The 115,343-nt window shown below is 47.1% G+C and carries 80 protein-coding genes, 12 tRNA genes, 12 rRNA genes, 1 pseudogene and 1 riboswitch (2 of these 106 cut by a window edge); of the genes and pseudogenes, 40 read left to right on the forward strand and 65 right to left on the reverse strand.

The window, feature by feature from the left end; translation table 11 throughout:
- The 4 genes from aspA to DBX26_RS14305 form a co-directional block, all read left to right on the forward strand.
- Positions 1–829, forward strand: the 3' portion of a protein-coding gene (gene aspA / locus DBX26_RS14290) for an aspartate ammonia-lyase (RefSeq protein WP_020336214.1). It extends 623 nt beyond the left edge of the window; the window shows 829 of its 1,452 coding nt (coding positions 624–1,452); its start codon lies off the left edge, out of view; it ends in the stop codon at positions 827–829.
- Between the two features lie 172 nt (positions 830–1,001).
- The gene (locus DBX26_RS14295; protein WP_014233246.1) at positions 1,002–2,309 is read left to right on the forward strand and encodes an anaerobic C4-dicarboxylate transporter; all 1,308 of its coding nucleotides are present in this window, start codon (positions 1,002–1,004) and stop codon (positions 2,307–2,309) included.
- A 161-nt stretch (positions 2,310–2,470) separates the two neighbouring features.
- Positions 2,471–4,291 carry a protein-disulfide reductase DsbD gene (locus DBX26_RS14300; RefSeq protein WP_118119550.1) on the forward strand — a complete coding sequence of 607 codons (1,821 nt, stop codon included), beginning with the start codon at positions 2,471–2,473 and terminating at the stop codon, positions 4,289–4,291.
- A 193-nt stretch (positions 4,292–4,484) separates the two neighbouring features.
- Positions 4,485–5,114: a response regulator transcription factor gene (locus DBX26_RS14305; RefSeq protein WP_014233248.1), complete on the forward strand. Its 630-nt coding sequence runs from the start codon at positions 4,485–4,487 to the stop codon at positions 5,112–5,114.
- A 3-nt stretch (positions 5,115–5,117) separates the two neighbouring features.
- Here DBX26_RS14305 and DBX26_RS14310 read toward each other — a convergent pair whose 3' ends face one another.
- Positions 5,118–6,860 (reverse strand): potassium/proton antiporter, encoded by a 1,743-nt coding sequence (locus DBX26_RS14310; protein WP_020336216.1) that lies wholly within the window; start codon positions 6,858–6,860, stop codon positions 5,118–5,120.
- A gap of 388 nt (positions 6,861–7,248) precedes the next feature.
- On the opposite strand from DBX26_RS14310, the gene DBX26_RS14315 reads away from it, so the two are divergent.
- The 4 genes from DBX26_RS14315 to DBX26_RS14330 all read left to right on the forward strand — a co-directional run bounded on the left by DBX26_RS14315 (position 7,249) and on the right by DBX26_RS14330 (position 11,390).
- Positions 7,249–7,512 (forward strand): DUF4212 domain-containing protein, encoded by a 264-nt coding sequence (locus tag DBX26_RS14315; RefSeq protein WP_014233250.1) that lies wholly within the window; start codon positions 7,249–7,251, stop codon positions 7,510–7,512.
- 12 nt (positions 7,513–7,524) lie between these two features.
- Positions 7,525–9,252, forward strand: coding sequence for a sodium:solute symporter family protein (locus DBX26_RS14320; protein WP_014233251.1), 1,728 nt, complete (start codon positions 7,525–7,527; stop codon positions 9,250–9,252).
- 105 nt (positions 9,253–9,357) lie between these two features.
- Positions 9,358–9,840, forward strand: a complete 483-nt coding sequence (locus tag DBX26_RS14325; protein WP_014233252.1) for a hypothetical protein — start codon at positions 9,358–9,360, stop codon at positions 9,838–9,840.
- A gap of 164 nt (positions 9,841–10,004) precedes the next feature.
- On the forward strand, positions 10,005–11,390 hold the full coding sequence (locus DBX26_RS14330; protein ID WP_118119552.1) for an aspartate ammonia-lyase: 1,386 nt from the start codon (positions 10,005–10,007) through the stop codon (positions 11,388–11,390).
- 75 nt (positions 11,391–11,465) lie between these two features.
- Here DBX26_RS14330 and DBX26_RS14335 read toward each other — a convergent pair whose 3' ends face one another.
- A complete protein-coding gene (locus DBX26_RS14335; RefSeq protein ID WP_118119554.1) occupies positions 11,466–14,900 on the reverse strand; it encodes a hybrid sensor histidine kinase/response regulator in 3,435 nt (1,144 codons plus the stop codon).
- Between the two features lie 118 nt (positions 14,901–15,018).
- Complete coding sequence (locus DBX26_RS14340) at positions 15,019–16,209, reverse strand: 3-phenylpropionate MFS transporter (protein WP_065300323.1); 1,191 nt, start codon at positions 16,207–16,209, stop codon at positions 15,019–15,021.
- Between the two features lie 231 nt (positions 16,210–16,440).
- On the opposite strand from DBX26_RS14340, the gene DBX26_RS14345 reads away from it, so the two are divergent.
- The 15 genes and pseudogenes from DBX26_RS14345 to DBX26_RS14415 all read left to right on the forward strand — a co-directional run.
- A complete protein-coding gene (locus DBX26_RS14345; protein WP_118119556.1) occupies positions 16,441–18,267 on the forward strand; it encodes a DUF294 nucleotidyltransferase-like domain-containing protein in 1,827 nt (608 codons plus the stop codon).
- A 30-nt stretch (positions 18,268–18,297) separates the two neighbouring features.
- Positions 18,298–18,927 (forward strand): 3'-5' exonuclease, encoded by a 630-nt coding sequence (locus tag DBX26_RS14350; protein WP_118119558.1) that lies wholly within the window; start codon positions 18,298–18,300, stop codon positions 18,925–18,927.
- Between the two features lie 293 nt (positions 18,928–19,220).
- Positions 19,221–21,170 carry an acetate--CoA ligase gene (gene acs, locus DBX26_RS14355; protein ID WP_014233258.1) on the forward strand — a complete coding sequence of 650 codons (1,950 nt, stop codon included), beginning with the start codon at positions 19,221–19,223 and terminating at the stop codon, positions 21,168–21,170.
- Positions 21,171–21,474: 304 nt separating this feature from the next.
- Positions 21,475–21,924, forward strand: a complete 450-nt coding sequence (gene aroQ / locus DBX26_RS14360) for a type II 3-dehydroquinate dehydratase (RefSeq protein WP_014233259.1) — start codon at positions 21,475–21,477, stop codon at positions 21,922–21,924.
- Positions 21,925–21,984: 60 nt separating this feature from the next.
- Complete coding sequence (accB, locus tag DBX26_RS14365; RefSeq protein ID WP_118119560.1) at positions 21,985–22,461, forward strand: acetyl-CoA carboxylase biotin carboxyl carrier protein; 477 nt, start codon at positions 21,985–21,987, stop codon at positions 22,459–22,461.
- Between the two features lie 14 nt (positions 22,462–22,475).
- Complete coding sequence (accC, locus tag DBX26_RS14370) at positions 22,476–23,819, forward strand: acetyl-CoA carboxylase biotin carboxylase subunit (protein WP_014233261.1); 1,344 nt, start codon at positions 22,476–22,478, stop codon at positions 23,817–23,819.
- Between the two features lie 395 nt (positions 23,820–24,214).
- Entirely contained in the window at positions 24,215–25,102 is an 888-nt protein-coding gene (gene prmA / locus DBX26_RS14375) for a 50S ribosomal protein L11 methyltransferase (protein ID WP_020336225.1), read from the forward strand.
- A 139-nt stretch (positions 25,103–25,241) separates the two neighbouring features.
- The gene (gene dusB / locus DBX26_RS14380; RefSeq protein WP_014233263.1) at positions 25,242–26,210 is read left to right on the forward strand and encodes a tRNA dihydrouridine synthase DusB; all 969 of its coding nucleotides are present in this window, start codon (positions 25,242–25,244) and stop codon (positions 26,208–26,210) included.
- A gap of 23 nt (positions 26,211–26,233) precedes the next feature.
- Positions 26,234–26,530, forward strand: coding sequence for a DNA-binding transcriptional regulator Fis (gene fis / locus DBX26_RS14385; RefSeq protein WP_000462885.1), 297 nt, complete (start codon positions 26,234–26,236; stop codon positions 26,528–26,530).
- Between the two features lie 701 nt (positions 26,531–27,231).
- Positions 27,232–27,882: an SPOR domain-containing protein gene (locus DBX26_RS14390; RefSeq protein ID WP_254063489.1), complete on the forward strand. Its 651-nt coding sequence runs from the start codon at positions 27,232–27,234 to the stop codon at positions 27,880–27,882.
- 177 nt (positions 27,883–28,059) lie between these two features.
- Positions 28,060–28,674: a DUF4402 domain-containing protein gene (locus DBX26_RS14395; protein WP_118119564.1), complete on the forward strand. Its 615-nt coding sequence runs from the start codon at positions 28,060–28,062 to the stop codon at positions 28,672–28,674.
- A gap of 72 nt (positions 28,675–28,746) precedes the next feature.
- Entirely contained in the window at positions 28,747–29,214 is a 468-nt protein-coding gene (locus tag DBX26_RS14400; RefSeq protein WP_118119566.1) for a DUF4402 domain-containing protein, read from the forward strand.
- A gap of 17 nt (positions 29,215–29,231) precedes the next feature.
- The gene (locus tag DBX26_RS14405) at positions 29,232–30,077 is read left to right on the forward strand and encodes a molecular chaperone (protein ID WP_118119568.1); all 846 of its coding nucleotides are present in this window, start codon (positions 29,232–29,234) and stop codon (positions 30,075–30,077) included.
- A 4-nt stretch (positions 30,078–30,081) separates the two neighbouring features.
- On the forward strand, positions 30,082–33,036 hold the full coding sequence (locus tag DBX26_RS14410) for a collagen binding domain-containing protein (RefSeq protein WP_254063491.1): 2,955 nt from the start codon (positions 30,082–30,084) through the stop codon (positions 33,034–33,036).
- A gap of 114 nt (positions 33,037–33,150) precedes the next feature.
- Positions 33,151–33,678 (forward strand): annotated as a pseudogene (locus tag DBX26_RS14415) (IS630 family transposase); the annotation flags it as partial.
- Positions 33,679–33,804: 126 nt separating this feature from the next.
- Here the strand turns inward: DBX26_RS14415 and DBX26_RS14420 are convergent.
- From DBX26_RS14420 to zntR, 11 genes are all read right to left on the reverse strand, one after another.
- Positions 33,805–33,895, reverse strand: a tRNA-Ser gene (locus DBX26_RS14420).
- A 70-nt stretch (positions 33,896–33,965) separates the two neighbouring features.
- A 5S ribosomal RNA gene (gene rrf, locus DBX26_RS14425) occupies positions 33,966–34,081 on the reverse strand.
- Between the two features lie 110 nt (positions 34,082–34,191).
- Positions 34,192–37,081: ribosomal RNA gene (locus DBX26_RS14430) — 23S ribosomal RNA — on the reverse strand.
- 276 nt (positions 37,082–37,357) lie between these two features.
- Positions 37,358–37,433 (reverse strand) — tRNA-Ala (locus tag DBX26_RS14435).
- Positions 37,434–37,478: 45 nt separating this feature from the next.
- Positions 37,479–37,555: transfer RNA gene (locus tag DBX26_RS14440), tRNA-Ile, on the reverse strand.
- 65 nt (positions 37,556–37,620) lie between these two features.
- Positions 37,621–39,173: ribosomal RNA gene (locus tag DBX26_RS14445) — 16S ribosomal RNA — on the reverse strand.
- Positions 39,174–39,532: 359 nt separating this feature from the next.
- Positions 39,533–39,649, reverse strand: a 5S ribosomal RNA gene (rrf, locus tag DBX26_RS14455).
- Between the two features lie 93 nt (positions 39,650–39,742).
- Positions 39,743–42,633 (reverse strand): 23S ribosomal RNA (locus DBX26_RS14460).
- 280 nt (positions 42,634–42,913) lie between these two features.
- Positions 42,914–44,466, reverse strand: a 16S ribosomal RNA gene (locus DBX26_RS14465).
- Together the 16S, 23S and 5S rRNA genes with 3 tRNA genes alongside form the textbook arrangement of a ribosomal RNA operon.
- Before the next feature lie 676 nt (positions 44,467–45,142).
- Positions 45,143–46,669, reverse strand: a complete 1,527-nt coding sequence (gene cadC / locus DBX26_RS14470; RefSeq protein WP_118119574.1) for a lysine decarboxylation/transport transcriptional activator CadC — start codon at positions 46,667–46,669, stop codon at positions 45,143–45,145.
- Between the two features lie 154 nt (positions 46,670–46,823).
- Complete coding sequence (zntR, locus tag DBX26_RS14475; RefSeq protein WP_014233270.1) at positions 46,824–47,222, reverse strand: Zn(2+)-responsive transcriptional regulator; 399 nt, start codon at positions 47,220–47,222, stop codon at positions 46,824–46,826.
- Between the two features lie 265 nt (positions 47,223–47,487).
- On the opposite strand from zntR, the gene purH reads away from it, so the two are divergent.
- Both purH and purD read left to right on the forward strand, forming a co-directional pair.
- A complete protein-coding gene (purH, locus tag DBX26_RS14485) occupies positions 47,488–49,080 on the forward strand; it encodes a bifunctional phosphoribosylaminoimidazolecarboxamide formyltransferase/IMP cyclohydrolase (protein ID WP_014233272.1) in 1,593 nt (530 codons plus the stop codon).
- A 218-nt stretch (positions 49,081–49,298) separates the two neighbouring features.
- On the forward strand, positions 49,299–50,588 hold the full coding sequence (gene purD / locus DBX26_RS14490; RefSeq protein WP_014233273.1) for a phosphoribosylamine--glycine ligase: 1,290 nt from the start codon (positions 49,299–49,301) through the stop codon (positions 50,586–50,588).
- Positions 50,589–50,659: 71 nt separating this feature from the next.
- Here the strand turns inward: purD and DBX26_RS14495 are convergent, their stop codons facing one another.
- Positions 50,660–51,358, reverse strand: a complete 699-nt coding sequence (locus DBX26_RS14495) for a DUF1481 domain-containing protein (protein WP_162889708.1) — start codon at positions 51,356–51,358, stop codon at positions 50,660–50,662.
- Between the two features lie 39 nt (positions 51,359–51,397).
- Positions 51,398–51,670 (reverse strand): nucleoid-associated protein HU-alpha, encoded by a 273-nt coding sequence (hupA, locus tag DBX26_RS14500; protein WP_005433627.1) that lies wholly within the window; start codon positions 51,668–51,670, stop codon positions 51,398–51,400.
- A 253-nt stretch (positions 51,671–51,923) separates the two neighbouring features.
- Between hupA and DBX26_RS14505 the strand changes: the two genes are divergently transcribed.
- Complete coding sequence (locus tag DBX26_RS14505) at positions 51,924–53,051, forward strand: CNNM domain-containing protein (RefSeq protein WP_118119578.1); 1,128 nt, start codon at positions 51,924–51,926, stop codon at positions 53,049–53,051.
- Between the two features lie 73 nt (positions 53,052–53,124).
- On the opposite strand, the gene DBX26_RS14510 is transcribed toward DBX26_RS14505, so the two are convergent.
- Positions 53,125–53,712, reverse strand: a complete 588-nt coding sequence (locus DBX26_RS14510) for a YjaG family protein (protein WP_014233276.1) — start codon at positions 53,710–53,712, stop codon at positions 53,125–53,127.
- 66 nt (positions 53,713–53,778) lie between these two features.
- On the opposite strand from DBX26_RS14510, the gene DBX26_RS14515 reads away from it, so the two are divergent.
- Both DBX26_RS14515 and DBX26_RS14520 read left to right on the forward strand, forming a co-directional pair.
- Positions 53,779–54,702: a D-2-hydroxyacid dehydrogenase gene (locus DBX26_RS14515; RefSeq protein WP_118119580.1), complete on the forward strand. Its 924-nt coding sequence runs from the start codon at positions 53,779–53,781 to the stop codon at positions 54,700–54,702.
- Positions 54,703–54,709: 7 nt separating this feature from the next.
- Positions 54,710–55,282 (forward strand): uracil-DNA glycosylase family protein, encoded by a 573-nt coding sequence (locus DBX26_RS14520; RefSeq protein ID WP_118119582.1) that lies wholly within the window; start codon positions 54,710–54,712, stop codon positions 55,280–55,282.
- A 220-nt stretch (positions 55,283–55,502) separates the two neighbouring features.
- Here DBX26_RS14520 and hemE read toward each other — a convergent pair whose 3' ends face one another.
- Positions 55,503–56,570 (reverse strand): uroporphyrinogen decarboxylase, encoded by a 1,068-nt coding sequence (hemE, locus tag DBX26_RS14525; RefSeq protein WP_020334704.1) that lies wholly within the window; start codon positions 56,568–56,570, stop codon positions 55,503–55,505.
- Positions 56,571–56,821: 251 nt separating this feature from the next.
- Positions 56,822–57,616 (reverse strand): NAD(+) diphosphatase, encoded by a 795-nt coding sequence (gene nudC, locus DBX26_RS14530; RefSeq protein WP_118119584.1) that lies wholly within the window; start codon positions 57,614–57,616, stop codon positions 56,822–56,824.
- A 178-nt stretch (positions 57,617–57,794) separates the two neighbouring features.
- On the opposite strand from nudC, the gene DBX26_RS14535 reads away from it, so the two are divergent.
- Complete coding sequence (locus tag DBX26_RS14535) at positions 57,795–58,286, forward strand: Rsd/AlgQ family anti-sigma factor (RefSeq protein ID WP_014233281.1); 492 nt, start codon at positions 57,795–57,797, stop codon at positions 58,284–58,286.
- Between the two features lie 146 nt (positions 58,287–58,432).
- On the opposite strand, the gene rpoC is transcribed toward DBX26_RS14535, so the two are convergent.
- The 13 genes from rpoC to DBX26_RS14605 all read right to left on the reverse strand — a co-directional run bounded on the left by rpoC (position 58,433) and on the right by DBX26_RS14605 (position 72,428).
- A complete protein-coding gene (gene rpoC, locus DBX26_RS14540; RefSeq protein ID WP_014233282.1) occupies positions 58,433–62,635 on the reverse strand; it encodes a DNA-directed RNA polymerase subunit beta' in 4,203 nt (1,400 codons plus the stop codon).
- A gap of 87 nt (positions 62,636–62,722) precedes the next feature.
- The gene (gene rpoB / locus DBX26_RS14545; protein WP_020334708.1) at positions 62,723–66,751 is read right to left on the reverse strand and encodes a DNA-directed RNA polymerase subunit beta; all 4,029 of its coding nucleotides are present in this window, start codon (positions 66,749–66,751) and stop codon (positions 62,723–62,725) included.
- Positions 66,752–67,002: 251 nt separating this feature from the next.
- Positions 67,003–67,371 (reverse strand): 50S ribosomal protein L7/L12, encoded by a 369-nt coding sequence (rplL, locus tag DBX26_RS14550; RefSeq protein ID WP_014233284.1) that lies wholly within the window; start codon positions 67,369–67,371, stop codon positions 67,003–67,005.
- Between the two features lie 57 nt (positions 67,372–67,428).
- Entirely contained in the window at positions 67,429–67,923 is a 495-nt protein-coding gene (gene rplJ, locus DBX26_RS14555; RefSeq protein ID WP_014233285.1) for a 50S ribosomal protein L10, read from the reverse strand.
- 293 nt (positions 67,924–68,216) lie between these two features.
- Complete coding sequence (rplA, locus tag DBX26_RS14560) at positions 68,217–68,918, reverse strand: 50S ribosomal protein L1 (RefSeq protein ID WP_014233286.1); 702 nt, start codon at positions 68,916–68,918, stop codon at positions 68,217–68,219.
- 4 nt (positions 68,919–68,922) lie between these two features.
- Entirely contained in the window at positions 68,923–69,351 is a 429-nt protein-coding gene (rplK, locus tag DBX26_RS14565; protein ID WP_008078231.1) for a 50S ribosomal protein L11, read from the reverse strand.
- A 165-nt stretch (positions 69,352–69,516) separates the two neighbouring features.
- Positions 69,517–70,065 (reverse strand): transcription termination/antitermination protein NusG, encoded by a 549-nt coding sequence (gene nusG / locus DBX26_RS14570; RefSeq protein ID WP_005384681.1) that lies wholly within the window; start codon positions 70,063–70,065, stop codon positions 69,517–69,519.
- Between the two features lie 13 nt (positions 70,066–70,078).
- On the reverse strand, positions 70,079–70,459 hold the full coding sequence (gene secE, locus DBX26_RS14575) for a preprotein translocase subunit SecE (protein ID WP_020334711.1): 381 nt from the start codon (positions 70,457–70,459) through the stop codon (positions 70,079–70,081).
- A gap of 268 nt (positions 70,460–70,727) precedes the next feature.
- Complete coding sequence (tuf, locus tag DBX26_RS14585; RefSeq protein ID WP_014233170.1) at positions 70,728–71,912, reverse strand: elongation factor Tu; 1,185 nt, start codon at positions 71,910–71,912, stop codon at positions 70,728–70,730.
- A gap of 103 nt (positions 71,913–72,015) precedes the next feature.
- Positions 72,016–72,091: transfer RNA gene (locus DBX26_RS14590), tRNA-Thr, on the reverse strand.
- Between the two features lie 13 nt (positions 72,092–72,104).
- Positions 72,105–72,179 (reverse strand) — tRNA-Gly (locus tag DBX26_RS14595).
- 35 nt (positions 72,180–72,214) lie between these two features.
- Positions 72,215–72,299 (reverse strand) — tRNA-Tyr (locus tag DBX26_RS14600).
- Between the two features lie 53 nt (positions 72,300–72,352).
- Positions 72,353–72,428: transfer RNA gene (locus tag DBX26_RS14605), tRNA-Thr, on the reverse strand.
- A 206-nt stretch (positions 72,429–72,634) separates the two neighbouring features.
- Between DBX26_RS14605 and coaA the strand changes: the two genes are divergently transcribed.
- The gene (coaA, locus tag DBX26_RS14610; RefSeq protein ID WP_118119586.1) at positions 72,635–73,558 is read left to right on the forward strand and encodes a type I pantothenate kinase; all 924 of its coding nucleotides are present in this window, start codon (positions 72,635–72,637) and stop codon (positions 73,556–73,558) included.
- Positions 73,559–73,567: 9 nt separating this feature from the next.
- On the opposite strand, the gene birA is transcribed toward coaA, so the two are convergent.
- Both birA and murB read right to left on the reverse strand, forming a co-directional pair.
- On the reverse strand, positions 73,568–74,533 hold the full coding sequence (gene birA, locus DBX26_RS14615; protein ID WP_020334018.1) for a bifunctional biotin--[acetyl-CoA-carboxylase] ligase/biotin operon repressor BirA: 966 nt from the start codon (positions 74,531–74,533) through the stop codon (positions 73,568–73,570).
- Positions 74,530–75,573: a UDP-N-acetylmuramate dehydrogenase gene (gene murB / locus DBX26_RS14620; RefSeq protein WP_118119589.1), complete on the reverse strand. Its 1,044-nt coding sequence runs from the start codon at positions 75,571–75,573 to the stop codon at positions 74,530–74,532. Before murB ends, birA begins: the two co-directional genes overlap by 4 nt.
- Positions 75,574–75,673: 100 nt before the next feature.
- Between murB and DBX26_RS14625 the strand changes: the two genes are divergently transcribed.
- Together DBX26_RS14625 and pssA are read left to right on the forward strand one after the other, a co-directional pair.
- Entirely contained in the window at positions 75,674–76,081 is a 408-nt protein-coding gene (locus tag DBX26_RS14625; RefSeq protein WP_065297511.1) for a GNAT family N-acetyltransferase, read from the forward strand.
- A 95-nt stretch (positions 76,082–76,176) separates the two neighbouring features.
- Positions 76,177–77,517: a CDP-diacylglycerol--serine O-phosphatidyltransferase gene (pssA, locus tag DBX26_RS14630; RefSeq protein WP_118119593.1), complete on the forward strand. Its 1,341-nt coding sequence runs from the start codon at positions 76,177–76,179 to the stop codon at positions 77,515–77,517.
- A gap of 453 nt (positions 77,518–77,970) precedes the next feature.
- On the opposite strand, the gene DBX26_RS14635 is transcribed toward pssA, so the two are convergent.
- The 11 genes from DBX26_RS14635 to DBX26_RS14685 all read right to left on the reverse strand — a co-directional run bounded on the left by DBX26_RS14635 (position 77,971) and on the right by DBX26_RS14685 (position 88,821).
- Positions 77,971–78,047 (reverse strand) — tRNA-Asp (locus DBX26_RS14635).
- Between the two features lie 43 nt (positions 78,048–78,090).
- Positions 78,091–78,207 (reverse strand): 5S ribosomal RNA (rrf, locus tag DBX26_RS14640).
- Positions 78,208–78,300: 93 nt separating this feature from the next.
- A 23S ribosomal RNA gene (locus DBX26_RS14645) occupies positions 78,301–81,190 on the reverse strand.
- A 324-nt stretch (positions 81,191–81,514) separates the two neighbouring features.
- Positions 81,515–81,590, reverse strand: a tRNA-Val gene (locus tag DBX26_RS14650).
- Positions 81,591–81,620: 30 nt separating this feature from the next.
- A tRNA-Lys gene (locus DBX26_RS14655) sits at positions 81,621–81,696 on the reverse strand.
- Positions 81,697–81,698: 2 nt separating this feature from the next.
- A tRNA-Glu gene (locus DBX26_RS14660) sits at positions 81,699–81,774 on the reverse strand.
- Positions 81,775–81,864: 90 nt separating this feature from the next.
- Positions 81,865–83,417, reverse strand: a 16S ribosomal RNA gene (locus DBX26_RS14665).
- A gap of 318 nt (positions 83,418–83,735) precedes the next feature.
- Positions 83,736–83,852: ribosomal RNA gene (rrf, locus tag DBX26_RS14670) — 5S ribosomal RNA — on the reverse strand.
- A 93-nt stretch (positions 83,853–83,945) separates the two neighbouring features.
- A 23S ribosomal RNA gene (locus DBX26_RS14675) occupies positions 83,946–86,836 on the reverse strand.
- 266 nt (positions 86,837–87,102) lie between these two features.
- Positions 87,103–87,178 (reverse strand) — tRNA-Glu (locus DBX26_RS14680).
- Between the two features lie 90 nt (positions 87,179–87,268).
- Positions 87,269–88,821 (reverse strand): 16S ribosomal RNA (locus DBX26_RS14685).
- Positions 88,822–89,377: 556 nt separating this feature from the next.
- Between DBX26_RS14685 and DBX26_RS14690 the strand changes: the two genes are divergently transcribed.
- Entirely contained in the window at positions 89,378–89,833 is a 456-nt protein-coding gene (locus DBX26_RS14690; protein ID WP_024372606.1) for an RNA-binding protein, read from the forward strand.
- On the opposite strand, the gene murI is transcribed toward DBX26_RS14690, so the two are convergent.
- From murI to btuB, 3 genes are all read right to left on the reverse strand, one after another.
- A complete protein-coding gene (murI, locus tag DBX26_RS14695; RefSeq protein ID WP_118119595.1) occupies positions 89,787–90,602 on the reverse strand; it encodes a glutamate racemase in 816 nt (271 codons plus the stop codon). The genes DBX26_RS14690 and murI overlap by 47 nt on opposite strands.
- A 40-nt stretch (positions 90,603–90,642) precedes the next feature.
- Positions 90,643–91,326, reverse strand: coding sequence for an adenine nucleotide alpha hydrolase (locus tag DBX26_RS14700; protein ID WP_118119597.1), 684 nt, complete (start codon positions 91,324–91,326; stop codon positions 90,643–90,645).
- A gap of 65 nt (positions 91,327–91,391) precedes the next feature.
- Positions 91,392–93,227: a TonB-dependent vitamin B12 receptor gene (btuB, locus tag DBX26_RS14705; RefSeq protein WP_065297516.1), complete on the reverse strand. Its 1,836-nt coding sequence runs from the start codon at positions 93,225–93,227 to the stop codon at positions 91,392–91,394.
- 57 nt (positions 93,228–93,284) lie between these two features.
- Positions 93,285–93,489: riboswitch (cobalamin riboswitch) on the reverse strand.
- A gap of 184 nt (positions 93,490–93,673) precedes the next feature.
- On the opposite strand from btuB, the gene trmA reads away from it, so the two are divergent.
- A complete protein-coding gene (gene trmA / locus DBX26_RS14710) occupies positions 93,674–94,780 on the forward strand; it encodes a tRNA (uridine(54)-C5)-methyltransferase TrmA (protein WP_118119599.1) in 1,107 nt (368 codons plus the stop codon).
- 62 nt (positions 94,781–94,842) lie between these two features.
- Here the strand turns inward: trmA and DBX26_RS14715 are convergent, their stop codons facing one another.
- Both DBX26_RS14715 and fabR read right to left on the reverse strand, forming a co-directional pair.
- Positions 94,843–95,214, reverse strand: a complete 372-nt coding sequence (locus DBX26_RS14715) for a YijD family membrane protein (protein WP_014233298.1) — start codon at positions 95,212–95,214, stop codon at positions 94,843–94,845.
- Complete coding sequence (gene fabR / locus DBX26_RS14720) at positions 95,214–95,855, reverse strand: HTH-type transcriptional repressor FabR (protein WP_014233299.1); 642 nt, start codon at positions 95,853–95,855, stop codon at positions 95,214–95,216. The genes DBX26_RS14715 and fabR overlap by 1 nt, the downstream gene beginning before the upstream one ends.
- A gap of 294 nt (positions 95,856–96,149) precedes the next feature.
- Here fabR and sthA point away from each other — a divergent pair, with 294 nt between their 5' ends.
- Entirely contained in the window at positions 96,150–97,550 is a 1,401-nt protein-coding gene (gene sthA / locus DBX26_RS14725; RefSeq protein ID WP_014233300.1) for a Si-specific NAD(P)(+) transhydrogenase, read from the forward strand.
- A gap of 66 nt (positions 97,551–97,616) precedes the next feature.
- Here the strand turns inward: sthA and dinF are convergent, their stop codons facing one another.
- The 3 genes from dinF to lexA all read right to left on the reverse strand — a co-directional run bounded on the left by dinF (position 97,617) and on the right by lexA (position 100,613).
- Positions 97,617–98,960, reverse strand: coding sequence for an MATE family efflux transporter DinF (dinF, locus tag DBX26_RS14730; protein WP_162889709.1), 1,344 nt, complete (start codon positions 98,958–98,960; stop codon positions 97,617–97,619).
- Positions 98,961–99,015: 55 nt separating this feature from the next.
- The gene (locus DBX26_RS14735; protein ID WP_065297518.1) at positions 99,016–99,810 is read right to left on the reverse strand and encodes a class I SAM-dependent methyltransferase; all 795 of its coding nucleotides are present in this window, start codon (positions 99,808–99,810) and stop codon (positions 99,016–99,018) included.
- Positions 99,811–99,992: 182 nt separating this feature from the next.
- Positions 99,993–100,613, reverse strand: a complete 621-nt coding sequence (gene lexA, locus DBX26_RS14740) for a transcriptional repressor LexA (protein ID WP_118119602.1) — start codon at positions 100,611–100,613, stop codon at positions 99,993–99,995.
- Between the two features lie 363 nt (positions 100,614–100,976).
- Here lexA and plsB point away from each other — a divergent pair, with 363 nt between their 5' ends.
- Positions 100,977–103,403 carry a glycerol-3-phosphate 1-O-acyltransferase PlsB gene (plsB, locus tag DBX26_RS14745; RefSeq protein WP_118119604.1) on the forward strand — a complete coding sequence of 809 codons (2,427 nt, stop codon included), beginning with the start codon at positions 100,977–100,979 and terminating at the stop codon, positions 103,401–103,403.
- A 57-nt stretch (positions 103,404–103,460) separates the two neighbouring features.
- On the opposite strand, the gene ubiA is transcribed toward plsB, so the two are convergent.
- On the reverse strand, positions 103,461–104,315 hold the full coding sequence (gene ubiA / locus DBX26_RS14750) for a 4-hydroxybenzoate octaprenyltransferase (protein WP_020334037.1): 855 nt from the start codon (positions 104,313–104,315) through the stop codon (positions 103,461–103,463).
- A complete protein-coding gene (locus DBX26_RS14755) occupies positions 104,316–104,855 on the reverse strand; it encodes a chorismate lyase (protein WP_020334038.1) in 540 nt (179 codons plus the stop codon).
- A gap of 152 nt (positions 104,856–105,007) precedes the next feature.
- Here DBX26_RS14755 and DBX26_RS14760 point away from each other — a divergent pair, with 152 nt between their 5' ends.
- Complete coding sequence (locus DBX26_RS14760) at positions 105,008–105,418, forward strand: flagellar basal body-associated protein FliL (protein WP_014233307.1); 411 nt, start codon at positions 105,008–105,010, stop codon at positions 105,416–105,418.
- Between the two features lie 63 nt (positions 105,419–105,481).
- On the opposite strand, the gene glpG is transcribed toward DBX26_RS14760, so the two are convergent.
- From glpG to ftsY, 6 genes are all read right to left on the reverse strand, one after another.
- Positions 105,482–106,324, reverse strand: a complete 843-nt coding sequence (glpG, locus tag DBX26_RS14765; protein WP_065303000.1) for a rhomboid family intramembrane serine protease GlpG — start codon at positions 106,322–106,324, stop codon at positions 105,482–105,484.
- Positions 106,324–106,644 carry a thiosulfate sulfurtransferase GlpE gene (gene glpE / locus DBX26_RS14770; RefSeq protein WP_014233309.1) on the reverse strand — a complete coding sequence of 107 codons (321 nt, stop codon included), beginning with the start codon at positions 106,642–106,644 and terminating at the stop codon, positions 106,324–106,326. The genes glpG and glpE overlap by 1 nt, the downstream gene beginning before the upstream one ends.
- Positions 106,645–107,136: 492 nt before the next feature.
- Positions 107,137–107,994, reverse strand: a complete 858-nt coding sequence (gene rpoH / locus DBX26_RS14780) for an RNA polymerase sigma factor RpoH (protein WP_118119606.1) — start codon at positions 107,992–107,994, stop codon at positions 107,137–107,139.
- A gap of 175 nt (positions 107,995–108,169) precedes the next feature.
- Positions 108,170–109,138, reverse strand: coding sequence for a permease-like cell division protein FtsX (gene ftsX / locus DBX26_RS14785; protein ID WP_014233311.1), 969 nt, complete (start codon positions 109,136–109,138; stop codon positions 108,170–108,172).
- A complete protein-coding gene (gene ftsE, locus DBX26_RS14790; protein ID WP_014233312.1) occupies positions 109,128–109,802 on the reverse strand; it encodes a cell division ATP-binding protein FtsE in 675 nt (224 codons plus the stop codon). Before ftsE ends, ftsX begins: the two co-directional genes overlap by 11 nt.
- 22 nt (positions 109,803–109,824) lie before the next feature.
- Positions 109,825–111,048 (reverse strand): signal recognition particle-docking protein FtsY, encoded by a 1,224-nt coding sequence (ftsY, locus tag DBX26_RS14795; protein WP_118119608.1) that lies wholly within the window; start codon positions 111,046–111,048, stop codon positions 109,825–109,827.
- A gap of 223 nt (positions 111,049–111,271) precedes the next feature.
- Here ftsY and rsmD point away from each other — a divergent pair, with 223 nt between their 5' ends.
- Entirely contained in the window at positions 111,272–111,871 is a 600-nt protein-coding gene (gene rsmD / locus DBX26_RS14800) for a 16S rRNA (guanine(966)-N(2))-methyltransferase RsmD (protein WP_118119610.1), read from the forward strand.
- Between the two features lie 25 nt (positions 111,872–111,896).
- Positions 111,897–112,163, forward strand: coding sequence for a DUF1145 domain-containing protein (locus tag DBX26_RS14805; RefSeq protein ID WP_020334045.1), 267 nt, complete (start codon positions 111,897–111,899; stop codon positions 112,161–112,163).
- Positions 112,164–112,249: 86 nt separating this feature from the next.
- On the opposite strand, the gene DBX26_RS14810 is transcribed toward DBX26_RS14805, so the two are convergent.
- The 3 genes from DBX26_RS14810 to DBX26_RS14825 all read right to left on the reverse strand — a co-directional run bounded on the left by DBX26_RS14810 (position 112,250) and on the right by DBX26_RS14825 (position 114,504).
- Complete coding sequence (locus tag DBX26_RS14810; RefSeq protein ID WP_014233316.1) at positions 112,250–112,471, reverse strand: YecH family metal-binding protein; 222 nt, start codon at positions 112,469–112,471, stop codon at positions 112,250–112,252.
- 82 nt (positions 112,472–112,553) lie between these two features.
- Entirely contained in the window at positions 112,554–113,174 is a 621-nt protein-coding gene (locus DBX26_RS14815; RefSeq protein WP_014233317.1) for a lysoplasmalogenase, read from the reverse strand.
- A gap of 961 nt (positions 113,175–114,135) precedes the next feature.
- Complete coding sequence (locus DBX26_RS14825) at positions 114,136–114,504, reverse strand: hypothetical protein (protein ID WP_020334046.1); 369 nt, start codon at positions 114,502–114,504, stop codon at positions 114,136–114,138.
- A 241-nt stretch (positions 114,505–114,745) separates the two neighbouring features.
- On the opposite strand from DBX26_RS14825, the gene DBX26_RS14830 reads away from it, so the two are divergent.
- Positions 114,746–115,075 (forward strand): DUF2500 domain-containing protein, encoded by a 330-nt coding sequence (locus DBX26_RS14830; protein WP_014233319.1) that lies wholly within the window; start codon positions 114,746–114,748, stop codon positions 115,073–115,075.
- A gap of 18 nt (positions 115,076–115,093) precedes the next feature.
- Here DBX26_RS14830 and DBX26_RS14835 read toward each other — a convergent pair whose 3' ends face one another.
- A protein-coding gene (locus DBX26_RS14835; protein WP_118119612.1) for an acyltransferase crosses the window boundary here: on the reverse strand, positions 115,094–115,343 show its 3' portion. It continues 764 nt past the right edge of the window; the window shows 250 of its 1,014 coding nt (coding positions 765–1,014); its start codon lies off the right edge, out of view; the stop codon is at positions 115,094–115,096.

Raw genomic sequence — 115,343 nt, forward strand, 5'->3', positions numbered from 1 at the left:
GACGGTTGGTCAAGAGTTCCACGCTTGGGCGGTAACATTAAACGAAGAAATTCGTGCTCTGGACTACACGTCAAAACTACTTCTAGAAATTAACTTGGGCGCGACCGCTATCGGTACGGGCCTGAACACACCAACCGGTTACCAGGCTCTGTCGGTAAAACACCTGGCTGAAGTAACAGGTCTGGACGTAGTTCCTGCAGAAGACCTTATCGAAGCGACGTCAGACTGTGGTGCTTACGTGATGACACACAGTGCCCTAAAACGTCTGGCAGTGAAACTGTCTAAGATTTGTAACGACCTGCGTCTGCTTTCATCTGGTCCACGTGCTGGTCTGAATGAACTTAACCTTCCTGAAATGCAAGCCGGCTCTTCTATCATGCCAGCGAAAGTGAACCCTGTTATCCCTGAAGTTGTAAACCAAGTGTGCTTTAAAGTACTGGGTAACGACAACACGGTATCTTTCGCAGCAGAAGGCGGCCAGCTACAGCTAAACGTAATGGAACCAGTGATCGCGCAAAGCATGTTTGAGTCCATCTCACTACTGCAAAATGCGTGTATCAACCTGCGTGACAAATGTATCGATGGCATCACAGTGAACAAAGAAGTCTGTGAAAACTACGTATACAACTCCATCGGTATCGTAACCTACCTGAACCCATACATCGGTCACCATGAAGGCGACATCGTCGGTAAGATTTGTGCGGAAACCGGTAAGAGTGTTCGTGAAGTCGTGCTAGAGCGCGGTCTGCTAACAGAAGAAGAACTTGACGAAATCTTAACTGTTGAAAACTTCATGCATCCAACTTACAAAGCGAAACGCTACGAGTAAGTCATCTTCCATAGGGGCCTATAAGGCCCCTTTTTAGGGTTCCGTACGGTTACCCACACTTTTTCTAAGCTTTTTAATGCCATAGCTCTTGGGCTCTGATTCTCTGAACATTTACTCCTGTTCCTGAGTGTTCAAAAAATCAGAATCTATACAAACTAAAGAGGTATCTATAATGGTCATGGTCGAACTCTTCGTGGTTCTGCTCTTTATCTATTTGGGAGCGAGAATCGGCGGTATCGGCATCGGTTTTGCCGGTGGTGCAGGTGTCATTGCATTGTCTTTAATCCTAGGCGTTCCTACTAGCCAGGCTTACATCCCTGTTGATGTAATTTTGATCATCATGTCAGTGATTACCGCTATTGCAGCAATGCAAGTTGCAGGTGGTCTGGACTGGATGGTGCAAGTTGCCGAAAACTTTTTGCGTAAACACCCTGAACGCATCACCTTCTATGCGCCAATCGTGACATACATAATGACACTAATGGCGGGTACTGGTCACACCGCTTTCTCTACTTTGCCAGTAATTGCCGAAGTGGCTAAAGGTCAGGGCGTTCGTCCTTCCCGTCCTTTGTCTATCGCCGTTGTCGCATCGCAAATCGCCATCACAGCATCTCCAATCTCTGCGGCTGTGGTCGCTTTCGCAGCCATGCTTGCTCCATTTGGCGTCGATTACCTCACTCTACTCGCTGTGTGTATTCCAACCACATTCATCGCTTGTATGGTCGGTGCGTTCATTGCGAACTTCATGGGCAGTGAACTAAAAGACGATCCTGAATATCAACATCGTCTGGAAAATGGCCTCATCAAACTCAATACTGAAGAAAAACGCGAGATTCTACCAACAGCGAAGAAAGCTACGTTTATCTTCCTTGGCGCTATCGCCTTCGTAGTGTGCTACGCAGCGGCAATCTCTGGCTCTGTGGGTCTTATCGAGAACCCAGCACTGGGTCGTAACGAAGCGATCATGACAGTCATGCTTGCGGCAGCAGCAGCGATCGTAATGAGCTGTAAGATCGACTCGAGCAAAATCCCAGCGGCAGCAACATTCCGTTCTGGTATGACAGCGTGTGTTTGTGTACTTGGTGTTGCATGGCTAGGCTCTACATTCGTGAACGCGCACGTTGATGGCATTAAAGAAGTAGCTGGTGCACTTCTAGCAGACTACCCATGGATGCTTGCATTGGTGCTCTTCTTCGCTTCTATGCTGCTTTACTCACAAGGCGCAACGACTGTTGCACTGATGCCTGCAGCATTAGCGATTGGTGTCGCACCACTGACTGCGGTTGCATCATTCGCGGCGGTAAGTGCGCTGTTCGTACTGCCAACTTACCCAACGCTACTTGCCGCGGTTGAGATGGATGATACTGGCTCAACACGTATTGGTAAGTACGTGTTCAACCACCCATTCTTCCTACCAGGTGTCGCAACCATCGCGTCAGCGGTTACATTAGGCTTCATCTTCGGTGGCCTGCTGATCTAGCAGAAACAGAGTCTTACTCGGGGAGCTTCGGCTCCCTTTTTTATTGCCAGGATTTGAACGTATTGATTAACAAATCTTCACTTTGATGAAACTTATCGGTTAGTCAGCAGGTCTGATTGAGTTACACTTACGGCAATTAGCTAAGACGAATTGAACATTTTATGCGTGCATTACTTTCCGTATTACTCTTAGGGTTGATTACCTTTTCTGCGCCTTCTTTAGCCTTATTCGGCAAGGACCAGTTTAACAATAGTCAGAACAACAACTTCGGTAACAGCAGCGACAGCTTTGTTCCTGTTGATCAAGCGTTTCCGTTTAATTTTTATCAGCAAGATGACAAGCTGATGCTCGACTGGCAGGTACGTGACGGCTACTACCTGTATCAAGAACGTTTGTCGGTATCCGGAGAGAATGTCACGCTTGGTGAGTTAGACATGGAGCGTGGGACACCACACAAAGATGAGTTCTTTGGAGAGGTGCATATCTATACCATGCCGCTATTTGTCAATGTTCCGCTTTCAAATTGGCAGGAAGGTGCACGTGTTATCGTCCAGTATCAAGGCTGCGCCTCTGCAGGTTTCTGCTACCCACCAGAAACCCGTGTTATTCCTATCAACGCATTTACGTCACCGACAGGTTCCGCAGCTGCCACTGCACCACAACAGCCAACCCAAAAACAAACTGCACAAGCCACGCCAAAAGTAACAAACACAGCGCCAACAGCGCCTGTTACGCAGCAAGACAGTCTGGCGGCAAACCTGGCTGAAAGCTGGTGGACACCATTGCTGTTCTTAGCTTTAGGTGTCGGCCTTGCTTTTACTCCTTGTATACTGCCTATGTACCCGATCCTGACCAGCATTGTGCTTGGTAGCGGGAAACTCAGCCAACGACGTGCACTTGGCTTGTCGTTTATTTACGTACAAGGTATGGCGCTGACTTATACCCTGCTTGGTCTGGTCGTTGCCTCTGCTGGTATGCAGTTCCAAGCGGCGATGCAGCACCCGTATGTACTCATCGGTCTGAGTGTCTTATTCATCGCGTTGGCAATGTCGATGTTTGGCCTGTATTCGCTGCAACTCCCAAGCAGCGTGCAAACCTGGCTCAATAATCTAAGTAACAAACAGCACGGTGGCAGCGGTACTGGCGTGTTTGTGATGGGTGCCATTTCCGGTTTGGTATGCTCACCATGCACCACTGCGCCGCTCTCTGGTGCGCTGCTTTACGTCGCGCAAAGTGGCGATCTGCTAACCGGTGGTGTTGCTCTGTACGCTCTGGCCATGGGGATGGGGATTCCTCTGATTCTGGTTGCGGTCTTCGGCAATAAACTGCTGCCTAAAGCGGGTAACTGGATGGGTCGGGTTAAAACGCTATTCGGGTTCATTCTGCTCGCAGCCCCTATCTTCCTGCTTGAACGCCTGTTACCTGAAATGTGGTCAACGTTACTTTGGTCTGTGTTGGGTGTGGCTGCTTTTGGCTGGCTATATCATGTGAAAAACAGCCTCGAGTTTGGCGGCTGGAAACAGAGTGCCGTTGGGATTATCGCCGTACTTGGATTATTCGCTTCCGCACAACCTGCGCTGAATTATTGGTTTGGTAACAACGAAACTCATGCTCAACAAGCCAGTGTCAGTTTCACGCGGATAGCGAATGTCGCAGAGCTAGAAGAACAACTGGCGTTAGCAAAAGCGGCAGGTAAACCGGTCATGCTCGATTTTTATGCCGACTGGTGTGTGGCCTGTAAGGAGTTTGAGAAGTACACCTTCCATTCGCCAAAAGTCGAAGAAAAGTTGCGAGATTTTGTGCTACTGCAAGCGGATGTGACCAAAAATCAGGTTCAGGATATTGAATTACTCAAGCGTATGAACGTCCTTGGCCTACCAACGATTGAGTTTTGGAACAGTAAAGGAGAACACGTTTCAAACGCTCGTTTAACGGGTTTCATGCAGGCAGAACCTTTCTTAGAGCACATCAATCAGTTCTAATCAGACAAATTCAAACGCCAGTAATTTTCTACTGGCGTTTTTATTGCACAAAACAAAAAAATAAAATGAGGGTTATATGCATTTTCTCTAATAAAAGTCGATTTGGTTCAGACTTTTAGCGAATAAATATTGTCCACAATCTCAAAGCTGGACAATAATAAATTTAACCAAATAGTCAAAAGTGTTTAACGTCATGGATTCGACCTACACCATCATCATTGCTGATGATCACCCTCTCTTCCGTAATGCTTTGTTCCAATCGGTACACATGGCGGTGAGTGGTGCCAATCTTCTCGAAGCTGACTCACTCGATGCCTTACTTGCGTTATTGGAGAGGGAAGAGGAGCCAGACTTAGTGCTATTGGATCTCAAGATGCCTGGCGCAAATGGTATGTCGGGCCTGATTCACCTGCGTGCTGAATACCCTGACTTACCAGTAGTTGTCGTTTCAGCCAGTGAAGAGCCTGCTATCGTAACTCAGGTTAAAAGTCACGGCGCTTTCGGCTTCATTCCTAAATCAAGCGATATGCGTGAACTCGTTAATGCTATCAATCAGGTGCTTAACGGCGACCCGTACTTCCCTGAAGGTCTGATTACCAATAATGCTGCATGTAGTGACTTGGCAGAGAAGATTGCCACGTTGACGCCGCAGCAATACAAAGTGTTGGGGATGTTGTCAGATGGCTTGCTGAACAAACAAATCGCTTATGAGCTGAATGTATCAGAAGCCACCATCAAAGCGCACATGACGGCGATTTTCCGCAAGCTGGGCGTGAAGAACCGCACTCAAGCTGTCATCATGTTAACGGAAATGAACAACTAAGGTTTATTCTTCCGTCAGTTCCTCTTGTTCAGTAGGCAAGCGTAAGCCTACTTTGGTCACTTGCTGATCGACTACATCAGCAATAATCCAATGCAGCCCTTGCCATTCAAACTGGTCACCCAGTACAGGGGCTGTTCCCAGTTGTTCTTCCACCAAGGTTCTCAGTGTAATACCCAGCGCTTCCTCGCCAAGATCCAAACCATACATCATGGCAACATCGGCCAGTCTGACTTCAATATCCAAAAAGAAATCACCAAAGAAACGAGTCATTGATGCTTTTTCTGGAGCTTCACTAAACAACAGGCTCAACGCATCTAAATCTTTCTCTTGAGCAAAGACACACAAAGTATCATCTTCTTCCAGCTTGGTACTTCCAGATGGGTGCATCAATTCCTGATGGCGAAAGACCGCCGCAATACGCGTGCCTTCCGGCATAGACAAGCTACGTAATGGCTCCCCGATACACCATTTGTCTGCTTTCAATCGATAGATAAATAGCTCCCACTCACTGGTAGGATAAACCTCGACACCAATTCGCGATATTGGCTCCGGTTTTGGAGGCAGTTCTACTTTGGCTAGCGACATTGCTTTAGTCAATGTGCCTCCCTGAACAATCAGCGAGACCATAACAACGAAGAACGCGAGGTTGAAATAAAGCTGTGCATCAGGAAGGCCTGCCATCATCGGGAACACCGCCAAAATGATCGGCACGGCACCACGCAACCCCACCCAGGAAACAAACCACTTTTCGCGCGGCGTAAAACTTTTGAATGGCAGTAAGCCTACCCACACTGAAATTGGACGAGCAAACAGAATCATACCAAAGGCGAGTGCCAGCCCCGGCAAGGCTATCGACAACAGATTCGAAGGCGTGACCAGCAAACCAAGCACGAGGAACATGCCTATCTGGGCCAACCATGTCATTCCGTCCAGCACATGAAGAATCGAGTGACGGCTGCGCGTAGGGCGATTACCTAATAACAGACCGACTAGGTAAATGGACAGAATGCCGCTACCACCGAATGTATTCGATAAGGCAAAAATCAGCAGACCACCACTGACGGTCAGAATGGAGTACAAGCCATCCGGTAGCTGATTGCGGTTTATGATCTTCCATAACAACCAGCCACCAGCAATACCAAGCAATGCACCAATGCCAAACTGCTTCACAAAGCTCAGTGCTAAAAAGCCGACACTTAACTCCGCACCTGAGCTCGACAAAATAGCAATTAAGGTAACGGTGAGAAATACCGCCATCGGATCGTTGGTACCGGATTCGATTTCCAGCGTTGAGCCGACACGCTCATTGAGACTGCGCCCTTTCAGTAGTGAAAACACCGCAGCAGCATCGGTAGAGCCCACGATAGCGCCCACAAGAATCCCTTGCAGTAAGTCCAGATCAAACAGCCAGGTCGCCATCAAACCGGTTAAAAGCGTCGTCATTGCCACACCCAGCGTGGCTAATGACACCGAAGGCCACAACGCCACCCGGAAGCTCGCGACTCGTGTTCTCATGCCACCATCAAGCAGAATAATCGCTAAAGCTAAGTTACTGACTAAATAAGCAATTGAGTAATTATCAAATAATATTCCGCCTAAGCCATCTTCTCCGGCCAACATACCAACCGCAAGAAACACGAGAAGAATAGGAATACCCAGTTTAGAGGACACAGGGCTTAGAAGAACGCTCAGTGCAATCAGCAATGCACCGACGAGAAAAAAGCTATTGATGGTGTTTGCGTCCATTCCACTCTCCCTAATATAAAAGTTATGGTCAACGTACTAAGACCGTTAGTCTAACCCCTTATCGTGTCTCAATGCTTTAGTTGAAACGAAAACTTTATGTAAACAAATAACTTGTAGCAATGAGTATAGGTTTCATGAAACAAATGAAGAAAAGATAACGCCAGCAAAAATAATTAGTGAAATATGTCATTTCGCATTAGACCTTAGGCTAATTTAACACCACGTTAACATACTAAAATTCTCTTACAATTGCCTTAAGCGCCCATTCTACGGGCGTTTTTTGATTTTTATGCCCCGACTAAAGTTGAAAAGAGTTCTTGCCAACACCTTGCTAATGTACATGGTGAAACATTTTTTTAACAACAATACCAATCGTAAGGAGACGGCAATGGCGTTTGAAAGTGAAGAAAGAGCCAAAGCCTATTGGGACAAGAACGTGAAACTCATGATTGGCCTAATGGTCATCTGGTTCGTTGTGTCTTTCGGCTGCGGCATTTTATTTGTCGATGTACTAAATCAATTTCAACTAGGTGGATACAAACTTGGTTTCTGGTTCGCTCAACAAGGCTCCATCTACGCCTTCCTGGGTATTATTTTCTACTACGCGTGGAAGATGCGCAAAATCGACCGTGAATTCGGCGTAGATGAGTAAGGAGTCACTCAGATGGATTTGAAAACTATTACTTACCTGGTTGTTGGCGCAACCTTCATCCTGTACATCGGGATTGCGATTTGGGCGCGCGCAGGCTCAACCAAAGAGTTCTATGTTGCGGGTGGCGGTGTAAACCCAATCGCGAACGGTATGGCGACAGCAGCAGACTGGATGTCAGCGGCGTCGTTTATTTCGATGGCGGGTCTGATTGCCTTCATGGGATACGGAGGTTCTGTATTCCTAATGGGTTGGACTGGCGGTTACGTTCTGCTTGCTCTGCTTCTTGCTCCTTACCTACGTAAGTTCGGTAAATTTACCGTGCCAGAGTTTGTCGGTGAGCGTTTCTACTCTAAGACAGCGCGTATCGTAGCGGTTGTGTGTCTGATCATCGCGTCAGTAACCTACGTTATCGGTCAGATGAAAGGCGTAGGTGTTGCATTCGGTCGCTTCCTAGAAGTAGATTACGCAACAGGTCTACTGATTGGTATGTGTATCGTATTTATGTACGCTGTACTAGGCGGCATGAAAGGCATCACATACACGCAGATTGCTCAATATTGTGTACTCATTCTTGCTTACACTATCCCAGCAGTATTTATCTCTCTGCAACTCACTGGTAACCCAATTCCGCAAATTGGCCTTGGTAGTACCATGGCGGGAACCGATGTCTATCTACTCGATCGGCTCGATCAGGTGGTGACCGAACTCGGCTTTAGTGAATACACCACTCAAGTTCGTGGTGATACACTAAACATGTTTGCTTACACCATGTCACTGATGATCGGTACGGCTGGTCTGCCACACGTAATCATCCGTTTCTTTACGGTACCTAAGGTTCGTGACGCACGTACATCAGCAGGTTGGGCACTAATCTTCATTGCTATTCTTTACACAACTGCACCTGCAGTATCAGCAATGGCGCGCCTAAACCTAATGAACACAGTTAACCCGGCTCCTGGCCAACACCTAGCTTATGACGAGCGTCCAGCTTGGTTTAAGAACTGGGAAAAAACAGGCCTGCTAGGTTTCGATGATAAGAACGGTGATGGCAACATTCAGTACACTTCTGATGCGGCTACTAACGAGCTAAAAGTTGATAACGACATCATGGTACTGGCTAACCCAGAGATTGCTAAGCTACCAAACTGGGTAATCGCATTGGTTGCGGCTGGTGGTCTGGCAGCAGCACTATCAACCGCTGCGGGTCTACTACTGGCGATTTCGTCCGCGATATCTCACGACTTAATCAAAGGGGTCATTAACCCGAATATCTCCGAGAAGAAAGAGCTCCTTGCCAGCCGGATTTCCATGGCAGTGGCAATTGCGGTAGCAGGCTACTTAGGTCTACACCCACCGGGCTTCGCGGCAGGTACCGTTGCACTGGCCTTTGGTCTGGCAGCGTCCTCTATCTTCCCGGCATTGATGATGGGTATCTTCAGTAAGAGCATCAACAAAGAAGGCGCTATCGCTGGTATGATCGCTGGTATCAGTATTACGCTGTTCTACGTGTTCCAACACAAAGGTATCCTATTCATCGCGGATTGGACTTACCTGGAAAGCTGGGGCAGCAACTGGTTCCTAGGCATTGAGCCAAACGCGTTTGGTGCAATTGGTGCGCTATTCAACTTCATCGTGGCGTTCGCAGTATCGAGAGTAACAGCAGAAACACCACAAGAAGTGAAAGATCTGGTTGAGCACGTACGTGTACCAGTAGGTGCGGGCCAAGCTGTCGATCACTAATTATAATTAGAACCACAAAGCCCCGTCTGGAAACATCTGTCCGGGGCTTTTTTATTCTCTATTTTCAGTTACTATTTCGAAGTCTGTCGTTGCAAGGAAGCCAAGATGTTCAAAAACAAGCACTTAATTATCGCCCTGTTAATCGCTCCGATCCTATCGTTAATTGCCTACTTCGGTACGGATTTAGCGTTAAGTGAAAAGCCTCATGCCGCGAAAGAAGGTGAAAGTTATAAATTGGCCAGCAAGTCCAATTGTCGCTACACCAGTGGTCTTTGTGATATGGAAAATGGCGATTTTAAAGTGAAGTTTCGCTCTGAGAAGCTAACGAAGGACAGTCTAGAATTGTCTCTCAATGCGGCTTTCCCACTGGAAGGCGTGAAAGTTTCTGTGGTCGCAAATCAGGAAAAGAACGCACAGCCAGTCGATATGAAACCCGCTGATCAAGCAGGTAAAAACTGGTACATCACCTTACCGAAACCAAAATCAGCAGAAAGCTGGTTAAGAGTGGTCATTCAGTCAGAAGGAACACTCTACTACGGCGAGACTCAAACGGCTTTCGTGAAATACGAGACCCTGTTTACCGAATAACTGAAATAAAGAACAAAATAAAAAGCTGGGCTTAATTGTAGGGATATAGCTCACTTGCTCCAAGCCGATGCCTGTATTCATGCATCGGCTTTTTTGTCATCAAAATCCTCGTAAATCACCTATGGTTGATAAGAGACTTAGGATTGAGAACAGAGGAGCAAGTCATGACCAGAGACTTTCGTATTGAAACCGACAGCATGGGTGAGGTGAAAGTCCCTTCTGATGCTCTCTATCAGGCTCAAACTCAACGTGCCGTAGACAATTTTTCCATCAGCAGACACACCATGCCACAAGGCTTCATCCTTGCTTTGGCACATATCAAACAAACCGCAGCACTGACTAATGCTCAATTAGGATTATTAGACAGTAAAATTGCCGATGCGATAGCGAATGCAGCGCAATCGATCATCGACGGGCAACATCTGGAGCAATTTCCGATTGATGTTTTCCAAACTGGCTCTGGCACCAGCTCAAATATGAATGCCAATGAGGTGATCGCAACGCTGGCTGCACAGACTCTTGGAGAAAGCGTAAGCCCAAATGATCACGTCAACATGGGTCAAAGCAGTAACGATGTCGTGCCAACGGCGATTCAGGTCAGCGTAGCACTGGCGATCGAAAAGCAACTGATTCCCGCTTTGGAGCACCTTTGCCAATCACTTGCCACGAAACAACAAGCCTTAAAAGACGTGGTAAAAACAGGTCGAACTCATCTGATGGACGCCATGCCGATTACCCTTGCCCAAGAACTTGGAGGATGGCAGTACCAAATCGAACACGCCAAACAAGCGATTGAACAAACTTTGCCAGCCGTGAAGGCACTGGCACAAGGAGGTACCGCAGTCGGCACTGGGATAAATGCCGATCCGCGATTCGCCCCACTTTTCGCAGACAATCTTTCACAATCAACAAATGTAGCGTTTTGTTCCAGTCCAAATTTCTTTTTTAATCTCAGCAGCCAAGATGCGATCGTCGCCCTATCCGGACAGCTCAAAACGTCAGCAGTTGCGATCCTGAAGATCGCAAACGATCTTCGCTGGATGAATTCCGGACCACTAGCAGGGTTAGGAGAAATTGAATTAAAAGGACTTCAGCCCGGTTCTTCCATCATGCCGGGGAAAGTAAACCCTGTTATTCCAGAAGCCGTCGCCATGGCCTGCGCCCAAGTAATTGGTAATGACACCACCATCACCATTGCGGGTCAGTCTGGTAACTTTCAGCTCAACGTGATGCTGCCTGTCATTGCTCATAATGTATTAGAAAGCATTGAGCTACTATCCAACAGTGCCACAGCACTGGCAGACAAAGCCGTCGCCACGTTTGAAGTCAGGCAAGATAACCTTGATGTGGCGTTAGCCAAGAACCCTATTCTGGTCACCGCACTTAATCCGGTTATTGGTTACCTGAAAGCCGCCGAAATCGCGAAAAAGGCTTATAAACAAGGACGGGCGATCATTGATGTCGCTGAAGAGGAAACCGACTTAGATCGCGCGACACTGGAGAAACTGCTGAATCCAACCAAATTGACGCAAGGCGGGGTAGCTGAGTAATTCGTCCAGCCTCAAACACAAAGACCTCCAATTGGAGGTCTTTATCTAACTGTAAATAACTGAAACTAAATAAAACTAGGCCACTCGGTTTATTACCGAACGCAACTTCAACGGTTTAACGGGTTTGGCGATAAAGCTAAATCCATTCGCTTTGATGCCATCAAGCATATCATCGGTACGGTCCGCACTGATGATGACACCTTCAAAGCGATTACCCAGACGAAGACGGCACTGTTGCAGCACTTCCAATCCAGTGCGTCCGTTATCCAGTCGGTAATCCGAGAAGATCACATCCGGCACCCAGCCATCATCCAGCGCTTTCAGACTTTCAACTAAGTCGGCGGCCAGTCGTGTATCACAACCCCAACGCGATAACAGGTTATCCATTCCCACTAAAATATCTGGCTCATTGTCGACACACAGAATTTTCAGATGGCATAGCTCAGACTGAGTACTGCTTGGCATCGTCACTGTGCTGATGACCTGTACGCTCTCGGCTCTGTCGAGCGTAATCGAGAAGACACTGCCTTTGCCATGCCAGGAGCGCATCGAGATTTCATGTCCCAGCACCTGCGCTATCCCTTTCGATATCGCCAGCCCCAACCCTAAGCCCTGATCAGAGCGAACTTGAGAGCCTCGGTTAAATTCTTCAAAGATCTCCTGCTGTTTCTCTTCTTCAATGCCCATACCGTTATCCCAGACATCAATACGCACTCGACCTTTGACGCGGCGCACACCCAAAGCGACTTTGCCGTTTGGACTATAGCGGAACGCGTTCGTAAGAAAGTTTTGCACCACTCGGCGCAAAAGTTTGGGATCGGAATTCACCGTCAGCGAGGAAGGGATCATCGTAAACTCAATACCCTGTTGTTTCGCCAGCGCACTGAACTCCGCATTTAAATTTGCCAATACATCATTAACGGCGAACCCACAAACATGCACTTCAAGCTTGCCCGATTCCAGACGGGAAATATCCAACAAGTCGCCAATCAAATCCTCTGCTGCACCGAGTGCACTTTCGATATGAGAAGAGAGCTTTTTCGTCTCGTCGTCTTTGGCGACTTCAGAAAGTGAAGAGGCAAACAGCCTTGCAGCATTAAGAGGCTGCATCAGATCGTGGCTCACCGCCGCTAGGAATCGTGACTTTGACTTCGATTCTAAATCTGAACGCTGCGTCGCCGCCACCAGCTGTTTGTTGAGCCGTTCAAGTTCACGGGTACGAAGTCGCACGCGTTCCTCAAGCGTCTCATTGGCTTCTTTTAGTGCTTGTTCGGCATCGCGGAACACGGTGATGTCAGTAAAACTCATTACAAAACCACCACCCGGCATTGGATTCCCCTGCACTTCAATCACTCGACCGTCAGGGCGAACACGAGAGGATGTATGCCGCGTTCCTTGCTCAAGATGGTAAACCCGGCGACGAACATGGTCATCTGGATCACCCGGGCCGCATAAACCTTGCTCGGCATTGTGGCGAATGACATCTGCGATTGGACGGCCGACCTGGATTAACCCCGGAGGAAATTCAAACAACTCAAGATAACGTTGGTTCCATGCCACCAGCCGTAATTGTTTATCGACCACAGCGATACCCTGGCCAATATGCTCGATCGCCCCTTGCAGTAGCCCTCGGCTGAAATCGTACAGTTCAGAAGCTTCATCAACGATGGTCGCGACTTCTTCGAGCTGCATGTTTCTTCCCTGCAAAGCAGAAGTAAGTACTAACTTAGCAGAAGATGCACCGAAGACCCCCGCGAGCACACGTTCAGTGTGTCGTATCAATGAAGACGGTGCTTGCTGGTTCGGCATCAGCTCTTCACGTTGCTGGCTCCAATAGGCCTGAAACGCCACTTTAACGCGTGAACGCCCAACAAAACGAGAGGCGAGCATTTCCAGTTCAGCCACGGTCACGCGGCTCTGGTAAAGGCTCATATTTTCGCTTTCTGGCAAAGGTGTACCAACAAACGAAGCCGATTGTAAGCGCTCACTTAGGCTTGGACGAGTAATCAGAGAAACGACGACAAAACAGGCGGTATTGGCCGCGACACTGAGAATCATTCCCCAGTCAGAGATCGCAATATCAAACTGGGTTAACATCTCTGGCGGCGTAATAAGCCAAATCAAAAAGTTACTGCTGGCGTTACCCGCAAGCATGTCGGTTTGGCTCATTAGGGTGATAAGCCAAATAGTAAAACCCACCGCAAGACCGACATAAACGCCCTTCTTGTTTCCCTGACGCCAATACATCCCGCCAATCAGTGCCGGCGCAAATTGAGTGATGGCTGCAAACGAGAGAAAGCCTATCGCAGAGAGTGAGTGGATACTATCAAGTGCCTGATAAAAGCCCCATGCACCAATCAAAAGAATCAGGATAAGTGCGCGACGAATGCGTAGCAGCAACTGAGAAAAGTGCTGATGATTACGTTGAGACAGGCGCATACGACGTAACAGCAGTGGCATCGCCAGATCATTCGATACCATGATGGCTAACGCGATAGTCGAAACGATCACCATCCCACTTGCTGCGGAAGTGCCACCAAGGAAGGCCAGTAACGCAATCTCGCTCGCACCAACCGCCATCGGCACACTGATAACAAAAGTATCTGGCGACGCATCACTTAGCAGTCCTTGCCCTACCCACGCAATCGGCAAGACAAAAATACCCATTAAAATCAGATACAGTGGAAACAACCAGCGGGCAACATGCAGATCCTGAGCGCGCTCGTTTTCCACCACCATGGTATGAAATTGACGAGGCAAACAAACGATCGCCAACATGGTAAGCACGGTATGGATCAGGATGGTAGGAATATTGGGCGGCTGATAGGTTTCGGTAGCGACATCTATCAGACTGAGGTTTTCTGCACTCATTGCCAACCAGACAATAAAAACACCAACCACTAAAAATGCCATCAGCTTGATGATCGATTCAAAGGCGATCGCCATCATCATGCCCCGGTGGTGCTCGGTGTTATCGATATGACGCGTACCGAATAAGATGGTAAAGATGGCCAGTGCCATTACCACAAACCAAGAGACACTGTCGTTCTGATAACCAAAGTCAGACGCAAGCTCAGGCGCAATGATTTCCAGCCCCATAGTGATGCCACGTAACTGCAATGCGATATAAGGAAGAATCCCCGCGACGGCAATCAGCGTCACGGCAACCGCTAGTCCCTGCGATTTTCCATAACGTGCGCCAATGAAATCAGCAATAGAGGTAATGTGTTCGCGCTTGGCGATCAATATCAGTCTGGCAAGCACTCGCCAACCAAGCGTAAAGACCAGAATCGGCGCAATGTAGATCGGTAGAAAAGACCAGGGATTACTGCTCGCTTGACCCACCGTGCCGTAGAACGTCCAGGAGGTACAATACACAGCAATAGACAAGCTGTAGATCCAAGGCCGCCATCTGGCTAGCCACCTTCTCTGGTTGTCTCCGTACCACGCGATTATAAATAGGGCTCCCAAGTACGCCAAAGAAACGGGAACCACCAGCCATCCTTGCATCCGATATCCTTTATGACCTTGCTTACAAAAAAAAAACCTCTCCGTAAGGGAGAGGTTTCATTTAACACTGCTTTCACAACAGAGACAAAGATTAGTTTTTAACCTTTGTCACAGAAGTCTAATTCTGTGTTTCAAGTGTTTTATCCGACAGGTCAACAACATGCCTTGCTGGCTCTTGCGGATCCAGTTTAATGAACAGTGCAATCAATCCCATCACAGCCATTCCCCAGAACACAAACGCGCCCCAGTGTTCATAAGCCCAACCGCTAAGTACAGTCATCAGCGCAGTAAATGCCCCAAGCGCAACCGCGTTATATAGCGCCTGTAACGCAACCATTTTATTCTCTGAAGAGTTTTGGATGTATTGAATCGCAGCAATATGCGCAGCCGCAAACGTCACGCCATGTAGCAGCTGGACGATAACCAAAGCTAGAATTGACGTTGTGCCTGCCGTGATCCCCCAACGCAACATCACACCGCAAGCCGCAATCACAAACAGTGAACGCAGAGACCGACCAGCAAAGATGCGCTTGCTCAATGCAAACACAGCAACTTCTGCTGCCACCCCCAGACTCCAAAGGTAACCAATCACATCTTCAGAGTGACCAGCGGATTTCCAGTGGATCGCACTAAAGCCATAATACGCCGCATGGCTGCCCTGAATTAGCGACACAAGCACTAAAAACTTAAGGACAGATTTCTCGGTTAATAGTGCCGACAATTTAGGACGTTCAGCGTGCTGATCACTGAGCGTTACCGGCATTGGGTTAGTCATACGCATCGCAAACAACAAGGCGATCGTTAAACCCGCCATTGCGGTGTACAGAATCATATCCGCACCAAAACCTGCCACTAAGTAACCAACCACGGTAGAACCAGCGATAAACGCGATCGATCCCCATAAACGTGAACGCCCGTAGTCGAGCACTTTTAAACGCGCATAGTAATTGGCCATCGCATCAGAGAGCGGGATAATGGGGCCACAACATAAGTTAAATAGAATGGTAGCCAGCGCCATTAACCAAAAGTTACCGCCGGTAAAAAAATGGAATCCTACAAAAATAAGACCGGCGAAACTCAACCAACGTAATGCTGGCATCAAACGCTCCACTCTATGCACACGAGGAGTGATCACCAGATTCGCAACACAGCGAGTTGCCAAGCCTAAACCTACTAGCAAGCCAATATCAGTCGGCGTGACACCCTGCTCTTTAAACCACAATGACCAAAATGGCAGATAGACGCCATACGCAAAAAAGAATCCGAGAAAGTACTGGGAGATCCAGCCATACGGAGAAGGTTTTAGCATTATTATTTTCCTAAAATGGGAACACCAACGTTATGAGCGTGGATTATGGATCGCGAAACGGAGTAGAAAAAGGGAAGAATCGGCAACTTACCGTTTCCTCGATGGGATACAAACTTTTAAAAATCAAGAAAGCGTGGATTTTAACGCCCTGGATTTAGACCAAAGTCGTCTGGCTTATGGGAGGAAATTTGTCAGACTTAGAATGTGTTCCTCCCAATTTTAGGGTTTCTTATGCCTGATAAGTTTAATATGCAATCTCCCCCGTTCGATCGCCTGACCAGCAAGCAGCAAGCGCGACTGCGTTCGTCTCTCGACGTGGCATATTATCGAACTCGAGATGTGATTTTATCTTGTGGGCAAACCAACCCTCATTTGCATATTTTGATCAAAGGTGCCGTGGAAGAGCGCTCCAAAGACCAGAGCGAAGTTTTCGCTCACTATGCCAATGACGATATGTTTGATGTCCGTTCTTTGTTTGAAGAGAGTGTACGTCATCAGTATGTAGCGCTTGAGGATACGCTGTCCTATTTGCTGCCAAAAGAAGTGTTTCTTGAACTCTATAACGAGAATGGACAATTCGCAGCGTACTTCGATAACAACCTATCTAAACGACAGGCATTAATCGAAGCCGCGCAGCAACAGCAAAATCTGGCCGAGTTTATTCTGACTAAAGTCGATAAGAGCATTTACCATCCTCCGATGATTCTTAAGCCCGATATGCCTATCAATGAGGTAACAAAAACCTTAAAAGAAAATGGCATCGATGCCGCATTAGTTGAGCTCAACCCAGATGATGTACGCCTAGAAAAATGGCCTTCAGCGCATCCGTACGCCATTGTAACGCGAACGAACATGCTCCATTCCGTGATGCTCGATAGTTGCGCTGTCGATACACCTGTGGGCGAGATCGCCACCTTCCCGGTTTACCACGTTGATGAAGGCGACTTCCTGTTTAATGCCATGATTACGATGACGCGCCACCGGATGAAGCGCCTGATGGTCTGCGATGGTAATCAAGCCATTGGCATGTTGGATATGACTCAGATCCTCAGTGCATTCTCCACTCATTCGCACGTACTCACCCTCAGCATCGCCAGAGCCAGCAGTGTCGAAGAACTCGCTCTGGCGTCCAACAGACAACGCCAGTTGGTAGAGAGTCTGGTCAGAAACGGCATTCGCACCCGATTTATCATGGAATTGATATCTGCCGTTAATGAACAAATTATCGAGAAAGCGTTTGAATTAGTGGTGCCACCAGCACTCCACGACCACTGCTGCTTAATTGTTTTAGGCTCGGAAGGCCGAGGGGAACAGATCCTCAAGACCGACCAAGATAACGCGCTGATCATTAAAGACGGTTTAGAGTGGTCGCACAGTGAACAGGTGATGCAATCATTCACCCACACCCTGCAGCAACTGGGTTATCCGCTCTGTCCTGGCAAAGTGATGGTCAACAATCCTAAGTGGGTAAACTCTCAATCAGAGTGGATTCGAACCCTTGATAATTGGATTTCACAAGCGCAGCCAGAACAAATCATGGACTTAGCCATCTTCAGTGATGCGCAAGCCGTTGCTGGCAATCGAGAGTTACTCACTCCCGTCGCCAACCATCTCAGAGACACAATGAAAGATCGCATGTTGATCCTGTCCGACTTTACCCGTCCAGCGTTGCAGTTTTCTGTGCCTCTGACTCTGTTTGGCAACGTAAAAAGTGCCAAAGATGGCTTGGATATCAAACGCGGCGGTATTTTCCCGATAGTGCACGGCATCCGAACTCTGTCTCTCGAATATGCCATTGAAGAGAAAAATACCTTTGCCCGCATAGAAGCTTTAAGAAACAAACGAATTTTAGAGCCAGAAACAGCGGATAACTTAAACGAAGCACTCAAGTTGTTCTTTAAGCTTCGGCTCAATCAGCAACTTAACCAACAAGAGGCACAGAATAATATCGACCTCAAACAACTCGACAGAACAGAGCGCGACTTGCTGCGTCATAGCCTGCATGTCGTGAAAAAGTTTAAGCAGTTTTTAGGTTTCCACTATCAGATCCGTGATTAAGCCCGGTAAGTTGTAAAAGAGGTATCTGGGATGAATTGGCTACAACGAAAATATTGGCACTATAAACTGAAAGGCTCGCCTTATCAGTCGCTATTTTGTGCACCAGATAAAACCGAGCTGGTTTCTCTCGACTGCGAAACCACCAGCCTAGACCCGAATAGAGCAGAGCTGGTTACCATCGCAGCCACTAAAATCATTGATAACCGCATTATCACCAGCCAACCATTCGAAGTGCATTTGCGAGCGCCACAATCTCTCGATTCCGGCTCGGTAAAAATCCACAAAATTCGCCATCAGGATTTAGTCGACGGCATCAGCGAAAAGTATGCGCTATTGAAATTAATAGACTTTATCGGCAATCGTCCACTCGTCGGCTATCACATCCGTTACGACAAAAAAATCTTAGACCTCGCCTGTCAAAGACAACTGGGCTTCCCGCTGCCCAACCCTCTTATTGAAGTAAGCCAGATTTACCACGACAAACTGGAGCGACATCTACCGAACGCCTATTTCGACTTAAGTCTGGAGGCGATTTGCAAGCACCTTGAGCTGCCAATTCAAGATAAGCACGACGCTTTGCAAGATGCGATATCCGCAGCATTGGTATTTGTTCGTTTAACCAAAGGCGATTTACCGAGTCTCAGCGTGCCATACACATAATTCCTGTTGACCTGGCTCCCATAATTACTTTTATTTCAACCCTTTTTCGGTAGATCCCTCTCTATCATCCTAAAGTCTAATTGTGGAAATACGCGCTGTGACTGACAGTTATAAGCACAAGGTCAGTCTTGCGACGACCAACTGTTTAAAACAAATATCCGTTCTATTCTTTATGTTTTAGAAAATCATAATGTTGATAGAGCGGGTAAATACAACAGCCCGACAAAGTAAAGATTCAAAGTCTTATGTAGATTGTTGTAAGGCCGAGAAATAAAGGCACAAGGAGAGAAGCCATGAGCGAAGCCCACGTTTATCCGGTAAAAGAAAACATTAAAACTCATACACACGCGGATAATGAAACTTACCTAGCCATGTATCAGCAGTCGGTAACCGACCCAGAGGGCTTCTGGAACGAGCACGGCAAAATCGTTGATTGGATTAAACCTTTCACCCAAGTAAAAAGCACCTCTTTCGACACGGGTCACGTAGACATCCGCTGGTTTGAAGACGGCACACTTAACGTTTCAGCAAACTGTATTGACCGCCATCTAGCAGAACACGGCGACGACGTAGCAATCATCTGGGAAGGCGATGATCCTGCAGACGATAAAACGCTGACGTTCAATGAACTGCACAAAGAAGTATGTAAATTCTCAAACGCACTGAAAGATCAAGGCGTACGTAAAGGCGACGTAGTTTGTCTCTACATGCCAATGGTACCTGAAGCTGCAATCGCGATGCTGGCTTGTACACGCATCGGCGCAGTCCACACTGTGGTATTCGGCGGTTTCTCACCAGAAGCACTTTCTGGCCGTATCATTGACTCAGACGCTAAAGTTGTCATCACCGCTGACGAAGGCGTTCGTGGCGGACGTGCGGTTCCACTGAAAAAGAATGTTGATGAAGCACTGACTAACCCAGACGTGAAAACCATCAGCAAAGTGTTGGTTCTTAAACGTACTGGTGGCGATGTTGAATGGCATGATCACCGTGATGTTTGGTGGCATGAAGCAACCGCAAGTGTTTCTGACGTTTGCCCTCCAGAAGAGATGAAAGCCGAAGATCCACTTTTCATCCTTTACACCTCAGGCTCTACAGGTAAACCTAAAGGCGTACTGCATACCACTGGTGGCTACCTTGTTTATGCCGCAATGACATTTAAGTACGTCTTCGACTACCAGCCAGGCGAAACCTTCTGGTGTACTGCTGACGTGGGTTGGATTACTGGTCACACGTACCTTATCTACGGTCCACTAGCGAACGGCGCTAAAACCATCTTGTTTGAAGGTGTGCCAAACTACCCAAGCACAAGCCGTATGAGCGAGGTGGTTGATAAGCATCAAGTGAACATCCTTTACACTGCGCCAACTGCGATTCGTGCGCTAATGGCAAAAGGTAATGAAGCGGTTGAAGGCACGTCTCGTTCAAGCCTTCGCATCATGGGTTCGGTAGGTGAGCCAATCAACCCAGAAGCATGGGAGTGGTACTACAAGACCATCGGTAACGAAAATTCACCGATTGTCGATACTTGGTGGCAAACTGAAACAGGCGGCATCTTGATTGCTCCACTACCAGGCGCTACAGATCTAAAACCAGGTTCCGCGACCCGTCCATTCTTCGGCGTACAACCTGCGCTTGTCGATAACATGGGTAACATTATTGAAGGTGCAGCTGAAGGCAACCTTGTGATTCTTGATTCGTGGCCAGGTCAGATGCGTACGGTCTATGGTGACCATGAACGCTTCGAACAAACTTACTTCTCAACCTTCAAGGGCATGTACTTCACCAGTGATGGCGCTCGTCGTGACGAAGATGGTTACTACTGGATCACAGGCCGTGTGGATGACGTATTGAACGTTTCTGGACACCGTATGGGTACCGCAGAGATTGAATCTGCCCTAGTCGCGCACCACAAGATTGCAGAAGCAGCCATCGTAGGTATCCCGCACGACATCAAAGGTCAGGCTATCTATGCTTACATCACGCTAAACGATGGTGAATTCCCTTCAGCGGAACTGCACAAAGAAGTTAAAGACTGGGTGCGTAAAGAGATCGGTCCAATTGCAACACCAGATGTACTGCACTGGACGGATTCCCTACCGAAGACTCGCTCTGGTAAGATCATGCGTCGAATTCTGCGTAAGATTGCAACTGGTGATACGAGCAACCTGGGTGACACGTCAACGCTTGCAGACCCTAGCGTCGTAGACAAACTCATCGCTGAAAAAGCTGAGCTGGCGTAAGCTAACTAGCCAGTTTTAAACACATAACGAAAAACCGCCACTTTGATGGCGGTTTTTTTGCTTTGGGACGCAAGTTAGCCACACCCTTGATGTGGTCATTAGGTTATTTTTGTTAACTTGGTTGCAGAAAGAACATGAGCTATTGGGAGATTAGACCAGTAAATTGCTGCTAATTGCTATGAATTAGCTATAATCTTGGTCGATTTTTTAAATTTTGCTCGGTTTTAACAAAAAAATCGTGTTGAATTATCGTATATTTGGGAAAATAAACGTTCCACTCACGATAAGGGAAGATAGCAACATAATGTCTGCAAAGTCACGGATTCTTGTTCTAAACGGACCAAACCTTAACCTGTTAGGTCTGCGCGAACCGACACACTATGGTAATAACACCTTAGCACAGATTGTGAACACGCTAACGGAGCAAGCTCACAACGCAGGGGTGGAATTAGAACACCTACAATCAAATCGTGAGTACGAACTGATTGAAGCCATTCATGCCGCGCATGGCAAGATTGACTTCATCATCATCAATCCAGCTGCTTTCACTCATACCAGTGTAGCACTGCGAGATGCATTACTTGGCGTCGCCATCCCATTTATCGAAGTGCACCTATCAAACGTGCACGCACGTGAGCCGTTTCGCCATCACTCATACCTGTCAGATAAGGCAGAAGGGGTGATTTGCGGTCTAGGCGCACAAGGTTATGAATTTGCTCTGTCTGCCGTAATTAACAAACTTCAGACAAAGTAACCCTTACACTCTGCAATCCTACGGGGTTGTCTTAATCACAAGATAAAAGAGAAAGAAAAGATGGATATTCGTAAAATCAAAAAGCTAATCGAGTTAGTTGAAGAGTCTGGCATTGCTGAGCTAGAAATTTCAGAAGGTGAAGAATCAGTACGCATCAGTCGTCACGGCACTGCAGCTGCGCCAGCACCAGTTCACTACGCAGCAGCTCCAGTAGCAGCACCTGCGCCAGTAGCAGCACCTGCGCCAGTAGCAGCGGCTCCAGTAGCAGAAGCACCAGCAGCTGAAGCTCCAGCAGTACCTGCGGGTCACCAAGTTCTTTCTCCAATGGTTGGTACTTTCTACCGTTCTCCAAGCCCTGACTCGAAAGCATTCGTAGAAGTAGGCCAAAAAGTTAGCGCTGGCGATACTCTATGTATCGTTGAAGCAATGAAGATGATGAACCAAATCGAAGCGGACAAATCTGGCGTTGTTACAGCTATCCTTGTTGAAGACGGCCAACCAGTTGAATTCGACCAACCTCTAGTTGTAATCGAATAAGCGAGGCTTGCCTTATGCTAGACAAAGTAGTCATCGCGAACCGAGGTGAAATTGCACTTCGTATTCTTCGCGCTTGTAAAGAGTTAGGTATTAAGACCGTTGCTGTTCACTCAACAGCTGACCGCGATCTTAAGCACGTACTACTTGCAGATGAAACCGTATGTATCGGTCCTGCTCGTGGTATCGACAGCTACCTAAACATCCCACGTATCATTTCTGCAGCAGAAGTAACGGGTGCAGTAGCTATCCACCCTGGTTACGGCTTCTTGTCAGAAAACGCAGACTTCGCAGAGCAAGTTGAGCGTAGCGGCTTCATCTTTGTTGGTCCAAAAGCAGAAACTATCCGCTTGATGGGCGACAAAGTATCAGCGATCAACGCAATGAAGAAAGCTGGCGTTCCTTGTGTACCAGGTTCTGACGGTCCATTGGACAATGATGAAGATAAAAACAAAGCGTTTGCTAAACGCATTGGTTACCCAGTCATCATCAAAGCGTCAGGCGGCGGCGGCGGTCGTGGTATGCGTGTTGTACGTTCTGAAAAAGAACTAGTACAAGCTATTGCTATGACACGTGCAGAAGCGAAAGCAGCGTTCAACAACGACATGGTTTACATGGAGAAATTCCTGGAAAACCCTCGTCACGTTGAAGTTCAGGTTATTGCTGACGGCCAAGGCGGCGCTATCCACCTAGGTGAGCGTGACTGTTCAATGCAGCGTCGTCACCAGAAAGTTGTGGAAGAAGCACCAGCACCAGGTATCACTGAAGAAATGCGTAAGTACATCGGTGAGCGTTGTACTCGTGCATGTATCGAAATCGGTTACCGCGGTGCAGGTACGTTCGAATTCCTATACGAAAACGGTGAGTTCTACTTCATCGAAATGAACACTCGTATTCAGGTAGAGCACCCAGTAACAGAAATGGTTACAGGTATCGACCTAATCAAAGAGCAGCTACGTGTTGCAGCTGGCCAGCCTCTGTCATTCACTCAGGATGATATTAAGATCCGCGGCCATGCGATTGAGTGTCGTATCAACGCAGAAGACCCAGAGCGCTTCCTACCATCTCCAGGTAAGATTGAGCGTTTCCACTCTCCAGGTGGCATGGGCGTACGTTGGGAATCGCACATCTACACCGGTTACTCAGTACCACCTCATTACGATTCAATGATTGGTAAACTGATCACTTACGGTGAGAACCGTGATGTAGCGATTGCACGTATGAAGAACGCACTTGGTGAGATGATCATCGAAGGCATCAAAACTAACGTGCCTCTGCAAGTTTCAATTATGAATGATGAGAACTTCCAGCACGGTGGTGCCAACATTCATTACCTAGAGAAGAAACTAGGCCTGCAATAAGCCTTAGTTGAACTCCTAAAAAATGCCCACATCTGTGGGCATTTTTGTTTTGTATACTATCTATACCCAAATGACTTCAAGATGCCGGATTCAGAGCGTTGTCACTGATGCAAGTTCAAGGAAAATAATGCAGTGGAATAGCAAGCTCTTTCCAAGTTATTTGACGCAGAAATTGTGTCAGTGACACGCTCCCGAAGGGCGAGTTGTCTTGACTCACAGTCTTTGTTAACGATTTTTGATTTAGAACCACTAGATCTTCAAATCGTTGCCGCGTCTGAGAGCCAAGTCATTCTCGCTGAACCAAGCATCTCGAGGTTATTTGGGTATATACTCAAACAAATCGCAGAGTTCTGGTAAACTCTGCGCCACTTCATTTACTGTAAGAGCAAAAACCAATGCCTTGGATTCAAATCAAACTCAACGCGACCAATGAAAACGCTGAGCAAATCGGCGACATGCTAATGGAAGAGACTGGAGCGCTGTCTGTAACTTTCCTAGACGCGCAAGATACGCCTGTATTCGAACCTCTTCCTGGCGAAACTCGCTTATGGGGCGATACTGACATTCTGGCACTGTACGATGCAGAAGCCGATACCAACTTCATCATCGACCAAATCAAAGCAAGTAACATGCTTGCAGACAATTTTGCTTATAAAGTTGAACAGCTGGAAGACAAAGACTGGGAACGTGAGTGGATGGAAAACTTCCACCCAATGAAATTTGGTGAGCGCCTATGGATTTGTCCTAGCTGGCGTGACGTTCCTGAGCCAGACGCAGTAAACGTTATGCTTGATCCTGGCCTCGCATTCGGTACGGGTACTCACCCAACGACAGCGCTTTGTCTGGAATGGCTAGAAGGTCTGGACCTGACGGGTAAGACAGTTATCGACTTCGGCTGTGGCTCTGGCATTCTTGCGATCGCTGCGATCAAACTAGGCGCAGAGAAAGTCATCGGGATCGACATTGATCCTCAAGCTCTACAAGCCTCTCGCGACAACGCAGAGCGTAACGGCGTTGCCGATCAACTTGAAGTTTACCTACCTCAAAATCAACCTGAAGGCCTAATCGCTGACGTGGTGGTTGCCAATATTCTTGCAGGTCCTCTGCGCGAACTTGCTCCTATCATTAAAGGTCTGGTGAAGCCAAATGGTGACCTTGCGATGTCGGGCGTTTTAGATACCCAAGCAGAAGATGTCGCTAACTACTATCGTGATGAGCTTCACATAGATCCTATCGTTGAGCAAAAAGAGTGGTGTCGCATCTCTGGTCGTAAGCAAGGCTAGACAAGGATTTGACGGCTAATTGTTTGAAATTCATACAATTTACAAAAACAATTTGTAAATGCTCAAATATTAGTCTTTTCACGCAGTAAAAAAATGCGTAAAATGCGCGCCCTTGCTGGTACAGAACTGTGATGACGTTTTGAGAATCGGAAACTATCAACTTAAGAACAATCTAATCGTAGCCCCTATGGCTGGTGTAACGGATAGACCGTTTCGCGAGTTGTGTCTTCGTTATGGTGCGGGAATGGCCGTCAGTGAAATGATGTCTGCCAACCCAAAGCTATGGAAAACGTCGAAGTCGAAACAGCGCATGGTGCATGAAGGCGAATCGGGCATTCGCTCTGTACAGATTGCCGGTTCCGATCCACAGCTTATGGCGGATGCAGCTCAATTTAGTGTTGAAAACGGTGCGCAAATCATCGACATCAACATGGGTTGCCCAGCAAAGAAAGTGAATAAGAAGCTAGCGGGCTCTGCACTGCTTCAGTACCCAAACATTATCGAAGAGATTTTGAAAGCGGTAGTGAATGCTGTTGACGTTCCTGTAACGTTGAAGACCCGAACTGGCTGGGATACAGAAAACAAAAACTGTCTCCAAATCGCTAAATTAGCCGAAGACTGCGGCATACAGGCTCTTGCACTACACGGTAGAACAAAAGCATGTATGTACAAAGGTGAGGCCGAATACGACAGCATTAAAGCGGTAAAAGAGGCTATTTCAATTCCGGTTATCGCGAACGGTGATATCGATAGCCCGGAGAAAGCCAAATTTGTACTGGAGTACACCGGTGCGGACGCTTTAATGATTGGACGCCCTGCCCAAGGTCGTCCTTGGATTTTCCAGGAAATCCATCACTATTTGGAAAACGGCACCACGATGGATGAGCTTCCTGTAGAGGAAGTGAAAACCATTATGCTTGGCCATGTGAATGCTCTGCATGAATTTTATGGAGAGTACTTAGGCCCACGTATCGCGCGTAAGCACGTTGGTTGGTACCTAAAAGAGCATGAGCAAGCGAGTGAGTTTCGCCGTACCTTCAACGCTATCGATGCAGCCCCGCTGCAAATAGAGGCGTTAGAAGGTTATTTTGATAACGTTGCATCATAATTAAGAGAAGAGCTAGACCGAATATGTTCGAACAAAATCTGACTTCAGAAGCATTAACAGTAACTACAGTAACGTCACAAGACCAGATTACTCAAAAGCCTTTACGTGACTCTGTTAAAGCATCTCTTAAAAACTACCTTGCTCAACTAAACGGCCAGGAAGTAACAGAGCTATACGAATTAGTTCTAGCTGAAGTTGAACAGCCACTACTAGATACCATCATGCAGTACACTCGCGGTAACCAAACTCGCGCAGCAACTATGATGGGTATCAACCGCGGTACTCTTCGCAAGAAACTTAAAAAATACGGCATGAACTAAGACCGTAATTAAAAATTGTTATAGAACAAGCCGCTACCTTTTTGGGTCGCGGCTTTTCTTTATCTGCCAGATAGAAACATTTCATATTCTCCTCTCAGGCGTGAATAGCCTCGAGATACAGAAGCTCTCGATAACGAGCACTTAAAAATAAAGACTCAACTCTTCCAAAGCCATCATGCTATTTATGTTGGCCATTCAATGCCCCTCCCCAACTGTGCTTAATAGCAAGTTCACTCATGCGACTAGCCTGCCCTTGCTCATTTCAAAGAGCGACACTCACGCCCCCAAATAGCCAAGTTTCTTAATGTGAGCGTGCCCAGTCTGTCCCAGCAAAGGTATTGCACGTGCTATTCCAGCTAGCCATTTAATGTACTGTTGTTTCTACCCATCGGAGAGCAAATATCACACTTTCCTCATAGAAAAGAACGTTGTAGGAAAACAGTCATAAGTTGCTTGGCATAGCAAGCTCAGAGAGAAGCTCTTGCTTGACTGTTCTTTTAACCCCATCGCGTAATCTTGTTCTTAGCTATTGATTAGTTTTACCCCCTTGATTAAACTCCGCATCATATTATAAATATCAATAAGTTGTCTTCTAGGTATAATTCGTGCGAATAATTAAGGCATCCAATAATAAGCTTACAAGGCAAGGTTGTCGGTCGAATACAGTTCAAGGTCCATATACAAGCACAGCGATATCAAAGTTGTTAGTCGTTGGCTGTTGTCTATTACTGGCTTCCTGTGCAACCAGTAAACCCACAAACACATCTGAGTACCAGGCTATTCAAGCACAAGTCGAAGAGTTGAGAGATCGTCTTGATCAACAAAATACGGAGTGGGAGCAATACCGCCCAGGCATTAACCGGTTGGCCGCGTTGGAGTCGGACTTTAAAAATCTGATTGGCCAGTTGGATAAAATGGCTTCCTCTACTCCTAAGCCAGCACCAAATAAGATCCTCCCTGAAGTAAAAGATCATAAGTTGATGGCAGTGGCCGATGCAGGCAATAAAGCCATCAAGGCTTCAGCTAAGAAAGAGAAAGACGCTCAGCCTAAAACCCAACAATATGCATTACAAGTTGGCACCTATAGATGGCTTCAATATATCGAGTCAAATAAAAGGAAACTGGTGAAGAAGTCGCCTGAACTTCTGTCAGACAAACGCTTTTATCTAACACCCGTTTATATCGGGCCAAAAAAGGAGAGGCTTTATCGTCTACTTGCCGGCCCTGTAAAGGATAAGGTGACAGCACAAGCATTGTGTCGGCAACTTAAGACCGACGGGCTGGACTGTATGGTGAGGCCGCTGACCGGCAAGCCTTTGTCCGATGAACAGAATATCGCTTATATGAAGTAAATCAACCAGCGTAAGTATGTGCTGACAGTAAGGTTAAAGGATAGCCCTGCCCCCTGCTTTTAGTGGCCGTGCTTAAACAATACGCCCACGTCTATTGGTTTAGTAAGTTCTCTTGATTGAATAATCTAACGGTGGCACTGAGCCGCCCGCTTATCTTGAAAACAAAAGGAGTTAACATTGAAAAATAACAAAAAACTGGCTTATGCAGCACTGGCAGTATTTGCGAGCTCTGCCTACGCAGAGGGCGTAGCACCTGAGTTTAACGGCAAGGGGACAGCATCGGTCGAGGTCAAAAATACCCTGGATATCGTCGAAACGACTTCATTAAACTTCGGCACCATCGCGGCAGTAGCTGGTAGCGATGATACAAATGCCGCCACACTGGTATTAGATCCCAGCACCGGTGAGGTGACAGCAAAAGCTACTGCTGATTCCGGCAGCATAACCCCAATTGACAAAACCAATGTATCGCCAGGTACCTTTACGGTGAGCAACGCGGCTAGGTATACCAACCTGAATATCACGTTGCCGAAAGATGCAGATACTATCGAGTTGAAAATGGAAAACGCAGCGCCGGAATCACTGAAGTTTACCCTAGGTAAATTTACAGCTTATGCCAATGATAAAGCGGTTGAATTAGATGCTACTACTGGTGCAGGAAAAGCCAGAACAGATGAGAACGGCAACCTGGTATTACTGGTAGGTGCAACCTTGAACACCCAAAAAGGGGGAGATGCTTCTTATGACGATGCTGTATACAGCGGTACATATGACGTGACCATTAAATACTAAAGCAAAGGAGCGAGCCGGCTTACCGGCTTGCCTCTGTTAAATTAACCAGTTCAATAGTTTATTGGAAAAGTCATGCGTAACCACTTGTTATCGTTGCTGGCAATATGCCTGCTCGCCGGGGGAGCCTGGGCTGGGGAGATCACTCAGGTTAAGCCGCTTGACTTCGGGGTTATTGCACTGCGCAACAACGACAATATCTATAACTACCAGATTAACCCGGACGGCTCGCGAAAGTATGACACCAATATCGTGGTTATTGAGCAAGGTCACCCGGCCGAGTTTCTGCTTTCCGGTTTTCAGGCAGGCAGTTACCTGCATATCACGACCAGCCTGCCGGAGGGTGCCAATAGCCTGAGCCACGGCGGCAACGCTGGTAGCCGCTTCACCATTAAGCAACTAAACGTCAAGCCCTGGGTCAGAACAAACACTAAGGGCGAGGCGCGGGTATGGGTTGGCGCTACCCTGGCCACCTCAGGTACAGGCTACTACCTGGACGCCAAATACACTAATCCCCATATAACTCTACATATCACCCATTAATAAAGTTTAGGAATTCCATGCTGTTGATAATTAGCAGAAAAACCCTGTCCCTGCTCGCCACCTTGCTGCTGCCAGTTTTACTTGCCAGCAACGCCAGCGCCAGCCTTTTGATCTCGCCGACCCGATTAAGCTTTGCCGAGAGAGAACGCAGTTCTAAGGTCTTTTTGATGAATACCAGCAGCGAGACCAAGACCTACCGACTGGAGTTTCAGCAGCAAAAGCAATTACCCGACGGCCGCTACCAGGCTCTGAACGAGGAAGAGTTAGCCAGCTTTAATATTGCCAGCAGCATGCTCAGATTTAGCCCCAGACAGGTAACGCTCGGCCCAGGCGAGCGCCAGCAGGTTCGCATCGCGGTGCGCCGCCCTAAGGATCTTGCACCCGGGGAGTATCGCTCCCACCTGCTGCTTGCCGCTCTGCCCGGTAATAAGGAACGCAAGCAAACCGAGGGCGTGGGTATTCAGTTAAACTTGAGGCTGAGCTTTTCCATTCCGGTGATCATACGTGCCGGCGGCCTGGACGCTGCTGCGGAGTTTGGCCCGGTGGATCTCTATAGGGATGCCAGCAGCGCCAAGCCAGATGGGTTAACCTTTGCCCTTAACCGATCAGGTCTGCACAGCACCTTCGGTAGTCTGAAAGCCTTCTGGCGCCCGCATGACGGCGGCGAAGAGCGCCATGTGGCTACCCTTAACAACGTTGCAGTTTTCCATGAAAACAAACAACGCGTGATTAGTCTGCCCTTTCACGATCCCATTGCGCAGGACGGCACGCTGCGTCTGATTTATGAGGGAGACGACGAGTTCGGAGGCCGAGTTCTGGCAGAGCAACAACTGACCATCAGCGACTACCAATTAGCACCTTAACTTTATGTCCCTGTACCATCCGTGTAAGTGGCTGCTGCTGGGCTTGCTTTGGCCTGTCTGCACGCCCGCTATTGCCCAGTCAGAACTGTTTGAGTTGATCCGAACGATCAACCACAAATATCAGGAACCAGATTTTGGACTGATGCCTGCCGACGCTCCAACGACAGATGATGGCCGGGGCATCGCCGATGGTGAAGAGCTGATACTGGAGGTGCGCATCGACGATCTGGTGATCGGCGATCTGTTTGCCATCAAGCATAAAGATAGCGCCCTTATCGCCTTTGGCCAATTTATCGATCTTTTAGATTTCGCCATTGAGCTGGACAGCGAAACATCAGCGGCCGCTGGCTGGTATATCAATGAGGGCCAGAGCTTTAGCCTGAACCTGCCCGAAAAGGATGGTGAGCAAACTGCCGCCGACAGTCAGGCTAAAGCCGAGGCAAACGGGGTTACCTACCATCTGCCGGCCTCACACTTTCAGATCCTGCCGGACGACCTCTATATTCATGCCGACGATCTCGACCGCTGGTTTAATATCAAAATGACATTTGACTTCGGTGCTATGATGTTGGTGCTTGAACCAGAGCAACCCCTGCCGATCCAGGCAGCTCTGACGCGCAAACAGAGACAAAAAAGCAGGACAAAAACAACCAGCACCAAGCCGGCTTTACCACTGCGCAAAAGCGGTCACGAACTGTTGTCCGCACCCCTGTTGGATATCAGCACCAACGCCACCTATTCAGGAAAAGATGTCAACTTCGGCTATTCTACTTTGGGTCGCCATGATTTGGGCTTTTTTAGCAGTCAGTATTACCTTGGCGGCGGCTCGGAAAATGAACTGGACTATGCGCGCCTGACGTTGGAAAAAACCTCGCTGGAGGGCGGCCTATTGGGTCCCGTAAACGCTACCCAATACCGCTTTGGCGATGTTGTACCAGTAGCCGGTGCCAGCGGCCAGGAACGGGGAATGAGTTTTAGCAACAGGCCGTTGACGGGCAATACCGAGTTAGACACTCTGGATTTGCAGGGAGATATTCAGCCCGGCTGGGATGTGGAGCTTTACCGTAATGATGTACTGATAAATGCGCTGACCGCCGGGCCAGATGGTCGCTATGTGTTTAACGATATCGAGCTGCTCTACGGCAACAACACCCTTAGACTGATCTTTTACGGCCCGCAAGGCCAGATCCGGGAAAAGACCAAGCAGGTGCTAGTAGACAGCCGCACGGTAGAAAAGCAGCACTATTTCGATCTCTCCCTTACCCAGCCCGGCAGTCTCTTTCTCAACGAGCCAGCCGCCAATACTGCTGACTGGCATCTGGCTGGCAAGTATAGCAAAAGCCTTAGCGACAAATTGTTGTTAGATGCAACCATTTCCAAGGTGGAAAGACATAACGCAGCTTACTCTTTAGACGCTAGTTTTTCCCTGTTTGACCGCCTGCTGATGCAGGCCGGAGTTGACAACAACGGTGCCTACCGGATGGGGGGGAAAACCTTTTTGGGCAAACATGCACTGAATTTCTCGCACAATGCTGATGATGGTAAGTTTAATGACAATGTGACGCTGGCAGGCTCGCTTTTCCAGGGCCGGCAGACTGCGCTCAACTATGAGCAGGGGTTTAGCCGCCGCTATGGCGATATCGACCAACCGAGCTTTTCGCTACAAAACCGTCTCAGCCTCTACCGGCCGTCCTTTTACCTGAGCAACAGCTTTACTTATCAAAGAACCGAGCCTGAGGTGGGTGAGGCAGAGGACTGGCAAAGCGGCAGCGCTTTGTTGCGTAAGCGCTTTTCAGCATTCACCTGGGAGCTAGGGGCTGACTATAGCCTGTCGCCCGAAGCCGAGCTAACCCAGCTGGATACCGAGTTCAGCCGCGCCCTCAGCTCCTCCCTTAACAGCGAGTTTGGCATTAACTACTGGCCCCAAACCGAAAGGTATAAAGCGGATATGAGGTTGAACTGGAAAGCCGATACATTTTATCTGAGCTCTACCCTCTCCTACGATGATCGCGGCGAATGGTTTCTGGGCCTGAACACCCTACTTAGCCTGGGCTGGGATCCTCAGGAAAGTGACCTTTATATAGACCGCCGCCGCCTGGCGCAAAACGGTGCCATCAGTGTGCGCGTATTTCAGGACTTGAACCTAAACGGCCGCTACGACCAAGATGAGCCGCCAGTGGTGGGTGCCAAGGTAAAAGGCACCCAGGTATACCGCAGAGCTTCTACTAATGACAAGGGGATTGCTTTTTTGCGTGGCCTGCCCGCTTATCGCACCACGGATATTGAACTAGAGATAGGAAGTCTGGAGGACCCCTACTGGATGCCCAGTCGCCCCGGAATCTCGATTACACCCAGACCGGGGTTGGTGGAGACCCTGGATATACCTGTGGTCACCACTGGTGAAATCGAAGGCATGGTCTACCTAGAGGATGGTCATGGCGGTGAGAAGCCGGTGGCCTATGCCCCCCTTGTGCTGCTGGATGAACAGGACCAAGTGGTACAAAGAGGGGAGAGTGAATATGATGGCTTCTACCTCTTTATGAATGTGTTGCCGGGTAAGTTCCGGGTGGAGATCGATAAGCAGTATATCGAGGATAAGAAACTGTATCCGCTTGCGGCCGTCGAGGTAACGATAAATGGTGATGGCGATGTGTTGCGCGGCAACAATTTCAGTCTTGCTGCCCTGAGCTTCCAGCCAGCGTTTCTGGTTTCATTGGGTGAGTTTAGCTCGGAAACAACCATGAAGGCCTACTGGCATCTGCTCTACCGTTCGCACGCCAATATATTGCCGCAGGCATCTTATTCTAAGGTGGCTAGGGAAGGCAGCGAGCACCTCAGGTTACAACTGGGCACCTACCTGAACAGAGCACAGGCCCAGTCCCAATGCACCCGCCTGCAGGAGCAAGGCATCAACTGCCGGGTTACTACCACAGAGCTCCTATTAGAAAAAAGCTCTTAGCATCGAACACAAATACGCATGAACCCATCCATGGGGATTCGATTTGCCATCCATGGCAAATCGAGTTTGTTTATCGAACCCTGCTCCCTGACCAGTTAATTTTCCGGATTGGTATTAGAGTGTGTCGATGTCTGGTTTCAGGACGAAGCCAGATTTGGGCAACAAAACACGACCACACGTTTATGGGCTGAAAAAGGAACTCGACCAAGAGCAGTGAAGCAACAACAATTTGAGTATGCCTATCTGTTCGGTTCCGTTTATCCCAGCAAAGGAATTGGTGAGGCTATCGTTGTCCCTTGGGTTAGTAAAGACATCATGATAGAGAACTTAAAACAAATATCGGCAGTCACAGAGAAGGGGCGTCACGCCGTCGTTGTTATGGATGGAGCAGGATGGCATACAGAAGACATAACCAATGACTTTAAGAATGTCAGTGTCATCAAACTTCCACTCTATTCTCCAGAGCTAAACCCTATCGAACAAGTATGGAGTTGGTTAAGGCAACGCTATTTAGCCAACCAATCTTATACTGATTACGACGATATCATCTCCAAAGTCTGCGATGCATGGAATCGTTTTTTGGATAGCTCCAAAAGAGTCACCAAAATGTGCTCGAGAAGATGGATAGACCTGACAAGTTAATTTTCCAGATGGGTATAAGGGCTTGTTGAAGTTGCCTGAACTCGTCGACTGTCTTCAACGCATGAAGACATTTTTCAGGACAGAAATGAAAAAAGCCTCGCTATTTCTAGCGAGGCTTCTTAATAGTGGCGGAGAGATAGGGATTTGAACCCTAGATACGCTATTAACGTATGCCGGTTTTCAAGACCGGTGCTTTCAACCACTCAGCCATCTCTCCACAAATTGTCATCTTCAGATTAGTACACTGATGATGTTGTTACATGTTTCCACAGGTAACGATATTTAAAGCCTGGCGATGTCCTACTCTCACATGGGGAAACCCCACACTACCATCGGCGCTATTTCGTTTCACTTCTGAGTTCGGAATGGAATCAGGTGGGTCCAAAACGCTATGGTCGCCAAGCAAATTCTTACTCTCTATTTCTAGAGAAAACTTGGAAAGCTGTTTTTAATTCTCGTTTTTACACATTCAACGTTCTTACATTGAGTCCATCAAAACCCCTTGGGTGTTGTATGGTTAAGCCTCACGGGCAATTAGTACAGGTTAGCTCAACGCCTCACAACGCTTACACACCCTGCCTATCAACGTCGTAGTCTACGACAACCCTTTAGGATACTTAAAGTATCAGGGAGAACTCATCTCAAGGCTCGCTTCCCGCTTAGATGCTTTCAGCGGTTATCGATCCCGAACTTAGCTACCGGGCAATGCGTCTGGCGACACAACCCGAACACCAGAGGTTCGTCCACTCCGGTCCTCTCGTACTAGGAGCAGCCCCTTTCAATTCTCCAACGCCCACGGCAGATAGGGACCGAACTGTCTCACGACGTTCTAAACCCAGCTCGCGTACCACTTTAAATGGCGAACAGCCATACCCTTGGGACCGACTTCAGCCCCAGGATGTGATGAGCCGACATCGAGGTGCCAAACACCGCCGTCGATATGAACTCTTGGGCGGTATCAGCCTGTTATCCCCGGAGTACCTTTTATCCGTTGAGCGATGGCCCTTCCATTCAGAACCACCGGATCACTATGACCTGCTTTCGCACCTGCTCGAATTGTCATTCTCGCAGTCAAGCGGGCTTATGCCATTGCACTAACCTCACGATGTCCAACCGTGATTAGCCCACCTTCGTGCTCCTCCGTTACGCTTTGGGAGGAGACCGCCCCAGTCAAACTACCCACCAGGCACTGTCCGCAACCCCGATAAGGGGTCGACGTTAGAACATCAACACTACAAGGGTGGTATTTCAAGGACGGCTCCACGAATACTGGCGTACTCGTTTCAAAGCCTCCCACCTATCCTACACATGTAGGGTCAATGTTCAGTGCCAAGCTGTAGTAAAGGTTCACGGGGTCTTTCCGTCTAGCCGCGGGTACACTGCATCTTCACAGCGATTTCAATTTCACTGAGTCTCGGGTGGAGACAGCGTGGCCATCATTACGCCATTCGTGCAGGTCGGAACTTACCCGACAAGGAATTTCGCTACCTTAGGACCGTTATAGTTACGGCCGCCGTTTACCGGGGCTTCGATCAAGAGCTTCGACCGAAGTCTAACCCCATCAATTAACCTTCCGGCACCGGGCAGGCGTCACACCGTATACGTCATCTTACGATTTTGCACAGTGCTGTGTTTTTAATAAACAGTTGCAGCCACCTGGTATCTGCGACTCTCAATAGCTCCATCCGCGAGGGACTTCACCGTCGAGAGCGTACCTTCTCCCGAAGTTACGGTACCATTTTGCCTAGTTCCTTCACCCGAGTTCTCTCAAGCGCCTTGGTATTCTCTACCCGACCACCTGTGTCGGTTTGGGGTACGATTCCTTACAATCTGAAGCTTAGAGGCTTTTCCTGGAAGCATGGCATCAATGACTTCACTACCGTAGTAGCTCGACGTCGTGTCTCAGCCTTAAAGAGAGCCGGATTTACCTAACTCTCAAGCCTACGCACTTGAACCTGGACAACCGTCGCCAGGCCCACCTAGCCTTCTCCGTCCCCCATCGCAATTGTAAGAAGTACGGGAATATTAACCCGTTTCCCATCGACTACGCCTTTCGGCCTCGCCTTAGGGGTCGACTTACCCTGCCCCGATTAACGTTGGACAGGAACCCTTGGTCTTCCGGCGAGGAGGTTTTTCACCCCCTTTATCGTTACTCATGTCAGCATTCGCACTTCTGATACGTCCAGCATGCGTTACCACACACCTTCAACCGCTTACAGAACGCTCCCCTACCCAATATACAAAAGTATATTGCCGCAGCTTCGGTTTACTACTTAGCCCCGTTACATCTTCCGCGCAGGCCGACTCGACCAGTGAGCTATTACGCTTTCTTTAAATGATGGCTGCTTCTAAGCCAACATCCTGGCTGTCTGAGCCTTCCCACATCGTTTCCCACTTAGTAGTAATTTGGGACCTTAGCTGGCGGTCTGGGTTGTTTCCCTCTCCACGACGGACGTTAGCACCCGCCGTGTGTCTCCCGGATAGTACTTACTGGTATTCGGAGTTTGCAAAGGGTTGGTAAGTCGGGATGACCCCCTAGCCTTAACAGTGCTCTACCCCCAGTAGTATTCGTCCGAGGCGCTACCTAAATAGCTTTCGGGGAGAACCAGCTATCTCCAGGTTTGATTGGCCTTTCACCCCTAGCCACAAGTCATCCGCTAATTTTTCAACATTAGTCGGTTCGGTCCTCCAGTTGATGTTACTCAACCTTCAACCTGCCCATGGCTAGATCACCTGGTTTCGGGTCTATATCCAGAGACTGAACGCCCAGTTAAGACTCGGTTTCCCTACGGCTCCCCTAGATGGTTAACCTTGCCACTGAATATAAGTCGCTGACCCATTATACAAAAGGTACGCAGTCACAGGACAACGCCTGCTCCTACTGCTTGTACGTACACGGTTTCAGGTTCTATTTCACTCCCCTCACAGGGGTTCTTTTCGCCTTTCCCTCACGGTACTGGTTCACTATCGGTCAGTCAGTAGTATTTAGCCTTGGAGGATGGTCCCCCCATATTCAGACAGGATATCACGTGTCCCGCCCTACTCGATTTCACTGAACACACATCGTCAACTACGGGACTATCACCCTGTATCGTCGGCCTTTCCAGACCGTTCGTCTAACGTGTGTAAAGCTTAAGGGCTAGTCCAATTTCGCTCGCCGCTACTTTCGGAATCTCGGTTGATTTCTTTTCCTCGGGGTACTTAGATGTTTCAGTTCCCCCGGTTCGCCTCCTGTTGCTATGTATTCACAACAGGATACTTACTTATGTAAGTGGGTTTCCCCATTCGGAAATCCCAGACTCAAGTGGCTTTTACTGCCTAATCTGGGCTTATCGCAAGTTAATACGTCCTTCATCGCCTCTGACTGCCAAGGCATCCACCGTGTACGCTTAGTCACTTAACCATACAACCCGAAGGAGTTTCGAATTGAAGTTAAACAACCAAAGTTGCTGTCTCATTGTTTGAATGAGCGAGACAGCTTTCGATTTTGCCGGACTCAAATTCCAAGAACACTTGAATGTGTTTTTAGTTGTATTCAATTAAGAATACTTTGAGAACTTTACAATCAAACTTAAAAAGTTTGATTTGTCAGCTTTCCAAATTGTTAAAGAGCTAGATTCATTTAAGAACCATTTTTAAACACACTCGGCTTTCTATTTAAAGAAAGTATGCTTAAAGATGGTGGAGCTAAGCAGGATCGAACTGCTGACCTCCTGCGTGCAAGGCAGGCGCTCTCCCAGCTGAGCTATAGCCCCATCAAGGTGTGTCGATACTGTATGCCAATTCCTTGGGAAGGGAATTGGTGGGTCTGAGTGGACTCGAACCACCGACCTCTCGCTTATCAGGCGAACGCTCTAACCACCTGAGCTACAGACCCAGTATCGTCTCTTTTACATAAACCGTATCAATCTGTGTGGACACTCATCGTGAGTAATCATCGTATAAGGAGGTGATCCAGCGCCAGGTTCCCCTAGCGCTACCTTGTTACGACTTCACCCCAGTCATGAACCACAAAGTGGTAAGCGTCCCCCCGAAGGTTAAACTACCTACTTCTTTTGCAGCCCACTCCCATGGTGTGACGGGCGGTGTGTACAAGGCCCGGGAACGTATTCACCGTGGCATTCTGATCCACGATTACTAGCGATTCCGACTTCATGGAGTCGAGTTGCAGACTCCAATCCGGACTACGACGCACTTTTTGGGATTCGCTCACTTTCGCAAGTTGGCCGCCCTCTGTATGCGCCATTGTAGCACGTGTGTAGCCCTACTCGTAAGGGCCATGATGACTTGACGTCGTCCCCACCTTCCTCCGGTTTATCACCGGCAGTCTCCCTGGAGTTCCCGACATTACTCGCTGGCAAACAAGGATAAGGGTTGCGCTCGTTGCGGGACTTAACCCAACATTTCACAACACGAGCTGACGACAGCCATGCAGCACCTGTCTCAGAGTTCCCGAAGGCACCAATTCATCTCTGAAAAGTTCTCTGGATGTCAAGAGTAGGTAAGGTTCTTCGCGTTGCATCGAATTAAACCACATGCTCCACCGCTTGTGCGGGCCCCCGTCAATTCATTTGAGTTTTAATCTTGCGACCGTACTCCCCAGGCGGTCTACTTAACGCGTTAGCTCCGAAAGCCACGGCTCAAGGCCACAACCTCCAAGTAGACATCGTTTACGGCGTGGACTACCAGGGTATCTAATCCTGTTTGCTCCCCACGCTTTCGCATCTGAGTGTCAGTATCTGTCCAGGGGGCCGCCTTCGCCACCGGTATTCCTTCAGATCTCTACGCATTTCACCGCTACACCTGAAATTCTACCCCCCTCTACAGTACTCTAGTCTGCCAGTTTCAAATGCTATTCCGAGGTTGAGCCCCGGGCTTTCACATCTGACTTAACAAACCACCTGCATGCGCTTTACGCCCAGTAATTCCGATTAACGCTCGCACCCTCCGTATTACCGCGGCTGCTGGCACGGAGTTAGCCGGTGCTTCTTCTGTCGCTAACGTCAAATCTATACGCTATTAACGCATAAACCTTCCTCACGACTGAAAGTGCTTTACAACCCGAAGGCCTTCTTCACACACGCGGCATGGCTGCATCAGGCTTGCGCCCATTGTGCAATATTCCCCACTGCTGCCTCCCGTAGGAGTCTGGACCGTGTCTCAGTTCCAGTGTGGCTGATCATCCTCTCAGACCAGCTAGGGATCGTCGCCTTGGTGAGCCCTTACCTCACCAACTAGCTAATCCCACCTAGGCATATCCTGACGCGAGAGGCCCGAAGGTCCCCCTCTTTGGCCCGTAGGCATCATGCGGTATTAGCCATCGTTTCCAATGGTTATCCCCCACATCAGGGCAATTTCCTAGGCATTACTCACCCGTCCGCCGCTCGACGCCGTTAACGTCCCCCGAAGGTTCAGTTAACTCGTTTCCGCTCGACTTGCATGTGTTAGGCCTGCCGCCAGCGTTCAATCTGAGCCATGATCAAACTCTTCAATTTAAGATTTTGTTCGGCTCAATGAATACTGACTTCAAAACTACAAAAGTAATTTTAAAGCTATTATCATTCCAACAGAATGATAATGAATTGACTGTGCCAAGACTAAGTAAACTTAATCTCGATTGGTCACTCAGTTCATTGAAACCTAATTTGATACCGAGGTATCTAATTGGATTATCATCAACGAGTGCCCACACAGATTGATAGGTCTATATTGTTAAAGAGCTTGGCTTTCAGTGCCTTAGCACTTAAGCGAGGTGCGTATAATACGCTTTCCACTTTGAAAGTCAACATAAAATTCTAAAAACTTTAGAACTCTATGGTGACTTGCTTAAACATTAAGCAAGTGCAAAATAAAAGCCTGGCGATGTCCTACTCTCACATGGGGAAACCCCACACTACCATCGGCGCTATTTCGTTTCACTTCTGAGTTCGGAATGGAAGTCAGGTGGGTCCAAAACGCTATGGTCGCCAAGCAAATTCTTTAATTCGGAAAGCTGTTTTTTAATTCTCGTTTTTACACATTCAACGTTCTTACATTGAGTCCATCAAAACCCCTTGGGTGTTGTATGGTTAAGCCTCACGGGCAATTAGTACAGGTTAGCTCAACGCCTCACAACGCTTACACACCCTGCCTATCAACGTCGTAGTCTACGACAACCCTTTAGGATACTTAAAGTATCAGGGAGAACTCATCTCAAGGCTCGCTTCCCGCTTAGATGCTTTCAGCGGTTATCGATCCCGAACTTAGCTACCGGGCAATGCGTCTGGCGACACAACCCGAACACCAGAGGTTCGTCCACTCCGGTCCTCTCGTACTAGGAGCAGCCCCTTTCAATTCTCCAACGCCCACGGCAGATAGGGACCGAACTGTCTCACGACGTTCTAAACCCAGCTCGCGTACCACTTTAAATGGCGAACAGCCATACCCTTGGGACCGACTTCAGCCCCAGGATGTGATGAGCCGACATCGAGGTGCCAAACACCGCCGTCGATATGAACTCTTGGGCGGTATCAGCCTGTTATCCCCGGAGTACCTTTTATCCGTTGAGCGATGGCCCTTCCATTCAGAACCACCGGATCACTATGACCTGCTTTCGCACCTGCTCGAATTGTCATTCTCGCAGTCAAGCGGGCTTATGCCATTGCACTAACCTCACGATGTCCAACCGTGATTAGCCCACCTTCGTGCTCCTCCGTTACGCTTTGGGAGGAGACCGCCCCAGTCAAACTACCCACCAGGCACTGTCCGCAACCCCGATAAGGGGTCAACGTTAGAACATCAACACTACAAGGGTGGTATTTCAAGGACGGCTCCACAGATACTGGCGTACCTGTTTCAAAGCCTCCCACCTATCCTACACATGTAGGGTCAATGTTCAGTGCCAAGCTGTAGTAAAGGTTCACGGGGTCTTTCCGTCTAGCCGCGGGTACACTGCATCTTCACAGCGATTTCAATTTCACTGAGTCTCGGGTGGAGACAGCGTGGCCATCATTACGCCATTCGTGCAGGTCGGAACTTACCCGACAAGGAATTTCGCTACCTTAGGACCGTTATAGTTACGGCCGCCGTTTACCGGGGCTTCGATCAAGAGCTTCGACCGAAGTCTAACCCCATCAATTAACCTTCCGGCACCGGGCAGGCGTCACACCGTATACGTCATCTTACGATTTTGCACAGTGCTGTGTTTTTAATAAACAGTTGCAGCCACCTGGTATCTGCGACTCTCAATAGCTCCATCCGCGAGGGACTTCACCGTCGAGAGCGTACCTTCTCCCGAAGTTACGGTACCATTTTGCCTAGTTCCTTCACCCGAGTTCTCTCAAGCGCCTTGGTATTCTCTACCCGACCACCTGTGTCGGTTTGGGGTACGATTCCTTACAATCTGAAGCTTAGAGGCTTTTCCTGGAAGCATGGCATCAATGACTTCACTACCGTAGTAGCTCGACGTCGTGTCTCAGCCTTAAAGAGAGCCGGATTTACCTAACTCTCAAGCCTACGCACTTGAACCTGGACAACCGTCGCCAGGCCCACCTAGCCTTCTCCGTCCCCCCATCGCAATTGTAAGAAGTACGGGAATATTAACCCGTTTCCCATCGACTACGCCTTTCGGCCTCGCCTTAGGGGTCGACTTACCCTGCCCCGATTAACGTTGGACAGGAACCCTTGGTCTTCCGGCGAGGAGGTTTTTCACCCCCTTTATCGTTACTCATGTCAGCATTCGCACTTCTGATACGTCCAGCATGCGTTACCACACACCTTCAACCGCTTACAGAACGCTCCCCTACCCAATATACAAAAGTATATTGCCGCAGCTTCGGTTTACTACTTAGCCCCGTTACATCTTCCGCGCAGGCCGACTCGACCAGTGAGCTATTACGCTTTCTTTAAATGATGGCTGCTTCTAAGCCAACATCCTGGCTGTCTGAGCCTTCCCACATCGTTTCCCACTTAGTAGTAATTTGGGACCTTAGCTGGCGGTCTGGGTTGTTTCCCTCTCCACGACGGACGTTAGCACCCGCCGTGTGTCTCCCGGATAGTACTTACTGGTATTCGGAGTTTGCAAAGGGTTGGTAAGTCGGGATGACCCCCTAGCCTTAACAGTGCTCTACCCCCAGTAGTATTCGTCCGAGGCGCTACCTAAATAGCTTTCGGGGAGAACCAGCTATCTCCAGGTTTGATTGGCCTTTCACCCCTAGCCACAAGTCATCCGCTAATTTTTCAACATTAGTCGGTTCGGTCCTCCAGTTGATGTTACTCAACCTTCAACCTGCCCATGGCTAGATCACCTGGTTTCGGGTCTATATCCAGAGACTGAACGCCCAGTTAAGACTCGGTTTCCCTACGGCTCCCCTAGATGGTTAACCTTGCCACTGAATATAAGTCGCTGACCCATTATACAAAAGGTACGCAGTCACAGGACAAAGCCTGCTCCTACTGCTTGTACGTACACGGTTTCAGGTTCTATTTCACTCCCCTCACAGGGGTTCTTTTCGCCTTTCCCTCACGGTACTGGTTCACTATCGGTCAGTCAGTAGTATTTAGCCTTGGAGGATGGTCCCCCCATATTCAGACAGGATATCACGTGTCCCGCCCTACTCGATTTCACTGAACACACATCGTCAACTACGGGACTATCACCCTGTATCGTCGGCCTTTCCAGACCGTTCGTCTAACGCGTGTAAAGCTTAAGGGCTAGTCCAATTTCGCTCGCCGCTACTTTCGGAATCTCGGTTGATTTCTTTTCCTCGGGGTACTTAGATGTTTCAGTTCCCCCGGTTCGCCTCCTGTTGCTATGTATTCACAACAGGATACTTACTTATGTAAGTGGGTTTCCCCATTCGGAAATCCCAGACTCAAGTGGCTTTTACTGCCTAATCTGGGCTTATCGCAAGTTAATACGTCCTTCATCGCCTCTGACTGCCAAGGCATCCACCGTGTACGCTTAGTCACTTAACCATACAACCCGAAGGAGTTTCGAATTGATGTTAAACAACCAAAGTTGCTGTCTCATTATTTGAATGAGCGAGACAGCTTTCGATTTTGCCGGACTCAAATTCCAAGAACACTTGAATGTGTTTTTAGTTGTATTCAAATACATGAATACTTTGAGAACTTTACAAATAATCTTAAAGATTATTTTGTCAGCTTTCCAAATTGTTAAAGAGCTATGTTAGCTACAAGCTTTCGCTTGTGAACTATCAATCTGTGTGGACACTCATCGTGAGTAACCATCGTATAAGGAGGTGATCCAGCGCCAGGTTCCCCTAGCGCTACCTTGTTACGACTTCACCCCAGTCATGAACCACAAAGTGGTAAGCGTCCCCCCGAAGGTTAAACTACCTACTTCTTTTGCAGCCCACTCCCATGGTGTGACGGGCGGTGTGTACAAGGCCCGGGAACGTATTCACCGTGGCATTCTGATCCACGATTACTAGCGATTCCGACTTCATGGAGTCGAGTTGCAGACTCCAATCCGGACTACGACGCACTTTTTGGGATTCGCTCACTTTCGCAAGTTGGCCGCCCTCTGTATGCGCCATTGTAGCACGTGTGTAGCCCTACTCGTAAGGGCCATGATGACTTGACGTCGTCCCCACCTTCCTCCGGTTTATCACCGGCAGTCTCCCTGGAGTTCCCGACATTACTCGCTGGCAAACAAGGATAAGGGTTGCGCTCGTTGCGGGACTTAACCCAACATTTCACAACACGAGCTGACGACAGCCATGCAGCACCTGTCTCAGAGTTCCCGAAGGCACCAATCCATCTCTGGAAAGTTCTCTGGATGTCAAGAGTAGGTAAGGTTCTTCGCGTTGCATCGAATTAAACCACATGCTCCACCGCTTGTGCGGGCCCCCGTCAATTCATTTGAGTTTTAATCTTGCGACCGTACTCCCCAGGCGGTCTACTTAACGCGTTAGCTCCGAAAGCCACGGCTCAAGGCCACAACCTCCAAGTAGACATCGTTTACGGCGTGGACTACCAGGGTATCTAATCCTGTTTGCTCCCCACGCTTTCGCATCTGAGTGTCAGTATCTGTCCAGGGGGCCGCCTTCGCCACCGGTATTCCTTCAGATCTCTACGCATTTCACCGCTACACCTGAAATTCTACCCCCCTCTACAGTACTCTAGTCTGCCAGTTTCAAATGCTATTCCGAGGTTGAGCCCCGGGCTTTCACATCTGACTTAACAAACCACCTGCATGCGCTTTACGCCCAGTAATTCCGATTAACGCTCGCACCCTCCGTATTACCGCGGCTGCTGGCACGGAGTTAGCCGGTGCTTCTTCTGTCGCTAACGTCAAATGATAGTGCTATTAACACTACCACCTTCCTCACGACTGAAAGTGCTTTACAACCCGAAGGCCTTCTTCACACACGCGGCATGGCTGCATCAGGCTTGCGCCCATTGTGCAATATTCCCCACTGCTGCCTCCCGTAGGAGTCTGGACCGTGTCTCAGTTCCAGTGTGGCTGATCATCCTCTCAGACCAGCTAGGGATCGTCGCCTTGGTGAGCCCTTACCTCACCAACTAGCTAATCCCACCTAGGCATATCCTGACGCGAGAGGCCCGAAGGTCCCCCTCTTTGGCCCGTAGGCATCATGCGGTATTAGCCATCGTTTCCAATGGTTATCCCCCACATCAGGGCAATTTCCTAGGCATTACTCACCCGTCCGCCGCTCGACGCCGTTAACGTCCCCCGAAGGTTCGGTTAACTCGTTTCCGCTCGACTTGCATGTGTTAGGCCTGCCGCCAGCGTTCAATCTGAGCCATGATCAAACTCTTCAATTTAAGATTTTGTTCGGCTCAATGAATACTGAACATTACATAACGTAATGTTTGAATTGACTGTGCTGAATCCGAAGATTCAATGGTCACTTCGTATCATTGAAACCTAATTTGAAACCGAAGTTTCTAACTGGATTATCATCAACGAGTGCCCACACAGATTGATAGGTTCTTATTTTTAAAGAGCTTTTCTAACTTACCCAGCAACTCAGTTGCTCGTCGTTAGGGGTGCGTATCTTACTCCGCACCGTGAGAGAGTCAAGCATTTTTTCAAATTTCTTTTTTCTCTCATTTCCGACTCGCTGTGTGACTTTCGTCTCACTCCGTGTCGGTGGATGCGCAGTATAGGGAGTTAAGAAATTAGCACAAGCGTTTTTTGCAAAAAAACTTTCAACCGAACAAACAACAAACACTTTGCGTAAATAAAGAACGATTCAGCCTATTTTTCTTGGATAAATCGGATCTCTTCTGCTGATCGAGGTCATCCCTTGTTAGAAAAAGCGCCGACTTTTTCCTTTTCACTTATGCCTCTATCACCGATTTTTTCGATATCACCGTAAACTTTTGCCATTTAGTGTTAATCACGATGACTACACGGCATGCCTTCTGTAGACATTAGGGATACAAAAAAGCCCTTCACTAATAGTGAAGGGCTTATATAGTTATCAGCATTCGTTTATTAAATATCACTCACTGTGAGGAAATTGGCTTGATGCTTGGTGTCATCCACCTTCACGTCACTTTTAAACACTAGCGACTTACACAATACGTACGTCTTTAATGAACTATCTATATAGAGGGCTTGGCGATAGAACTTGCTCGCTGACTCTATATCTTGCTCCAACTCCGAATGTTTAGCGCGAATAACATTGGAAAGCACGGAGTCACGTAACTGAAGAGCTTGTGCTAGATATTGCTTTGCCTTCGCTAAATCACCAGCAACTGTTTCATGTAAAGCGAGCGCTTCATAAATACGAGGCTGAATTTGACCAATAGCCATTTTTGCACCTACTTCCAATGCATCATGGAGAGCTTGGGTCTGTCTCTTTTTCTGAGCTTGTTCAGGGTACAGTGCTTTTTGTACATAGTAGGCAATCAGCAACTCAGCTTGGACATAAGCATTGTGTGGTTCAATGTCTAAAACGTTTTCCATGAGCTCAATACCATGCTGATACTGATTAGCAGCCGAAATGTTTAAATAATGATGCGCTTGAATAAACAGTTTTAGTGCCTTGGGCGTCATGGGAAGCCCAGCCACCAGCATCGTTGATTTCAGTTTGGCGTCGGGCACACTCAGTATTGTCATCATCCCCAGCGACGCTTGCTGTAAAACCGTCTTTAAATCACGATCCGCCAAAGTATATAAACGACGAAATAACGCTTTATCAGAGAAACTGGTCCGATACTCGATTTCTAATAAGCGGGCTACATCGCTTTGCCTTATCTTCACCACCACAGATTTGCCCGGTTCCGCATGGCTATTTAATGAAGAACTCTTCTGCATCACGCGATAGTCACTAACCTGAGCCACATCCGACATTAACTTTTTCGTTATACCGTCAGCTAAGTCATCGCTAATACCTGTATGACTGGCGTTGTTGTGGAGCGTGAATTCAATCAGATGTATGTCGTTGTTTGGGTTATCACTGACTTCTGGTTGCTTGAAGGTAAACGTGACTATCATCGCAACCACAATACCGATCAAAGGAAGGCTAAATAATCCCTTACGCCAATAGCGTCCTTGATGTTTTTGTTTAAACTCCCCACCAACCGCATCTGAGTCAGTGGCAAGTTGTGCTTGAGCGTCGTTTGAGTAACAGCCATCAGCTTCTCCAATAAGAGTAGACAGGTCCTCACGACTAACGCGCATAAACTCTTTTGCCGTTAAGCGTGTGACTTCAGCGACGAGTTTGTACCCTCGCTTGGGTACTGTGATGACATAGCTGGGGTTCTCTTCACGACTATCACGCAATAACTTACGCAGCTCAGAGATAGACTGAGTCACCACTTGGTCGGTGACAGCCGCCCTATCCCAAACCGACTGTATTAACTCTTTGCGTGTGAATACTTGGTTCGCGTTCTTAGCAAAGAAATATAGAAGGTTACTTAATCGTGGCTCGACGGAGGTTTCCCTACCTTTTCGGTAAAGCTTATTTTCACCAACGTCCATAACCCAATCGTTGATTTGAAAATAGACTCCAACCATGTAATTACACTCTCACATCTACCAGGTAAAGCAGCAGAAATGACAGGACACCATCTCTTACCGTAAATAAAGAGGAGGGATTATAGGGTGGAGAGCGGCTGGTTCCTAGTAAACCATCTAATTCAGATGCAATCTGGGCAGAATAAAAAGCCAGCTACTCGAGCGCAGCTAAGATGGAGCAGTGACTCGCATCGTCATCCACATGGCCGCAGCAGGCATCATTAATCTTTTTGAGCGCTCGGCGAATTTTAGTCAGTTCATTAATTTTTTCATCCACCAGCTCTAACTTAGCAGTAGTAATCGCTTTAACCTCGGCGCAGCTATGCTCTGTCGCTTCTAGTTTTATTTCCAGAAGATCTCTAATCTCACCCAAACTTAAACCAAGCTCTTTGGCTTTGAGGATAAATCGAACCTGTTTTTGATTCTCTTCATTATAGAGTCGATAGCCTGACTCACTTCGTCCCGCTGGCTTAATTAGCCCATTTTTTTCGTAGAATCGTAATGTATCGGCGGTCACACCACAGCGTTTCGCCAGTTCACCTATCTGAAACATAACTGTCCTTATTAACTATCTCGTTACTTTTAAAGCTAAAGATCGACTTTTTTGCAATTATTTTTGAGATGCCAAACGATTGCGCGAGCTTTTTTGTAATAAATTGGTTAGAATACGCGCCATCAAATAGTGGAGACTGTTTTCTGACAGGAAAACGCCTGAAAAGGTCTTTACCAAAACTGGCCAATATTTTACCCCAAGAGGTAAAAACAAGTTCATTTTTGGCAAACATCTTTAACTCCGTGAATTTGAGGAAAATGGAAGCATGAACAACGCTCGTCCTATTCGCCGCGCGCTAATCAGCGTATCAGACAAAACAGGTATTGTTGAGTTTGCACAAGCTCTTGCTGAGCGTGGTGTCGATATCCTATCTACTGGTGGTACAGCTCGCCTACTTGCTGAGCAAGGTATCGCAGTAACAGAAGTCTCTGACTACACTGGTTTCCCAGAAATGATGGACGGTCGCGTAAAAACGCTTCACCCGAAAGTTCACGGTGGCGTATTAGGCCGTCGCGGTCAGGACGATGAAGTGATGGAAAAACACGGCATCAATCCAATCGACATGGTTGTCGTTAACCTATACCCATTCGCAGAAACTGTTGCTAAAGACGGCTGTACTCTAGAAGACGCTGTTGAGAACATCGATATCGGTGGTCCAACAATGGTTCGCTCTGCTGCGAAAAACCACAAAGACGTGACTATCGTTGTAAACGCTTCAGACTACGATCGCGTAATCGCTGAAATGGATGCAAACGACAAGTCTCTGACTCTGGAAACTCGCTTCGACCTTGCTATCGCTGCATTTGAGCATACTGCATCTTACGACGGCATGATCGCAAACTACTTCGGCACTATGGTTCCATCTTACGGTGAGAACAAAGAAGGTGATGAAGAGTCGAAATTCCCTCGCACTTTCAACCAGCAGTTCGAGAAGAAACAAGATATGCGCTACGGTGAGAACAGCCACCAAGCAGCAGCATTCTATGTTGAAGCGAACCCGGAAGAAGCATCTGTCTCTACTGCTCGTCAAATCCAAGGTAAAGCACTTTCTTACAACAACATCGCTGACACTGATGCAGCACTTGAGTGTGTGAAAGAGTTCGACGAGCCAGCATGTGTGATCGTGAAACACGCAAACCCATGTGGTGTAGCACTAGGTAAAGACATCCTGGAAGCGTACAACCGCGCTTACCAAACTGATCCAACATCAGCATTCGGCGGCATCATCGCATTCAACAAAGAGCTAGACGCAGAAACTGCTACAGCAATTGTTGAACGTCAATTTGTTGAAGTCATTATCGCACCTTCAGTATCAGCGGAAGCTATTGAAGTGGTTGCAGCGAAGAAAAACGTTCGCCTGCTTGAGTGCGGTGAGTGGACAACCAAGACAACTGGCTTTGATGTTAAACGCGTTAACGGCGGCCTGCTGGTTCAAGACCGTGACCAAGGCATGGTAAGCCTGGACGACCTTAAAGTCGTGTCTAAGCGTCAGCCAACAGAAGAAGAGCTAAAAGACGCGCTATTCTGCTGGAAAGTAGCGAAATTCGTGAAATCAAACGCGATCGTTTACGCAAAAGGTGACATGACTATCGGCGTGGGCGCTGGCCAAATGAGCCGTGTTTACTCTGCAAAAATCGCTGGTATTAAAGCTGCTGATGAAGGTCTGGAAGTTGCTGGTAGCGTAATGGCATCAGACGCATTCTTCCCATTCCGTGATGGTATTGATGCGGCAGCAGAAGCGGGCATCAAGTGTGTGATTCAGCCAGGTGGCTCTATGCGCGATGACGAAGTTATTGCAGCAGCAGATGAGCACGGTATGGCGATGATCTTCACAGGTATGCGTCACTTCCGTCACTAATCAGAACATGGCTCTAGGGATTACCCAGGGCCATTTTGATCCGTTTAATTCTTCATTAGTGTTGTCGCTTTTGCTTATCAACATTAATTAAAAAATTTTAATTTTAGAGCAAAGTCAGATTGCCTAGTTCAAGGAAAACACGCTGAGCTTATGCCTATAAGTGAGCATGTTTGACGCTGAAATCGGCAATATGACGAAGCTATCAAAGGTAAAATACAATGAATGTATTGATTATCGGCGCAGGCGGTCGTGAACACGCACTAGGTTGGAAAGCCGCTCAAAACCCAAATGTTGAAACGGTATTCGTTGCTCCTGGTAACGCTGGTACTGCTCTTGAGCCTAAATTGAAAAACGTCAACATCGGCGTAGAAGACACGGCAGCGCTGGTTGCATTTGCACAAGAACATGCGATTGAGCTAACTATCGTTGGCCCTGAAGCTCCGCTTGTGATTGGTGTCGTCGATGCGTTTAATGAAGCTGGCCTGCCAATTTTCGGCCCGACTCAGGCTGCTGCTCAGCTTGAAGGTTCAAAAGCGTTCACCAAAGACTTTCTTGCACGCCATAAGATCCCAACGGGTTCTTACGCTAATTTCACCGAGATTGAACCTGCATTGGCTTACGTTCGTGAGCAAGGTGCACCAATCGTTGTGAAAGCTGACGGCCTTGCTGCAGGTAAAGGCGTTATCGTTGCAATGACGTTAGAGGAAGCGGAAGACGCAATCAAGGACATGCTTGCTGGTAACGCTTTCGGTGATGCTGGTAGCCGTGTGGTTATTGAAGAGTTCCTGGATGGCGAAGAAGCAAGCTTCATCGTGATGGTTGATGGTGAGAATGTCCTGCCAATGGCCACCAGCCAAGACCACAAACGCGTAGGTGACAAAGATACAGGTCCTAACACAGGTGGTATGGGTGCTTACTCTCCAGCACCAGTGGTTACACCAGAAATCCATAATCGCATTATGGAAGAAGTCATTTACCCAACCGTTCGCGGTATGGCAGCAGAAGGTAACCCATACACAGGTTTCCTATACGCTGGCCTAATGATCGATCAAGACGGCACGCCAAAAGTGATCGAATATAACTGTCGATTCGGCGATCCAGAGACTCAACCAATCATGATGCGTATGCAGTCAGATTTAGTTGAACTTTGTCTGGCAGCTGTGGACAAGAAACTTGACCAAGTGGAATCTAAATGGGATCCACGCGCGTCTATCGGTATTGTTCTTGCTGCAGGCGGTTACCCAGCGGCATACAACAAAGGCGATGTGATTTCAGGTTTGCCTCAGACCGAAGTTGAAGGCGAGAAAGTCTTCCATGCTGGTACAGAGAGCAAAGACGGCGATGTCGTAACAAACGGTGGTCGCGTACTGTGTGCTACAGCACTTGGCCATAGCGTTTCAGAAGCTCAGCAACGCGCGTATGAGCTAGCGAAACAGATCAGCTGGGATGGTATGTTCCATCGCAATGATATTGGCTACCGCGCTATCGCACGCGAGCAATCAAAATAAAAACAACATCAGTTGGCTATAAATAATAAGGCGCTTAATGCGCCTTTTTTTATTATTAAAAGCAAGAACGGTTATTCAGCGATGAGTTTAGGTCGCTGAACGCAATCAAACTCGTCATCTTTAAGTAAAAGCAATTCATCAACGGTCACTTTATTGCGTGACTCTTTACCAATGAAGGCAATGTAACTATCAACGGAAGCCAATCGGTCAATGACAAATTTCGGCAACGTTTGATTAAACTCTAATGTCGTGAACTCTTTGCCATCACAAACTTCTAAGGATTCCCCATCCCAGTAACCTTGGATCAGGCTCTGGCCGTTGCGAGAGCGCTCTTTGACAGAGGCAACAACATCGTTAGCTTCAGACTTAAAACGTGCTAGCTGGTCACGCTGCAAAGGCAGGACTTTGTTATTAACTCGATATTGCTGATAAACCGCTTCACCATCTTTATTGAATCGGATGTGGATTTGAAAAGGTACCATACCCAGCTTGGCATCAATCTGGTCACCCTTTCGAGTCAACTCCCGTAATTCTCCGGCATCCCAGCGATAATCACTTTGGTACCAACCGTAGTCACCCGCGGTTACGTAGTCTGCTGCTGTACTGACACGGGTAAGTCGTTCCGTCATCCAATACAAACTGCTTGCATCACCTTCGGCTTTACCGCCAGTGAAATGAGTAAATTGTTCGAGATTGGGGGTTTCAACAGATGAACAGCCAACGAGAGAAAGGCTAGCAAGGAGAAGAGAAGTGTATAGCTGTTTTTTCATAAAATTGCACCGAGGCAGGATACCTCGGTGCATTCTAACTTAGTTTACTGATTCTTTCAGTGCTTTACCTGCTACGAATGCAGGAACGTTAGCCGCTGCGATTTGAATCTCATCGCCAGTCTTAGGGTTACGGCCAGTACGTGCAGCACGGTGGTTTACTTTGAATGTACCAAAACCAATTAGTTGAACTTGGTCACCCTCTTTAAGTGCGCCAGTTACACCTTCAAGAGTCGCTTCTAGAGCAGCCTTTGCTTGTGCTTTTGATAGGTCTGCTTTTTCTGCGATAAAGTCGATTAATTGGGTCTTGTTCATTAGGTTTCCCTTCTTATAGGTTATCGAATTCGTCTCACTCTAAAACATAAATGCCCCATCTGGCAAAGGTTTGTAGGCGAACTTTCGATTTTATGACGTACTTTTAGCCATAATATGAGTAATAACTCACAATTTGTTACCACATAGCATCCGAATTCCCTTGCTTTCCAAGGGATTTGGCGCAATTTATATCGCACATACTCGGCTATAATAGCCGCAAACAACTACTATCTAACGACTTTCAAGGGCAACTATGCTGCTGTTATCCATTTATATCTCTATTGCTATCGGCATTTCGTTTATCTGTTCGGTGCTGGAGGCAGTATTACTGAGTATCAGTCCAAGTTACATCGCACAGCTCAACCAACAAGGGCACCCTGCTGCTGAGCAGCTTTCTAAACTTAAATCAGACATCGACCGCCCGTTAGCCTCGATTCTGACTCTTAACACCATCGCACACACGATCGGTGCAGCAACAGCTGGTGCACAAGCTGCCGTGGTATTCGGTAGTGAAGCGCTGGGCATCTTCTCTGCGGTACTGACTTTGGCGATTTTGGTTCTATCTGAAATCGTACCTAAGACAATTGGTGCAACTTACTGGCGCCAGCTCGCTCCAACCGCTGCGGTCGCTTTACGCTGGATGGTATGGGCCTTAACACCATTTGTTTGGTTCTCTGAGCAAATCACCAAGCGCCTGGCTCGCAACCACGTAGCGCCTAAGATGCGTGATGAGTTATCCGCGATGGCGATTCTTGCTCGTGAAAGCGGCGAGTTTGCAGAAGGCGAATCAAAAATTCTGAGTAACCTGCTTGGCATTCAAGATGTGCCCGTTACTCAGGTGATGACGCCTCGCCCGGTGGTATTCCGTGTCAACGCGACTAAGACGATTGACCAGTTTTTAGAGAAACACAAAGATACGCCATTCTCTCGACCTTTGATTTATAGCGAACAGAAAGACAACATCATCGGCTTTGTGCACCGCTTGGAGCTGTTTAAACTGCAACAGTCTGGCAGCGGTCAGAAGAAGCTTGGTGAAGTGATGCGTCCTATTCAGGTGGTTCTGAACAATACAGCGCTACCGAGAGTCTTCGACCAAATGATGACTCACCGCCTGCAATTGGCACTTGTGGTTGACGAGTACGGCACTGTACAAGGCTTGGTAACGCTGGAAGATATCTTTGAGCACCTTGTAGGCGAAGAGATCATCGATGAAGCAGACAAAAGTACAGACATGCAAGAACTGGCGTACCAGCGCTGGGAAAACTGGAAAGAGAAGTACGGCGTAATTGAAAGCCGAGATGATGACGAAGAAGAGACACCACTGGAGACTCAGGAAACAAAGCCTGAACCAACTGAGGCAACGAAGCCAGACTCCAAGTAGTTTCAATATTTATCGGCATACACAGCAAAAAGGCATCCAGTAGGATGCCTTTTTCATATTCTTCGTAGAGGAGTTATAACGCTATACCAATATTGCTAACGCCCTCTTCTCGTAGCTCTTCACGCAGATCTTTAATCAAACCAATATCGCGCTCTGCTGCCTCACGTAATGGACGGAAAATCGCCCACTGAACGTCCCATTCTTCACACACAGCTTGGTTTTCTTTTTGATTGTCATTCGTGATTGGCTCGCTCCCTTGAGCTTGCTCAAGATCCGCAACAGTTTGTACCGACTGTTGGCTCACTTTAATCATTGAGTCAAAAAGGTAGTCGCGATCCAACAGACCATGCAGCAGTGTAGACAACGCCTGACACGCGTCCATTGCTGGGTATACACCGTAAAAATCAAACTCATCGGCACTTGGGAATAACTCTTCTAGTTTTTCTAACTGACGCTCAAAGTTCACTTTCGCGCTCTTAACTGTCAGAATTTCCCATACACTATCAAGAATCGCTCGGTAAGCGCGCGGTTCCGCAAATTCTGTATTCTCACAAAACATTGCGTAGTTTGGATACATGCGCTCGCACAGACACGCCATAAAGGTAATTTGTTGCCAAGGTTCTAGTTTTTCCAAACGAACCTGAAGAGGATTCTTAAGCATAGTCACTCAATCATTGAAGAAAAAAACAGCGAAAGTGTACTTGATTCATCACAGGGAAAAAAGTTAATGCCGCAACCAAATAAGATTTTCCTGCTCTCAGAGCATCAAAGCACCTACCAAACATTGTTGGCAGAGAAAAACCTGCCTGATCTTAGCCTTACGGATAACCCGAATGACGCTCAAATAGTTCTGGCGGATCCACCTCTGCTATCACAAAGGTTAGACGAGTTTTCACAACTTGACTGGGTACAATCCACGTTTGCAGGCGTAAACACCTTGATGTCGCCTGAGTTACGTCAGGATTATACTCTCACAAATGTACGAGGCATCTTTGGCCCGCTCATTGCCGAATATGTGATTGGCTACTGTATTAGCCACTATCGTCACTTTAGCCTTTACCACCAGCAGCAACAGAATCGACAGTGGCAGCCACACCTCTATACTTCTCTGAAAAGTAAAAAGATGGTCATTCTCGGCACTGGCAGCATAGGCAGTTACTTAGCCAAAACGGTTAGAGCCATGGGAATAGAGGCCATCGGTGTGAATCGCACCGGTATTCCAACCTCAGGTGGGGAATTTAACCAGACTTTTCATATCAATGAACTTACGAGCGCCCTTAAGCAAGCAGACATCGTCGTCAACACCTTGCCAAGTACACCAGAGACCCTTTACCTGCTTAATAGCGAAACGCTCTGTCATCTAAACCAAGCCATACTGATTAATGTCGGACGCGGGGATGTGCTCGAGGACAAGGGACTCTTAGTGGCAATTAAAAACCGCTGGATAGAACACGCGATTCTGGATGTTTTTGAGCAAGAACCACTTCCCAAGGAGCATCCTTTCTGGAGATTGCCGCAAATTACGCTCACACCGCACATTGCCGCTCTCAGCTTCCCGGAACAAGTAGTGGAGATATTTGCCGAGAATTACCTAAACTGGCGAGATGGATTCACACTCAACTACCAAGTCGATTTCGATAAAGGATATTAATTCGTTCATGTCACTAGACGCACTACTGAAGCAAGTTAGAGCCTGTCAGCTTTGCGCCAGCGATTTACCGCTAGGCGCAAACCCTGTCGTACAAGCGGCAAAAGAAGCCCGATTACTGATTATTGGTCAGGCTCCTGGTACTCGGGTCCACAACACGTCCATTCCGTGGAATGACCCAAGCGGTGACCGGCTACGTCAATGGCTAGATATCGATAAGGACACCTTCTACGACCCGACCAAAGTTGCCATTATTCCAATGGGGTTTTGTTATCCGGGTAAGGGACGATCCGGAGACCTGCCTCCACGTAAGGAATGCGCGCCAGTCTGGCACCAAAAGCTGCTGCAACAACTGCCAAATATCGAACTGACATTACTCATCGGCCAATATTCACAGAACTACTACCTGACTAATAAGCCCAAAACACTGACCGAAACGGTTCAACATTGGCAAGACTGGGAACCGGACTTTATCCCTCTACCTCACCCTTCACCACGCAATACGTTATGGCTTAAAAAGAACCCATGGTTTGAGGCAAACGTCGTCCCTTACCTACAAAGTCGCATTCATTCGATGCTTTAGGTTACCTATGATCTAAATACTGTTTCACCTGTACAGAGTAAAAGGACACAAGCTGACTAATAACATAAATAATTGTTTTAACTAAAAATAAAACATTACGCTCAGATTGTGGAGTAATTAGATCATAGTAGGCCAAATACTATAAGAGCTGTACATCGGTAAATTTCAGGCAAAAAAAATACCGGCAATAGATGCCGGTATAGATTTCAAAAAATAGAGATTATTTGTGGTACGGCTTAGATAACTCGTGTACCGCGTCCACAAATACGCCTGCGTTTTCTGGCGGAACATCTAGGTGAATGCCGTGACCAAGGTTAAACACATGGCCTGTGCCCGCATCGCCAAAACCTTCCAGGATGTCAGCAACTTCTTCACGGATACGCTCAGGTGATGCGTAAAGCATTGATGGGTCCATATTGCCTTGCAATGCGACTTTGTCACCGATGCGTGCTTTCGCGTCTGCGATGTTAATCGTCCAGTCCAGGCCAACTGCATCACAGCCTGTTGCTGCGATTTGCTCTAGCCACATGCCACCATTCTTAGTGAATAGCGTTACTGGTACGCGACGACCGTCGTTTTCACGAATCAGGCCATCAACGATCTTGTGCATGTATTGCAGTGAGAACAAGTTGTAGTCACGAGGAGTCAGTACACCGCCCCATGTATCAAATACCATCACCGATTGCGCACCCGCTTTGATTTGTGCATTCAGGTATTCAATGACGCTGTCAGCAAGCTTATCAAGCAATAGATGCAGTGTTTGTGGCTCTGCGTACATCATCTTCTTGATCTTAGTGAACGCTTTTGAGCTACTACCCTCAACCATGTAAGTCGCGAGTGTCCATGGGCTGCCCGAGAAACCAATCAGTGGCACTTCACCCTTTAGGTCTTTACGGATCTGACGCACTGCGTTCATCACGTATTGCAGCTCACCTTCTGGATCTGGAAGACCAATTTTTTCCACGTCCGCTTTGCAAGTGATTGGGTTATCAAACACCGGGCCTTCACCCGCAGCAAAGCGCAGACCAAGTCCCATTGCATCAGGGATCGTCAGGATATCTGAGAACAAGATTGCTGCATCAAGAGGAAAACGGCGTAGAGGTTGAAGCGTTACTTCAGACGCCAGCTCCGCATTTTTACACAAAGACATGAAATCGCCCGCTTGTGCACGTGTTGCTTTGTATTCTGGTAGGTAACGACCTGCCTGACGCATCATCCATACTGGCGTGTAATCTACAGGCTCTTTTAGTAGTGCACGTAGATAACGATCATTTTTTAATTCAGTCATTCCGTAATTCCAATTGTTAGGCTTTCTTTGAAAGGGAGTATTCTATCACTGATTTGAAGCCAATAGCTGTGTGCTTTGCAACCTGGATCATGTTATCAACTTTTAAATCAATGCTTAATTTGCACCCAATCCGTATCAGTGTTAAAAATTTGTTCGCTAGCGAAAACTACAATTATAAACTGAGTACCCAGTACTCGGCATCTCATAACGACATCTTACTTACCCCCTCCCTCTCGGAGGGTTTTTTTTATCTATTTTCCCAGGTGATTAGCTTTAATATCTTGCAGAGTTTGCTCTATTAACGCTCGAGCAATCGTACCTTTTGGAGCGACATCTGGCATGCCATCAACGTTAAACCACTGTGCGTCTGATAGTTCTGTGTAGTCTGGATTCAACTCTCCCGACTCATAGTCGGCCAGAAATGCCATCATCATGCTGGACGGAAACGCCCAAGGTTGGCTACCGAAGTAACGAATATTTTTTACGTATACACCGGTTTCTTCATGTATTTCGCGCGCAACACACTCTTCTAAGGTCTCTCCGACCTCCAGAAAGCCCGCTATGACGGTATACATACCATTTCGATGTCTTGGGTGCTGCGCTAATAAAATCTGCTTATCTTTACGTACAGCGACGATAATGCATGGGAAGATGCGTGGGTAGTGTAGCGTTCGGCACTCGCCACATTGCATTGCGAGCTGATTATTATTGATGAAGTTCCTACCACCACATTGAGGACAAAAACGCAGACTTTGCGTCATGTGTCCATACTGAATAGACTTACTTAGCAGCAAAAAGAGCGCTTCAGGGAAATGCAGGCAATCTCGCAATGAAGTCATCGGTAAGTCTTGCTCAAGATCGGCCAGGTTTATCCACATAACCGGATGTTGTTGATACTCACCAATTTTTCTTGCACTCGCCTCCGGCAATGCGAACTGTTCCGCAGAACCAAAAGGAACAGCACCATCCACCAGCCAAATTTCACTTCCTGAAACAACACACCAATGCGCATTTTCTACGCGGTTAACATCACCTTTTCTTAACATGACACCCTCCCTTTGCTTGAAGTTCAACCATTTTACTGGCAATCTAATTTCATACTAGAGTTTATCGTTAGGTAAATATGAAACTATAAATTTTAGTAAGGACAAGAGTTTGTAATAACTTTACTAACTTTGCTATGCAAAGGATACGTTTGCCAAATGGCGAACCGATCATGAGGGCATGGTCATGCTAAAAAAATTCAAACAAACACAAGACCAGTGGGGTGGCTCCAGTGATGTCATTGATCATTGGTTAGAAACGAGACAATCGCTGATCGTTGAATACTGTAAGCTTGCAGCGCTGCAACCTTGTTCGAAAACTAACGTGATTGAACTTCCTACCCCTTCCGAGCTGCAAAACTTCTGCCAACACTTGGTCGACTATATCTCTGAAGGCCATTTCAAAATTTACGATATGGTCATGGATCGCTGGAAATCGACTGGTTTTATCGTGACAGACGAAATCAATCAGACGTACGGAAAAATCGTCATTACGACTGAGCCACTGCTGAACTTTAACGATAAATACTCTGAAGTAACAGAAGACGACGAGTTACCAGACTTTAACTCGGATATGTCCTTGGTAGGAGAGATTCTTGAGACTCGTTTCGAAGTAGAAGATCAATTGATTCAACAGATCTCTGATAGTTTAGCAATGCCACCAGGGGCTTAAACGAACTCTGGCTAATCTATAGCAGCTATTGAAATGAAGGGTTGATGTGAAAGCATCAATCCTTTTTTGTTTAGGACGGTACATAAATATTAAAAAAGGCACCCGAGGGTGCCTTTTTTCGCTCTTAACGATGACTCGTCAGAGGCTTATTCTTCAGAAGAGAAGCCAGCGTTTAGAAGTGCTGCCAGGTTATCCGTTGCTTGTTCAGCAGACGGGCCTTCTTGCGCTTCAGTACGTTTAGCTTGACGCTCTTGGTGGTATGCGAAACCAGTACCAGCTGGGATCAGACGACCAACAATTACGTTCTCTTTCAGACCACGTAGGTCATCACGCTTACCAGAAACCGCAGCTTCTGTTAGTACGCGAGTTGTCTCCTGGAACGATGCCGCAGAGATGAACGACTCAGTCGCTAGAGACGCTTTGGTAATACCTAGAAGTTCACGTTCGAAACGCGCAGGCTCTTTGCCTTCAGCTTCTAGATTACGGTTAGCAATCTTAACTTGTGAGTATTCTACTTGCTCACCAGGTAGGAACTCAGAATCACCAGCAAATGTGATAGTACACTTACGTAGCATTTGACGAACGATAGTCTCAATGTGCTTATCGTTAATCTTAACGCCTTGTAGACGGTAAACTTCTTGTACTTCGTTAGCGATGTACTGAGTTACCGCGTGTACGCCACGTAGACGTAGGATGTCATGTGGAGACTCTGGACCATCAGCGATTACATCACCACGCTCAACCTTCTCACCTTCGAAGACGTTAAGCTGACGATGCTTAGGAATCATCTCTTCGTATGCTTCACCGCTGTCGCGAGTGATCACTAGACGACGCTTACCTTTGGTCTCTTTACCGAAGCTAACTGTACCTGTGTGTTCAGCAAGGATCGCAGGCTCTTTAGGCTTACGTGCTTCGAACAGGTCAGCAACGCGTGGAAGACCACCGGTGATATCTTTGTTACCGCCAGATTTCTGAGGAATACGTGCAAGTGTTGCACCTACGCCTACTGCTGCGCCATCTTCGATGTTTACAATCGCTTTACCAGGTAGGAAGTAGTGAGCTGGCATATCAGTACCAGGGATCATTACATCGTTACCTTGCTCATCAACAAGTTTGATAGCTGGACGCATATCTTTACCTGCAGATGGACGCGCTGCTGCGTCAGTTACTTCGCTTGAAGATAGACCTGTTAGGTCATCTGTTTGGCGAGAAACTGTTACACCGTCGATCATGTCTACGAACTGGATGCGACCCGCTACTTCAGTGATGATTGGTAGTGTGTGCGCTTCCCAGTTAGCTACAGTTTCACCAGCTTGAACTGTGTCACCGTCGCCTTTGCTTAGTAGTGTACCGTAAGGCAGTTTGTGTTTCTCTTTAGTACGGCCAAACTCATCAATGATGGTTAGTTCAGTCGCACGAGAAGTGATAACGATCTTACCGTCATCTGCCACTACTGATTTAGCGTTGTGTAGCTTGATAGAACCATTGTTCTTCGCTTGAACGCTGTTTTCTGCTGCTGCTGTCGATGCCGCACCACCGATGTGGAACGTACGCATCGTAAGCTGTGTACCCGGCTCACCGATAGACTGAGCAGCGATAACGCCTACTGCTTCACCTTGGTTCACTAGGTGACCACGTGCTAGGTCACGACCGTAACACTGTGCACAACAACCGAAGTCAGAATCACAAGTAACAACAGAACGTACTTTCATGCTGTCTACTGAGTTCTCTTCCATGATTTGACACCACTTCTCATCGATCAGGGTGTTACGTGGAATAAGAACATCTTCAGTACCAGGTTTTAGAACGTCTTCAGCAACTACACGACCTAGAGCTAGCTCAGAAAGTGCAACTTTAACATCACCACCCTCGATATGAGGCATCATGTCAACACCCTCGTGAGTGCCACAGTCATGTTCAGTTACAACAACGTCTTGAGCAACGTCTACTAGACGACGAGTTAGGTAACCCGAGTTCGCTGTTTTCAGTGCCGTATCCGCAAGACCCTTACGAGCACCGTGCGTTGAGATAAAGTACTGAAGTACGTTTAGACCTTCTTTAAAGTTCGCTGTGATCGGCGTTTCGATGATTGAGCCATCTGGACGCGCCATCAGACCACGCATACCCGCAAGCTGACGAATCTGTGCTGCAGAACCACGAGCACCTGAGTCGGCCATCATGTAGATGCTGTTGAACGACTCTTGTTGTTCCTCTTCACCGTCACGGTTAACTACCGTTTCAGATGACAGGTTCTCCATCATTGCTTTCGCAACGCGGTCGTTGGTCGATGCCCAGATATCGATAACTTTGTTGTAGCGTTCGCCCGCAGTAACAAGACCAGATTGGTACTGTTCCTGGATTTCACGTACTTCTTCTTCCGCTTCTGCGATTTCAGTGTACTTAGCTGGCGGTACAACCATATCGTCGATACCAACAGATACACCAGATAGTGCTGCGTAAGCAAAACCTGCGTACATGATTTGGTCAGCGAAGATTACTGTGTCTTTCAGACCTAGCTTACGGTACGCCTCGTTAAGTAGGTTAGAGATTTGTTTCTTACCTAGCTTCTGGTTAACGATGCTGTACGGAAGACCAGCTGGCACGATTTGCCAAAGCATTGCACGACCGATAGTGGTGTCAACCATACCAGTAGATGTTGTGCTGTTGCCGTCTTCGTCTACGACTGTTTCAGTAATACGTACTTTAACGCGTGCGTGAAGTTCAGCTTGTTTAGTGCGGTATGCTTTCTCAGCCTCTGCTGGGCCAGAAAGGTACATGCCTTCACCTTTCACGTTGATCTTTTCACGAGTCATGTAGTACAGACCCAATACAACGTCCTGAGAAGGTACGATGATCGGATCACCTGACGCTGGCGACAGAATGTTGTTTGTCGACATCATCAGAGTACGAGCTTCAAGCTGTGCCTCTAGAGTTAGAGGTACGTGAACCGCCATTTGGTCACCATCGAAGTCCGCGTTGTACGCCGCACACACAAGTGGGTGTAGCTGAATCGCTTTACCTTCGATTAGTACTGGTTCGAACGCCTGGATACCTAGACGGTGAAGTGTAGGTGCACGGTTCAATAGTACTGGGTGTTCACGGATTACTTCGTCCAGGATATCCCAAACAACCGCTTCTTCACGCTCTACCATTTTCTTAGCAGCTTTGATTGTAGTCGCAAGACCACGAGTCTCTAGCTTGCTGTAGATGAATGGTTTGAATAGCTCAAGTGCCATCTTCTTAGGAAGACCACACTGGTGCAGACGAAGGTATGGACCCACTGTGATTACAGAACGGCCAGAGTAGTCTACACGTTTACCTAGAAGGTTCTGACGGAAACGACCTTGTTTACCCTTGATCATATCAGCAAGAGATTTCAGAGGACGCTTGTTCGAACCTGTGATCGCACGACCACGACGACCGTTATCTAGTAGCGCATCAACAGACTCTTGCAGCATACGTTTTTCGTTACGTACGATGATGTCCGGAGCTGCTAGCTCTAGAAGACGCTTCAAACGGTTGTTACGGTTGATCACACGACGGTATAGATCGTTTAGATCAGAAGTCGCAAAGCGACCGCCATCTAGTGGTACTAGAGGACGTAGATCCGGCGGAAGTACAGGAAGTACAGTCAGGATCATCCATTCAGGGTTATTACCAGATTGAATAAACGCTTCTACCAGCTTCAAACGCTTAGTAACTTTCTTACGCTTAGTTTCAGAGTTAGTCGTTTCTAACTCTTCGCGCATTTGTTCCGCTTCAGCGTGCATATCCATAGAACCTAGAAGGTCCTTGATAGCTTCTGCACCCATCTTAGCAGTGAACTCGTCGCCCCACTCTTCTAGACGGTCTAGATACTCTTCTTCAGTAAGCATCTGACTCTTTTCTAGATCAGTCATACCTGGTTCAGTTACTACGTACATTTCGAAGTAAAGAACACGTTCGATATCACGTAGAGGGATATCCATTAGTAGACCGATACGAGACGGTAGCGATTTTAGGAACCAGATGTGAGCTACTGGTGAAGCAAGCTCGATGTGGCCCATACGGTCACGACGAACTTTAGTTTGTGTAACTTCTACACCACACTTCTCACAGATAACACCACGGTGCTTCAGGCGCTTGTATTTACCACAAAGACATTCGTAGTCTTTAACTGGACCAAAAATACGCGCACAGAACAGACCATCGCGTTCAGGTTTGAACGTACGATAGTTGATCGTTTCAGGTTTTTTAACTTCACCGAAAGACCATGAACGGATCATGTCTGGTGAAGATAGACCGATTTTGATTGCATCAAACTCTTCGGTCTTATGCTGTGCTTTTAGAAAGTTTAATAAGTCTTTCACAATCAGCTCCTGTAAGGAGTTAAAAGCAGCCAGCCAAGCGCTAGCTGCTTTCTACCAGATAATCACTTTTCTCAAATGAGAAAGGGATTACTCTTCGTCTTCTAGCTCGATGTTGATACCTAGCGAGCGAATCTCTTTCAACAATACGTTGAACGATTCTGGCATACCAGGTTCCATGCTGTGGCTTCCGTCTACGATGTTCTTGTACATCTTAGTACGGCCGTTAACGTCATCCGACTTAACAGTTAGCATTTCTTGTAGAGTGTAAGCAGCACCGTATGCTTCTAGTGCCCATACTTCCATCTCACCGAAACGCTGACCACCGAACTGAGCTTTACCACCAAGTGGTTGCTGAGTTACTAGGCTGTACGAACCAGTTGAACGAGCGTGCATCTTGTCATCAACAAGGTGGTTCAGTTTCAGCATGTACATGTAACCAACAGTTACAGGACGCTCAAACGCATCACCTGTGCGACCATCAAACAGCGTTAGCTGACCAGATGTTGGTAGGTCTGCTAGTTTTAGAAGCTCTTTGATTAGATGCTCAGAAGCACCGTCAAATACTGGCGTCGCGATTGGTAGACCGCCACGCAGGTTCTTGATCAGTGTACGAACTTCATCATCAGACAGAGAAGCAACGTCTACTTTCTGGCGAGTCTCACCTAGATCGTAAACTTTTTGTAGGAACTCGCGGAATTTCGCTAGTTCTTGCTGCTCTTTAACCATCTGGTTGATCTTGTCACCGATACCTTTCGCTGCCAGACCTAAGTGAACTTCTAGGATCTGACCGATGTTCATACGCGAAGGTACACCCAGTGGGTTAAGTACGATGTCTACAGGCTGACCTTTTTCATCGTATGGCATGTCTTCAACAGGGTTGATCTTAGAGATTACACCCTTGTTACCGTGACGACCGGCCATCTTATCACCAGGCTGGATACGACGTTTAACCGCTAGGTAAACCTTAACGATCTTCAGTACGCCAGGTGCTAGATCATCACCTTGAGTGATCTTACGACGCTTAGTTTCGAACTTCTTATCGAAGTCAGCTTTTAGCTCGTCCCACTGCTCAGCAAGTTGCTCTAGCTGAGTTTGTAGAGCGTCATCTTCCAGCGTTAGCTCTAGCCACTTCTTACGTTCAGTAGACTCTAGTTTCGCTTCAGAGTAACCGCCTTCAATCAGAACAGCTTTAACACGGTTTAGAAGGCCACCCTCAAGAATCTGGAATTCTTCAGTTAGGTCTTTCTTCGCTTCTTTAAGCTGCATCTGTTCGATTTCAAGCGCACGCTTGTCTTTCTCTACGCCATCGCGAGTGAAGACTTGAACGTCGATGATCGTACCTGATACAGAGTTCGGTACACGTAGTGACGTATCTTTAACATCAGATGCTTTTTCACCGAAGATCGCACGTAGTAGCTTCTCTTCAGGAGTCAGCTGAGTTTCACCTTTAGGTGTTACTTTACCAACCAGGATGTCGCCACCCTTAACTTCAGCACCAATGTAAACGATACCTGACTCGTCTAGTTTAGACAGAGCAGATTCACCTACGTTTGGAATATCCGCTGTGATCTCTTCAGAGCCCAGCTTAGTATCACGTGCCACACAAGTCAGTTCTTGAATGTGGATTGTCGTGAAGCGGTCTTCTTGAACTACGCGCTCAGATACTAAGATCGAGTCTTCGAAGTTGTAACCGTTCCAAGGCATGAACGCGATACGCATGTTTTGACCAAGCGCTAGCTCACCAAGGTCTGTTGAAGGACCATCAGCAAGTACGTCGCCGCGTGATACAGGTTCACCTGGCATCACACATGGGCGCTGGTTAATACATGTGTTCTGGTTAGAACGTGTGTATTTAGTCAGGTTGTAGATGTCGATACCAGCTTCGCCTGGTACTAGCTCTTCTTCGTTCACTTTAACAACGATACGAGAAGCATCTACTGACTGGATTACACCACCACGTTTCGCAACTGCAGTTACACCTGAGTCAACGGCTACGTTACGTTCAATACCAGTACCAACAAGCGGTTTGTCAGCTTTCAGTGTTGGAACTGCCTGACGTTGCATGTTCGCACCCATCAATGCACGGTTCGCATCATCGTGTTCTAGGAACGGGATAAGCGATGCAGCGATAGATACAACCTGGTTTGTCGCAACGTCCATGTACTGAGCGTGCTCACGAGGGTGTAGACCAGATTCACCTTTCTGACGAGCTGTGATCAGCTCATCTGCAAACGTACCTTCTTCAGTCAACGCAGCGTTAGCCTGTGCGATAACGAATTGGCCTTCTTCGATTGCAGATAGGTAATCTACTTCGTCTGTAACAACGCCATCTACAACGCGACGGTATGGAGTCTCTAGGAAACCGTACTCGTTACAACGCGCAAACGCAGATAGAGAGTTGATCAGACCGATGTTTGGACCTTCAGGCGTTTCGATAGGACATAGACGACCGTAGTGAGTTACGTGTACGTCACGTACTTCGAAGCCAGCACGTTCACGAGTTAGACCGCCAGGACCCAATGCAGAAATACGACGCTTGTGCGTTACTTCTGATAACGGGTTGTTTTGGTCCATGAACTGTGAAAGCTGTGAAGAGCCAAAGAATTCTTTAACTGCTGCAGAAATTGGCTTCGCGTTGATCAGGTCTTGAGGCATAACAGCATCAAGATCGCCTAGGCTTAGACGCTCTTTAACTGCACGCTCAACACGTACTAGACCTACACGGAACTGGTTCTCAGCCATTTCGCCTACAGAACGGATACGACGGTTGCCTAGGTGGTCGATATCGTCCACTTCGCCTTTACCGTTACGGATCGCGATAAGCTTCTTCATCACTTCGACGATATCAGTTTCGTCTAGTGTGCCCTGCTCTTGAGCATCTTCACGACCGATAGAGCTGTTGAACTTCATACGACCAACAGTCGATAGATCGTAACGCTCTTCAGAGAAGAATAGGCTTTCGAATAGTGCTTCTGCAGCTTCTTTTGTTGGCGGCTCACCAGGGCGCATCATGCGGTAGATTTCTACCAATGCAGAAATACGATCAACAGTGCTGTCGATACGTAGTGTTTCTGACATGAATGGACCGTGGTCTAGATCGTTCGTAAACAGAACTTCTAGCGCTTTGTGACCAGCCTGAGATAGGTTCGCTAGTGCTTCCAGGCTGATTTCCTGGTTAGCAGTAACAATGATCTCGCCTGTTGCTTCGTTGATGTAATCTTTCGATGCAACTTTACCAACGATGTACTCAACTGGTACTTCGATGTGATCAACGCCATCTTTTTCTAGTTGGCGGATATGACGAGCCGTTACGCGACGACCTTGCTCAACGTAAACTTTGCCATCTGCTTCGATGTCGAATGACGCAGTTTCACCACGTAGACGATCAGGAACCAACTCCATCAGTAGAGTTTGGTCTTTCACTTCGAAGTTCACTTTCTCGAAGAAGATATCTAGGATTTCTTCAGTCGATTTACCTAGTGCACGAAGGATGATCGATGCTGGTAGCTTACGACGGCGGTCGATACGTACGTACAGGTTATCCTTAGGATCAAACTCGAAATCAAGCCATGAACCACGGTAAGGAATAACACGTGCGTTGTATAGAACTTTACCTGATGAGTGGGTCTTACCCTTATCGCTGTCGAAGAACACGCCTGGGCTTCGGTGCAGCTGGGATACGATAACCCTCTCGGTACCGTTGATTACGAAGGTACCATTGTCTGTCATGAGTGGAATTTCACCCATGTAGACTTCTTGTTCTTTAATGTCTTTTACAGTACCTGCTGGCGCGTCTTTATCAAAGATAACTAGGCGTAGTTTTACACGTAGTGGCTTTGAGTAAGTTACACCGCGGATTTGACATTCTTTAACGTCAAAAACTGGCTCACCAAGACGGTAGCTAACGTATTGCAGCTCAGAATTGCCGTTGTAGCTCTGAATTGGAAATACAGAACGGAAAGCGGCTTCAAGACCGTATTGACCTTCAGGATCCTGTTCGATAAATTTGTCGAACGAATCGAGCTGGATCGATAGCAGGTATGGAATGTCCAAAACTTGTGGACGAGTACCAAAGTCCTTACGGATGCGCTTTTTCTCGGTATAAGAGTAAACCATGGGGTTCCTCAGCTCGCTGATAAGTGACCCAAACTGTCCGCCCGCTCCTAGTTACTTAAGGGGGGTAAGGGACAGTGACTAAATAGCTGTTTACTGTAGTGACATTTCATTTCGATAGAATGAAATGTTTTTTGCATGGGTATAAGGCGCTTAAACAGCGGGAAAATTCACCTATACCCTACAGCGCAAAAAGGCCGGTGGTTAAAAAACCACCAGCCAATTAGCCGTTAGGCTAAGAAACTATGCAATAATTACTTAACAGCAACAGTTGCACCAGCTTCTTCTAGCTGAGCTTTAAGAGCGTCAGCTTCTGCTTTGTCAACACCTTCTTTAAGAGGTGCTGGAGCGCCGTCTACAAGAGCTTTAGCTTCTTTAAGACCTAGGCCAGTTGCGCCACGTACTGCTTTGATTACAGCAACTTTGTTACCGCCAGCAGCTTCTAGGATTACGTCGAATTCAGTTTGCTCAGCAGCAGCTTCGCCTGCAGCAGCGCCGCCAGCTACAACAGCAGCAGCAGCAGAAACACCGAATTTCTCTTCCATTGCTTCGATTAGTTCAACAACTTGCATTACAGACATTTCTGCAACTGCGTCTAGGATTTGCTCGTTAGTAATAGACATAACAATTCTCTTTTAAGTCAACAATAAGTTTATTAAGCAACCAGTAAAAAGCAAGGCTTACGCCGCTGCTTCTTCTTTTTGATCGCGGATAGCAGCGAAGGTACGTACCAGCTTGCCAGCAGAAGCTTCTTTCATGCACATCATTAGGCGTGCGATTGCTTCGTCGTAAGTTGGTAGTGTCGCTAGTACTTCAGCGTCAGTTAGCGCGCCTTCAAATGCAGCAGCTTTGATCTCGAAGTCTTTGTTCTCTTTAGCGAAGTCTTTGAAAAGACGCGCTGCAGCACCTGGGTGCTCGTTAGAGAACGCGATTAGAGTAGGACCAGTGAAAGTGTCAGTTAGACACTCGTACTCAGTACCTTCAACCGCACGACGAGCAAGTGTGTTACGAACAACTCTCATGTAAACACCAGCTTCACGAGCTTGTTTACGTAGAGAAGTCATCGCGCCAACTTGAACGCCACGAGAATCAGCTACAACTGCAGAAAGTGCACCACTGGCAGCTTCGTTGACTTCAGCAACAATTGCTTTTTTGTCTTGAAGGTTTAAAGCCATCTTGGATTTACTCCTGGTTGTCGTTACACCACTCACTATCATCACGACAGTGAGAGCTATTTAGGTGCTTCCCAGAAGAAAGTTAACTATTAAAATATAGAGCTTTCTGTCAGTTCGGGCACCATCTACGTAGGGCAATTAAGTTTGTAAATTAACAAACACCTACGGTCTTGGACGGAGACTGGGTCTTAATTCAATTCGAACTAGGAGACAGTTCAAAGAACCAAAGTTCAGCCCCAACCACAAATATTAGGCGCAAAATTATACACTAATTTTGCACCTAAGCAAATAAATTATGCTTGAGTGTTCAGGCTAGCCTGATCAACAGCAACACCAGCACCCATAGTAGTAGAGATGCTTACTTTCTTCAGGAAAGTACCTTTCGCTGAAGATGGCTTAGCTTTCTTAAGAGCGATTAGAAGAGACTCTAGGTTCTCTTTGATCTGCTCTGCAGAGAAGTTAGCTTTACCGATAGTAGTGTGGATGATGCCGTTTTTGTCGTTACGGTAACGAACCTGACCAGCTTTAGCGTTCTTAACTGCTTCAGCAACGTTAGGAGTTACAGTACCAACTTTAGGGTTTGGCATTAGACCGCGAGGACCTAGGATAGTACCTAGTTGACCTACAACGCGCATTGCATCTGGAGAAGCAACAACTACGTCAAAGTTCATTTCGCCTTTCTTCACTTGCTCAGCAAGATCTTCCATACCAACGATGTCTGCGCCAGCTTCTTTAGCTGCTTCAGCGTTTGCACCTTGAGTGAACACTGCAACGCGGATTTCGCGGCCAGTACCGTGAGGTAGTACAGTTGCACCACGTACGTTCTGGTCAGATTTACGAGCATCGATGCCTAGGTTAACAGCAACGTCTACAGACTCAACGAATTTAGCAGTCGCTAGTTCTTGAAGAAGAGCAACAGCTTCGTTGATTTCGTATTCTTTAGTTACGTCAACTTTTTCGCGGATTACGCGCATGCGCTTAGTTAGTTTTGCCATGATCTTAACCCTCTACCACTAGGCCCATTGAACGAGCAGTACCAGCGATTGAGCGTTTCATCGCTTCGATGTCAGCACCAGTCATATCAGCAGCTTTAGTTTCTGCGATTTCTTGGATTTGAGCGTCAGTTACAGTACCAACTTTTTCAGTGTTTGGACGACCTGAACCAGACTTAACGCCAGCAGCTTTCTTAAGTAGAACAGCAGCAGGTGGAGTCTTAGTTACGAACGTGAAAGAACGGTCGTTGTAAACAGTGATAACTACTGGAGTCGGTAGACCTTTCTCGATAGATTCTGTTTTCGCGTTGAACGCTTTACAGAATTCCATGATGTTAACACCGTGTTGACCTAGTGCAGGACCTACTGGTGGACTAGGGTTAGCCATACCAGCAGCAACTTGTAGCTTGATGTAAGCTTCAACTTTCTTAGCCATGATAATTCCTAAATTTGGGTACTAGCGCTAATCACAGATCAGCTCCCCGTTTGTGTAAGATACTTTTTACTTCACTAGAAGTAAAAAGGCGCGAAATTATAGTAATAATTCGCGCCTTATACAACCCTAAAAAGGTGATTTTTTATACTCTTTAAATTAAGAGTCTTAGTCTAGTTTTTCAACCTGACCAAATTCAAGCTCAACTGGTGTTGCACGACCAAAGATCGATACAGACACTTTCAGGCGGCTCTTCTCATAATCCACTTCTTCAACAGTACCGTTGAAGTCAGCAAATGGACCTTCATTAACACGTACCACTTCACCCGCTTCGTACATAGTACGAGGACGTGGCGCTTCGCTCGCTTTCTCAAGACGGTTAAGAATCGCGTCAGCTTCTTTATCTGTGATAGGAGCAGGACGGTCCGAGGTACCACCAATGAAGCCCATGACACGCGGCACACTGCGTACAAGGTGCCATGATTCATCGTTCATAATCATCTGAACAAGGACGTAACCTGGGAAGAACTTACGCTCAGATTTGCGGCGCTGACCCGCGCGCATTTCTACTACTTCTTCAGTAGGAACTAGTACTTCACCGAATAGCTCTTCCATGCCGTGCATTTTGATATGCTCGCGCAGAGATTGAGCTACACGACCTTCAAATCCAGAGAAGGCTTGAACCACATACCAGCGTTTTTTTGGAGCTTCACTCATGAATTAAAACCCTCTATACCCCAGTCGCTAGAGCTACTAGACGAACCATAATTCCGTCAATACCCCATAGCGCTAGAGCCATTACAATACTTACAGCTAAAACGATCAGTGTTGTTTGCATGGTTTCTTGGCGAGTAGGCCAAACAACTTTACGTACTTCCATACGCGATTCTTTTGCAAAACTGATCGCTGCTTTACCTTTAGTCGTTGTTGCTGCAACGCCTAGAGCAGCTGCAATAAGAACAACAACACCTGCAGCGCGAATCACTACAGACATTTCACCATACAGGTAATTACCCACAACAGCGGCAGCTGCCAATACGAAAGCGACGATCCACTTGAACGTATCTGCTGCATTTGAGCTATCAGGAGTTTCAGCATTATTTGCTTTCATAAAACCAACCTGTTTCAAGTCTTAATATAGACGACAACAACCCCGCTGTTGCAGGGCAAACTCCAAATCGCTGAAAAAATCAGCGTACTCTTAATAAGATTAAGCCCGTTTGCTTAATCTTGCTCCGCACTCAAGCAACTTCTGGACAAGAAAACAGCAAAAATTATGTTGAGTGCAGAAAAAGGGCATCAAATGATGCCCTTTTTGCTACTGGTTCGTCAAATCTAATTCAAGATTTTCCGATAGCATCCGTCTAATTCGCTATGAATTAGTCGAAGATCTTAGCAACAACACCAGCACCTACTGTACGGCCACCTTCACGGATCGCGAAACGTAGACCTTCGTCCATTGCGATTGGTGCGATTAGCTCAACAGTCATTTGTACGTTGTCGCCTGGCATTACCATTTCTACGCCTTCTGGTAGCGTGATGTCACCAGTTACGTCAGTTGTACGGAAGTAGAACTGTGGACGGTAGCCTTTGAAGAATGGAGTGTGACGACCACCTTCATCTTTAGACAGTACGTATACTTCTGATTCGAATTTAGTGTGTGGAGTGATTGAACCTGGCTTAGCTAGTACTTGACCACGTTCTACTTCGTCACGCTTAGTACCACGTAGAAGTGCACCAACGTTCTCACCCGCACGACCTTCGTCTAGAAGCTTACGGAACATTTCAACACCAGTACATGTAGTAGTGATGGTGTCTTTGATACCAACGATAGCAACTTCGTCACCTACGTTTAGGATACCACGTTCGATACGACCAGTTACTACAGTACCACGGCCTTGGATCGAGAATACGTCTTCGATTGGCATTAGGAACGGTAGGTCTACTGCACGCTCTGGTTCTGGGATGTATGAATCTAGCGCTTCTGCTAGTTCAACGATTTTCGCTTCCCACTGCTCTTCGCCGTTTAGTGCGCCTAGTGCAGAACCTTGGATAACTGGTAGGTCATCACCTGGGAAATCATACTCAGATAGAAGCTCACGAACTTCCATTTCTACTAGTTCTAGTAGCTCTTCATCGTCAACCATGTCACATTTGTTCATGAATACGATGATGTATGGGATACCAACCTGACGGCCTAGTAGGATGTGCTCACGAGTTTGAGGCATTGGGCCATCTGTTGCAGCAACAACTAGGATGCCGCCGTCCATTTGCGCAGCACCAGTGATCATGTTTTTAACATAGTCAGCGTGTCCTGGGCAGTCTACGTGTGCGTAGTGACGAGTTGGAGTGTCGTACTCTACGTGAGAAGTAGAGATTGTGATACCGCGCTCACGCTCTTCTGGAGCGTTATCGATAGATGCGAAGTCTTTCGCTTCACCGCCGTAAACTTTAGCAAGAGTAGTACAGATAGCTGCAGTTAGAGTTGTTTTACCGTGGTCAACGTGGCCGATAGTACCAACGTTTACGTGCGGTTTTACACGTTCAAATTTTGCTTTAGACATGAGTGGTCCCTCTAGGTACGGATTTTGGTGGCCCAGTTTGACCACGCAACCAAAAAAAAGATTATTGGTAAATCTAATATCAAAAGGAAATAAACTTTAGAGCTGGTGCTGATAGGCAGACTCGAACTGCCGACCTCATCCTTACCAAGGATGCGCTCTACCACCTGAGCTATATCAGCACTCAAATTAGAGTGGAGCGGGCAGCGGGAATCGAACCCGCATCATCAGCTTGGAAGGCTGAGGTAATAGCCATTATACGATGCCCGCAACACGTAACTCTGAGAGCTATTTCCTAAAGAATATGGTGGAGGGGGACGGATTCGAACCATCGAAGGCAGTGCCGGCAGATTTACAGTCTGCTCCCTTTGGCCACTCGGGAACCCCTCCAAAATTTCTAGCCATTCTCACTACTAGTTGTTTCGTTAAGAAACAGGAGAGAATGGTGCCGACTACCGGAATCGAACTGGTGACCTACTGATTACAAGTCAGTTGCTCTACCTACTGAGCTAAGTCGGCATAAGTGGTGCGCATTCTATTGAATGATTTTCTAGGTTGCAATAGGAATTTAAAAAAAAATCATAAATTTCGATTTTTTGGATTCATTTGCTGCAAAAACGTACAAACTTCGCTTTTTTAAAGCAAACTTCGACCTCTGTCGCTTGCTTTAAAGTGCGCTTGATGTATGTTCATGCTCTCAATGAAACCAAGGATGAAAGAGCCCCATGAGTCCATTTTTGTCATTTGACCGTGCCAACTGGGCAGATTTAAGAAACTCTGTGCCAATGACACTTTCTGAAGAAGACTTAACTGCACTTCAGGGCATAAATGAAAATCTTACCATGGAGGAGGCAGTAGAAATCTACCTGCCATTGTCTCGCCTGTTAAATTTGTATGTACAGGCTCGCCAGAGTCGTAATACGGTTCTTCAACAATTTTTGAATACTGAAGAACATGCCCCTCCCTTTGTGATTGGAATCGCTGGGAGTGTAGCGGTAGGCAAAAGCACAACAGCTCGTATTCTAAAAGCGCTGCTTTCCCGCTGGGAAAATCACCCTAAAGTATCTTTGGTTACGACGGATGGCTTTTTGTATCCCAAGAAAGTCTTGGAAGAAAAAGGCATCATGCATCGCAAGGGTTTCCCTGAGTCTTACGACATCAAACGCTTAGTTGAGTTTATGTCTGATGTAAAAGCCGGGAAGCCGGATCTTGAAGTGCCTGTCTACTCGCATATTACTTATGACATTACCGACGAACTCAAAAAAGTCGACAGGCCTGATGTTCTGATCATTGAAGGGTTAAACGTATTACAGAGCGGTATGGATTATCCCCACGATCCTCATCGCGTGTTTGTTTCAGACTTCTTGGATTTCTCTATTTACGTCGATGCGGAGTCTGACACCATTGAACAATGGTATGTGGAAAGATTTTTGAAGTTCCGCCGAGGAGCTTTTACCAAACCAGGGTCTTATTTTAGTCACTATACTCAGCTGTCGACTGAAGAAGCGAAAAGTAAAGCAAGAGAGATCTGGCAGAGTATTAATGGGCTCAACTTAGAGCATAATATTCTTCCTACCCGAGAAAGAGCCCATTTGATCTTACATAAAGGGGTTAATCACCTCGTAGACAAAGTATCTCTACGAAAGTAAGGGGATAACTCAATCCCCTTTTCTCAAAGAAATCTCTCCACCAATGTAGGTTTCTAATCCATTGTCAGTCTCAAGTACCACACCACCTTGCTGATCGATACCTTGAACAATCCCCTTCACTTCTCTGGCTCCCATTAAGAGTTTGACCGGGCGTCCAATGAAGTTATCCAGACGATTCCAGCGATCGACAAAGCCTGCCAGTCCCATCATTTCGTAATCGACCAGTATCGTCTTCCAATGCTCAATTAGCGTCAAAGCAAGCTGAGTTCTGTCTAAGCGGAGATCAGCACACACTTGATTTAAAGTCGTCCAGGGCTGGTCAATATCAGGCTGTTTATCTGGCATACCAATGTTTAGACCCATTCCTATTACGAGATTAGCTGCACCACCGGCTTGGCCTGACATTTCTACCAGAATGCCCGCGAGCTTTTTATCTTGATAATAGAGATCGTTTGGCCATTTGAGCTTAACGCCTTGGATGCCCATCTCTTCTAATGCTTCAACCGCAGCGATACCAATAACGAGACTCAAGCCCATTGCTGCGGCCATCCCCGCATCAAGACGCCAGTACATAGACAAATATAAGTTGGAACCAAACGGAGAAACCCACTGACGGCCGCGACGGCCACGACCGCTAGCTTGGTACTCAGCGACACAAACACGGCCTTTTTCGGATTCATTCACCCGCTCTAACAAGTACTGGTTGGTGGAATCAATCACTGGGATTAACTCCAGTTTTGGCTCGGAGCTATCCGTGAGTCTCGTCTCGTCTAACAATTGCATGGGATGAGCCAATTGATAACCACGTCCTTGAATACGGTATATATCCACACCCCATTCACTCAGACCTTTAATATGCTTAGCAATGGCGGCTCTTGAGATACCAAGGTCATGACCTAGGGCTTCACCTGAATGGAACTCGCCATCACTGAGTGTTTTCAGGATATGCAGTTTTGTTGCATGCTCTTTTCTCATTGCGCAGCCTCTATCTCAGCAAGATTGGTTTCACCACCACGATTGATAAACCGAACTTCATGCTCGAGCTCTATCTGGTATTTATTCCATACCGTCTGCTTAACGAGAGATGCCAGAGCCAATACATCTTGCGCACTGCAGTTGTCTACGTTAGTCAGCACTAATGCTTGCAAAGGGTTAACTTGCGCACCATTAACAGAGATCCCTTTAAGACCACATTGATCAATGAGCCAACCCGCAGCCACTTTCATTCCATTTTCTGCAGGGTACGCCACCAGATCATGATGCGTCTTAACCAGTCGATCATAATGATCTTGCGAGATCACAGGGTTCTTAAAAAAGCTGCCTGCATTACCCACTTTCGCAGGATCAGGCAATTTTTCTTGGCGAACCTGGCAAACACGTTCAAATATGGATGCTGGACTTAACTGTTCGGTAGGAATACTTTGCAAGGGACCGTATTGGTTGATCGGTTTCCATTCTTTGTTCAGCTTAAGTCCAACAGCGGAAATAAAACATTCACCATACAAAGCATGCTTAAAGATAGAGTCACGATAACCAAATTCGCACTCATCTGCGTTCATGCGTCGCGATTCAAATGTTGTGAGATCTAAGATATCCACGTAGTCACAAACATCTTTCAATTCTAATCCGTAAGCACCAATGTTTTGGATGGGCGCAGAGCCTGCACAACCAGGGATGAGCGCTAGGTTTTCTATGCCACCTAAGCCTCGCTCAACACACCAGGAAACTAATTCAGGCCAATCTTCACCACCTTCGATATGTAGCAAGTAATGTTCGTCAGTCTCTTCAACTACTTTGCCAAGCAGTCTATTGACGATAACCAGACCTTCGTAATGCTCAGTGAACAGCACATTACTTCCTTTGCCCAGGAACAGCTTAGGTAAGCTTTTGAAAGCAGGTTCCTGAAAAAGTTGAATAACATCGTCAACAGACTCAACGACGGCTAAATACGAACATGTCTGTTCGATACCAAAAGTGTGATAAGCCTTAAGGCTCGCATTTGTTTTAATTTGCATAGTGGTTTGCAACGCCAGATAAGATTCTCTTAAACTGTCAACATTCTACCTTAGAACTCTTTTAACCGCAGTGACAATACCTAACTCATTAATCATAGAAGTGTTAAATCCCATCAAGCTTCCTCTCATTAAGAGGTTGTATAAAGCACACTATCCCTCAGGGCGAGCGAAAAGAGATGAATTGATCATCACGGCAAGTCATGAAGGATCTATCGTAGCTCTACTGCGTATGAAGAGCGTGGAAAACTATCGATTATTAACTGGGATGCTTGTTGTTCCTGAATATAGGGGAACTGGTGTGGGGAATGCGTTACTGACTCACTGCAAAAACAAAGTTTTCACCGATGGTGATTATTGCTTTGCGTTTATGCACTTAGAGACTTATTACTCTCAACATGGTTTTAAGACCATCGATAGCTCAAAACTCCCAAACTCATTGAAAATGGCCTTTCAGCGCTACGTTGATAGCGGTAAAGATCTCATTCCAATGCAATTCATCCCATCCTAGACTTCAAACCGCGTGCTTTTGTAGCCAGATAAATCATATCTTTGATAAAATATCAGGTTCGCAATATTGCACTAAATAAAGGTACTCACACCGATATGATAGTAAGTAGGAATCCATTCGAACAGTTGCCAAGCCTCGCAGTAAATCCTGAGGACTTTGACGTTCTGTATTCTGCACAAGAATTCAGGGCTCGCCTTCTGGATGCGATAAGCAAAGCAACGTCACGAATTTACCTAGTCGCTCTATATCTGGAAGATGACGAGGCTGGACGTGAAATACTCACAGCACTTTACGAGGCGAAGCAACGTAATCCAGGGCTGGATATCAATATCTGTGTAGATTGGCACCGAGCACAACGCGGTTTGATTGGTGCAGAAACCTCTGAAGGTAACTCAGCTCTGTATAAGGCATTCGCACAAAAGTACCAACACCGAATTCCTGTATATGGCATTCCCGTACGTGGTCGAGAAGTCTTTGGTGTTCTGCATTTGAAAGGCTTCATTGTCGATGACACTGTTATTTACAGCGGAGCAAGCTTAAATAATGTCTATCTGAACTATCATGGCCGTTATCGCTTTGACCGCTACCATGTCATTCGCAATGAATCTCTCGCAGACTCAATGGCGCAATTTATTCAGAATGAGATGATCGCTCATCCTGCAGTCAATGACCTTGCTAACCAATACAAGCCAGAAACAAAAGAAATCAAATCGGCTATTCGCCAATTACGCGCTTCACTATCTCAAGCAAGTTACCAGTTTGAAAGCCAGACAGAAACCGAAGAAGACGTAAAAGTCACGCCACTGGTTGGTTTAGGTAAACGACGTAATATATTAAATCAACAGATAGTAAAGTTACTCGCGGCGGCTCAAAATGAAATCTTCATCTGTACTCCGTACTTCAACTTTCCTAAAGCGATTCACCGTGAAGTGAAACGTGCTATGAAGCGTGGTGTGAAAGTCACCATCGTGGTCGGCGATAAGATAGCCAATGATTTCTATATCTCTCCTGAAGAAGATTTTAAAACCATTGGTGGTTTACCTTATCTTTATGAAGTGAACCTTCGTCGCTTCGCTAAAGCAAATGAAGCCAACATAGCAGCACGAAAACTATCGATTCACTTATGGAAGCACGACAATAACAGCTTCCACCTAAAAGGTATTTGGGTCGATAAACGATACATGCTACTGACAGGTAATAACTTGAATCCGCGAGCGTGGTCACTTGACCTAGAGAATGGCTTATTGATTCAAGATAACTACGCTCAGCTCACCAATAAGTTCGAGGAGGAAGTTTCACGAATCCTAGAGCATACCCACTTAATCTGCACTTACAGACAGCTAGAAAAAGTCGAAGATTATCCGTTCGGTGTACAAAAGCTGGTAAGAAAAATTACTCGCTTGAAAGCCGATGGAGTATTAAAACGCATTCTGTAATCTAGCAGCTTCAAACATAATAGATCAACGCCCAACAACTGTTGGGCGTTTTTATTTCTAATACATTGCTAATAGGTTTTTGGTGGCTTATGACTTGAAGCTAAGAGCTATACATGAATTCGAATCTAGGCAGTCTCTTCTCCTAATGGTTCAAAGCTTAAGAACTGACGTGTGACTTCTTACAGCTAATGACATACAAGTTGGAGAATTCACGATTATTCACATTAGTAAATATGCGAAGAAGTAAAACAGCTGCCTATAGCATGATAGACGGGGAGGTAATCTAGAACGTTAGAAAGAAGCCTGTTTGTTTTAGCGAGGTTTCTTAAACGGTCAAATAGCTGGGCATGCGTACAACTGGATTCGCACATAAGCCTGACTCGATTTCCCTAAAAGGGAGTTATGTGCCATAAACGACAAAAGCCTAGTCTTTCGACTAGGCTTTCTAATAAGTGGCGGAGTGGACGGGACTCGAACCCGCGACCCCCGGCGTGACAGGCCGGTATTCTAACCAACTGAACTACCACTCCGCAGTGGTATCATCCGCTTTAAAGCGAACGTCCAAAATTTAAAGCCTGGCGATGTCCTACTCTCACATGGGGAAACCCCACACTACCATCGGCGCTATTTCGTTTCACTTCTGAGTTCGGAATGGAAGTCAGGTGGGTCCAAAACGCTATGGTCGCCAAGCAAATTCTTTAATTCGGAAAGCTGTTTTTTAATTCTCGTTTTTACACATTCAACGTTCTTACATTGAGTCCATCAAAACCCCTTGGGTGTTGTATGGTTAAGCCTCACGGGCAATTAGTACAGGTTAGCTCAACGCCTCACAACGCTTACACACCCTGCCTATCAACGTCGTAGTCTACGACAACCCTTTAGGATACTTAAAGTATCAGGGAGAACTCATCTCAAGGCTCGCTTCCCGCTTAGATGCTTTCAGCGGTTATCGATCCCGAACTTAGCTACCGGGCAATGCGTCTGGCGACACAACCCGAACACCAGAGGTTCGTCCACTCCGGTCCTCTCGTACTAGGAGCAGCCCCTTTCAATTCTCCAACGCCCACGGCAGATAGGGACCGAACTGTCTCACGACGTTCTAAACCCAGCTCGCGTACCACTTTAAATGGCGAACAGCCATACCCTTGGGACCGACTTCAGCCCCAGGATGTGATGAGCCGACATCGAGGTGCCAAACACCGCCGTCGATATGAACTCTTGGGCGGTATCAGCCTGTTATCCCCGGAGTACCTTTTATCCGTTGAGCGATGGCCCTTCCATTCAGAACCACCGGATCACTATGACCTGCTTTCGCACCTGCTCGAATTGTCATTCTCGCAGTCAAGCGGGCTTATGCCATTGCACTAACCTCACGATGTCCAACCGTGATTAGCCCACCTTCGTGCTCCTCCGTTACGCTTTGGGAGGAGACCGCCCCAGTCAAACTACCCACCAGGCACTGTCCGCAACCCCGATAAGGGGTCGACGTTAGAACATCAACACTACAAGGGTGGTATTTCAAGGACGGCTCCACGAATACTGGCGTACTCGTTTCAAAGCCTCCCACCTATCCTACACATGTAGGGTCAATGTTCAGTGCCAAGCTGTAGTAAAGGTTCACGGGGTCTTTCCGTCTAGCCGCGGGTACACTGCATCTTCACAGCGATTTCAATTTCACTGAGTCTCGGGTGGAGACAGCGTGGCCATCATTACGCCATTCGTGCAGGTCGGAACTTACCCGACAAGGAATTTCGCTACCTTAGGACCGTTATAGTTACGGCCGCCGTTTACCGGGGCTTCGATCAAGAGCTTCGACCGAAGTCTAACCCCATCAATTAACCTTCCGGCACCGGGCAGGCGTCACACCGTATACGTCATCTTACGATTTTGCACAGTGCTGTGTTTTTAATAAACAGTTGCAGCCACCTGGTATCTGCGACTCTCAATAGCTCCATCCGCGAGGGACTTCACCGTCGAGAGCGTACCTTCTCCCGAAGTTACGGTACCATTTTGCCTAGTTCCTTCACCCGAGTTCTCTCAAGCGCCTTGGTATTCTCTACCCGACCACCTGTGTCGGTTTGGGGTACGATTCCTTACAATCTGAAGCTTAGAGGCTTTTCCTGGAAGCATGGCATCAATGACTTCACATCCGTAGATGCTCGACGTCGTGTCTCAGCCTTAAAGAGAGCCGGATTTACCTAACTCTCAAGCCTACGCACTTGAACCTGGACAACCGTCGCCAGGCCCACCTAGCCTTCTCCGTCCCCCCATCGCAATTGTAAGAAGTACGGGAATATTAACCCGTTTCCCATCGACTACGCCTTTCGGCCTCGCCTTAGGGGTCGACTTACCCTGCCCCGATTAACGTTGGACAGGAACCCTTGGTCTTCCGGCGAGGAGGTTTTTCACCCCCTTTATCGTTACTCATGTCAGCATTCGCACTTCTGATACGTCCAGCATGCGTTACCACACACCTTCAACCGCTTACAGAACGCTCCCCTACCCAATATACAAAAGTATATTGCCGCAGCTTCGGTTTACTACTTAGCCCCGTTACATCTTCCGCGCAGGCCGACTCGACCAGTGAGCTATTACGCTTTCTTTAAATGATGGCTGCTTCTAAGCCAACATCCTGGCTGTCTGAGCCTTCCCACATCGTTTCCCACTTAGTAGTAATTTGGGACCTTAGCTGGCGGTCTGGGTTGTTTCCCTCTCCACGACGGACGTTAGCACCCGCCGTGTGTCTCCCGGATAGTACTTACTGGTATTCGGAGTTTGCAAAGGGTTGGTAAGTCGGGATGACCCCCTAGCCTTAACAGTGCTCTACCCCCAGTAGTATTCGTCCGAGGCGCTACCTAAATAGCTTTCGGGGAGAACCAGCTATCTCCAGGTTTGATTGGCCTTTCACCCCTAGCCACAAGTCATCCGCTAATTTTTCAACATTAGTCGGTTCGGTCCTCCAGTTGATGTTACTCAACCTTCAACCTGCCCATGGCTAGATCACCTGGTTTCGGGTCTATATCCAGAGACTGAACGCCCAGTTAAGACTCGGTTTCCCTACGGCTCCCCTAGATGGTTAACCTTGCCACTGAATATAAGTCGCTGACCCATTATACAAAAGGTACGCAGTCACACCACGAAGGTGCTCCTACTGCTTGTACGTACACGGTTTCAGGTTCTATTTCACTCCCCTCACAGGGGTTCTTTTCGCCTTTCCCTCACGGTACTGGTTCACTATCGGTCAGTCAGTAGTATTTAGCCTTGGAGGATGGTCCCCCCATATTCAGACAGGATATCACGTGTCCCGCCCTACTCGATTTCACTGAACACACATCGTCAACTACGGGACTATCACCCTGTATCGTCGGCCTTTCCAGACTGTTCGTCTAACGCGTGTAAAGCTTAAGGGCTAGTCCAATTTCGCTCGCCGCTACTTTCGGAATCTCGGTTGATTTCTTTTCCTCGGGGTACTTAGATGTTTCAGTTCCCCCGGTTCGCCTCGTTATGCTATGTATTCACATAACGATACTTACTTATGTAAGTGGGTTTCCCCATTCGGAAATCCCAGACTCAAGTGGCTTTTACTGCCTAATCTGGGCTTATCGCAAGTTAATACGTCCTTCATCGCCTCTGACTGCCAAGGCATCCACCGTGTACGCTTAGTCACTTAACCATACAACCCGAAGGAGTTTCGAATTGATGTTAAACAACCAAAGTTGCTGTCTCATTATTTGAATGAGCGAGACAGCTTTCGATTTTGCCGGACTCAAATTCCAAGAACACTTGAATGTGTTTTTAGTTGTATTCAAATACATGAATACTTTGAGAACTTTACAAACAACAATAAATTGTTGTTTTGTCAGCTTTCCAAATTGTTAAAGAGCTATGTTTCTTCACGAGGAAGTACATTTTCTAAAGACTTTCAGAGTCAAAAATGCCAACCAGTGTCAATTGCTTGCTCTGGTTTGGACGTTTTATTCCAAAAATGCTTAGAGAATGGTGGGCGATACCGGGCTCGAACCAGTGACCCCCTGCTTGTAAGGCAGGTGCTCTCCCAACTGAGCTAATCGCCCACATAAGTTTTAATTCTTCGTGGAGAAGAATGGTGGGTCGTGCAGGATTCGAACCTGCGACCAATTGATTAAAAGTCAACTGCTCTACCAACTGAGCTAACGACCCAATGGTATCCCGTAGGGGAGTCGAACCCCTGTTACCGCCGTGAAAGGGCGGTGTCCTAGGCCTCTAGACGAACGGGACACTAAGTTGAACATCTTGGGGATGTTCTATCTCTTAAACTTCATAAACCATATCAATCTGTGTGGACACTCATCGTGAATAATCATCGTATAAGGAGGTGATCCAGCGCCAGGTTCCCCTAGCGCTACCTTGTTACGACTTCACCCCAGTCATGAACCACAAAGTGGTAAGCGTCCCCCCGAAGGTTAAACTACCTACTTCTTTTGCAGCCCACTCCCATGGTGTGACGGGCGGTGTGTACAAGGCCCGGGAACGTATTCACCGTGGCATTCTGATCCACGATTACTAGCGATTCCGACTTCATGGAGTCGAGTTGCAGACTCCAATCCGGACTACGACGCACTTTTTGGGATTCGCTCACTTTCGCAAGTTGGCCGCCCTCTGTATGCGCCATTGTAGCACGTGTGTAGCCCTACTCGTAAGGGCCATGATGACTTGACGTCGTCCCCACCTTCCTCCGGTTTATCACCGGCAGTCTCCCTGGAGTTCCCGACATTACTCGCTGGCAAACAAGGATAAGGGTTGCGCTCGTTGCGGGACTTAACCCAACATTTCACAACACGAGCTGACGACAGCCATGCAGCACCTGTCTCAGAGTTCCCGAAGGCACCAATCCATCTCTGGAAAGTTCTCTGGATGTCAAGAGTAGGTAAGGTTCTTCGCGTTGCATCGAATTAAACCACATGCTCCACCGCTTGTGCGGGCCCCCGTCAATTCATTTGAGTTTTAATCTTGCGACCGTACTCCCCAGGCGGTCTACTTAACGCGTTAGCTCCGAAAGCCACGGCTCAAGGCCACAACCTCCAAGTAGACATCGTTTACGGCGTGGACTACCAGGGTATCTAATCCTGTTTGCTCCCCACGCTTTCGCATCTGAGTGTCAGTATCTGTCCAGGGGGCCGCCTTCGCCACCGGTATTCCTTCAGATCTCTACGCATTTCACCGCTACACCTGAAATTCTACCCCCCTCTACAGTACTCTAGTCTGCCAGTTTCAAATGCTATTCCGAGGTTGAGCCCCGGGCTTTCACATCTGACTTAACAAACCACCTGCATGCGCTTTACGCCCAGTAATTCCGATTAACGCTCGCACCCTCCGTATTACCGCGGCTGCTGGCACGGAGTTAGCCGGTGCTTCTTCTGTCGCTAACGTCAAATCTATACGCTATTAACGCATAAACCTTCCTCACGACTGAAAGTGCTTTACAACCCGAAGGCCTTCTTCACACACGCGGCATGGCTGCATCAGGCTTGCGCCCATTGTGCAATATTCCCCACTGCTGCCTCCCGTAGGAGTCTGGACCGTGTCTCAGTTCCAGTGTGGCTGATCATCCTCTCAGACCAGCTAGGGATCGTCGCCTTGGTGAGCCCTTACCTCACCAACTAGCTAATCCCACCTAGGCATATCCTGACGCGAGAGGCCCGAAGGTCCCCCTCTTTGGCCCGTAGGCATCATGCGGTATTAGCCATCGTTTCCAATGGTTATCCCCCACATCAGGGCAATTTCCTAGGCATTACTCACCCGTCCGCCGCTCGACGCCGTTAACGTCCCCCGAAGGTTCAGTTAACTCGTTTCCGCTCGACTTGCATGTGTTAGGCCTGCCGCCAGCGTTCAATCTGAGCCATGATCAAACTCTTCAATTTAAGATTTTGTTCGGCTCAATGAATACTGAACATTACATAAAGTAATGTTTGAATTGACTGTGCTGAATCCGAAGATTCAATGGTCACTTCGTTTCATTGAAACCTAATTTGATACCGAGGTATCTAATTGGATTATCATCAACGAGTGCCCACACAGATTGATAGGTCTATATTGTTAAAGAACTTGGCTTTCAGTGCCTTAGCACTTAAGCGAGGTGCGTATAATACGCTTTCCACTTTGAAAGTCAACATAAAATTCTAAAAAACTTTAGAACCCTATGGTGACTTGCTTAAATATTAAGCAAGTGCAAAATAAAAGCCTGGCGATGTCCTACTCTCACATGGGGAAGCCCCACACTACCATCGGCGCTATTTCGTTTCACTTCTGAGTTCGGAATGGAAGTCAGGTGGGTCCAAAACGCTATGGTCGCCAAGCAAATTCTTTAATTCGGAAAGCTGTTTTTTAATTCTCGTTTTTACACATTCAACGTTCTTACATTGAGTCCATCAAAACCCCTTGGGTGTTGTATGGTTAAGCCTCACGGGCAATTAGTACAGGTTAGCTCAACGCCTCACAACGCTTACACACCCTGCCTATCAACGTCGTAGTCTACGACAACCCTTTAGGATACTTAAAGTATCAGGGAGAACTCATCTCAAGGCTCGCTTCCCGCTTAGATGCTTTCAGCGGTTATCGATCCCGAACTTAGCTACCGGGCAATGCGTCTGGCGACACAACCCGAACACCAGAGGTTCGTCCACTCCGGTCCTCTCGTACTAGGAGCAGCCCCTTTCAATTCTCCAACGCCCACGGCAGATAGGGACCGAACTGTCTCACGACGTTCTAAACCCAGCTCGCGTACCACTTTAAATGGCGAACAGCCATACCCTTGGGACCGACTTCAGCCCCAGGATGTGATGAGCCGACATCGAGGTGCCAAACACCGCCGTCGATATGAACTCTTGGGCGGTATCAGCCTGTTATCCCCGGAGTACCTTTTATCCGTTGAGCGATGGCCCTTCCATTCAGAACCACCGGATCACTATGACCTGCTTTCGCACCTGCTCGAATTGTCATTCTCGCAGTCAAGCGGGCTTATGCCATTGCACTAACCTCACGATGTCCAACCGTGATTAGCCCACCTTCGTGCTCCTCCGTTACGCTTTGGGAGGAGACCGCCCCAGTCAAACTACCCACCAGGCACTGTCCGCAACCCCGATAAGGGGTCGACGTTAGAACATCAACACTACAAGGGTGGTATTTCAAGGACGGCTCCACAGATACTGGCGTACCTGTTTCAAAGCCTCCCACCTATCCTACACATGTAGGGTCAATGTTCAGTGCCAAGCTGTAGTAAAGGTTCACGGGGTCTTTCCGTCTAGCCGCGGGTACACTGCATCTTCACAGCGATTTCAATTTCACTGAGTCTCGGGTGGAGACAGCGTGGCCATCATTACGCCATTCGTGCAGGTCGGAACTTACCCGACAAGGAATTTCGCTACCTTAGGACCGTTATAGTTACGGCCGCCGTTTACCGGGGCTTCGATCAAGAGCTTCGACCGAAGTCTAACCCCATCAATTAACCTTCCGGCACCGGGCAGGCGTCACACCGTATACGTCATCTTACGATTTTGCACAGTGCTGTGTTTTTAATAAACAGTTGCAGCCACCTGGTATCTGCGACTCTCAATAGCTCCATCCGCGAGGGACTTCACCGTCGAGAGCGTACCTTCTCCCGAAGTTACGGTACCATTTTGCCTAGTTCCTTCACCCGAGTTCTCTCAAGCGCCTTGGTATTCTCTACCCGACCACCTGTGTCGGTTTGGGGTACGATTCCTTACAATCTGAAGCTTAGAGGCTTTTCCTGGAAGCATGGCATCAATGACTTCACTACCGTAGTAGCTCGACGTCGTGTCTCAGCCTTAAAGAGAGCCGGATTTACCTAACTCTCAAGCCTACGCACTTGAACCTGGACAACCGTCGCCAGGCCCACCTAGCCTTCTCCGTCCCCCCATCGCAATTGTAAGAAGTACGGGAATATTAACCCGTTTCCCATCGACTACGCCTTTCGGCCTCGCCTTAGGGGTCGACTTACCCTGCCCCGATTAACGTTGGACAGGAACCCTTGGTCTTCCGGCGAGGAGGTTTTTCACCCCCTTTATCGTTACTCATGTCAGCATTCGCACTTCTGATACGTCCAGCATGCGTTACCACACACCTTCAACCGCTTACAGAACGCTCCCCTACCCAATATACAAAAGTATATTGCCGCAGCTTCGGTTTACTACTTAGCCCCGTTACATCTTCCGCGCAGGCCGACTCGACCAGTGAGCTATTACGCTTTCTTTAAATGATGGCTGCTTCTAAGCCAACATCCTGGCTGTCTGAGCCTTCCCACATCGTTTCCCACTTAGTAGTAATTTGGGACCTTAGCTGGCGGTCTGGGTTGTTTCCCTCTCCACGACGGACGTTAGCACCCGCCGTGTGTCTCCCGGATAGTACTTACTGGTATTCGGAGTTTGCAAAGGGTTGGTAAGTCGGGATGACCCCCTAGCCTTAACAGTGCTCTACCCCCAGTAGTATTCGTCCGAGGCGCTACCTAAATAGCTTTCGGGGAGAACCAGCTATCTCCAGGTTTGATTGGCCTTTCACCCCTAGCCACAAGTCATCCGCTAATTTTTCAACATTAGTCGGTTCGGTCCTCCAGTTGATGTTACTCAACCTTCAACCTGCCCATGGCTAGATCACCTGGTTTCGGGTCTATATCCAGAGACTGAACGCCCAGTTAAGACTCGGTTTCCCTACGGCTCCCCTAGATGGTTAACCTTGCCACTGAATATAAGTCGCTGACCCATTATACAAAAGGTACGCAGTCACAGGACAAAGCCTGCTCCTACTGCTTGTACGTACACGGTTTCAGGTTCTATTTCACTCCCCTCACAGGGGTTCTTTTCGCCTTTCCCTCACGGTACTGGTTCACTATCGGTCAGTCAGTAGTATTTAGCCTTGGAGGATGGTCCCCCCATATTCAGACAGGATATCACGTGTCCCGCCCTACTCGATTTCACTGAACACACATCGTCAACTACGGGACTATCACCCTGTATCGTCGGCCTTTCCAGACCGTTCGTCTAACGCGTGTAAAGCTTAAGGGCTAGTCCAATTTCGCTCGCCGCTACTTTCGGAATCTCGGTTGATTTCTTTTCCTCGGGGTACTTAGATGTTTCAGTTCCCCCGGTTCGCCTCCTGTTGCTATGTATTCACAACAGGATACTTACTTATGTAAGTGGGTTTCCCCATTCGGAAATCCCAGACTCAAGTGGCTTTTACTGCCTAATCTGGGCTTATCGCAAGTTAATACGTCCTTCATCGCCTCTGACTGCCAAGGCATCCACCGTGTACGCTTAGTCACTTAACCATACAACCCGAAGGAGTTTCGAATTGATGTTAAACAACCAAAGTTGCTGTCTCATTATTTGAATGAGCGAGACAGCTTTCGATTTTGCCGGACTCAAATTCCAAGAACACTTGAATGTGTTTTTAGTTGTATTCCATTAGGAATACTTTGAGAACTTTACAAGTAATCTTAAAGATTACTTTGTCAGCTTTCCAAATTGTTAAAGAGCTAATCACTTCTAATGAAGTAACCATTTTTAAAAGCACTATCGCTAATGCGCTTAAAGATGGTATCCCGTAGGGGAGTCGAACCCCTGTTACCGCCGTGAAAGGGCGGTGTCCTAGGCCTCTAGACGAACGGGACACTAAGTGAACATCTTGGGGGATGTTCTATCTCTTAAACTTCATAAACCGTATCAATCTGTGTGGACACTCATCGTGAATAATCATCGTATAAGGAGGTGATCCAGCGCCAGGTTCCCCTAGCGCTACCTTGTTACGACTTCACCCCAGTCATGAACCACAAAGTGGTAAGCGTCCCCCCGAAGGTTAAACTACCTACTTCTTTTGCAGCCCACTCCCATGGTGTGACGGGCGGTGTGTACAAGGCCCGGGAACGTATTCACCGTGGCATTCTGATCCACGATTACTAGCGATTCCGACTTCATGGAGTCGAGTTGCAGACTCCAATCCGGACTACGACGCACTTTTTGGGATTCGCTCACTTTCGCAAGTTGGCCGCCCTCTGTATGCGCCATTGTAGCACGTGTGTAGCCCTACTCGTAAGGGCCATGATGACTTGACGTCGTCCCCACCTTCCTCCGGTTTATCACCGGCAGTCTCCCTGGAGTTCCCGACATTACTCGCTGGCAAACAAGGATAAGGGTTGCGCTCGTTGCGGGACTTAACCCAACATTTCACAACACGAGCTGACGACAGCCATGCAGCACCTGTCTCAGAGTTCCCGAAGGCACCAATCCATCTCTGGAAAGTTCTCTGGATGTCAAGAGTAGGTAAGGTTCTTCGCGTTGCATCGAATTAAACCACATGCTCCACCGCTTGTGCGGGCCCCCGTCAATTCATTTGAGTTTTAATCTTGCGACCGTACTCCCCAGGCGGTCTACTTAACGCGTTAGCTCCGAAAGCCACGGCTCAAGGCCACAACCTCCAAGTAGACATCGTTTACGGCGTGGACTACCAGGGTATCTAATCCTGTTTGCTCCCCACGCTTTCGCATCTGAGTGTCAGTATCTGTCCAGGGGGCCGCCTTCGCCACCGGTATTCCTTCAGATCTCTACGCATTTCACCGCTACACCTGAAATTCTACCCCCCTCTACAGTACTCTAGTCTGCCAGTTTCAAATGCTATTCCGAGGTTGAGCCCCGGGCTTTCACATCTGACTTAACAAACCACCTGCATGCGCTTTACGCCCAGTAATTCCGATTAACGCTCGCACCCTCCGTATTACCGCGGCTGCTGGCACGGAGTTAGCCGGTGCTTCTTCTGTCGCTAACGTCAAATCTATACGCTATTAACGCATAAACCTTCCTCACGACTGAAAGTGCTTTACAACCCGAAGGCCTTCTTCACACACGCGGCATGGCTGCATCAGGCTTGCGCCCATTGTGCAATATTCCCCACTGCTGCCTCCCGTAGGAGTCTGGACCGTGTCTCAGTTCCAGTGTGGCTGATCATCCTCTCAGACCAGCTAGGGATCGTCGCCTTGGTGAGCCCTTACCTCACCAACTAGCTAATCCCACCTAGGCATATCCTGACGCGAGAGGCCCGAAGGTCCCCCTCTTTGGCCCGTAGGCATCATGCGGTATTAGCCATCGTTTCCAATGGTTATCCCCCACATCAGGGCAATTTCCTAGGCATTACTCACCCGTCCGCCGCTCGACGCCGTTAACGTCCCCCGAAGGTTCAGTTAACTCGTTTCCGCTCGACTTGCATGTGTTAGGCCTGCCGCCAGCGTTCAATCTGAGCCATGATCAAACTCTTCAATTTAAGATTTTGTTCGGCTCAATGAATACTGAACATTACATAAAGTAATGTTTGAATTGACTGTGCTGAATCCGAAGATTCAATGGTCACTTCGTTTCATTGAAACCTAATTTGATACCGAGGTATCTAATTGGATTATCATCAACGAGTGCCCACACAGATTGATAGGTCTATATTGTTAAAGAGCTTTTCTGACTTAACTTGCCGCTTTCGCGTCTCGTTGTCAGGGGTGCGTATCTTACGCTGCCCGGTTTGAGAGTCAAGAAATTTTTCAAATTTCTTTTTCTTCTCTTTCCAACTCGCTGTGTGACTCTCGTCTCACTCCGTGTCGGTGAGGCGGCATTATAGGGAGATGCTTGAAGAGCGCAACTCTTTTTTTAAAAAAAAGATTTAAGCGGTCAGTTATTAATCAAAATGGCGAAATTCGCATATTTCTTCGTCACATTTGAGACATATCACAGCAATTGGTTGGAAAAACACCAACCATATACGTAAGATTCATGTGTCTATTATGTTAATAGGCAAACAATCTCTTTATCACCTATGTGTAGTAATCAAAATGACGTCTAAAAAAAATCTGATTTTATGTGCCGGGTTGGCCGTCATTGGGGGAGTCATCTTCTCTCAATTCGCCGTTTCACCCGTACTGAGCTTTCTTATCGGTGTTGTCGCTACTGCTTTTCTGTTTTCATTTTCTAGCCAGACACCAATTGATCAATCAACCGACTCTGACCCATCAACCAAAACCTTGTATGTCGGAAACCTGCCTTATAAGGCAAATGAAAGTCATGTTCGCGATTTATTTGCGGAATATGGACAAGTCTATGCCGTGCGATTAATGAAAGATAAACGTACTGGTAAAAGAAGAGGATTTGGATTTGTTGTGATGGCCGCTGCAGATGCTGAACCAGCCATCGCCAAGTTAAATGAAAAGCTATATATGGATCGTACACTTAAAGTGCGTATCGCTAACGATCCGAAACACCCGGAAGGCGATAAATTTGAACAGGAGTAAAACCTAGCTTCGCCAGACACACATTCAGTGCATCTTCTTGCCAAGGAGGTGCACTGGCAAAAATTCGTTTAGTCCCCTCCTCTGTGGTTTCCTTACACTGCTCACTATCTAATAACGTCTTTACTCGACGTGCTATCGCTTTTCCTGAGTCAACTAATGTGACCTCACCATCCAGTGCCTGGTGAATTTCTTCTTTAAGAAGTGGAAAGTGAGTGCAACCTAATACAGCGACATCCACTTTATTGCGGATAGGTTCCAAGATGTCTTTTAGTTCTTCAATGCAAGCCTCTTTCCCACGCAACTTTTCTTCCGCTATATCGACCAGGCGGGTAGAGCCCAATAACTCAACTGGTTTTCCATGAGCATAATCACGAATCAATTTGTGGGTATATTGTCGAGTAACTGTGGCTGGCGTCGCGATCAATCCCACGCCTTTAGAAGCAAGTAATGACGCCGGCTTAATAGCAGGGACAACTCCAACAACAGGAATCGCTAGCTTTGCACGTAGTGACGGGAGCACTATCGTACTTGCGGTGTTACACGCGATGACAACAATATCGACCTGATACTCTTCCACTAGCGCGGATACCAGTTGGTTCACACGAGAAATGAGAACGCTTTGTTCAAGCTCTCCGTATGGGTATGCCTGATTGTCGAATAGATATAGGTAGTCCATTTGCGGCAATAGACGATGGATTTCTTTAAATACAGAAAGCCCTCCGACACCGGAGTCAAACACCAGAACCTTTTTCTTATTCGCTACTCGCACGAGTCTTACCTAAGCAATATAAACGCTGCGATCATACTGGCTAGATTTGTTTTGGCAATGCTTTGGCACTGTATCTTTGATGACTAAACCTCTCCCCAGTCTCGACCTCTCGCTTAACCAGTTCTATATAGCCTTGAAATGAAGGGGCAGATGTCACCAAGGTATGAAACTCGCCATTTTCTCCACAAGGGTCAATATGACTTGGTAGCGAATCAACCAGCGGTTTGTCATACCAACGCCCGCACCAATCTGATGATAGTACTTGACCATCCGTCGTTATGAGCATGGTTTGAATACCGCGATCAATGATTTCCATCGCCAGCGCTTTGCTGCTCTCCCCTAATAGAGGGAATACACATTCCCAGCCAGCAGGTTCTATATAGCTACGTCGATAATCAGCGATACCATTGCAGAACATGTCACCAAAAGCGACAGCTTTTATATTTAATTTACTCTCTGCCAATGCGGTGACAATGGTAGATTGGTAGATGTCATTACTTGGGAAGACAACAGGCAACTCAATGGTGATCAATGGAAGGCCAAGTAAGTCAGCCTGCATCTGCACAACTTCAAGAGGAGTTGCTTGAAAGGGAACTTCGTCGTCAACATAAGTTGTGTAGAGTCCAACTACTTCGTAATTTGGGTCTTCTTGCAATCTTTCTAACGTCAAAGTGGAATCTTTACCACTCGACCAACTGATCACGACGCGTTTTGGTGTACTCATGATGCCTCCATACGATTCTTGAAAAGAAAAAACCGCCCGAAGGCGGCTTTCATTCATAACTAAGGTTAGAATTGGTAACCGATGTTTACGTAGTAAGCACGCTCTGCCGCAGGATAACCCAACGCCATTTCATACTCTTCATCAAACAAGTTATCGATACGAGCACTAACCGTGGTTGACTCATTAGGGTAGTAAGTAACTGCTGTATCTACCAGTGAGTAAGAAGGCATGTATACGTCTTGAGATGGCCAAGTGCTGTAATCAACATCTGGGCGCTTACCTACGTATAGATAGCTAATTGACCAATCAACCTTGTCAAAGTTTACAATCGCGTTCCACTTGTACATTTCTTTGGCACGACGTTGCAGCTGATCGCCATTGTCATCTTCTGCATCTTTGTAATCAGCACTCACTTGATGCTGTACAATACCAGTTTCAAACTCGGCAACTAATTCAACACCTTGAATGTGTGTTTCACCGTCAACATTCAGGTACTTGTATGTCGTCGGATGGTAGTCGATAAGATTGGTGATCTTGTAGTCGTAACCTGTCAGTGACCAGAAAACGCCCTGAACATCACCACTAAAGCTGATTTCCCATGCATCCGACTCTTCTGGCTTAAGATCTTTTTCACCGTAAGTTGGGTCGTATTGCTGATAAAGGTTCGGCGCTTTAAATGCAGTACCAAAAGAGGCTTTAGCGCCAAACTCTGGGACGAACTGGTAACCCGCAGCCAGACTGTAAGTAAACTCACTGCCGTACTCTTCGTTATCATCGATACGGGCACTGCCTTCGAGCATAGCGTTATCAATCGTTGCGGTCGCGATACCAAATAACGCGCCATTGGTGCGATCGAACGTTTTATTTGCGTTCTTATCAACATAAGACTCGTCACGCCAATCAATACCACCAGCAAACGTTGTATTGTTGTTTAGAAGGTAGCTGTTGGTCCACTGCACATTTTGCTGTTCTAGCTCGTCTTCTGTACCTGAGTGCTTACCTGCCGACTGTTGGTAATTCCATGACTTTTGCTTCTGTGCCGTCACTTGTAACTCAGACATCAGATTGTCAGATTGGTATTTGCCGCCAATCGTTGCCGAGAAATCATCTTTCTCTGCTTCGTAGTAGGCGCGACTGCCATAGCTGCTGTCGTACTGGTAAACGTTCTCGTATGCACGGAAGTTACCAAATGCTGACCACTGCTTATCAAAATTATGCACGTAACCAATCAGACCATTCTTGGTTTCAAAGCCATGACGGTCACCATCGTTGATGCCAGCAACCGGGCGAACGTTGTAGCCGTCATCACTTTCAGTTCCCAGTGCAAGATTCAACTGACCATTGTCACCGACTTTGATACCCGATGCGATACTCAGTTCTTGATAATCAAGGCTACCCAGACCTGCGCTCAACTTGGTGCTTTCATCTTCCGCGCGAGCCACGGTAATGATATTGATAACACCACCAATCGCTTCAGAACCGTACAGAGATGCACGAGCGCCGCGAACATACTCAATGCGCTGAACATAAGTCAGTGGGATCTGGTTGAAATCAACCGCACCTTTTGCTGCACGAGCAAAACGTACACCATCAACCAGCACCAAAACTTGGTCTGAACTTGTGCCACGCACAAATAGCGAAGCTAACTGACCACGGCCACCATTTTGCGTAACCTGTATACCAGTAAGTCGACGCAATACATCCGGTAGAGTCTTAGCTTGAATACGGTCGATATCTTCTCGAGTCACAACTTCCACATCAGCAAGCGTATTGCTTTCAGCTTGTTCAAATCGGTTAGCGGTAACAACGAGCGTTTCGTCAGCGGAGGTTTCTTGGGCCTGTAGATAAGAGACAGGTGAAAGCAGCGATGCCAGAGTGATCGCCAATGCGGATTTTTTCATTATATTGTCCTAAATCGCGTAATTCCTTCCGAGCCCTGCCATTTAATGGCAGACCAGTGCTGTGGCTCAGTTGCTGGCAGGTATTCGGACTTAAGAGCCTGGCTTTTACCCCTCCTACTCGCTCGACTTCCCACATCAACCAATGCAGTGTCTTAATAAGCTTTCGTTCTCTTTTACCGCTGCGCGTCAGTTCTGGAGTTCCACCAGATTCCCATTTCAGCCATCTAGATTGCTAGATAGCACCAGCTTGAGGCTGATATTATTCAGCTATGGATTATTTGTCCAGCCAATATTACCCCTATAAATTGTAACGTTTTGATTAATTGCGCTTTCTACTTAACCTGTACACACTATCTTTAGATCAATTCAAGTACAAAACTGGACATACTGTTGAGATTGAATAAAATCTGCGCTCTTAAATTGAATGCACCATAAAAGGTAAGATCATGGCTACTCTTGATGTAAACCCGCAACACTACCAAGAACAACTGGCGGAAAAAGTTGAACGTCTCACTGATATGTTCTCGCCATACAACGTGCCAGAGCTGGAAGTGTTTGAATCACCAGAGCAGCACTACCGTATGCGTGCTGAGTTTCGTGTTTGGCATGAAGGTGAAGACCTTTACTACATCATGTTCAATCAGGAAACTCGTGAGAAATACCGCGTTGATCAGTTCCCAGCAGCAAGCCGTCTTATCAATGATTTGATGCCGCTACTGATTGAAGCGATGAAAGACAACGACTCTCTGCGTCGTAAATTGTTCCAAGTGGACTTTCTGTCTACACTGAGCGGTGAGATGCTGGTTTCTCTGCTTTACCATCGCCAGTTGGATGATGAGTGGATTGAAAACGCTAAAGCAATGAAGCAGCGTCTGAATGATGAAGGTTTCAACCTCAACATCATCGGCCGCGCACGCAAGATGAAAATCGTCCTCGACCAAGATTATGTCATCGAGAAACTAGATGTGAATGGTCAGTCGTACATTTACCAACAAGTAGAAAACAGCTTTACACAACCAAACGGTAAAGTAGCAGAGAAGATGCTGGAATGGGCGGTAGACTGCACGCAAGACAGCACTGGCGACCTGTTAGAGCTTTACTGTGGTAACGGTAACTTCTCGCTGGCATTGGCACAAAACTTTGACCGCGTTTTGGCAACCGAACTGGCGAAGCCGTCTGTGGTATCTGCTCAATACAATATCGCAGCGAATGAGATTGATAACGTACAAATCCTGCGACTTTCAGCAGAAGAGTTTACTCAGGCGATCGAAGGTAAACGTGAGTTCCGCCGCTTGCAAGATGCTGGCGTGGATTTGAAGAGCTACAACTGCAACACCATTTTTGTGGACCCGCCACGTTCAGGTATGGATGTGGACACCTGTAAAATGGTGCAAGGTTACGAGCGTATCATGTACATCTCTTGTAACCCTGACACTCTGAAAGAGAACTTGGACATTTTGAGCGAAACACACAAAGTCACACGTTTTGCTCTGTTCGATCAGTTCCCATACACCCACCACATGGAAGCGGGTGTATTCCTAGAACGCAAATAAGCGTAAAGCAGGTATAAAAAAAGCGAGCTCAATAGCTCGCTTTTTTATTTAACCTTGCGGCGTTATTCCGCTGAAGTTTTGCTTTTGCTTTCCATAAAGCCAAGTTTTTTACCGATCCACACTAGAAGGATCATAGAAACCATAATAGCGAAGAAGTTTGAACCTGCTTCTGGGTATTGCGCTTTGATAAACGCAGAGTGGCCAAACGCCCCCACGAAGAAACATGCCAGACCAACCAATGGGATATCTTCCGATACCGGGTTACTCAAGTATTCTTGGTACAGCGCCTGTACTGCTAGTACAAGAGCGATCAACGGGAAAATTGAGAAAGAGACTTCGCTCATCGTCAACCATGACAACAAAGCATCACCACACACACCTGCAACCAACGCTAAAATCAGCGTTTTCTTTTCAGATTTATTTCCATTCGACATTATTCTATCCTGCCTTTTAATCGGTTACGTTCACGTTCTTTGCGATACCAATAAGCCCCTTTGGCTATCATTCGCAATTGCATAATCAATCGTTCCGCGAGTTCATCGCGCTCACGGCGATCTAAATCTAAAGCTTCAGCACCCGAGCTGAAGACCAAAGTAACCGACGCCTCTGCTTGAGTATACGCCTCTTCTCTGGTCACGCCGGTGCTCATCAAGTACTCGGTTAATTCTGCCGCAAAATGCTGAATTTCTCGAGCAACAGCGGTACGGAATTCAGAAGAAGTTCCTGAACGTTCACGCAGTAACAAACGAAATACGTTAGGGCTACTTTCAATGAATTCCATAAATGTTTCAACCGAAGTTCGAATCACACTTCCTTCTTTTACGATACGTTGACGCGCCTGACGCATCAACTGACGTAACAGTAACCCCCCTTCATCGACCATGGTTAAGCCTAGTTCATCCATATCTTTAAAGTGGCGATAGAAAGAAGTGGGTGCAATTCCTGCCTCTCGGGCAACTTCTCGCAAGCTGAGACTGGAAAAGCTGCGATCCGCACTTAATTGACTAAATGCCGCGTCGATCAATGATCGACGTGTCTTCTCTTTTTGTTGCGCGCGGATGCCCATCGATTTCATTCTTAACTTGCTCTTTTTATGTAGGGTACAAGAGCTTCAATATAACGCAATTCCCCCCTACGGAGAAAGATATGTTGCCTTTGCCAGCGTTAACCGCGCAAACGTTACTATTGGCAACCGTCTGAATGCAATATTCTCAATGCAATTTATAGACATCCAACATACCAATTCGTGCTTTTGGTCGTTTCTGCGTGATCACTTCCACTCTCTCGCAGCCATTACGTGTACGTATAGAGCAAATGAGTTAAAATTGCGCTAAGGCAATGTTAAGCAAATATAACAAGGAAATACATCATGGCGCATGTAAATCACTTTGACGTGATCGTAATTGGTAGTGGCCCTGGCGGAGAAGGGGCTGCAATGGGATTAACCAAAGCGGGACTGAATGTAGCCATCATTGAGAAAGAGAGCAGCGTTGGTGGCGGCTGTACGCACTGGGGAACCATACCATCAAAAGCACTGCGTCATGCGGTTAGCCGAATCATCGAATTTAATAGCAACCCGCTATTCTGCCGCAATAGCACCAGTTTACATGCAACATTTTCTGACATTTTAGGCCATGCGAAGTCGGTCATCGACAAACAAACGCGCCTGCGTCAGGGGTTCTACGACCGTAACCAATGTACCCTGCTCTTCGGAACCGCACGTTTTATCGATGATTACTCTGTCGCGGTTATGCAAAGTGATGGCACTGAAGAAGTCTACTCAGCAGATAAATTTGTCATCGCGACAGGCTCTCGCCCATACCAGCCAGATGATGTCGACTTCCTACACGAACGCATTTACGACAGTGACTCCATCCTAAGCCTGAAGCATGACCCTCGCCATATCATTATCTACGGTGCAGGTGTCATTGGCTGTGAGTATGCGTCTATCTTCCGCGGGCTTGGGGTGAAAACTGACTTGATTAACACCCGTGACCGTTTGTTATCTTTCTTAGACAACGAAGTCTCTGATGCGCTGTCATACCACTTCTGGAACAGCGGTGTGGTGATTCGTAATGATGAAACTTACGAAAAAATTGAAGGTACAGAAGACGGTGTGATTATCCATTTAGAGTCCGGCAAAAAGATGTTTGCGGATTGCCTGCTGTACGCTAACGGCCGAACAGGTAACACGGATAAACTCAACCTTGGTGCGGTTGGTCTGGAAGCGGACTCGCGCGGACAATTGAAAGTGAATCGTAACTATCAAACCGTAGTGGAGCACATTTACGCAGTCGGTGATGTGATTGGTTACCCTAGCCTGGCAAGTGCCGCCTACGATCAGGGGCGCTTTGTGGCGCAGGCAATCACCAAAGGACAAGCGGATAACTATCTGATTGAAGATATCCCAACCGGCATCTACACCATTCCGGAAATCAGTTCTGTTGGTAGAACAGAGCAAGAACTGACGGCAGCGAAAGTACCTTACGAGGTGGGTCGCTCTTCCTTCAAACATCTGGCGCGCGCACAGATCGCAGGAAAAGACATTGGCAGTTTGAAGATTTTGTTCCACCGCGAAACCAAAGAAATCCTTGGTATCCACTGTTTTGGTCAACGTGCTGCGGAAATCATCCACATCGGACAAGCCATCATGGAACAAAAAGGGGAAGCGAATACCATCGAGTACTTCGTTAACACAACGTTCAACTACCCAACCATGGCCGAAGCCTACCGCGTGGCAGCATTGAATGGTTTGAACCGACTGTTCTAATGAGAGCAGCCCCCTAAAACGTAAAACAGCAGGCACTCCGCCTGCTGTTTTTGTTTGTGGTAACCGTTAAGCGAGAAAGGTTCCCTTGCGCCATTGATAAAGTAAAATCACGCCAAGCCCGATGCCGCGCATCAGCATAAAACTAGTCATCGCCAGCCAAAGCGCGTGATTTTCCCATCCCGAAAATAAGTAAAAGACAACAAAGAAGCTGCTGGTCGCCACAAACATACTGTTGCGCATGTCTTTACCTTTAGTCGCTCCGACAAAAATTCCATCCAAGAGAAAGCACCACATCGAAGCCAGTGGCATCACCACCAGCCATGGCAGATAAGTCGCCGCCTGCTGCTGTACCTCTTCTATTGAGGTGATCATGGCGATCAGGGTCGATCCTGCTAAAGAGAAGACTGCCGTTAAGCCCAAACAGATAACCAGGCTCCAAAAGAATGTCCCAATAAGCGATGCGCTCAGTTGCTGCCTGTCTTTCGCCCCAATGGCTTTACCCACCATGGCTTCCATGGCATACGCAAAACCGTCCATGCCGTAAGAAATGATCATCAAAAAACTCATCAGCACAGCATTCGCAGCCACAACATCATCACCAAAGCTCGCCCCCTGAAAGGTCATAAAGCTAAATGCCGCCTGCAAGCACAAAGAGCGTAAAAAGATATCTCGATTAAGTTTTATAAACCGACCTATCCCATTCTGCGTGTCCGCAAGGAGGCGCTTAGGTGAAGGTAACTGTCGCTCTTGCCATGTTTTCCAAACACAAACTAAGCCAAATGCCATGCCTGAGTAGTCTGCGATCACTGAGGCTAAAGCCGCCCCTTCGACTTTCCAGCCTAACCCAATCACAAACAAGACATCCAATGCGATATTAGTAAGGTTAGTAATGATCACCATCCACATCGGTGCCTTGGAATTTTGTGTGCCAAGTAACCAACCCAACAACACGAAATTCATTAACGCCGCAGGCGCACTCCAGACACGGACAGAGAAATACTGCATACCATAGTGTTTCACTTCCTCACTGGCATCACTCCAGCTAAAGATAAGGTCAGCAATAGAACTGTGTGCAACTAAAAACAGCACTGCGAACAGCAACGCCATCAAAGCGCCTTGCAGGAAAACTAAAGCAAGTTGTTTGCGATCATCACTTCCGTAAGATTGCGCGGCTAACCCTGTTGTCGACATACGCAAAAAACCGAGCAGCCAAAAAGTCACACTGATCATCGTGCTGCCTAAGGCAACACCGCCCAGATACCAAGCATGTTCAAGATGGCCAATCACCGCGGCATCAACCAGACCAAGCAAAGGAACGGTAATGTTCGACAGCACCATTGGAATCGCAAGTGCCAAGACCTGACGGTGCACCTGAGGATTAGATAAAGGAGAGAAAATAGAGTTTGTCACAAGCACCTCTTTAACTGGATTAACGAGTGTACCTGAGCAATGTGAAGCTAGCCAATCACCACTTAATATGAACGAGGACAGGTGTCAGACGGTATTTAAGTACAGGGATCTTATTGAGCCAGCGTTGCCAAGCCTTCCAGCGAGAGCAAAAACGATCAAATGGTGAAAAGACTTTGACCCATTCAGCCCAAGGCAGCCATTGCAGAAATTGTTCTGATGGTGCTTCAAAGCCATGCGCATAACAATCAGAGCCCAGCTTCTGTCCCCATTTACTTTCAGTGAGATCCCCAGCCAGAACCATACACACTTCAGCAGACACAAAGTGTCGCCCCAACGTTTGAATAAAACCGGCAACCTGTGATTCTGAGCAATCCAAAAGTGCCATTTCACAAACAACCAGAACTGGTGATTTGTCTGGAATATTCAGAGAGTCCAGCCATGACATTTCTTCTACGCTGCCGATATGATTTTTATAACGTTCGTTTTTATGGAAAAGTCGCTGTCGCCAAACCAGATTCTCCGTAACATCCAGCTCGACCCAATGACAACGTCCGTTATCCAGACGGTAAAAACGCGTATCGAGACCTGCGCCGACATTAATCACCCACGCATCAGGATATTGCTGCAGGAATTGATTGACCTGTTGGTCACACAGTTGAGTTAACGTTACATGCAATAACTGCTTTTGCGCCACATCTCCGCCAAGACAATCAGGCGCCATTTGGCAGTTTAAACAGGCTTTGGCTGCAATAGGGTCATACACTAAGCCATTGTCGACCATACTTTCACGACTGCGTAACAACAAAGGTTTTAATAAATGGTTAGGAACTTGATGTTTAGACTGAGACATGGCATTTCCTGCGCCAATGAAAGTAATGGATACAGAAACAAATGATAATGAATATCAATTACATTATCAAGCATGGATGCATATCAAAAGATAGGAAGTGTGAAATGAGAGAGGTGGGGAAAATTAAAAAGCGTAATAAACAACAGCCCAGTAAAGCTGGACTGTTGTTTCAAAGCTTGGGCTTACATCCAGTCAGTATTGCGAATAATACCGACGGCCAGACCTTCAATCGTCAGGTGCTGAGAAGTCAGATCCACCTGGATAGGTGCAAACTCTTCATTCTCTGCATGCAGCAATACGGTAGAACCTTTACGCTCCAGACGCTTCACCGTCACATCGTCGTCAACACGAGCAACGACAACCTGGCCGTCACGTACGTCTTGCGTTTTATGCACAGCAAGTAAGTCACCATCCATAATACCGATATCTTTCATACTTTCGCCGTTTACGCGAAGTAAGAAGTCCGCTTGCGGTTTAAACATCGCTGGATCAACTTGGTAGTGGGCTTCCACATGCTCTTGAGCCAGAATCGGCTCACCCGCTGCCACCTGACCAATCAGAGGCAAGCCCTGATCATCATTTGCAGCATCTTCAAGCAGGATACGAATCCCTCGAGATGCACCCGGAATAATTTCAATCGCTTGCTTACGAGCAAGTGCTTTTAGGTGTTCCTCTGCAGCATTTGCAGAGCGGAAGCCAAGCTCACGCGCAATCTCTGCACGGGTTGGTGGCATTCCGGTGTCTTCGATTTTACTTTTAATCAAATCGAAGACTTGTTGTTGGCGTGGCGTTAACGGCTTCATGTCTCACCTGTCTTTTTATACAGTTAACTGTGAGTATATCCAGTAAATGGTTAAATGGAAACCCAATTGGTTGTTTTTTAATTTATTTGCTTGGCTTACTTAAGTTACGCAGCATCCTTTTCGTCATAAACGTTTAAAACAGCACGCTTAAAGTGAATCAAGTGGAAGAAACAGCTCGGGTGTTTGACTAATTCATGTTCAATAAAATTAAAAGGTTCGACCAGTTTCTGTTATCCTTGCTGCGCTTAAATTTTATCGCCTAGGCTTATTTCTATTGCCGTACTCATTTTCTCTCAAGATGGGCCATGCGGACACAGAAATAAGCTAGGGCCTGTTTGAATACCTATCGAGGCTGTGAACTTTATGTCTTCTGGACAATCATTTTCACGTTCATTACTAAAACTACCTTTATCGGTACTGGTAAAGGGCACCACAATCCCATCGAACCCTATTGACGATCTTGATATCGATCTGGCTAAACCAATTGTGTATGCCTTACCGTTCCGTTCGAACGTGGATTTGCTGACACTGCAAAAACAAGCCATGAGCCTTGGTCTGCCAGACCCGCTCAGTCCATTGGAAATTAATGGCAAAACACTCAACCGTTACGTATTTATTGCTGCTCGTCCAACCGTGATGGGAAATGACAATGACGTACCAACAGAATCTGACTCTCTCTTTCGTGAGTTATTAGAGCTGCACAAACTGGACAGCGAACTAGATGTACAAATGATCCCAGCGACCGTACTGTGGGGACGCAAGCCAGGTAAAGAAGAGAATAGTAAACCGTACCTGCAGCCAATGAATGGTCCACAAAAAGCCAAGGCGGTGATGGCATCTGGCCGTGACTGTTTAGTGCGTTTTAGCCCAGTGGTATCGCTGCGCTACATGGCAGATTCTCATGGCACTGACAGTGCGATTGCTCACAAGCTCGCGCGAGTGGCTCGTATCCACTTCTCTCGCCAAAAGCTGGCAGCATCGGGTCCTAACCTACCCCAACGTCAGGTATTGTTTGCGCGTTTAATGAAATCACCTGCGATTGAGCAAGCCATCGCTGATGAAGCTAAGAGCAAAAATATCTCGATTGAAAAAGCGCGCAAAGAAGCCCACGACATCATGGATGAAATTGCCGCGAACTTTTCTTATGGCTTGGTTAAAAGAGGTGACCGCATTCTCGGCTGGCTTTGGAATAAGCTGTATCAGGGTCTGCATATCAATAATGCCTCTACAGTACGCCGTTTAGCACAAGATGGTCACGAGATCGTATACGTTCCATGTCACCGTAGCCACATGGACTACCTACTGCTTTCGTACGTGCTGTACAACGAAGGCATGGTTCCGCCACATATTGCTGCCGGTATTAACCTGAATTTCTTTCCGGCTGGTCCTATTTTCCGCCGTGGTGGTGCATTCTTTATCCGCCGCAGCTTTAAAGGCAATAAACTGTACTCGACGATTTTCCGCGAGTATCTGGCCGAGCTTTTCGCTAAAGGCTATTCAGTTGAATACTTCAGTGAAGGCGGCCGCTCGCGTACTGGGCGATTACTGCAAGCCAAAACAGGTATGCTGGCGATGACGATTCAGGCCATGCTACGTGGTCTAAACCGTCCAGTTACTTTGGTGCCGGTTTACATTGGCTACGAGCATGTAATGGAAGTAAGTACTTACGCCAAAGAACTTCGCGGTAAGCGTAAAGAGAAAGAGAATGCCGGTTTGGTACTGCGTACTCTGCGTAAACTGCGCAACTTTGGTTTGGGCTACGTAAACTTTGGTGAGCCAATTCAGCTTAACCAATACCTTAACGAGCATGCTCCGGAGTGGACTAAAGATATCGATCCGATGGGTAGCAGCAAACCACTATGGATGAATCCGGTGGTGAACGGACTGGCCAACAAGATGATGACGCACATTAACGATGCAGCTGCAGCTAACGCACTGACACTCTGCGCGACTGCCTTGCTTGCTTCTCGTCAGCGCGCGTTATCTCGTGATTCTCTAATCAGTCAGATTGAGTGTTACCTGAAGCTACTCAAGAACAACCCGTACTCAAGCACCTCTACCATTCCAAGCGAAAGCGCAGAAGAGTTGGTTGATCACGCAATCTCACTTGATAAGTTTGTGATTGAAACAGACAGCATGGGCGATATCATTTCACTGGATCGCAACCAGTCGATTCTGATGACTTACTACCGCAATAACATCATTCACTTGTTTGCGCTTCCGTCACTTATCGCTCAGATGATTATTCGTCAGCGCAACGTCACGGTGGAAAGCGTTCAGCAGAACGTTGCGCTAATCTACCCATTCCTGAAAAAAGAGCTGTTCTTAAGCTATCAGGAAGACGATTTGAATGAGCTGGTCGAGAAAATTCTTAACGAATTTGTCGAGCAGAAGATGATCTGTCTTGATGGCAATAAGCTGGAAATCAATCAGTCCAACAACCAGTCATTGGTTCTGCTAGGGCGCACAATTACTGAAACACTGCAGCGCTACTCCATCGCAACGAACTTGTTGGTCGCGTACCCTGAGTTAGGGAAATCAGACCTAGAGCAGAAAAGTCAGGATATCGCTCAGCGTCTGGGTCGACTGCATGGCATTAACGCACCGGAGTTCTTTGATAAAGGTGTATTTAGCGCGATGTTCAATACCCTGAAGCAACAAGCGTACCTGGACAATGATGGCAACTGCGATACAGAAAATACGCAGCAATTTGCCAAACTGTTATTTACTCTGCTTTATCCAGAAGTGAAGCTCACCATCGAAGAAAGTATTCACCAGCTTCAGTCATAACAAAACGCACAAACAAAAAAGGCATCCAATCGGATGCCTTTTTCAATTTTCGAATTATTACCAAAACGCCACTAATAAACCGACAGCGATAACCATACCGACATAGTTATTGTTGAGAAATGCTCTAAAGCATAGATCGCGTTCTCGGTGGCGAATCAAGTGCTGTTGATAAACAAACAGTGAAGCGGCAATCAGAATCGTCCAATAGTAGCTCTGCCCTAACTGGTAATACTGCCCTAGTCCAACCAGCATCGCTAAGGTAATGAGCTGTAAAATACCGATGATTAACTTGTCATGACGACCAAACAAAATCGCGGTCGATTTGATACCAATTTTCAAATCATCATCACGGTCAACCATGGCATATTGGGTGTCGTAAGCAATGGTCCACAGCGCATTAATCACAAAGATAAACCATACGATCAAAGGCAGTTCACCCGTTTGTGCTGCCCACGCCATCGGAATTGCCCAACTAAACGCCAGCCCCAAAAACAATTGTGGAAGATGGGTGTAGCGCTTCATAAATGGGTAGATGAAAGCCAACACAACACCCGCAAACGACAGCTGAATCGTCAGTGGATTCATGGTCAGAACCAATAAAAATGAGCTCACGGCTAACACCAGAAACAGGCCTATTGCTTCTTTCGCCGTGACTTTGCCCGACGGTAACGGGCGTTGTTTGGTGCGCTTAACGTGACCATCGACTTTACGATCAGCGAAGTCGTTAATCACACAACCTGCACTTCGCATTAGAAATACGCCTAATACAAAAACAAGCAATACATCCCAACTCGGCATACCCTGAGCGGCAATAACAAGTGCCCAAACGGTAGGCCACAGTAGTAGCAAGGACCCTATTGGTCGATCCATTCGCGTCAGTTGCCAATATGCTTTGGCTTTTTCTGCGGACATTTACACCCTCTCCTTAGCGTAAATAGGTGAAAGAGATAAGAATAACTCGGCGACTAACATTGGTTTGTGATTCATCCACAACCTTGAACGTCGCGCTAAAAATCGTCCTTGAGGCAGGTTGGCCCACCCCATTTGCAGTGAGTCTCGCTCTACGTTATCCGCGCTAAAAACGGTCAGGCCTAAAGGGATATCCCCTTGTTCAGCCAAATCGTATTGCTGATCCACCAGTGTCGTGCATGGAATGAGCGTACGTCCTATAACCCAAGGACTGTCATCACCACACAAAACGACCTCTCGTAACAGGCAATCTTGCTCAGACAATAACTGACTTTCATCCTGTTTCAGTGTCTTGGCAGTGACAATTTGATTTTGTAGCAATTCCACTGTCAAAGCCTGACAGTGTTGCTTTAAACGACGTGACAAAGACCCTTGTTCTTCAAGCCAATGCTTGGACAATTCATTTGGAAATTCAAATTCTTCGGGCTTTTGCCACTCTACTTCCAATAAAGAAGCAAGATAGAGTGATGTTGGCTGATTCATACTAGTATTCAATTAGAGGCTTTATGCGTAGAATAAAGCAACAACTTACCGTCTTACTGAAACCGTAAGTTCATTATTTGTTATAGACGGTCTATTGTACCAAGACTGAAGCGATTCGAATATCGCGATCCAGAGAAAGAAAAGTTAGAAATATGTACAAACGTTATATAGCCCAAACTATTTTTGCGTTAACCATGCTTATCTCCACACCAACCTGGGCTGAAACGGAACAAGCTGGACCTCAGTTGGCGTACTTCACTTTAGAACCAGACTTAACGACAAACTTTTACACTAAAGGAAAAAAGTTAGGTTACGTTCAGGTGCGTATCGATATCATGGTCATGAGCCAGCAAGACCTGACCATCATTGAACATCACCAACCGCTGATTCGTGATGCCATCATCGAGTTACTCGGTAAGCAGACAGAAGATACCATCAAGTCTCTTTCTGGTCGGGAAGATTTGCGTAAGACCTTGGTAACGAGGTTAAACGAAACACTCCTGCCGGAAACTGGGAAAACCGTTATTGCGGATTTGCTGTTTACCAAATATCTCTATCAGTAAACGGGACATGCACTGATACGAAAAGACCGCTTCTGGCGGTCTTTTTTATCTCTTAATTATGCCTTAAGCTTTCTGCTGATACTTCATTTTTCCGGAGTCAAACAGCGCAATCGCCATTCCCGAAATCAGTCCCACCAAGTGAGCAGTATTGGCAATCGCCATAAACGGCTGAACGAAACCTAGCACTAACCACACCAACATAAACACGATGATCGGTTTTGGTAGCGTCAATCCTAGGTGAGGCCGACGATAACCCAAGATCCACAGATAACCGAGCAGCGCGTATACAACACCAGACAACCCACCAAAATTCGCACCTTCAACATAAAATTGCCCCGCGCCCGACAAGGCTGCAGAAACAACAAAAATTTGCAGTAGTTTTCCGGAACTCAGGCGACGTTCAATATCGCCACCCAGTTGCCACCACCACAGCAAGTTAAAGATGATATGGGTTGCAGAGAAGTGCAGCAGAGCATGGCTCAGCCAACGCCACAATTGCCATTGTTGACCTTCAAACGCCGGGAAATGCAGCAATGCAAACACGCCCCGACCAAAGCCGATCATCTGTAAACCGTAGATAATGACACACACTGTCATTATCAAAAGTGTCACAGGGCCAGCTTTCGCTTTGACCATGCTCATGATACTTGGGCTTGAATAATGAAATTGACTCTTGCGAGTCTCGGCAACGTTCCACGAAGCTGCGCTGTATTTGGAATCGGAAGGATTGGCTAAGAAATGTTTCAGCTCTGCCTCTGCTTCGATTTCATGCTGGCTATCCGTCAGCCATAGCGCAAACTGCCCCTGGCCCTCGGGCATCATCTGAATTTCAATATGACGAGACGCCATATAATCGATGAAAGCCTGTGCCATGCGTGGGTTATTTAACGTTACCAATCTCTTCATTAACTTCTCACTATCGGTAGCTCGGCTCGTTGCCAGGCTTCAAAACCACCATCGACACTGTACACTTGCTCAAAGCCTTGGTTGACCAGGTATTGCGCTGCACCCTGACTACTAATGCCGTGGTAGCACATCACAAGAACTGGCTGCTCGAACTCCACATCGTCCATGAAAGAGACGATCGAGTCGTTGGTTAAATGAAAGGCTGACTCTGCATGCGCTACGGCAAACGATTGAGGGTCACGGATATCTACAAGTTTTGCTTCGCCCTGCTCGAGCAGTGCTTGTGCACCTTGCACATCGATATGCTGAAACTGATCCATTTACTTTCTCATTGTCTTATTAATATACCCAAATAACCTAGTAACGTGCGATTGAGCCATTATCAGAATGGTAGCCGAGGTTCTGCGTCATAAAGTCACTTGGGTATATGCTGCCATTGTAACCTATCCAACGCTAAATTTAGACACAAGAATTATCCGGGAATTTAAAAGTGTACACATTACAACCACATGTGGATAAAGCTGTGGATTGCGTTGATAAAGTATATTTTGATCTTTTGATCCACAATATGTAGTGATGATCTTGATCTAGCTGTGTGTATATTACTAACTATCCCCAGCCGGGAAAACGCCTGAACGCCTTATTTTTCCCCGCTTTCGAACAGTTGATAAATAATTACTTCACAGAGTTATGCACAGGTAGCACATAAAATTTAGATCGCAAACGTTATCGACTTTCGATCCAAAATAAAAAAGCCGAGATCACATGATCTCGGCTTTCTATGAAAATTTGCTTTTATTTAGAAGCTAGCGTTAGAACTCACCAACGGCCAGTTTGAGCTTCTTCATTGCATTCTTTTCTAACTGACGAATACGCTCGGCAGATACACCAAACTCATCAGCCAAATCCTGCAGTGTCGCTTTCTCGTCATCTAACCAACGAGAACGCACAATACGCTGACTACGCTCATCCAAACTTGCCAATGCATGTCCAAGACGATTGTTGGTATGCATTTCCCAGTTTGCTGCTTCAACGTTATCAGCAACATCTGACGATTTATCTTCTAGATAAAGCATCGGTGCTGTGTAGCTGTTTGAGCTATCGTCTTCGTCGGTTGGCATATCGAACGTAGAGTCGACGGCCGCCAGACGGGATTCCATCTCACGAACTTCTGAAGGCTCAACACCTAATTCACGAGCAACGGTTTCTACTTCGCCGTTATTGAACCAACCCAGACGCTTTTTCGACTTGCGTAGGTTAAAGAACAATTTACGTTGTGCTTTGGTCGTTGCGATCTTAACAATACGCCAGTTACGCAGCACGTATTCATGGATCTCAGCTTTAATCCAGTGGACCGCAAAAGACACCAAACGCACACCCACTTCTGGGTTAAAACGCTTAACCGCTTTCATTAGGCCGATATTGCCCTCTTGCACTAAGTCTGCCATTGGCAAACCGTAGCCTGAGTAACCTCGAGCAACGTGAACAACGAATCTCAGGTGCGACAGGATCAGCCCTTTCGCTGCTTCAATCTCACCTTTGTAGTGTAATCGTTCTGCCAGCTCACGCTCTTCATCTACCGTCAGCATTGGGTAGCTGTTAACGGAGCGAATATAGCTATCAAGGCTATCTTGCGTGACTAGAGCCATCGGATACGCTTCTTTTGTCATTCAATTCCTCATCAATCTCTGATCTGGAGCATTACATTGCAATTTAGCTTCGATATCTTGAACTCAAAATGAACAAGTTTCAAGAAGGGCGAGCAATTATCCATAAACAAGTGTTCTATACAAGAGGTACAAATTAGCTTGTGCTAATAAATTCCAAGTATAAGACCGTCATCACTTAAACTGGTTCAATTTCTTTTAGGTGACGCTGTGCAGAAATACGCGCAGCGATACAACCTATCAAGCTACCCGTGATGATAAGCAGCAGAGATTCATCCCAGTTTAGACCATTCAAACGGAACTGACTGTCATACAATGCCGCTAAATCTTCCACCGCACTATTCATGACAAAGGTCATCACCGTCGTCGCTAACCAAGCGATGATTGCCCCCAATACACCAAACCACATGCCAGTGTATAAATAAGGGCGAAGAATAAAGCTGTCAGTTGCACCAATCAGCTTCATGGTCTGAATTTCTTCTTTATTCGCCAACACATTGAATCGTAATGTATTGCCGACAATTAAAAACACCGCGCCTAACATCAGTACCGTCAGTGTGATAACGATAATACTGGCGAGTGTTTTAATGGCATCAAGACGAGCCAACCAATCTTCATCGAGGCGAACATCGGTAACATCTTGCTGCTTACGAACGTCCTGAGCTATCGACTGAATATCACTTTTCAGTTCAGAGTCCGGTGTAATCACAAGTACGCCTGGCAGTGCATAGCCACTTAACAAACTCAGCGCCTGATCGAAGCCCGCATATTGGCTTAGATCAGCCAACCCTTGCTGTGGAGAAATATATTCCACAGTTTTCACTAACGGCCAGGTTTCGATTTCGTCCTTAAGCACCATCACGCGTGCATCAGGCATACCTTCTACTAAATACGCACTCACTTGTGATGGTGAGGCGACATCTTCTGCTGCACCCGCGACATTCTTACCTAATAAGTACAGACAGGCTGGCATCGCCAACGCAATGGAGACCACCGCCAGCGTTAATATGTTGCCTAATGGCCGTTGCCACAAGGCAGAAAAAGACGCTTTTGCCTGCTTAATATGAACAGAGAAAAATCCATCGGTGTTGGCTCGCTTAGCACTGCTGCCTTTACCTTTCTTTTGCGAGAGTTTTTTACCTGCCATAGTCTTCTACCTCGCTTAGGAAACCTTGATTCAATTCAAAATGACGATATTGTGGGCGAGTGTTCACTAACCCGATATCGTGCGTTGCAAGTAGGATGGTGACACCTGCACGATTAAATTCTTCAAACAGTCGCAGGACTCTATTAGACAACTCAGGATCAAGGTTACCCGTAGGCTCATCCGCAACCAGCAAGGTTGGTCGATTCACAACTGCGCGGGCAATCCCAACACGTTGTTGCTCACCGCCCGAAAGCTGACTTGGCAAACAACGCGCTTTATCGAGCAGACCGGTTTTATCCAACGATGCCGAAACGCGACGTTTAATTTCATTTTCAGAAATCGATTCGATGCGCATCGGCAGTGCGACATTGTCGTACACACTGCGATCCATCAACAAACGGTGATCCTGAAATACGATGCCGATATTACGGCGTAGAAACGGGATATCTCGGTTCGAAATACGAGTGATGTCATGATCATTAAAATGAATGGTGCCATCAGTCGGGCGTTCAATCGCACAGATCAGTTTCAGCAAGGTACTTTTACCAGCGCCAGAATGCCCGCCTAAAAACGCCATCTCTCCACGCCTCAGGTGAAAGTCGACTTTTTGCAGTGCTTGTCGACCACCGCGGTAAGCTTTACTCACTTGCTGAAATTTGATCACCCTTGATTCCCTCTCACTTAATTTACTCTTCGCGGCTGAACAGTGCGTCAATGAACTCTTGAGTTTCAAAAGGACGCAAATCTTCGATGCCTTCGCCTACACCAATGTAACGAATTGGAATACCAAACTGATCAGCAATAGCGAAAATCACGCCACCTTTCGCTGTACCATCAAGCTTAGTTAATGTAATCCCAGTGATAGGTGAAACGTCACTGAAAAGCTTCGCCTGGCTGATCGCATTTTGACCAGTGCCGGCATCGAGTGTCAGCATGATTTCGTGAGGTGCAGAGTCATCAATCTTCTTCATCACACGAATGATCTTGCGCAACTCTTCCATCAGGTTCGCTTTGTTTTGCAGACGACCTGCCGTATCAGCGATCACTACATCCACACCACGTGCTTTTGCCGCTTCAATCGCATCATAGATAACTGAAGCACTGTCAGCACCAGTATGTTGAGCAATCACAGGAACGTTGTTGCGCTCACCCCATACTTGAAGCTGCTCTACCGCTGCCGCACGGAAAGTATCACCAGCAGCCAACATCACTTTCTTACCCTGATTCTGGAACTGCTTCGCCAGCTTACCGATCGTCGTAGTTTTACCTACACCATTTACGCCAACCATTAAGATAACGTAAGGCGTTTTACTGGTATCGATTTCTAGCGGCTGTTCTACTTTAGACAGAATCTCTGCCATTTCTTCTTTCAACAAGCCGTAAAGGGCTTCGCCATCTTTAAGATCACCGCGAGAGGCTTTATCTGTCAGGTTGTTGATGATTTTTGTTGTGGTATTCATACCCACATCAGCGATAAGCAGTTGCTCTTCCAGCTCCTCAAACAGGTCGTCATCGATTTTTTTACCGCTGAACAAACCAAAGAAGCCAGCACCGATGTTTGCCTTGGTGCGGCTTAAACTGCGTTTGAGGCGTGCGAAGAAACTCTCAGTCGGCTTTTCCTGCTCCTGAACGCGAGGCGCCACTGGCACTTCAGGCTCTTCTGCTTCTGCTTCTGCTTCTGCTTCTGCTTCTGCTTCTGCTTCTGCTGGGACAGCCTCAGCCTTTTCAGGCTCGTCTTCAACTCTATTTTTTTCTTCTGCTTGCAGAGCAACCTCTTCGGAAGGTTGCTCTTCAGAAGCCGCTTCCACTGCTTCTTCTTTTACTGTTTCTTCAGTTTTTGGTTGTTGGCTTTGTTCTTCATCACCAAAACCTAGCCACGAAAGTAATCCGCGCTTCTTTTTTTCCGTCATCTGGGGCTATCCTAGATTATCTTTTTATCTATTAATGACTCTTTTTTGACAAGATTATTATCCGTCTAAAAAAGGCGAATGACAAAGCTGTGAAAACTTTTCAACTAGGTGAATCTAATCTTATTAGTGTTACACTCTGTCATCTTGAATATTCTGGGCTGTATCCAAGCTCAATGCTTGGGCGATTGGGTATAGTATCACTTTATTAGCGGTCAAAAAATCTATGGTAAGACGTCGCCAGCAAAACTCATCACAAAAAAAGCCAACAACGGGCTTCGTTCGTATTATTAGTGGCTTATGGAGAGGCCGAAAACTCCCAGTTCATGACGCTGAGGGCTTACGTCCAACCACCGATCGCGTAAAAGAAACGCTATTTAACTGGCTGGCTCAAGATGTGCCGCAGGCAAAGTGTCTCGACTTGTTTGCTGGTTCTGGCGGCTTGGGTTTTGAATCCGCCTCGCGTCAGGCAGAGCAAGTAACGATGGTTGAACTGAACCCGCAAGCGTTTCAGCAACTGAAGAAAAACGTCGCTTCTTTAAATGCAACCAACATTGAAGTGGTGAACACCGATGCTCTGAGCTTCCTAAAGCAACCTGGGACGCCTCATCATGTGGTCTTTATTGACCCGCCATTTCGTAAAGGTTTATTAGATGAAACCGTGACCTTGCTAGAGCAAAACGGCTGGCTTGCTGAGGATGCGATGATTTATATTGAAACCGAGAAAGAACTGAATATTATCGACCTACCGGAAAGCTGGCATCTGCATAGACAAAAAACCGCTGGCCAGGTCAGTTACCGCCTGTACGAACGCACGTCCGTGTAGTGCCATAATTCAAAAGGATACCAAAATGAAAGCACTAATCATCTTAGCCAAAGCGGCCATCGCCTTTGTTTGGTTGGTATTGATCATTAACATTGTTGCGCCGTTTCCAGGTAATGCAGCCATCGCGCTCTATATTATGACTGCATTCCTGTTCATTATGCATGGCCTGCAAATGGCGATTTTCATCGGCGCATTTGGCGATAAGATAAAAATGAGCAGCTGGGAGAAATACTCCATCCTAATTTTTGGCATCTTTGCTCTGCTCGACATTCGTCGTAAGCACATGATGTAAAGTAAACACCAGATAATAAAACAGCCGCTCTCATGAGCGGCTGTTTCGTATTGGTCATCAGAGGCTATCTGAGAGCGTGTTGCCGTTTAGTGATTGCAAATACGCGCCATATTAACCACATACTTCCCTTCTAACTCTTGGATTTTTTCGCGTTGCTGCAAAAACGCGAGCAGTGCGTCTAAATCTAGATCATTCAGTTTGCACGTGTGGAAGCGAACTTCTAAGCCAAAATGCGCGGCAAGCTCTTCACGATTCATCGGGATTTCACGAAGCAGGTTTAACAGCTCGTGAGCGTGAATATCACTCATCATCAACTCCAGTTATCAAATTGGATACGACCAGTTTACCCACATCCTCCAGCTCTGCTTTGATTTAGGTTAGTAAACGAGATTAGTAGACGATAGAAGCCACAATAAGTGCATGCGCCAAGAAATAGCTTCCACTAACCCACACATAGGCGCGTTTCATAGGCTTACGGTAACCATGTATTGCATAGGCTAGTGCAGAGTAGGTCATGACCAAGGTTCCACTGAATCCAATCGCATTCGCGTAAGTAGGTGACTGCAACCAAACCTCGCCTGCAGCCCACGCCATCTGCACCAGCATCATTCCCATGATCACCACAGGGAAAACCAACGAGTCGAGTTGTGGTAACAACAAAAAGAACGCCACGATACTAGCCGCCAGCAATAACGCCAATAGCCACCAAATAATGTCTCCGTTCAACTGCATCCAGAACGACTTGCTGTAGCAAATCTGCGCAACTAAATAACCGCAGAAATAAATCAGTTTACGCGAACGGAACGAGTGTAACGTGTCGGCAATGATTGATACGCCCAGACCACCAGCAATCCAATAGGTATAAGTGGCTGGAGTACCTTGGGTTAATACCAGAACAAGAAGGAGTACCAGAGTAAAGATTTTAAATACGAGAGATTGCGTCGGATTGGCTTGTTTTGCCCCCAACACGGAATACACACCTGATAGCCCTATAGCCAGCCAACTCCACATGCTGTACATACCTTTTACTTAAACTCGCCGCTAGTCTAGGTAGACCGATGTTGATGTAAAGGCACAATCTACGAAAGTTGGATCTCGCTAGCGATTCGGGACATTTGACCTTCTATTTAGAGCAACTAAATACGACATCAACTCACTCAATACTTAAATAGAAAAGTTGCTAACTATTCAGTCAAGATGCCTACTCGTCAGTCAATACGTACAAAGAACAAACATAAAAAACAAAAGTCCCATTGTACGCCATAGAATGCACCATTAACCCCTGCAGGGCCAACATAAGAGCCTAATACCAGGCATACATACAGATAATAAAGTCGACCAAACCAATATTAACATAATGATATTTAAGAATATTAATAAAGTTAGACTCACAAACCACAGGTTCGCATTAACGTTGCATGCTAAACCCTTTTGGCACTTAGATTATCTCACCAGTTGAGAAATATACCTTCGAGATAGCAGCTCCTCGCCTCACACCTGCATAGAATTAACTGGGTTTTCTCAGATTTTGAGAAACACAGGCAACATTAAGCACCAACCCAACCCCTGAGACAAAAAACAATATTTAAACAATATGTAAGACCTTTCTTACAATTAAAAATCATGCACTTATATCAAAAACGAACAACAAAGACACAAACCGAACACTTTAAACACAACATAAAAAACACAGTTCAATTAGTCAAAATAAGGTAAAAACAGGTCAGTTAACTGTAAGTTTTAAAAACTTTTCATTAGATACGTTGATCAAACCTAAAAAATGGTGCTATATTAAATGCATAGAGTTCATCAAGATTAAGGGGTAGTGTTATGATTTCATCTTCTCAAAAACAAGGGCTGGTAATGATTGCAGTGGTTGTGGGTTTAATGACACTGCCAATGATGTACTAAGTTACTGATTAAAAATAAAAAAGGACGCTAACGCGTCCTTTTTTATTTTCTCAATATGACCCTACTGTATGTGCTCAGACAGTACGTCCCAATGCATGTAATAAAAACCCAGAGCCGCAAGCGTAATCAGCGCCATCAACAAAATTGCCGCTCTCCAGATAAAGCGCGAGCTTCTTGGTGTGAGTTCTTTTTCACAATCATCACACACTGCCATAAAATTCTTTCGATTCTCTAACTGAAAATCTTCTTCGTGAACAATCTTATTACGCACCGTGGCGATATAACGTAGCTTGGCAATCACATCATGCGGTAACCGCTCTTCACAGCTATTGATGAGCTGATGTAACCCTTTCCCCTCTGCATGATATTGAGTACGCAAAAGTTTTTCGATCGTTCGGGTACGCATGACTACTTTTTCAATATCTGACATCGTAACCCTCCTCACATGACGCTTTCTTTATTACTCATTTTATTCTTCTATAAATTTAGAGCTTTTTCGAGCTGTTAAGTACTACTTTCCATTCAAACTGTGTCCTTGTGCGCATATAAAATGTGAAGTGCGCCGAATAAAATCTCACCGCATTTTGATGGATCACGAATCCTGTATCTCAACGCATCGTTTAAACGGGGAGTTCTGTAAAATAAGCGCTATCGAAACACTGGAGATCATCATGCCAATTCCACTTATTTTGGCTCTTTTTGCTCTGATAGCGCTAGGAGCCTGGGTTTTCTTTCGCTTTTACAGCAAACACTATGTTGGTGAAGATGCCCCTGAGCAATGCGTCCAAGTGACCATTTTAGATAAACAGGCCATCGATATTCCGGATGCAGAGCCGGGAGAAGATGATCAAGAGTATTGGATTTACGTGCAGAGAGGCCCTATCGGCCCTAAACGCGAGTTCCAGATTGGTGTCCACTATTACCATGCGCTCAATCCGGGCGACAAAGGCAAACTTACCTACCAGGGCGATAAGTTTCTCCATTTCGCCCTGAAGCAGTAATACTAAGATTGGTATCAATTAAGGCAGTAGCCAGCGAGTCTTGGCCGAACGAGAGAACAGATAACTCATCGCCAAGGCTCCAGCGCCGCTTAATACTATCCACACTGGTATCACCCATGCCGGATGCCCTTCATACCAACCAAACTCCTTCATCGGCCACAAAAAGATAGGGTGCAGTAAATAGATACCTAAACTGTGCTGGCTGATAAAGCCCACCACTTTTTGTACCTGAGGCGATAGTCCTTCGCCAAAATAGCGTGCCAACATA

Origin of the sequence: Vibrio sp. dhg, from assembly GCF_003443775.1 — a bacterium.
Taxonomy (GTDB): Bacteria; Pseudomonadota; Gammaproteobacteria; order Enterobacterales; family Vibrionaceae; genus Vibrio; species Vibrio natriegens.

Coding starts and splice junctions, on each gene's coding strand:
- DBX26_RS14295 (WP_014233246.1), top strand. CDS start 1,002: ATGGTCATGGTCGAACTCTTCGTGGTTCTGCTCTTTATCTATTTGGGA.
- DBX26_RS14300 (WP_118119550.1), top strand. CDS start 2,471: ATGCGTGCATTACTTTCCGTATTACTCTTAGGGTTGATTACCTTTTCT.
- DBX26_RS14305 (WP_014233248.1), top strand. CDS start 4,485: ATGGATTCGACCTACACCATCATCATTGCTGATGATCACCCTCTCTTC.
- DBX26_RS14310 (WP_020336216.1), bottom strand. CDS start 6,860: ATGGACGCAAACACCATCAATAGCTTTTTTCTCGTCGGTGCATTGCTG.
- DBX26_RS14315 (WP_014233250.1), top strand. CDS start 7,249: ATGGCGTTTGAAAGTGAAGAAAGAGCCAAAGCCTATTGGGACAAGAAC.
- DBX26_RS14320 (WP_014233251.1), top strand. CDS start 7,525: ATGGATTTGAAAACTATTACTTACCTGGTTGTTGGCGCAACCTTCATC.
- DBX26_RS14325 (WP_014233252.1), top strand. CDS start 9,358: ATGTTCAAAAACAAGCACTTAATTATCGCCCTGTTAATCGCTCCGATC.
- DBX26_RS14330 (WP_118119552.1), top strand. CDS start 10,005: ATGACCAGAGACTTTCGTATTGAAACCGACAGCATGGGTGAGGTGAAA.
- DBX26_RS14335 (WP_118119554.1), bottom strand. CDS start 14,900: ATGCAAGGATGGCTGGTGGTTCCCGTTTCTTTGGCGTACTTGGGAGCC.
- DBX26_RS14340 (WP_065300323.1), bottom strand. CDS start 16,209: ATGCTAAAACCTTCTCCGTATGGCTGGATCTCCCAGTACTTTCTCGGA.
- DBX26_RS14345 (WP_118119556.1), top strand. CDS start 16,441: ATGCCTGATAAGTTTAATATGCAATCTCCCCCGTTCGATCGCCTGACC.
- DBX26_RS14350 (WP_118119558.1), top strand. CDS start 18,298: ATGAATTGGCTACAACGAAAATATTGGCACTATAAACTGAAAGGCTCG.
- acs (WP_014233258.1), top strand. CDS start 19,221: ATGAGCGAAGCCCACGTTTATCCGGTAAAAGAAAACATTAAAACTCAT.
- aroQ (WP_014233259.1), top strand. CDS start 21,475: ATGTCTGCAAAGTCACGGATTCTTGTTCTAAACGGACCAAACCTTAAC.
- accB (WP_118119560.1), top strand. CDS start 21,985: ATGGATATTCGTAAAATCAAAAAGCTAATCGAGTTAGTTGAAGAGTCT.
- accC (WP_014233261.1), top strand. CDS start 22,476: ATGCTAGACAAAGTAGTCATCGCGAACCGAGGTGAAATTGCACTTCGT.
- prmA (WP_020336225.1), top strand. CDS start 24,215: ATGCCTTGGATTCAAATCAAACTCAACGCGACCAATGAAAACGCTGAG.
- fis (WP_000462885.1), top strand. CDS start 26,234: ATGTTCGAACAAAATCTGACTTCAGAAGCATTAACAGTAACTACAGTA.
- DBX26_RS14400 (WP_118119566.1), top strand. CDS start 28,747: ATGCGTAACCACTTGTTATCGTTGCTGGCAATATGCCTGCTCGCCGGG.
- DBX26_RS14405 (WP_118119568.1), top strand. CDS start 29,232: ATGCTGTTGATAATTAGCAGAAAAACCCTGTCCCTGCTCGCCACCTTG.
- DBX26_RS14410 (WP_254063491.1), top strand. CDS start 30,082: ATGTCCCTGTACCATCCGTGTAAGTGGCTGCTGCTGGGCTTGCTTTGG.
- cadC (WP_118119574.1), bottom strand. CDS start 46,669: ATGGTTGGAGTCTATTTTCAAATCAACGATTGGGTTATGGACGTTGGT.
- zntR (WP_014233270.1), bottom strand. CDS start 47,222: ATGTTTCAGATAGGTGAACTGGCGAAACGCTGTGGTGTGACCGCCGAT.
- purH (WP_014233272.1), top strand. CDS start 47,488: ATGAACAACGCTCGTCCTATTCGCCGCGCGCTAATCAGCGTATCAGAC.
- purD (WP_014233273.1), top strand. CDS start 49,299: ATGAATGTATTGATTATCGGCGCAGGCGGTCGTGAACACGCACTAGGT.
- DBX26_RS14495 (WP_162889708.1), bottom strand. CDS start 51,358: ATGAAAAAACAGCTATACACTTCTCTTCTCCTTGCTAGCCTTTCTCTC.
- hupA (WP_005433627.1), bottom strand. CDS start 51,670: ATGAACAAGACCCAATTAATCGACTTTATCGCAGAAAAAGCAGACCTA.
- DBX26_RS14505 (WP_118119578.1), top strand. CDS start 51,924: ATGCTGCTGTTATCCATTTATATCTCTATTGCTATCGGCATTTCGTTT.
- DBX26_RS14510 (WP_014233276.1), bottom strand. CDS start 53,712: ATGCTTAAGAATCCTCTTCAGGTTCGTTTGGAAAAACTAGAACCTTGG.
- DBX26_RS14515 (WP_118119580.1), top strand. CDS start 53,779: ATGCCGCAACCAAATAAGATTTTCCTGCTCTCAGAGCATCAAAGCACC.
- DBX26_RS14520 (WP_118119582.1), top strand. CDS start 54,710: ATGTCACTAGACGCACTACTGAAGCAAGTTAGAGCCTGTCAGCTTTGC.
- hemE (WP_020334704.1), bottom strand. CDS start 56,570: ATGACTGAATTAAAAAATGATCGTTATCTACGTGCACTACTAAAAGAG.
- nudC (WP_118119584.1), bottom strand. CDS start 57,616: ATGTTAAGAAAAGGTGATGTTAACCGCGTAGAAAATGCGCATTGGTGT.
- DBX26_RS14535 (WP_014233281.1), top strand. CDS start 57,795: ATGGTCATGCTAAAAAAATTCAAACAAACACAAGACCAGTGGGGTGGC.
- rpoB (WP_020334708.1), bottom strand. CDS start 66,751: ATGGTTTACTCTTATACCGAGAAAAAGCGCATCCGTAAGGACTTTGGT.
- rplL (WP_014233284.1), bottom strand. CDS start 67,371: ATGTCTATTACTAACGAGCAAATCCTAGACGCAGTTGCAGAAATGTCT.
- rplJ (WP_014233285.1), bottom strand. CDS start 67,923: ATGGCTTTAAACCTTCAAGACAAAAAAGCAATTGTTGCTGAAGTCAAC.
- rplA (WP_014233286.1), bottom strand. CDS start 68,918: ATGGCAAAACTAACTAAGCGCATGCGCGTAATCCGCGAAAAAGTTGAC.
- rplK (WP_008078231.1), bottom strand. CDS start 69,351: ATGGCTAAGAAAGTTGAAGCTTACATCAAGCTACAAGTTGCTGCTGGT.
- nusG (WP_005384681.1), bottom strand. CDS start 70,065: ATGAGTGAAGCTCCAAAAAAACGCTGGTATGTGGTTCAAGCCTTCTCT.
- secE (WP_020334711.1), bottom strand. CDS start 70,459: ATGAAAGCAAATAATGCTGAAACTCCTGATAGCTCAAATGCAGCAGAT.
- tuf (WP_014233170.1), bottom strand. CDS start 71,912: ATGTCTAAAGCAAAATTTGAACGTGTAAAACCGCACGTAAACGTTGGT.
- coaA (WP_118119586.1), top strand. CDS start 72,635: ATGAGTCCATTTTTGTCATTTGACCGTGCCAACTGGGCAGATTTAAGA.
- birA (WP_020334018.1), bottom strand. CDS start 74,533: ATGAGAAAAGAGCATGCAACAAAACTGCATATCCTGAAAACACTCAGT.
- murB (WP_118119589.1), bottom strand. CDS start 75,573: ATGCAAATTAAAACAAATGCGAGCCTTAAGGCTTATCACACTTTTGGT.
- pssA (WP_118119593.1), top strand. CDS start 76,177: ATGATAGTAAGTAGGAATCCATTCGAACAGTTGCCAAGCCTCGCAGTA.
- DBX26_RS14690 (WP_024372606.1), top strand. CDS start 89,378: ATGACGTCTAAAAAAAATCTGATTTTATGTGCCGGGTTGGCCGTCATT.
- DBX26_RS14700 (WP_118119597.1), bottom strand. CDS start 91,326: ATGAGTACACCAAAACGCGTCGTGATCAGTTGGTCGAGTGGTAAAGAT.
- btuB (WP_065297516.1), bottom strand. CDS start 93,227: ATGAAAAAATCCGCATTGGCGATCACTCTGGCATCGCTGCTTTCACCT.
- trmA (WP_118119599.1), top strand. CDS start 93,674: ATGGCTACTCTTGATGTAAACCCGCAACACTACCAAGAACAACTGGCG.
- DBX26_RS14715 (WP_014233298.1), bottom strand. CDS start 95,214: ATGTCGAATGGAAATAAATCTGAAAAGAAAACGCTGATTTTAGCGTTG.
- fabR (WP_014233299.1), bottom strand. CDS start 95,855: ATGAAATCGATGGGCATCCGCGCGCAACAAAAAGAGAAGACACGTCGA.
- sthA (WP_014233300.1), top strand. CDS start 96,150: ATGGCGCATGTAAATCACTTTGACGTGATCGTAATTGGTAGTGGCCCT.
- DBX26_RS14735 (WP_065297518.1), bottom strand. CDS start 99,810: ATGTCTCAGTCTAAACATCAAGTTCCTAACCATTTATTAAAACCTTTG.
- lexA (WP_118119602.1), bottom strand. CDS start 100,613: ATGAAGCCGTTAACGCCACGCCAACAACAAGTCTTCGATTTGATTAAA.
- plsB (WP_118119604.1), top strand. CDS start 100,977: ATGTCTTCTGGACAATCATTTTCACGTTCATTACTAAAACTACCTTTA.
- ubiA (WP_020334037.1), bottom strand. CDS start 104,315: ATGTCCGCAGAAAAAGCCAAAGCATATTGGCAACTGACGCGAATGGAT.
- DBX26_RS14755 (WP_020334038.1), bottom strand. CDS start 104,855: ATGAATCAGCCAACATCACTCTATCTTGCTTCTTTATTGGAAGTAGAG.
- DBX26_RS14760 (WP_014233307.1), top strand. CDS start 105,008: ATGTACAAACGTTATATAGCCCAAACTATTTTTGCGTTAACCATGCTT.
- glpG (WP_065303000.1), bottom strand. CDS start 106,324: ATGAAGAGATTGGTAACGTTAAATAACCCACGCATGGCACAGGCTTTC.
- glpE (WP_014233309.1), bottom strand. CDS start 106,644: ATGGATCAGTTTCAGCATATCGATGTGCAAGGTGCACAAGCACTGCTC.
- rpoH (WP_118119606.1), bottom strand. CDS start 107,994: ATGACAAAAGAAGCGTATCCGATGGCTCTAGTCACGCAAGATAGCCTT.
- ftsX (WP_014233311.1), bottom strand. CDS start 109,138: ATGGCAGGTAAAAAACTCTCGCAAAAGAAAGGTAAAGGCAGCAGTGCT.
- ftsY (WP_118119608.1), bottom strand. CDS start 111,048: ATGACGGAAAAAAAGAAGCGCGGATTACTTTCGTGGCTAGGTTTTGGT.
- rsmD (WP_118119610.1), top strand. CDS start 111,272: ATGGTAAGACGTCGCCAGCAAAACTCATCACAAAAAAAGCCAACAACG.
- DBX26_RS14805 (WP_020334045.1), top strand. CDS start 111,897: ATGAAAGCACTAATCATCTTAGCCAAAGCGGCCATCGCCTTTGTTTGG.
- DBX26_RS14810 (WP_014233316.1), bottom strand. CDS start 112,471: ATGAGTGATATTCACGCTCACGAGCTGTTAAACCTGCTTCGTGAAATC.
- DBX26_RS14815 (WP_014233317.1), bottom strand. CDS start 113,174: ATGTGGAGTTGGCTGGCTATAGGGCTATCAGGTGTGTATTCCGTGTTG.
- DBX26_RS14825 (WP_020334046.1), bottom strand. CDS start 114,504: ATGTCAGATATTGAAAAAGTAGTCATGCGTACCCGAACGATCGAAAAA.
- DBX26_RS14830 (WP_014233319.1), top strand. CDS start 114,746: ATGCCAATTCCACTTATTTTGGCTCTTTTTGCTCTGATAGCGCTAGGA.